At 71.7% G+C, this 109381-nt stretch carries 116 protein-coding genes, 1 pseudogene and 1 riboswitch (1 of these 118 only partly in view); of the genes and pseudogenes, 58 read left to right on the top strand and 59 right to left on the bottom strand.

Features of this window, described 5'->3' with window-relative positions; all coding sequences use genetic code 11:
* Nucleotides 1-845, bottom strand: the 5' portion of a protein-coding gene (locus tag ACH442_RS21955) for a helix-turn-helix transcriptional regulator (RefSeq protein WP_396339924.1). 124 nt of this gene lie to the left of the window's left edge; the window shows 845 of its 969 coding nt (coding positions 1-845); its start codon is at nt 843-845; its stop codon lies off the left edge, out of view.
* 84 nt (nt 846-929) lie between these two features.
* Between ACH442_RS21955 and ACH442_RS21950 the strand changes: the two genes are divergently transcribed.
* Together ACH442_RS21950 and ACH442_RS21945 are read left to right on the top strand one after the other, a co-directional pair.
* Nucleotides 930-1313: a VOC family protein gene (locus ACH442_RS21950; RefSeq protein ID WP_396339923.1), complete on the top strand. Its 384-nt coding sequence runs from the start codon at nt 930-932 to the stop codon at nt 1311-1313.
* A gap of 221 nt (nt 1314-1534) precedes the next feature.
* Nucleotides 1535-2413, top strand: coding sequence for a sigma-70 family RNA polymerase sigma factor (locus tag ACH442_RS21945; protein WP_396339922.1), 879 nt, complete (start codon nt 1535-1537; stop codon nt 2411-2413).
* 129 nt (nt 2414-2542) lie between these two features.
* Here ACH442_RS21945 and ACH442_RS21940 read toward each other — a convergent pair whose 3' ends face one another.
* Both ACH442_RS21940 and ACH442_RS21935 read right to left on the bottom strand, forming a co-directional pair.
* The gene (locus ACH442_RS21940; RefSeq protein ID WP_396339921.1) at nt 2543-3145 is read right to left on the bottom strand and encodes a dihydrofolate reductase family protein; all 603 of its coding nucleotides are present in this window, start codon (nt 3143-3145) and stop codon (nt 2543-2545) included.
* Between the two features lie 14 nt (nt 3146-3159).
* On the bottom strand, nt 3160-4395 hold the full coding sequence (locus ACH442_RS21935) for a PLP-dependent aminotransferase family protein (protein ID WP_396339920.1): 1236 nt from the start codon (nt 4393-4395) through the stop codon (nt 3160-3162).
* 306 nt (nt 4396-4701) lie between these two features.
* Between ACH442_RS21935 and ACH442_RS21930 the strand changes: the two genes are divergently transcribed.
* Nucleotides 4702-6300, top strand: a complete 1599-nt coding sequence (locus ACH442_RS21930; RefSeq protein WP_396339919.1) for an ABC-F family ATP-binding cassette domain-containing protein — start codon at nt 4702-4704, stop codon at nt 6298-6300.
* 82 nt (nt 6301-6382) lie between these two features.
* Nucleotides 6383-7219 (top strand): undecaprenyl-diphosphate phosphatase, encoded by an 837-nt coding sequence (locus ACH442_RS21925; RefSeq protein WP_396339918.1) that lies wholly within the window; start codon nt 6383-6385, stop codon nt 7217-7219.
* Between the two features lie 155 nt (nt 7220-7374).
* On the opposite strand, the gene ACH442_RS21920 is transcribed toward ACH442_RS21925, so the two are convergent.
* From ACH442_RS21920 to ACH442_RS21910, 3 genes are all read right to left on the bottom strand, one after another.
* Complete coding sequence (locus ACH442_RS21920; protein ID WP_396339917.1) at nt 7375-8115, bottom strand: SAM-dependent methyltransferase; 741 nt, start codon at nt 8113-8115, stop codon at nt 7375-7377.
* Nucleotides 8116-8474: 359 nt separating this feature from the next.
* A complete protein-coding gene (locus tag ACH442_RS21915) occupies nt 8475-9212 on the bottom strand; it encodes a hypothetical protein (protein WP_396339916.1) in 738 nt (245 codons plus the stop codon).
* Between the two features lie 95 nt (nt 9213-9307).
* Complete coding sequence (locus ACH442_RS21910; protein ID WP_396339915.1) at nt 9308-9913, bottom strand: exonuclease; 606 nt, start codon at nt 9911-9913, stop codon at nt 9308-9310.
* Nucleotides 9914-10655: 742 nt separating this feature from the next.
* Between ACH442_RS21910 and ACH442_RS21905 the strand changes: the two genes are divergently transcribed.
* On the top strand, nt 10656-11624 hold the full coding sequence (locus ACH442_RS21905) for a tyrosine-type recombinase/integrase (protein ID WP_396339914.1): 969 nt from the start codon (nt 10656-10658) through the stop codon (nt 11622-11624).
* Between the two features lie 12 nt (nt 11625-11636).
* Here ACH442_RS21905 and ACH442_RS21900 read toward each other — a convergent pair whose 3' ends face one another.
* Nucleotides 11637-12047, bottom strand: a complete 411-nt coding sequence (locus tag ACH442_RS21900) for a VOC family protein (protein WP_396339913.1) — start codon at nt 12045-12047, stop codon at nt 11637-11639.
* Nucleotides 12048-12185: 138 nt separating this feature from the next.
* On the opposite strand from ACH442_RS21900, the gene ACH442_RS21895 reads away from it, so the two are divergent.
* Both ACH442_RS21895 and ACH442_RS21890 read left to right on the top strand, forming a co-directional pair.
* Nucleotides 12186-12917 carry a dienelactone hydrolase family protein gene (locus ACH442_RS21895; protein WP_396339912.1) on the top strand — a complete coding sequence of 244 codons (732 nt, stop codon included), beginning with the start codon at nt 12186-12188 and terminating at the stop codon, nt 12915-12917.
* An 88-nt stretch (nt 12918-13005) separates the two neighbouring features.
* A complete protein-coding gene (locus tag ACH442_RS21890) occupies nt 13006-13458 on the top strand; it encodes a GNAT family N-acetyltransferase (protein ID WP_396339911.1) in 453 nt (150 codons plus the stop codon).
* Here the strand turns inward: ACH442_RS21890 and ACH442_RS21885 are convergent.
* From ACH442_RS21885 to ACH442_RS21865, 5 genes are all read right to left on the bottom strand, one after another.
* On the bottom strand, nt 13418-13906 hold the full coding sequence (locus ACH442_RS21885; protein WP_396339910.1) for a diadenosine tetraphosphate hydrolase: 489 nt from the start codon (nt 13904-13906) through the stop codon (nt 13418-13420). The genes ACH442_RS21890 and ACH442_RS21885 overlap by 41 nt on opposite strands.
* Nucleotides 13907-14494 carry a class I SAM-dependent methyltransferase gene (locus ACH442_RS21880; protein ID WP_396339909.1) on the bottom strand — a complete coding sequence of 196 codons (588 nt, stop codon included), beginning with the start codon at nt 14492-14494 and terminating at the stop codon, nt 13907-13909.
* Nucleotides 14495-14820: 326 nt separating this feature from the next.
* The gene (locus ACH442_RS21875) at nt 14821-15900 is read right to left on the bottom strand and encodes an acyltransferase family protein (protein ID WP_396339908.1); all 1080 of its coding nucleotides are present in this window, start codon (nt 15898-15900) and stop codon (nt 14821-14823) included.
* Nucleotides 15901-15991: 91 nt separating this feature from the next.
* On the bottom strand, nt 15992-17290 hold the full coding sequence (locus tag ACH442_RS21870) for a hypothetical protein (protein ID WP_396339907.1): 1299 nt from the start codon (nt 17288-17290) through the stop codon (nt 15992-15994).
* Complete coding sequence (locus tag ACH442_RS21865; RefSeq protein WP_396339906.1) at nt 17283-17816, bottom strand: RNA polymerase sigma factor; 534 nt, start codon at nt 17814-17816, stop codon at nt 17283-17285. The genes ACH442_RS21870 and ACH442_RS21865 overlap by 8 nt, the downstream gene beginning before the upstream one ends.
* Nucleotides 17817-18058: 242 nt before the next feature.
* Between ACH442_RS21865 and ACH442_RS21860 the strand changes: the two genes are divergently transcribed.
* Both ACH442_RS21860 and ACH442_RS21855 read left to right on the top strand, forming a co-directional pair.
* Entirely contained in the window at nt 18059-18274 is a 216-nt protein-coding gene (locus tag ACH442_RS21860) for a hypothetical protein (RefSeq protein ID WP_396339905.1), read from the top strand.
* Between the two features lie 10 nt (nt 18275-18284).
* The gene (locus ACH442_RS21855) at nt 18285-19037 is read left to right on the top strand and encodes a metallophosphoesterase (protein ID WP_396339904.1); all 753 of its coding nucleotides are present in this window, start codon (nt 18285-18287) and stop codon (nt 19035-19037) included.
* Nucleotides 19038-19144: 107 nt separating this feature from the next.
* On the opposite strand, the gene ACH442_RS21850 is transcribed toward ACH442_RS21855, so the two are convergent.
* Nucleotides 19145-19939, bottom strand: coding sequence for an SAM-dependent methyltransferase (locus ACH442_RS21850; protein WP_396339903.1), 795 nt, complete (start codon nt 19937-19939; stop codon nt 19145-19147).
* A gap of 97 nt (nt 19940-20036) precedes the next feature.
* On the opposite strand from ACH442_RS21850, the gene ACH442_RS21845 reads away from it, so the two are divergent.
* The 3 genes from ACH442_RS21845 (at nt 20037) to ACH442_RS21835 (ending at nt 22363) form a co-directional block, all read left to right on the top strand.
* Nucleotides 20037-20597, top strand: coding sequence for a hypothetical protein (locus ACH442_RS21845; RefSeq protein WP_396339902.1), 561 nt, complete (start codon nt 20037-20039; stop codon nt 20595-20597).
* 123 nt (nt 20598-20720) lie between these two features.
* Nucleotides 20721-21629, top strand: a complete 909-nt coding sequence (locus ACH442_RS21840; RefSeq protein ID WP_396339901.1) for a zinc-binding alcohol dehydrogenase family protein — start codon at nt 20721-20723, stop codon at nt 21627-21629.
* Nucleotides 21626-22363, top strand: coding sequence for a VOC family protein (locus tag ACH442_RS21835; RefSeq protein ID WP_396339900.1), 738 nt, complete (start codon nt 21626-21628; stop codon nt 22361-22363). Before ACH442_RS21840 ends, ACH442_RS21835 begins: the two co-directional genes overlap by 4 nt.
* Nucleotides 22364-22373: 10 nt before the next feature.
* On the opposite strand, the gene ACH442_RS21830 is transcribed toward ACH442_RS21835, so the two are convergent.
* From ACH442_RS21830 to ACH442_RS21810, 5 genes are all read right to left on the bottom strand, one after another.
* Nucleotides 22374-23693, bottom strand: a complete 1320-nt coding sequence (locus ACH442_RS21830; RefSeq protein ID WP_396339899.1) for an aminotransferase class I/II-fold pyridoxal phosphate-dependent enzyme — start codon at nt 23691-23693, stop codon at nt 22374-22376.
* A gap of 120 nt (nt 23694-23813) precedes the next feature.
* Nucleotides 23814-24020, bottom strand: a complete 207-nt coding sequence (locus ACH442_RS21825) for a maleylpyruvate isomerase N-terminal domain-containing protein (protein WP_396339898.1) — start codon at nt 24018-24020, stop codon at nt 23814-23816.
* A gap of 118 nt (nt 24021-24138) precedes the next feature.
* The gene (locus ACH442_RS21820; protein ID WP_396339897.1) at nt 24139-24465 is read right to left on the bottom strand and encodes a transcriptional regulator; all 327 of its coding nucleotides are present in this window, start codon (nt 24463-24465) and stop codon (nt 24139-24141) included.
* Nucleotides 24462-25151 carry a hypothetical protein gene (locus ACH442_RS21815; RefSeq protein ID WP_396339896.1) on the bottom strand — a complete coding sequence of 230 codons (690 nt, stop codon included), beginning with the start codon at nt 25149-25151 and terminating at the stop codon, nt 24462-24464. Before ACH442_RS21815 ends, ACH442_RS21820 begins: the two co-directional genes overlap by 4 nt.
* 42 nt (nt 25152-25193) lie before the next feature.
* On the bottom strand, nt 25194-25661 hold the full coding sequence (locus tag ACH442_RS21810; protein WP_396339895.1) for an Lrp/AsnC family transcriptional regulator: 468 nt from the start codon (nt 25659-25661) through the stop codon (nt 25194-25196).
* Between the two features lie 70 nt (nt 25662-25731).
* Here ACH442_RS21810 and ACH442_RS21805 point away from each other — a divergent pair, with 70 nt between their 5' ends.
* On the top strand, nt 25732-26733 hold the full coding sequence (locus tag ACH442_RS21805) for a Glu/Leu/Phe/Val dehydrogenase dimerization domain-containing protein (RefSeq protein WP_396339894.1): 1002 nt from the start codon (nt 25732-25734) through the stop codon (nt 26731-26733).
* Nucleotides 26734-27021: 288 nt separating this feature from the next.
* Entirely contained in the window at nt 27022-27606 is a 585-nt protein-coding gene (locus ACH442_RS21800; protein WP_396340032.1) for a DUF4240 domain-containing protein, read from the top strand.
* Here ACH442_RS21800 and ACH442_RS21795 read toward each other — a convergent pair.
* The gene (locus tag ACH442_RS21795) at nt 27603-28130 is read right to left on the bottom strand and encodes a LuxR family transcriptional regulator (RefSeq protein WP_396339893.1); all 528 of its coding nucleotides are present in this window, start codon (nt 28128-28130) and stop codon (nt 27603-27605) included. The genes ACH442_RS21800 and ACH442_RS21795 overlap by 4 nt on opposite strands.
* Entirely contained in the window at nt 28127-30565 is a 2439-nt protein-coding gene (locus tag ACH442_RS21790) for a LuxR C-terminal-related transcriptional regulator (protein WP_396339892.1), read from the bottom strand. Before ACH442_RS21790 ends, ACH442_RS21795 begins: the two co-directional genes overlap by 4 nt.
* Before the next feature lie 167 nt (nt 30566-30732).
* Here ACH442_RS21790 and ACH442_RS21785 point away from each other — a divergent pair, with 167 nt between their 5' ends.
* From ACH442_RS21785 to ACH442_RS21750, 8 genes are all read left to right on the top strand, one after another.
* The gene (locus ACH442_RS21785) at nt 30733-32223 is read left to right on the top strand and encodes a dynamin family protein (protein ID WP_396339891.1); all 1491 of its coding nucleotides are present in this window, start codon (nt 30733-30735) and stop codon (nt 32221-32223) included.
* On the top strand, nt 32211-34016 hold the full coding sequence (locus tag ACH442_RS21780) for a dynamin family protein (protein WP_396339890.1): 1806 nt from the start codon (nt 32211-32213) through the stop codon (nt 34014-34016). The genes ACH442_RS21785 and ACH442_RS21780 overlap by 13 nt, the downstream gene beginning before the upstream one ends.
* Nucleotides 34013-34474, top strand: coding sequence for a hypothetical protein (locus ACH442_RS21775; protein WP_396339889.1), 462 nt, complete (start codon nt 34013-34015; stop codon nt 34472-34474). The genes ACH442_RS21780 and ACH442_RS21775 overlap by 4 nt, the downstream gene beginning before the upstream one ends.
* Nucleotides 34475-34547: 73 nt before the next feature.
* Nucleotides 34548-35927 carry an MFS transporter gene (locus ACH442_RS21770; protein WP_396340031.1) on the top strand — a complete coding sequence of 460 codons (1380 nt, stop codon included), beginning with the start codon at nt 34548-34550 and terminating at the stop codon, nt 35925-35927.
* A complete protein-coding gene (locus ACH442_RS21765) occupies nt 35927-36283 on the top strand; it encodes a GntR family transcriptional regulator (RefSeq protein WP_396339888.1) in 357 nt (118 codons plus the stop codon). The genes ACH442_RS21770 and ACH442_RS21765 overlap by 1 nt, the downstream gene beginning before the upstream one ends.
* An 84-nt stretch (nt 36284-36367) precedes the next feature.
* Complete coding sequence (locus tag ACH442_RS21760) at nt 36368-36628, top strand: hypothetical protein (protein WP_396339887.1); 261 nt, start codon at nt 36368-36370, stop codon at nt 36626-36628.
* A 40-nt stretch (nt 36629-36668) separates the two neighbouring features.
* Nucleotides 36669-37271 carry an ArsR/SmtB family transcription factor gene (locus ACH442_RS21755; RefSeq protein ID WP_396339886.1) on the top strand — a complete coding sequence of 201 codons (603 nt, stop codon included), beginning with the start codon at nt 36669-36671 and terminating at the stop codon, nt 37269-37271.
* Nucleotides 37268-38515 (top strand): MFS transporter, encoded by a 1248-nt coding sequence (locus ACH442_RS21750; RefSeq protein WP_396339885.1) that lies wholly within the window; start codon nt 37268-37270, stop codon nt 38513-38515. Before ACH442_RS21755 ends, ACH442_RS21750 begins: the two co-directional genes overlap by 4 nt.
* A 296-nt stretch (nt 38516-38811) precedes the next feature.
* On the opposite strand, the gene ACH442_RS21745 is transcribed toward ACH442_RS21750, so the two are convergent.
* Complete coding sequence (locus ACH442_RS21745; RefSeq protein WP_396340030.1) at nt 38812-39405, bottom strand: TetR/AcrR family transcriptional regulator; 594 nt, start codon at nt 39403-39405, stop codon at nt 38812-38814.
* A gap of 199 nt (nt 39406-39604) precedes the next feature.
* On the opposite strand from ACH442_RS21745, the gene ACH442_RS21740 reads away from it, so the two are divergent.
* The gene (locus tag ACH442_RS21740; RefSeq protein WP_396339884.1) at nt 39605-40342 is read left to right on the top strand and encodes an MBL fold metallo-hydrolase; all 738 of its coding nucleotides are present in this window, start codon (nt 39605-39607) and stop codon (nt 40340-40342) included.
* Nucleotides 40343-40720: 378 nt separating this feature from the next.
* Here the strand turns inward: ACH442_RS21740 and ACH442_RS21735 are convergent, their stop codons facing one another.
* Nucleotides 40721-41710: a zinc-binding alcohol dehydrogenase family protein gene (locus tag ACH442_RS21735; protein ID WP_396339883.1), complete on the bottom strand. Its 990-nt coding sequence runs from the start codon at nt 41708-41710 to the stop codon at nt 40721-40723.
* Between the two features lie 78 nt (nt 41711-41788).
* Between ACH442_RS21735 and ACH442_RS21730 the strand changes: the two genes are divergently transcribed.
* Nucleotides 41789-42151, top strand: a complete 363-nt coding sequence (locus ACH442_RS21730) for a winged helix-turn-helix transcriptional regulator (protein ID WP_396339882.1) — start codon at nt 41789-41791, stop codon at nt 42149-42151.
* Nucleotides 42152-42303: 152 nt separating this feature from the next.
* Here ACH442_RS21730 and ACH442_RS21725 read toward each other — a convergent pair whose 3' ends face one another.
* The 3 genes from ACH442_RS21725 to ACH442_RS21715 form a co-directional block, all read right to left on the bottom strand.
* Nucleotides 42304-42606, bottom strand: coding sequence for a hypothetical protein (locus tag ACH442_RS21725; RefSeq protein ID WP_396339881.1), 303 nt, complete (start codon nt 42604-42606; stop codon nt 42304-42306).
* A 222-nt stretch (nt 42607-42828) separates the two neighbouring features.
* Complete coding sequence (locus ACH442_RS21720) at nt 42829-43659, bottom strand: SDR family oxidoreductase (protein WP_396339880.1); 831 nt, start codon at nt 43657-43659, stop codon at nt 42829-42831.
* Nucleotides 43556-44395, bottom strand: a complete 840-nt coding sequence (locus ACH442_RS21715; RefSeq protein ID WP_396339879.1) for an SDR family oxidoreductase — start codon at nt 44393-44395, stop codon at nt 43556-43558. The genes ACH442_RS21720 and ACH442_RS21715 overlap by 104 nt, the downstream gene beginning before the upstream one ends.
* 127 nt (nt 44396-44522) lie before the next feature.
* On the opposite strand from ACH442_RS21715, the gene ACH442_RS21710 reads away from it, so the two are divergent.
* Nucleotides 44523-45386 (top strand): helix-turn-helix domain-containing protein, encoded by an 864-nt coding sequence (locus ACH442_RS21710; protein WP_396339878.1) that lies wholly within the window; start codon nt 44523-44525, stop codon nt 45384-45386.
* Here the strand turns inward: ACH442_RS21710 and ACH442_RS21705 are convergent.
* The 4 genes and pseudogenes from ACH442_RS21705 to ACH442_RS21690 form a co-directional block, all read right to left on the bottom strand.
* A pseudogene (locus ACH442_RS21705) lies at nt 45362-45694 on the bottom strand (aldo/keto reductase); the annotation flags it as partial. The gene ACH442_RS21710 and the pseudogene ACH442_RS21705 overlap by 25 nt on opposite strands.
* 192 nt (nt 45695-45886) lie before the next feature.
* The gene (locus tag ACH442_RS21700; protein ID WP_396339877.1) at nt 45887-46255 is read right to left on the bottom strand and encodes a hypothetical protein; all 369 of its coding nucleotides are present in this window, start codon (nt 46253-46255) and stop codon (nt 45887-45889) included.
* Nucleotides 46256-46282: 27 nt separating this feature from the next.
* On the bottom strand, nt 46283-47047 hold the full coding sequence (locus ACH442_RS21695; RefSeq protein ID WP_396339876.1) for a lysophospholipid acyltransferase family protein: 765 nt from the start codon (nt 47045-47047) through the stop codon (nt 46283-46285).
* A 35-nt stretch (nt 47048-47082) separates the two neighbouring features.
* Nucleotides 47083-47787, bottom strand: coding sequence for a DinB family protein (locus tag ACH442_RS21690; protein ID WP_396339875.1), 705 nt, complete (start codon nt 47785-47787; stop codon nt 47083-47085).
* 34 nt (nt 47788-47821) lie between these two features.
* Nucleotides 47822-47889: riboswitch (guanidine-III (ykkC-III) riboswitch) on the top strand.
* 18 nt (nt 47890-47907) lie between these two features.
* Between ACH442_RS21690 and ACH442_RS21685 the strand changes: the two genes are divergently transcribed.
* Nucleotides 47908-48222, top strand: a complete 315-nt coding sequence (locus tag ACH442_RS21685) for a DMT family transporter (RefSeq protein ID WP_396339874.1) — start codon at nt 47908-47910, stop codon at nt 48220-48222.
* Nucleotides 48223-48304: 82 nt separating this feature from the next.
* On the opposite strand, the gene ACH442_RS21680 is transcribed toward ACH442_RS21685, so the two are convergent.
* Both ACH442_RS21680 and ACH442_RS21675 read right to left on the bottom strand, forming a co-directional pair.
* Complete coding sequence (locus tag ACH442_RS21680) at nt 48305-48532, bottom strand: alpha/beta hydrolase (RefSeq protein ID WP_396339873.1); 228 nt, start codon at nt 48530-48532, stop codon at nt 48305-48307.
* A gap of 190 nt (nt 48533-48722) precedes the next feature.
* Complete coding sequence (locus tag ACH442_RS21675; protein WP_396339872.1) at nt 48723-49670, bottom strand: AraC family transcriptional regulator; 948 nt, start codon at nt 49668-49670, stop codon at nt 48723-48725.
* Nucleotides 49671-49758: 88 nt separating this feature from the next.
* Between ACH442_RS21675 and ACH442_RS21670 the strand changes: the two genes are divergently transcribed.
* Entirely contained in the window at nt 49759-50682 is a 924-nt protein-coding gene (locus ACH442_RS21670) for an NADP-dependent oxidoreductase (protein ID WP_396339871.1), read from the top strand.
* A 450-nt stretch (nt 50683-51132) separates the two neighbouring features.
* Here the strand turns inward: ACH442_RS21670 and ACH442_RS21665 are convergent, their stop codons facing one another.
* From ACH442_RS21665 to ACH442_RS21655, 3 genes are all read right to left on the bottom strand, one after another.
* Nucleotides 51133-52047, bottom strand: coding sequence for a GNAT family N-acetyltransferase (locus ACH442_RS21665; RefSeq protein ID WP_396339870.1), 915 nt, complete (start codon nt 52045-52047; stop codon nt 51133-51135).
* Between the two features lie 33 nt (nt 52048-52080).
* On the bottom strand, nt 52081-52362 hold the full coding sequence (locus tag ACH442_RS21660) for a hypothetical protein (RefSeq protein WP_396339869.1): 282 nt from the start codon (nt 52360-52362) through the stop codon (nt 52081-52083).
* A gap of 65 nt (nt 52363-52427) precedes the next feature.
* A complete protein-coding gene (locus ACH442_RS21655; RefSeq protein ID WP_396339868.1) occupies nt 52428-59831 on the bottom strand; it encodes a LamG-like jellyroll fold domain-containing protein in 7404 nt (2467 codons plus the stop codon).
* 272 nt (nt 59832-60103) lie between these two features.
* Between ACH442_RS21655 and ACH442_RS21650 the strand changes: the two genes are divergently transcribed.
* The 3 genes from ACH442_RS21650 to ACH442_RS21640 are packed head-to-tail and all read left to right on the top strand — an operon-like array spanning nt 60104 to nt 61979.
* Nucleotides 60104-60694 carry a MerR family transcriptional regulator gene (locus ACH442_RS21650; RefSeq protein ID WP_396339867.1) on the top strand — a complete coding sequence of 197 codons (591 nt, stop codon included), beginning with the start codon at nt 60104-60106 and terminating at the stop codon, nt 60692-60694.
* A 53-nt stretch (nt 60695-60747) separates the two neighbouring features.
* On the top strand, nt 60748-61398 hold the full coding sequence (locus tag ACH442_RS21645; RefSeq protein ID WP_396339866.1) for a hypothetical protein: 651 nt from the start codon (nt 60748-60750) through the stop codon (nt 61396-61398).
* 35 nt (nt 61399-61433) lie between these two features.
* A complete protein-coding gene (locus ACH442_RS21640; RefSeq protein ID WP_396339865.1) occupies nt 61434-61979 on the top strand; it encodes a hypothetical protein in 546 nt (181 codons plus the stop codon).
* Here the strand turns inward: ACH442_RS21640 and ACH442_RS21635 are convergent.
* The gene (locus ACH442_RS21635) at nt 61927-62547 is read right to left on the bottom strand and encodes a TetR/AcrR family transcriptional regulator C-terminal domain-containing protein (protein ID WP_396339864.1); all 621 of its coding nucleotides are present in this window, start codon (nt 62545-62547) and stop codon (nt 61927-61929) included. The genes ACH442_RS21640 and ACH442_RS21635 overlap by 53 nt on opposite strands.
* Before the next feature lie 48 nt (nt 62548-62595).
* Here ACH442_RS21635 and ACH442_RS21630 point away from each other — a divergent pair, with 48 nt between their 5' ends.
* Complete coding sequence (locus ACH442_RS21630) at nt 62596-63831, top strand: beta-ketoacyl-[acyl-carrier-protein] synthase family protein (RefSeq protein ID WP_396339863.1); 1236 nt, start codon at nt 62596-62598, stop codon at nt 63829-63831.
* 55 nt (nt 63832-63886) lie between these two features.
* Here ACH442_RS21630 and ACH442_RS21625 read toward each other — a convergent pair whose 3' ends face one another.
* The gene (locus tag ACH442_RS21625) at nt 63887-64306 is read right to left on the bottom strand and encodes an organic hydroperoxide resistance protein (RefSeq protein WP_396339862.1); all 420 of its coding nucleotides are present in this window, start codon (nt 64304-64306) and stop codon (nt 63887-63889) included.
* 5 nt (nt 64307-64311) lie between these two features.
* Nucleotides 64312-64752 (bottom strand): MarR family winged helix-turn-helix transcriptional regulator, encoded by a 441-nt coding sequence (locus ACH442_RS21620; protein WP_396339861.1) that lies wholly within the window; start codon nt 64750-64752, stop codon nt 64312-64314.
* A gap of 79 nt (nt 64753-64831) precedes the next feature.
* Here ACH442_RS21620 and ACH442_RS21615 point away from each other — a divergent pair, with 79 nt between their 5' ends.
* On the top strand, nt 64832-65338 hold the full coding sequence (locus ACH442_RS21615) for a GNAT family N-acetyltransferase (protein ID WP_396339860.1): 507 nt from the start codon (nt 64832-64834) through the stop codon (nt 65336-65338).
* 250 nt (nt 65339-65588) lie between these two features.
* Here the strand turns inward: ACH442_RS21615 and ACH442_RS21610 are convergent, their stop codons facing one another.
* A complete protein-coding gene (locus tag ACH442_RS21610; RefSeq protein WP_396339859.1) occupies nt 65589-66359 on the bottom strand; it encodes an endonuclease/exonuclease/phosphatase family protein in 771 nt (256 codons plus the stop codon).
* Nucleotides 66360-66928: 569 nt separating this feature from the next.
* Between ACH442_RS21610 and ACH442_RS21605 the strand changes: the two genes are divergently transcribed.
* The 6 genes from ACH442_RS21605 (at nt 66929) to ACH442_RS21580 (ending at nt 71271) form a co-directional block, all read left to right on the top strand.
* Nucleotides 66929-67255 (top strand): ArsR/SmtB family transcription factor, encoded by a 327-nt coding sequence (locus ACH442_RS21605; RefSeq protein ID WP_396339858.1) that lies wholly within the window; start codon nt 66929-66931, stop codon nt 67253-67255.
* Complete coding sequence (locus ACH442_RS21600; protein ID WP_396339857.1) at nt 67255-68304, top strand: permease; 1050 nt, start codon at nt 67255-67257, stop codon at nt 68302-68304. Before ACH442_RS21605 ends, ACH442_RS21600 begins: the two co-directional genes overlap by 1 nt.
* 10 nt (nt 68305-68314) lie before the next feature.
* Nucleotides 68315-68566 carry a thioredoxin family protein gene (locus ACH442_RS21595; protein ID WP_396339856.1) on the top strand — a complete coding sequence of 84 codons (252 nt, stop codon included), beginning with the start codon at nt 68315-68317 and terminating at the stop codon, nt 68564-68566.
* Between the two features lie 225 nt (nt 68567-68791).
* Nucleotides 68792-69553: a sulfite exporter TauE/SafE family protein gene (locus tag ACH442_RS21590; protein WP_396339855.1), complete on the top strand. Its 762-nt coding sequence runs from the start codon at nt 68792-68794 to the stop codon at nt 69551-69553.
* Nucleotides 69553-70026 carry a heme-degrading domain-containing protein gene (locus ACH442_RS21585; RefSeq protein WP_396339854.1) on the top strand — a complete coding sequence of 158 codons (474 nt, stop codon included), beginning with the start codon at nt 69553-69555 and terminating at the stop codon, nt 70024-70026. Before ACH442_RS21590 ends, ACH442_RS21585 begins: the two co-directional genes overlap by 1 nt.
* A gap of 282 nt (nt 70027-70308) precedes the next feature.
* The gene (locus tag ACH442_RS21580; RefSeq protein ID WP_396339853.1) at nt 70309-71271 is read left to right on the top strand and encodes an NAD-dependent epimerase/dehydratase family protein; all 963 of its coding nucleotides are present in this window, start codon (nt 70309-70311) and stop codon (nt 71269-71271) included.
* Nucleotides 71272-71305: 34 nt separating this feature from the next.
* Here the strand turns inward: ACH442_RS21580 and ACH442_RS21575 are convergent, their stop codons facing one another.
* Together ACH442_RS21575 and ACH442_RS21570 are read right to left on the bottom strand one after the other, a co-directional pair.
* Complete coding sequence (locus tag ACH442_RS21575; protein ID WP_396339852.1) at nt 71306-71752, bottom strand: hypothetical protein; 447 nt, start codon at nt 71750-71752, stop codon at nt 71306-71308.
* Nucleotides 71753-72050: 298 nt separating this feature from the next.
* A complete protein-coding gene (locus ACH442_RS21570) occupies nt 72051-73721 on the bottom strand; it encodes an FAD-binding dehydrogenase (protein WP_396339851.1) in 1671 nt (556 codons plus the stop codon).
* A gap of 149 nt (nt 73722-73870) precedes the next feature.
* On the opposite strand from ACH442_RS21570, the gene ACH442_RS21565 reads away from it, so the two are divergent.
* From ACH442_RS21565 to ACH442_RS21555, 3 genes are read left to right on the top strand one after another with little or no spacing between them, the layout of a single operon-like run.
* Nucleotides 73871-75244, top strand: coding sequence for an IucA/IucC family protein (locus tag ACH442_RS21565; RefSeq protein ID WP_396339850.1), 1374 nt, complete (start codon nt 73871-73873; stop codon nt 75242-75244).
* On the top strand, nt 75241-76788 hold the full coding sequence (locus ACH442_RS21560; RefSeq protein WP_396339849.1) for an IucA/IucC family protein: 1548 nt from the start codon (nt 75241-75243) through the stop codon (nt 76786-76788). Before ACH442_RS21565 ends, ACH442_RS21560 begins: the two co-directional genes overlap by 4 nt.
* Nucleotides 76781-77917 (top strand): type III PLP-dependent enzyme, encoded by a 1137-nt coding sequence (locus tag ACH442_RS21555; protein ID WP_396339848.1) that lies wholly within the window; start codon nt 76781-76783, stop codon nt 77915-77917. The genes ACH442_RS21560 and ACH442_RS21555 overlap by 8 nt, the downstream gene beginning before the upstream one ends.
* Before the next feature lie 187 nt (nt 77918-78104).
* Here ACH442_RS21555 and ACH442_RS21550 read toward each other — a convergent pair whose 3' ends face one another.
* Both ACH442_RS21550 and ACH442_RS21545 read right to left on the bottom strand, forming a co-directional pair.
* Nucleotides 78105-78638: a hypothetical protein gene (locus tag ACH442_RS21550; RefSeq protein ID WP_396339847.1), complete on the bottom strand. Its 534-nt coding sequence runs from the start codon at nt 78636-78638 to the stop codon at nt 78105-78107.
* 34 nt (nt 78639-78672) lie between these two features.
* The gene (locus ACH442_RS21545) at nt 78673-79329 is read right to left on the bottom strand and encodes a class I SAM-dependent methyltransferase (RefSeq protein ID WP_396339846.1); all 657 of its coding nucleotides are present in this window, start codon (nt 79327-79329) and stop codon (nt 78673-78675) included.
* Nucleotides 79330-79411: 82 nt separating this feature from the next.
* Between ACH442_RS21545 and ACH442_RS21540 the strand changes: the two genes are divergently transcribed.
* Together ACH442_RS21540 and ACH442_RS21535 are read left to right on the top strand one after the other, a co-directional pair.
* Nucleotides 79412-80584: an erythromycin esterase family protein gene (locus ACH442_RS21540; RefSeq protein WP_396339845.1), complete on the top strand. Its 1173-nt coding sequence runs from the start codon at nt 79412-79414 to the stop codon at nt 80582-80584.
* A 207-nt stretch (nt 80585-80791) separates the two neighbouring features.
* Nucleotides 80792-81253, top strand: a complete 462-nt coding sequence (locus ACH442_RS21535) for a GNAT family N-acetyltransferase (RefSeq protein WP_396339844.1) — start codon at nt 80792-80794, stop codon at nt 81251-81253.
* 11 nt (nt 81254-81264) lie between these two features.
* On the opposite strand, the gene ACH442_RS21530 is transcribed toward ACH442_RS21535, so the two are convergent.
* The 3 genes from ACH442_RS21530 to ACH442_RS21520 form a co-directional block, all read right to left on the bottom strand.
* Nucleotides 81265-81672, bottom strand: a complete 408-nt coding sequence (locus tag ACH442_RS21530; RefSeq protein ID WP_396339843.1) for a hypothetical protein — start codon at nt 81670-81672, stop codon at nt 81265-81267.
* A gap of 133 nt (nt 81673-81805) precedes the next feature.
* Nucleotides 81806-82192 (bottom strand): hypothetical protein, encoded by a 387-nt coding sequence (locus ACH442_RS21525; RefSeq protein ID WP_396339842.1) that lies wholly within the window; start codon nt 82190-82192, stop codon nt 81806-81808.
* A gap of 79 nt (nt 82193-82271) precedes the next feature.
* On the bottom strand, nt 82272-83132 hold the full coding sequence (locus ACH442_RS21520; protein WP_396339841.1) for an alpha/beta fold hydrolase: 861 nt from the start codon (nt 83130-83132) through the stop codon (nt 82272-82274).
* A gap of 35 nt (nt 83133-83167) precedes the next feature.
* Between ACH442_RS21520 and ACH442_RS21515 the strand changes: the two genes are divergently transcribed.
* Nucleotides 83168-83752 carry a TetR/AcrR family transcriptional regulator gene (locus ACH442_RS21515; RefSeq protein ID WP_396339840.1) on the top strand — a complete coding sequence of 195 codons (585 nt, stop codon included), beginning with the start codon at nt 83168-83170 and terminating at the stop codon, nt 83750-83752.
* 36 nt (nt 83753-83788) lie between these two features.
* Here ACH442_RS21515 and ACH442_RS21510 read toward each other — a convergent pair whose 3' ends face one another.
* Nucleotides 83789-84160 (bottom strand): VOC family protein, encoded by a 372-nt coding sequence (locus ACH442_RS21510; RefSeq protein WP_396339839.1) that lies wholly within the window; start codon nt 84158-84160, stop codon nt 83789-83791.
* On the bottom strand, nt 84141-84824 hold the full coding sequence (locus ACH442_RS21505) for a hypothetical protein (protein ID WP_396339838.1): 684 nt from the start codon (nt 84822-84824) through the stop codon (nt 84141-84143). The genes ACH442_RS21510 and ACH442_RS21505 overlap by 20 nt, the downstream gene beginning before the upstream one ends.
* A 44-nt stretch (nt 84825-84868) precedes the next feature.
* Between ACH442_RS21505 and ACH442_RS21500 the strand changes: the two genes are divergently transcribed.
* The 8 genes from ACH442_RS21500 (at nt 84869) to ACH442_RS21465 (ending at nt 93604) form a co-directional block, all read left to right on the top strand.
* On the top strand, nt 84869-86068 hold the full coding sequence (locus ACH442_RS21500) for an FIST signal transduction protein (RefSeq protein WP_396339837.1): 1200 nt from the start codon (nt 84869-84871) through the stop codon (nt 86066-86068).
* A gap of 9 nt (nt 86069-86077) precedes the next feature.
* On the top strand, nt 86078-87820 hold the full coding sequence (locus ACH442_RS21495) for a putative bifunctional diguanylate cyclase/phosphodiesterase (protein ID WP_396339836.1): 1743 nt from the start codon (nt 86078-86080) through the stop codon (nt 87818-87820).
* Between the two features lie 68 nt (nt 87821-87888).
* Entirely contained in the window at nt 87889-88743 is an 855-nt protein-coding gene (locus ACH442_RS21490; RefSeq protein ID WP_396339835.1) for a discoidin domain-containing protein, read from the top strand.
* 217 nt (nt 88744-88960) lie between these two features.
* The gene (locus ACH442_RS21485; RefSeq protein ID WP_396339834.1) at nt 88961-90025 is read left to right on the top strand and encodes a hypothetical protein; all 1065 of its coding nucleotides are present in this window, start codon (nt 88961-88963) and stop codon (nt 90023-90025) included.
* A 62-nt stretch (nt 90026-90087) separates the two neighbouring features.
* Nucleotides 90088-90930: a PHP domain-containing protein gene (locus ACH442_RS21480; RefSeq protein ID WP_396339833.1), complete on the top strand. Its 843-nt coding sequence runs from the start codon at nt 90088-90090 to the stop codon at nt 90928-90930.
* Between the two features lie 43 nt (nt 90931-90973).
* The gene (locus ACH442_RS21475; RefSeq protein ID WP_396339832.1) at nt 90974-92200 is read left to right on the top strand and encodes an MFS transporter; all 1227 of its coding nucleotides are present in this window, start codon (nt 90974-90976) and stop codon (nt 92198-92200) included.
* Nucleotides 92201-92413: 213 nt separating this feature from the next.
* Nucleotides 92414-93145, top strand: a complete 732-nt coding sequence (locus ACH442_RS21470; RefSeq protein WP_396339831.1) for an AAA family ATPase — start codon at nt 92414-92416, stop codon at nt 93143-93145.
* A 210-nt stretch (nt 93146-93355) separates the two neighbouring features.
* The gene (locus ACH442_RS21465; protein WP_396339830.1) at nt 93356-93604 is read left to right on the top strand and encodes a hypothetical protein; all 249 of its coding nucleotides are present in this window, start codon (nt 93356-93358) and stop codon (nt 93602-93604) included.
* On the opposite strand, the gene ACH442_RS21460 is transcribed toward ACH442_RS21465, so the two are convergent.
* The 3 genes from ACH442_RS21460 to ACH442_RS21450 all read right to left on the bottom strand — a co-directional run bounded on the left by ACH442_RS21460 (nt 93590) and on the right by ACH442_RS21450 (nt 95744).
* The gene (locus tag ACH442_RS21460; RefSeq protein ID WP_396339829.1) at nt 93590-93961 is read right to left on the bottom strand and encodes a hypothetical protein; all 372 of its coding nucleotides are present in this window, start codon (nt 93959-93961) and stop codon (nt 93590-93592) included. The genes ACH442_RS21465 and ACH442_RS21460 overlap by 15 nt on opposite strands.
* A 73-nt stretch (nt 93962-94034) precedes the next feature.
* Nucleotides 94035-94700 carry a hypothetical protein gene (locus ACH442_RS21455; protein ID WP_396339828.1) on the bottom strand — a complete coding sequence of 222 codons (666 nt, stop codon included), beginning with the start codon at nt 94698-94700 and terminating at the stop codon, nt 94035-94037.
* A 171-nt stretch (nt 94701-94871) separates the two neighbouring features.
* A complete protein-coding gene (locus ACH442_RS21450; RefSeq protein WP_396339827.1) occupies nt 94872-95744 on the bottom strand; it encodes an RDD family protein in 873 nt (290 codons plus the stop codon).
* An 83-nt stretch (nt 95745-95827) separates the two neighbouring features.
* Between ACH442_RS21450 and ACH442_RS21445 the strand changes: the two genes are divergently transcribed.
* Nucleotides 95828-96817 carry a stage II sporulation protein M gene (locus ACH442_RS21445; RefSeq protein ID WP_396339826.1) on the top strand — a complete coding sequence of 330 codons (990 nt, stop codon included), beginning with the start codon at nt 95828-95830 and terminating at the stop codon, nt 96815-96817.
* Nucleotides 96818-97077: 260 nt separating this feature from the next.
* On the opposite strand, the gene ACH442_RS21440 is transcribed toward ACH442_RS21445, so the two are convergent.
* The 5 genes from ACH442_RS21440 to ACH442_RS21420 are packed head-to-tail and all read right to left on the bottom strand — an operon-like array spanning nt 97078 to nt 102146.
* Complete coding sequence (locus ACH442_RS21440; RefSeq protein WP_396339825.1) at nt 97078-98394, bottom strand: DUF58 domain-containing protein; 1317 nt, start codon at nt 98392-98394, stop codon at nt 97078-97080.
* Nucleotides 98394-99374 (bottom strand): AAA family ATPase, encoded by a 981-nt coding sequence (locus ACH442_RS21435; protein ID WP_396339824.1) that lies wholly within the window; start codon nt 99372-99374, stop codon nt 98394-98396. Before ACH442_RS21435 ends, ACH442_RS21440 begins: the two co-directional genes overlap by 1 nt.
* Nucleotides 99371-100648 (bottom strand): DUF4350 domain-containing protein, encoded by a 1278-nt coding sequence (locus tag ACH442_RS21430; protein WP_396339823.1) that lies wholly within the window; start codon nt 100646-100648, stop codon nt 99371-99373. The genes ACH442_RS21435 and ACH442_RS21430 overlap by 4 nt, the downstream gene beginning before the upstream one ends.
* Nucleotides 100645-101283, bottom strand: coding sequence for a DUF4129 domain-containing protein (locus ACH442_RS21425; RefSeq protein ID WP_396339822.1), 639 nt, complete (start codon nt 101281-101283; stop codon nt 100645-100647). The genes ACH442_RS21430 and ACH442_RS21425 overlap by 4 nt, the downstream gene beginning before the upstream one ends.
* Nucleotides 101280-102146 (bottom strand): hypothetical protein, encoded by an 867-nt coding sequence (locus ACH442_RS21420; protein WP_396339821.1) that lies wholly within the window; start codon nt 102144-102146, stop codon nt 101280-101282. The genes ACH442_RS21425 and ACH442_RS21420 overlap by 4 nt, the downstream gene beginning before the upstream one ends.
* Before the next feature lie 45 nt (nt 102147-102191).
* Between ACH442_RS21420 and ACH442_RS21415 the strand changes: the two genes are divergently transcribed.
* Complete coding sequence (locus tag ACH442_RS21415) at nt 102192-102842, top strand: class I SAM-dependent methyltransferase (RefSeq protein WP_396339820.1); 651 nt, start codon at nt 102192-102194, stop codon at nt 102840-102842.
* Nucleotides 102843-103177: 335 nt separating this feature from the next.
* Nucleotides 103178-103930, top strand: a complete 753-nt coding sequence (locus ACH442_RS21410; protein WP_396339819.1) for an HAD-IIA family hydrolase — start codon at nt 103178-103180, stop codon at nt 103928-103930.
* A gap of 4 nt (nt 103931-103934) precedes the next feature.
* Here ACH442_RS21410 and ACH442_RS21405 read toward each other — a convergent pair whose 3' ends face one another.
* Genes ACH442_RS21405 through ACH442_RS21395 form a run of 3 tightly spaced genes read right to left on the bottom strand, consistent with a single transcriptional unit; the run spans nt 103935 to nt 105819 of the window.
* Nucleotides 103935-104339 carry a RidA family protein gene (locus ACH442_RS21405; RefSeq protein ID WP_396339818.1) on the bottom strand — a complete coding sequence of 135 codons (405 nt, stop codon included), beginning with the start codon at nt 104337-104339 and terminating at the stop codon, nt 103935-103937.
* Nucleotides 104336-104950, bottom strand: a complete 615-nt coding sequence (locus tag ACH442_RS21400; protein WP_396339817.1) for a DUF402 domain-containing protein — start codon at nt 104948-104950, stop codon at nt 104336-104338. The genes ACH442_RS21405 and ACH442_RS21400 overlap by 4 nt, the downstream gene beginning before the upstream one ends.
* Nucleotides 104869-105819, bottom strand: a complete 951-nt coding sequence (locus ACH442_RS21395) for a helix-turn-helix transcriptional regulator (protein WP_396339816.1) — start codon at nt 105817-105819, stop codon at nt 104869-104871. Before ACH442_RS21395 ends, ACH442_RS21400 begins: the two co-directional genes overlap by 82 nt.
* Nucleotides 105820-105921: 102 nt before the next feature.
* On the opposite strand from ACH442_RS21395, the gene ACH442_RS21390 reads away from it, so the two are divergent.
* Nucleotides 105922-106671 carry an SDR family oxidoreductase gene (locus ACH442_RS21390; RefSeq protein WP_396339815.1) on the top strand — a complete coding sequence of 250 codons (750 nt, stop codon included), beginning with the start codon at nt 105922-105924 and terminating at the stop codon, nt 106669-106671.
* A 1-nt stretch (nt 106672) separates the two neighbouring features.
* On the opposite strand, the gene ACH442_RS21385 is transcribed toward ACH442_RS21390, so the two are convergent.
* Entirely contained in the window at nt 106673-107758 is a 1086-nt protein-coding gene (locus ACH442_RS21385) for a serine hydrolase domain-containing protein (protein WP_396339814.1), read from the bottom strand.
* Nucleotides 107759-108057: 299 nt separating this feature from the next.
* Here ACH442_RS21385 and ACH442_RS21380 point away from each other — a divergent pair, with 299 nt between their 5' ends.
* Both ACH442_RS21380 and ACH442_RS21375 read left to right on the top strand, forming a co-directional pair.
* On the top strand, nt 108058-108432 hold the full coding sequence (locus ACH442_RS21380) for a VOC family protein (RefSeq protein WP_396339813.1): 375 nt from the start codon (nt 108058-108060) through the stop codon (nt 108430-108432).
* A 71-nt stretch (nt 108433-108503) separates the two neighbouring features.
* Nucleotides 108504-109232 carry an MBL fold metallo-hydrolase gene (locus ACH442_RS21375; RefSeq protein WP_396339812.1) on the top strand — a complete coding sequence of 243 codons (729 nt, stop codon included), beginning with the start codon at nt 108504-108506 and terminating at the stop codon, nt 109230-109232.
* Nucleotides 109233-109381: the final 149 nt, after the last annotated feature.

The raw sequence follows: 109381 nt of genomic DNA, 5'->3' as shown, positions 1-109381 counted from the left end.
GCGCCCCAGCCGCTCAGGGTGCGGGCGAGGTCGCGTGGCTCGGGCGCGGCGACGCGGACCCGGGCCCGGCCGTCCGGCAACACCTCCAGCTGTTCGCAGTGCGGCCCGAAGTGGTCGCGCAGCACCCAGACGAACCGTTCCTCGATGAGCAGGACGGCCCGGGTGCGGGCGCGGGCCCGCTCGACCTGGCCGACCACGGACCGCCACGCCCCGTCCAGGTCGAAGCCGGCCGGTCGTTCGAAGACCCCGCCGGTCTCGGCGAGGGCACTGATCCGGTCGACCCGGAAGGTGCGGCGGCCACCGGCCGTGCCGGCGATGAGGTACCAGAGGCCGTCCTTGTCGACCAGGCCCCACGGGTCGGCCTCGCGCTGCTGGTCACGGTAGGTGAACCGGATCTGCCGGCGGCTGATGACCGCCTGCTGGAGCCGGTCGGCGATCTCCGGGCGCGGCCGTTCGTGTTCGCCCCACCCGGCCGGGTCGATCACGGTGGCCGAGGCGGCGGCCTGCGCCTCGGCCCGGAACGGGGCCGGCAGCGCGCGAACGAGTTTGCGCAGTGCCGCCCGGACTTCGGCGGAGACTCCGGCAGCCGGGCCGGCCAGCAGGAACAGCGCCCTGGCCTCGGCCGCGGACAGGCCGGTCAGGTCGGTGCGGGCGCCGCCGACCAGCGACCAGCCGCCGCGCCGCCCGGGCTGCGGATAGACCGGGACACCGGCGGTCGACAGTGCTTGCAGGTCGCGGCGGGCGGTGGCGACCGACACCTCCAGTTCGGCTGCGATCTCGGCCGCGGTGACCCGGCCCCGGGTCTGCATCAACAGAAGGGTGGCCACCAGGCGGTCGGCTCGCATGGGCCGAGGATGTCAGAAAAAGTGCTCAGAAGGTGAGCACTTTCTCGGCGAAGCTGGGTTCAGCCGATCGAGAGGACACCTCTGATGCTTCGCGGATTCAGCACTGTCTCGTTCTTCGCCGACGACCTGACGGCGGCCCGCGCCTGGTACACGGAGGTGTTCGGCGCCGAGCCCTATTTCGAGCGGGACGGTGCCTACCTGGAGTGGCGGGTGGGCGACTACCAGCACGAGTTCGGGGTGATCAACGCCCGGTTCGCGCCGCATCGGCCGGGTCTGGGGGCGGTGCTCTACTGGGCGGTCGACGACGTCGAGGCGGTCTATCGGCGGCTGCTCGATCTCGGGGCGGCCGAGCACGCCGCACCCACCGAACGCGGGCCGGGGTTCGTGACGGCGTCGGTCGTCGACCCGTTCGGCAACGTGCTCGGGGTCATGTACAACCAGCACTACCTCGACGTGCTGGCGGCGTAGCCCTTCCCCGCGGGGCTGCTGCCCGGAAGTGAGGCGCGGGACTGCTGCCCGGAAGTGAGGACCGAAGTCGAGGCGGGCGGCCTGTGGTTCTGCTATGAGGTCATCCGCCGGACTTGAGAAGAAATTCGCAGTGCAACCGAGCAGCAACCAAGAGTGGCCGTTCGCTGCACCCGTGGCCGCGAAAAGTTCCCCCTGCAACCGACACCACGGGGGGAATCGAAATGACCGCGACTGTTGTCACCACCGCCGCCAAGTCCGCGACCCGCACCGTCACCCGCGAGCAGGAGCAGCTGATCCGCGACAACATGGCGCTGGTGGGTCACATGGTCCGCGAGATGCTGTTCAAGGTGCCGCCGCACGTGCACCGTGACGACCTCGCCTCGGCCGGGTACGCCGCCCTGGTGACCGCCGCGCAGGCCTACGACCGGTCACGGGGCATCCCGTTCGGCCGGTTCGCCGCCGTCCGCGTCCGCGGCGCCCTGCTCGACGAGCTGCGCAGCATGGACTGGGCCAGCCGTTCGGTGCGCGCCCGGGCCCGCCGCGCCGACGTCGCCCGCGAGGAGCTGACCCGCCAGCTGGGCCGCACCCCGACCGCCGACGAGCTCGCCGAGCTGCTCGGTGTCGCCGTCGGTGAGCTGTCCAGCGTCGACGACGACGTGCAGCGCGCCGCGGTGCTGTCGCTGCAGGGTTTCACCGCCGGCGCCGCCGAGGACATGGTCACCGAGGCGTCGATGAACCCGGAGGAGCTGCTGCTGCACCGTGAGCGCCTCGGGTACCTGCACGACGCGGTCGCCGTCCTGCCGGAGCGGCTGCGGTTCGTCGTGGAGGCCTCCTTCCTGCAGGAACGTCCGCTTTTCGAGGTCGCCGCGGAGCTCGGTGTCACCGAGTCGCGTGTCTCGCAGCTGCGCACCGAGGCCCTGGCGCTGCTGCGCGACGGCCTGATCACGCACATGGACCAGGTGGCCGCCCCGGTCGCCAAGGACGGCTGCGTGACCCGGCGCCGGGCCGCTTACACCGCGCAGATCGCCGCCCGCAGCACCATGGCGTCGCGGCTGAGCATCACCGACGCCCGGGGCGAGCGTCTCGCCGTCGCCGCCTGATGCGCGCCTGCCCGGCGGGGCCACCATCGTGGCCCCGCCGACCGGCCGGCACCCCCTGAACCGCAGGGGGAGGCCGACCGGCCGGCACCCCCTGAACCGCAGGGGGAGCACCGCAGGCCGGGGGACAGGTCACACCTGACCATTCGTCTCCTCGTAACCCTGCGCGGCCGGCGCCGCCCCGGGCGCGTAGATCACCCGGAGCACGCCCGTCGGGAACGCCTCGGTCGACACCACCCGCAGGTGGTAGGCCCGGTCACCGTCGTCGAACAGGCGCCGCCCCTTGCGCGCCGCGACCGGATGCACCAGCAGGCGCAGCTCGTCGACCAGCCCGGCCGCCAGCAACTGCTGCACGACCGCGATCGACCCCGGGATCAGCACACCCTTGACACCCGGGTCGGCCTTCAGCGCGGTCACGGACTCGACCAGGTCACCGGCGAGCAGCTCCGAGTTGCGCCACGTGAACTGCAGCGGCTGCCGCGACACGACGATCTTGCGCATGTCGCCGAGCTGCTTGGCGAACGGCGCGTCCTCCTCACCGCCGGCCTCCCGATCCGGCCACGCGCCGGCGAAACTGTCGTAGGTCTCCCGGCCGATCAGCAGCACGTCGGCCGTCTCGTAGTCCTCGGTGACGGCGCGGCCCATGTTCTCGTCGAAATACGGGAAGTGCCACTCGGGATCGATCTCGGCGACCCCGTCGGCCGAGATGAACAGGGTGGAGACGAGCTTGGCCATCGCGATGGTTCCCTTCAGATCAGGTGCTGTCGAGGGTGTGACGCCGCAAGCCTGCCAAACTCGACGGTCGCCCGCCGCCCTTCCCGAGTACGGTTTCCCGCCGCGAGTACTGCCGCCCCGAGCCGCCGCATCCCCTCGGTGATCTGCTCCGGGGTGCTCGTGCTGAACGACAGCCGCAGCGTCGCCCGATCCGGGCGCCCGGCGAAGAACGGCGCCCCCGGCACGAACGCCACGTCGTGCCGCAACGCCTCCGCCAGCAGCTCCGCGGTGTCGACGTCGCCCGGCAGGCGCACCCACACGAACATCCCGCCGTCCGGATCCGTCCAGCTCGACCCGGCCGGCAGCACCCGCGGCAGCAGCTGCAGCATCGTGTCGCGCCGCTCCCGGTACGCCACCCGCAGCCCGGCCACGTGCCCGTCCAGGTCGGCCACCGACAGGTACTGCGCGGCGGCCGCCTGGTCGATCGTGGAGGTGTGCAGGTCCGCCGCCTGCTTCGCGATCACCAGCGCCGCCCGCAGCGCCGCCGGCGTGCGCATCCAGCCGAGCCGCAACCCCGGCGCCCCGATCTTCGACAGGCTGCCGAGATGAACCACCCGATCGGCGTACGCCGCCACGGGCGCGAGCACGTCGCCCCGGTACCGCAACTCCCCGTACGGATCGTCCTCCACCGTCCACACCCCGTACTGCTCGGCCAGCCCGGCCACCCGGGCCCGCCGCGCCGCCGGCAGTGTCCGCCCGGTCGGGTTCGCGAACGTCGGCACCAGATAGACCAGGTCGGGACGCTCCCGCCGGAAGACCTGCTCGAGCGCGTCCGGATCGACGCCCTGCTCGTCGGAGGCGACCGTGACGATCCGCGCCCCGGCCATCGCGAAGCACTGCAGCGCGGCCAGATACGTCGGCTCCTCGACCACCACGGTCGCACCCGGTTCCAGCAGCGCCGCCGCGACCAGCGTCAGAGCCTGCTGCGACCCGGTCGTCACCAGCACGTCCCCGGCCTGCGACGGCAGCCCCCGCGCGGTCATCCGCGCCGCCACCTGCCCGCGCAGCCGCGGGTCACCCTCGGTCGGCGCGTACTGCAGATGCCGGCGCGCCTGCGGACCGGACAGCACCGTGTCGAACGCGGCCCGCCAGCCGTCGACGTCGAACAACTCCGGCGCCGGCAGCCCACCGGCGAACGAGATCACCTCCGGCCGGTCGATCAGAGCGAGAAGGTCACGCACGGGGGAGGAGGCGACAGAGGCCAGACGCATGGCGAGGTCCTTTTTCCGAGGAGGAGACGAGCGGGCCCACGGATCACGGACGGTCGTGCCATCGACGTGCGCGGCGAAACGAGCGGCCTGGTCAAGACCGCCCACCGAGCCTAACGCCCATTAAGGCCACGATTGGTTCCCGGATTGGTTTGCCCAGCAGGCCACTGGATTCCGGTTGCAGCCGTGCCGGGCGGCAGGCAGAGTGGTCGGCGGAACCGGCAGCGAAGGAGCACGAACGCCTCATGTGAGAGCAACCAACACCCGTACCCACCAATCGGTGTTGATTCCTGCTCGTGGAGGTCCCGCATGCCCGCCCATCTCAAAGCCACCGGCCTGTCCCGCACTCACGACGGCGACCTGCTCTTCTCCGGGTTCGACCTGGTCCTGCAGGACGGTGACCGCATCGGCGTCGTCGGCCCCAACGGCGCCGGGAAAACCACCCTGCTTCGAGTCCTCGCCGGTGACCTGCCACCCACCCACGGCACCGTCAGCCTCACCCCCGGCACCTCCATCGCCTACGTGTCGCAGCAGGTGAGCAACCCGCACGGCACCGTCGCCGCGTTCCTGACCGCCGGTCTCGGCGAACTCGCCACCGTCACCGCGACCATGCGCGCGCTCGAGACCCGGATGGCCGCCGGCGACGACGTCCTCGACGACTACGCCCAGGCCCAGGAGCGCTGGACCGCCCTCGAAGGCTGGACCGCCGAGACCCGCCTCACCGAGATCCGCCAGCGCCTCGACATCGACCACCTCGACGACGACCTGCCGCTGACCGCGGTCTCCGGCGGCGAACAGGCCCGGCTCATGCTCGCCCGCGCCCTGCTGACCAGCCCCGGCCTGCTGCTGCTGGACGAACCCACCAACCACCTCGACGCCGAGGGCGCCGCCTGGCTGCTCGACTGGCTGCGCGGATTCCCCGGCGGCGTGCTCACCGTCAGCCACGACCGCGCGTTCCTCGACGCCACCGTCACCCGCATCGTCGAACTCGACGGCATCGACGAACAACCCCAGGACTACCCCGGCGGCGGCTACACCGCCTACCGCGAGGAGAAACAGCGCCGCTGGCAGCGCCTGCTGCTCGACTTCGAAGCCCAGGAGAAGGACCGGCTGCGCTGGGAAGCCGACATCGAACGCACCAAGGGCTTCGCCCAGGGCGTGGAGAACGCCGACCGATCCAGTGCCACCGCACCCCACCTGCGCCGCGTCGCCCGCCTCGTCGCCCGCAAAGCCAAAGTACGGGAACGCCGGCTACGCCGGCAGATGGCGTCGGTACGGTGGATCGCCGAACCCCGCCGACGCCCCGCCCTGACCCTCGCGTTCCCCGACGACGACGGCGACCCCGGCGAGATCGTCCTCAAGATCCGCGACCTGCACGTCTCCTACGGCGAGCGGACCCTGCTGGACCACGTGGACCTCGACGTCACCCGCGGCGACCGCATCCTCGTCACCGGCCGCAACGGCTCCGGCAAGACCACCCTGCTGCGCGCCGTCGCCCAGGCGCACCCCGAGGTCGCCGTGCTCCCGCAAACCACGGACCACCTGCGCACCGACACCACCGTCATGGATTATTTCCGATCCCAGATCCCGGTGTACGTCGACGACGCCGAGAAACTGCTCGCCGGCCACCAGTTCGAGCCGGAACAGTGGACCGCCCGCCTGCGCGACCTGTCCGCCGGTGAGCTGCGCCGACTGCTCCTGGCGGTGCTGGTCAACAGCCCGTCCCGCATCCTGCTGCTCGACGAACCGACCAACTTCCTCGACTTCGACGCCCTCGACGTCATCGAGGAAGCCCTGCGCCGCTACCGCGGAACCCTGCTGATCGTCTCCCACGACCGGTACTTCGCCGACGCCGTCGGCCACACCCGCCACTGGCACGTCACCGACGGCACCGTGATCGAAAACTGAGACCGCCGTCGCCCGGCAAGACCCACACCCCTATGCTCTGAACCCGGCCACACACAAGCGACAAACAGGGCGGGATCAGGGCTTGAACATCTTCGAAGCAATCTTGATGGGCGCAGTGGAGGGCGTCACCGAGTTCCTCCCGGTGTCGAGCACCGGTCACCTGACCATCCTGGAGAAGCTCTTCAACCACCAACTCGACGACCCGGACATCACCGCCTTCACCGTGATCATCCAATCCGGCGCCGTCCTGGCAACCATCCTCTTCCTCAGAAAAGACATCCTCCGGATCGTCCCCGCCTTCTTCCGCGGCCTCGGCAGCAAAGAAGCCCGCGAACACCCCGACTTCCGATTCGCGATCGCCGTCATCCTCGGCTCGATCCCGATCGTCATCGCCGGCCTCACCTTCAAAGACGTCATCGAAACCACCCTGCGCAGCCTCTGGTTCGTCGCCATCGCCCTGATCGCCTGGTCCGGCGTCATGGCCTTCGCCGACCACGCCGCCACCCAGGTCCGCCACGAAGACGACGTCACCTGGAAAGACGCCCTCGTCATCGGCGTCGTCCAGTGCCTGGCCGTCATCCCCGGCATCAGCCGCTCCGGCTCCACCATGAGCGCCGGCCTGCTGCGCGACCTCGACCGGGTCACCGTCACCAAACTCTCGTTCTTCCTGTCGATCCCCGCCCTCACCGGCGCCTCGATCCTGCAGGGCTACGAGGAGTTCGACAACATCTCCCAAGGCGTCGGCTGGACCAACACCCTCGTCGCCACCGCCGTCAGCTTCGTCGTCGCCTACTTCGCCGTCACCTGGCTGCTCAAGTTCGTCGCCAAGCACTCCTACAGCATCTTCATCTTCTACCGCCTCGCCCTCGGCTCCCTGCTGGTCCTGCTCCTCGCCACCGGCACCATCAGCGCCCAGTAAGCCCACCCCCGACAGCGAAGCGCCCGCCCCTTCCGAGGCGGGCGCTTCACTGCCGGCAGGCGACCCCAAGCGCCGCGAATCGGAAACCACGACCCCGGCCCGGCCGCCGAACAAAAAGGTCACCCCCGCAGCGCGGCGTTCGGCCCCGCCCCGGCCTACCCGCGCCGGCGCAGGGCAAAGACGCCCCAGCCGAGGTACTCGCGCCGATAGCGCACATGCCGCACCGGATCGGTATCAAGCTCGGCGCGTAACTGCGGGGCCAGATCGTCGTCCGGGTTGGCGTCCAACCAGGTCCGGATGTTCAGCCAATGCGCGGCCGCGTACCGATCCCAGCAATCCTGACTGGCCAGAACCATCTCGACCAGATCCCAGCCGAGATCGTCACCGAAATGCGCGACCAGCTCCGGCAGCGACCGGAAATCGTCACGGGTCTGCGCGTGGCACGCCTGAACGGTCTGCCGGTCGGGCGGGTCCAGCCGCCAGTACGGCTCGCCGATCAGCAGCATGCCGCCGGGACACAAACTGCGCTCCATGATCTCGATGGTGCCCGCGACACCACCACCGATCCAGGAGGCGCCGATGCAGGCGACCACGTCAGCCGGTTCCGGCGCGACGAAACCGGCCGCGTCACCGTGGACGAACTCCACCGGGAGCCCGGCAGCGTGCTCGCGCGCCTCGGCTATGAACGCGGTGCTGATGTCCACGCCGATGCCCCGGATCCCGTGGGCCAGGTGCCAACTGCGCAGCAGTTCACCCTTGCCGCAGCACAGGTCGACGAGGCGATCACCGGCCCGCAGCTTGACAGCTCGGCCGAGGACGGCCAGCTTCCCGGGCGAGAACGGGTTGAGAATGCGAAGGTCACCCTCGCGGATGACGTGGTGACGGGGAAGGTCCATGCCGAAGAGTCCTGTCTGAGGTCGTAGCGCAGGCGAAGGTCGTCAAGGAATCGCTACGCAGCGGCATCAAATGCACCCACTCTCCAGACAGGTCTCGCGCCACGCTAGATCCCGATCGGAAGACCCGGCAACCGAGATATCAAGCTCGCATGCCAAATCCACCGCGGTGATCCCGCCGCCGACCGTCCCGCACCCCGGGCCCCCTGCACCGAGACCCAGCGCCGGCACCACGGCAGAAACGCGAACCACACGGCGCGCTCTCGACATAACGAGCGCCGTGAAACCACGCCGACGCAAAAACTCCAGCACCAACTGCAGGACGCCGCCGCACCCCACGACGCCCCGCACTGACCCACCGATCACGACGCCGGCGAACCCGCCTCACCCAGCTCCGCCAGCCGCGCCTCGATCTCCGCCAACTCCGCCCGCAACCGCTGCGCCTGCTGCTCCGCCTCAGCCCGCTCACCGGCCAGAATCTGCTCGACCGCCTCCTGAACCCCCGGCACGTCGATCAACTGCACCATCTTCAACGCCTCCGCCGGACGAATCACATACGGCTTCGCCAGCGCCTTCGCACCCTGATTGGCACCCACCGTCCACTCACCCTCGGCATAGGCGAGCGTCACCGTCAACGACGGACCCGGCTTCGGCTTCGCCGGACGCGCCACCTTCCGCGGAGCCGGCGCCGTCACTTCCTGCTGACCTTCTTTGTCCACATCGTCCTCACTCTTACGCTGCACCGGCGACGGCTTCGGCTTCGCGATCGGCTTGTCGATCAAAAACTCCGGACCCGACAACACCGGCTCCGGAGCCTGCTCCACCGGCGGCGGTGCCACCTTCTTCACCGGCACGCCCTTCGGCGCAATCCGTAGATCAACGGGGGAGAAGGGCAGCTCGTCACGCCCGAACTTCACCACCACCCACTCCTCGGACACCGCGGGATCCTCCAACCCCACCACCTGCCCGATCTGCCCCGCGATCTGCCCTGCCGACTCGGTGAACTGCACCTTCGGCTTCCGCCCGGCCGCCAGCGCGTCCCGGATCCCGTCCAACTCCTCCGTGGTCAACCCACGGGCATCCACGCCCGCCGAGGCCATCGTCCCCACCTTCGTACGCCTGTATGAGAGGGCTCTCTTTCTACCAGCACCCACCGACAACAATCGTGCGCCCCGCCGCACACCCAAGATCAAGATCAGGCGTCGGACGACAGGGGAGCAGCCACCCCGAACAACACCCCCAGCAGACGCGCATACCCCCGCGCGTCGTCGATCGCCCGATGCGTGTGCTCGACATCCCCGAACCAGGCCGCCGGCAACGACTGCGGCGTCACCTCCGCCACCGGCCGGCCCGTCAACGCCGCCGCATAACTGCGCAGACACAACCCCGGACGACCTTCGAACAGAACATCATTCTCGTACGGACCCTGAACCAGCCCGTACCGCGTGAAGCGCCGCAGATAGAAGTCGATCCACCCACCGTCGAACGCGATCGGGAACGCCGTGAACATCAATCGCCCCGGCAACGCCCGCAACCACGCCACGTAATCGTCCATCACCTGCGGCACCGGGCACGGATCCGTCGTCGCCGCGGCCCACGCCCGCGGATGCCGCTGGAAGAACGCGTACGTGTCCGGGTTCGGAGCGGCGCCCGGCAGCGGCTCCAGCACCGCCTCGAACACGCCCAGCTCCGCGCCGGTGGCGGTGACGGCGACCGAGGCGAACGAGCGCATCGAGTTCGCGCCGGGCCACGGGCCGTCGGTCTCGACGTCGGTCACGACGTAGATCCAGTCGTCTCGCATCGCACTTCCTCCCCGCATCGATCAAGATCAGCGATATGGTGCCACGAGCACGGGCAGGGGAGGCGTCAACCGCGAGTTGACTGTGTCGGTGTCAGCGCGCGGGACCGAGCGGGGTGTCGTGGTCACCGGACAAGTGGCCGGGGTCGACGGCGCTCGCGACGCCTGCGACGCCCCGTTGCGGTTGCCGATAACTCGCAGATCGACGGGTCGTCGGTAACTTCGCTGATCTGCGCCCGTGATGGGTGGCCGTCATCAAGCCCGTCCACGGCCTGAAATATCAGGTCGATAATGTACATTATGTCAACTAGCAAGCGGAGAGGGGTCTCTGACGTGCGTGTCGGACTCCCCCTGATCGACTCGCTGCACGAACGAACCCGTACGACTTCTCCGGGCCCCGGTCGGCCTGCCGACTGGGCGACCAGCGACACCGATCGGCGCGAGCGACGCGGCGACATCATCAGCGGGCGGCAATCACGAGCACAGGCGTTCGAATCCGTTCGAGGACACGACGGGGCCGGTCGGCCGGTCGAGCCGGCGCCCCTTCCCCGATCCGGGCGGGAGGCCTTCCCTGGCAGGAACCGCTGGGCGGGCCGCCGCGGGCGCGCTTGGACGCGTGTTCGGGGCGCCGGCTCGTTCGTACCCGCCAATCGGCTTTTCGGGGTGAAAGGTGTTCGGGATGGCGGGGATACGTGCTAGGGTCCATCAAGGTACGAATGCGGATATATCATGCATAATATATCTTATGCAGCATGAATCAGCCGTTGAGCCGCTCTCCCCTCTCGCCGAGCTGGTTGACGAGTTCCTGGCCGCGCGGGCGACACGCAAACCCTCGGCGCACACCCTGGCGGCGTACCAGCGCGATCTGTCCTTGGTGTTGCGGCAGGCCGCGCCCGCGCCACTCACCCCGGCCGACCTCTCCCCTCGCGTGCTGCGGGCCGCGTTCGCCCGGTTCGCCGCGGAGCGCGCCCCCGCTTCGGTGGCCCGGGCGTGGTCGTCGTGGAATGCGTTCTTCACGTTCCTGGTGACCGAGGGGGTGGTGGCCGGCAATCCGATGTCGGCGGTCGACAAGCCGCGGATGGTGGCGCACTCCCCCAAGCCGTTGCGGGGTGAGGACACGCCGGAGGAGTTGTTGCGGGTCGTGTCGCGGGCCGACGAGCGGCAGCGTGATCCGTGGCCGGAGCGGGATGTGCTGGTGCTGGCGTTGGCGTTGTGTGCCGGGCTGCGGTTGTCGGAGCTGTTGGGGCTGCGGGTCGGGTCGGTGTCGGGCCGTGACGGTGAGCGGCGCGTCGAGGTGGCCGGTAAGGGTGGGCGGCCGCGGACGGTGCCGATCGACGGTGGGCTGGACGCGGCGGTGGGGCGGTATGTGGAGAGTCGGCGGGTGCGGTTCGGCCGGGTGTCGAAGGCGGATCCGATGCTGGTGGATCGGCATGGTGCGCCGTTGCAGCGGGGTGGGTTGCAGTATCTGGTGCGGTCGTGTTTCCGTCGTGCCGGGATCGGTGATCGGGTGCCGCGGGGTGCGCAGTTGCATGCGTTGCGGCACACGTTCGCGACGCGGCTGGCGGAGGACGGGGCGAACGCGTCGGAGATCATGCGTTTGCTGGGGCATGCGTCGCTGGCGACGTCGCAGAACTACATCGAGGTGACGGCGGAGCAGCAGCGTGCGGCGATCCAGTCGAATCGCACGAATCGGGTGTTGCGCGAGTTGGGGTGACGGCCGCGTCTGCTAGTGGTTCCAGGGCCAGACCGGGGCCTGGCCGGTCCAGGTGACGCCCTTGTTGCGGCAGAGGCAGAACGGGTGACCGACGGGGTCGGTGTAGACGCGCCAGCCGTAGCCTTCGGGGCCGATGAAGTCCTGTTGCAGGGTTGCGCCGAGCGTGAGAACGCGGTTCTGCTCGGCTTCGATGTCGTCGACTTCGAAGTCGAGGTGGAATTGTTTGGGGTGTTCGCTGCCGGGCCACTGCGGTGCGCGATAGTCCGTCACCCGGATGAAGGCCAGCTCGATCTCGCCGAATCGGATGCCGGCCCAGTCCTCGTCGCTACCTTCTTTGACCGGGCGGCCCGTCACCTGGGCGTAGAAGGCCGCCAGGGCCATCGTGTCCGGGCAGTCGATGATGAAATCGGTGAGGCGCAGCATCCGGCGATCGTGCCACAAGATCGATGGCGAGTCTGCGGTGCCGGGCGGACGCTGTCGTCGTCGGGCCGGGGCGACGCAGGTCAGTTCCCGGGCGTTGTCCGGTGAGGTGTCTAGGGCGTACGCGTTAGGTTGATCTTCATGAAGTTGCGTGAGGACGAGGTGCGGGTTGCGTCGGCGGCCGGGGAGATCCGGGCGGTCGTGCTGGCGCCGGCCGGTGGCGGGACGTTTCTCGGGGTGTTGTTGTACACCGACATCTTTCAGCTGACGGAGTCGACGCTGCGGTCGGCGCGCAGGTTGGCGTCGGAGGGTTTCGTGGTGTGTGTTCCGGAGATCTATCCGCACGGTGAGCTGCAGGGGGTGGCTCTGGAGTTCGACGATGCGGGTAAGGCGCGGGGTCTGGCCGGTGCGGCGGCGACGTCGGCGGCGCAGTTCGACGCGGATCGGGTTGCGGTGCTGGATCATCTGGAGCGTCGTGAGGATGTGTCGTCGCTGGTGGTGACCGGTTTTTGTATCGGTGGTCATCTGGCGTTCCGGGCGGCGTTGGATGCGCGGGTGTCGGCGACGGTGTGTTTTTATCCGACGGGTTTGCATAATGGTCAGCTGGGTGCTGATGTGGCGGATTCGTTGTCGCGGGCCGGGGAGATCAGGGGCCGGTTGATGGTGGTGTTCGGGTCGCAGGATCCGCATGTGCCGCCGGCGGCGCGGGTGGAGACGATTTCTTCGTTGTACGCGGCGGGTCTGACGGATGTGGAGTTGCACGTCTATCAGGGTGGTGAGCACGCGTTCATGCGGGATGTCGGGGTGCGCCACGATCCGGTGTTGACGGATCTGGCGTTGGCCGAGGCGGTTTCGTTCTTCCGCGGGCGCTGATCGGGGTGTTTCCGCGGGCCGTGGTGGAGACCGATCGGTTGGTTCTGCGGCCGTTCGAGTCCGGTGATGCGCCGGGTGTGCATGCGGTGTGGAACGAGCGGGAGTTTTTGCGGTTCGCTCCGGTCGGTTTCCGTTATGCGGGGGCCGGGTTGGAGCGGGCCGTGGATTGGTGTTGCGGGGTGAGCTTTTCGCCGGGGTGGATCGGGTCAGTGGCCGGTTGGCGTGTCATGCGACGTTGTTCGGTGCGGACTGGTCGGCGATGACGGCGGAGATTCATTATTGGTCGGCGGTGTGGGCGCGCGGTCGGGGTTTTGCGGTGGAGGCGGCGCGGGCGGTGGCGCGGTGGGCGTTGGTGGAGCACGGTTTTGCGCGGATCACGTTGCAGTCGGATGTGCGGAATGTCGCGTCGCGGCGGGTGGCGGAGTCGGCCGGTTTCGTGTTCGAGGGTGTGTTGCGTCATGCGTCGTGGACGCGGTCGGGCCGGTCGGATCTGGCGGTGTTCAGTCTGATTCCGGCTGATCTGGATCGGTCGGCCGGGTGAGTTCGGTGGTGAGGGCGGCGCGCAGCGTGTCGTGCTGGGGGCCGAGTTGGTGTGCTGGTGCGTCGCGCAGTTCGCGGGGGTAGTGGGAGACGGGTCCGATGCTTCTGTCGGCGGGTTCCCAGGTGTATCGGGCGTGGACGTGGGCGTGTAGGTATTCGTCGAGGTTGCCGAGGATCTGGTAGTTGATGCGCCGGAAGGCGGGGTCGAGGCGGGCGCAGACGGTGGCGACGGCCTGGCCGAGCAGGTCCATGTCGGCGAGGAAGGCGAGCCGGCGGGTGCGGGGCAGGTCGGTGAGGCTGCCGATGGTGGGGTCGTCGGTGAGCAGGACGCAGTATCCGGGGAGGAACTGGCTGTCGCCGAGGGCCACGAAGCCGGTGTGCAGGCGGGCGATGACGGTGGGGTTGGTGCCGCGCCGGGCTGATCCGATGCGGTCGTCGCGCCAGGTCATCTAGGTGTAGGCGCGGGCGGCGCGCAGTAGGAGGGCGGGCAGGCGCACCTGCTGGTCGTCGACGTCGGCGATCGCTTCCACGTCTTTGATCTTGAGGTCGGTCCAGACCGGTTCGGGGAAGCATGTCTGCAGGTATTCGCGGGTGATGGTCCACCCCTCCCCCGCTGCGGCGGAGATCGCCAGGACGTAGAGCATGGTGCCGGCCTCGGTCAGGGCGGGCAGCTGGGCGAGGTAGGCGTCGACGTTGCCGCCGTCGCGGTGCAGGTTGTGCAGCAGGCCGCTGTCGAAGATCGTGTCGAACGGTGCGTGCGGCAGGTTCAGCGCGGTCGCGTCCTGCACCTCGAACGTGGCGGTGAGCCCGGCCGCTTTGGCGCGGGCTTTCTCGATGGCCAGGGGTGCGATGTCGATGCCGGTGACGTGGTAGCCGCGGCGGGCGAGGGTGCAGGCGAGGTCGCCGGTGCCGCAGCCGAGGTCGAGGACTTTGGGGCCGCGCACGCCGTGTTCGAGCAGGGCGGTGAGGGCGGGTTGGGGCCGGCCGATCTCCCAGGGGGTGTTCCCGGTGCGGTAGCGCTCGTCGTAATCGGTCATGCTCTCCCCCGTCGCTGGTCGCCTGGACCCTACCGTTTGAGGCTCGGTTCCGCTTTCCCCGGGTTTGCCGGTCACGACCTTAAACCCGATTTGCGCGTACGCCCATGAGCCCGCCCCCGCCGCCGGGCACATCGGTCGTGCCGGCCGGCCTTGGTCTGGTAGCCCGGTGCGGTGAACGTCACGGTGGCATCGGCGACCTGGCGCGCCGTCGGCGCGGGAAGCGCCCCTGCGTGTCTTGCGCGAGGTGCGCGCGTGGGCCGCCGGTCGCGGCCTCGGGGATGTGGTCGAGGCCTGGGGCGACGACGTAGCGCTGATCGAGCGCTTCGTTACCTCCGCAGGTCGGTGAACGGGATTTCGAAGACGGCCGCGAACAGTCGGGCTGTCGTCAGGCACACGGGAGTCGTCAGAGCCACGGTGATGGCGAAGACGGTCAGGTGTGATCCGCCGCCGGGTGCCACGATCAAGGTGCTGATCAGGGCGACGATCGGCATGTGGATCAAATACAGGCTGTAGGAGGACTTGCCGACGGCTTGGATCGGCGCCCGATCGAGTAGTGGTACGGGGCGGACGGCCAGGGATACGAGGAGCAGCGCGATCGCCGGCCCTGCCGCGAGGTCCACCCAGTAGTAGTGGGTGACTGTCCAGGTCGAGCCTCGCACGGTGATCAGCGTCAGCACCGGCGCGGCGGCGAGCCCGGCCAGGGTGAGCCAGGGCAGGCGCCGGATCCGCTCTCCGGCGGCGACGATCCCACCGGCCACCATGCCCAGGGTGAACAGCGGTGCCAGTTCGAGGGTGTAGCCGGTCGCCCTCGACCTGGTGGACAGTCCCGGGCAGAGCAGGCCGGCGACCACGACGGGCAGGGCGACCGAGGCGAGTGTCGCCGTTGCTCCGGCTCGCCGACGGGCCAGGATCATCAGCGGGAACGCCAGGTAGAGGCCGGCTTCCACGGCGATCGACCAGAACGCGCCGTTGGGAGCGGGCGCGGCGACGGCGTCCTGCAGCAGCAGGCCGTAGACGACCATCGAGTGCAGGGTGGGTGCTGCGCTGAGCGGCAGGGACGGCACGATGGTCGCGATCAGGGCGCTGATGACCAGGGCGGCCCAGTAGGCCGGCAGGACTCGGCGGGCGCGTCGCCGGGCGTAGCGGAGTATGCCGTCGAGTCGCCACCCGCTGCGGGCCGGCGAGATGGCCAGGGAGAAACCCGACAGGGTGATGAACACGACGACCGCGAGCCGGCCGTGGACCAGCCATCCGAGCCAGGCCGGGCCGGTATTGGCCGGATAGCCGCGGAAGGACAGCAGCCAGCAGTGATGCACCAGGACGTACAGTGCGGCCAGGCCGCGGAGCCCGTCGAGTCCGGGAATCCGGTGGTCGGCGCGGGGGTGTTGGCGGGCGGTGACGGTCATGAGGTCTGCTCCTGTGGGCGCACGCCGACTGCGGGCGTGGCCTGAGGGCCGGCCCGTCGGGGTGTGATGGTGGTGAGGAGCCCTGGCCGGGCTAGGGAAGGCGGATCAGCCGCCAGGTGCGGCCGTCGTCGGAGAGGTACGGGCCGGCGTCGGAGTTCACCAGGTACGGCACAGCGGCGTGGCGGGAGGCGACCTGTGGGGTTTGCCCGTCCCCGGGGTATCCGGGCAGTTCCACCGGCGTGTATGCGCCGTTGCCGTGTCCGGCGACGAGTCCGGTGCCCACGGGGAGGATGTGGGATCCGTCAGCGGTGACGAATCCTGTCGACCCGAGGTAGTCACGGATCGTGGCTTCGTCACGCCAGGTCAACCCGCCGTCGGCGGTGTAGTGCGCGTCGACGATGCCGTCGGCCCGGTAGGTCAGGACGTAGGCCGTTGCGCCGGAGCTTGCGGCGATCTTCGGCAGGTAGTACGTCCCGGCGGTGCCGTCGGTCTCGAGTTCGACGGTGGCGGCGCCGGTGAAGACATGGGTGTGCCAGGTGCGGCCGGAGTCGGCGCTGGTCGCGATCGCCGGCTTGTGCGAGACCGGGTCCAGTCCCGGCACCCACAGTCGCCCGTCGAGCGGCACGTTGATCACATCGGTCCACCGCCACCGTTCCTGGACGATGATGCCGGTGGGCTGCGCGGCCAGCGGGGCGAACCGGCCGGTGACCGGGTCGATCGCACCGATGCGGCAGGTTGTCACCTCGAACAGGGCGCAGTCGACCGGTTGCACGCCGTCCGGGACCGCGGTCGCCGGCCGGGTGTCGACGGTGGCCTGCTGCCAGGTCATGCCACCGTCTCGGGTGATCCATGGCCGGTCCGCCGGGCTGTTGCGGCCGGACGGGTTTCCCGAGACCATCGCCTGGACCTCGGCCGTGGTGAGGTTGTGCTGATCACGCCAGACGAGCAGCCCGGGGGCCAGTGCCAGCAGGGTGGCCGTGCGAGGGCCGGTGACGTCGCCGGGGGCCGGGGGTGAGGGGCGGCGCTGCCAGGATCGGCCGCTGTCCGACGACGCCCACAGCTCCGAGTCGCAGTCCCGGCAGCGTTCGAAGACGCGGTAGAGGGTTGTTCCCGCGTTCGTGACCTGGGTCGACGGGAACCACTCGCCGCCGGGACTCTCGGTCGGCGCCGGCGCCGGCGCCGTATCGGCCAGGCCGCGGTCGGTCGGGACGGTTTGCACGGCGAACCCGGCACCGGTGACACCGAGCACGACGGCGAGGATCGACGCCGCCGAGGTGCGGGCGCGGCGACGGCGGACCTGGCCGGCCCGGCTGCGTACGGTGCTGAAGTCGGGCTGGCGCACCGCGTCAGCGACCTCGGAGCGCAGTCTGCCGAACTGGGACTCAAGCATGGCGTACCTCCTCGGTGACCAGAGCGGGTTCGTCGGCGGGTTCGTCGTCGGAGAGGAATCGGGCGAGGGCGGCGCGGCCCCGGGCCAGCCGGGCCTTGACGGTGCCCACCGGTATGTCGAGGGTGGCGGCGACCTCGGTCACCGGCAGGTCGGCCAAATGGTGCATCACCACGACTTCCCTGGTCGGCGGCGCGAGCCGGCGCAACGCGGCGAGCAGCGCCACCCGGTCCCCGGATACCCCGGGCACTGCCGCCGCTGTGATGTCGATCCGGCCGGAACGGACCAGCCGGTCGAACAGCCACCGCCGCCGGTATCGGGTCCTGGCCACGTTGAGCGCCGCGACCCGCAACCACCGTTCGGCGTCGTCGGCGCGCAGGAAGGAAGCCGGCGACGCCAGCACCCGGGCGAACACCTCGTGCACGGCGTCCTCCGCCTCGGCCAGGTCACCGGCGAGACCGGCGGTCTGTGTCACCAGCCGCTGGTAGTAGGCCTCGTACGCCTGCCGCACCGAGTCCTCGGCATCCAAATCGCCCTCCCCGTCGTCAACGCTTGTCTCAGAGAGGACAAACAAGCCGCCCGTCCGGTTGCACCGGCTCCTGTTCTTTTCGCGCGGCGATCGAGAGCTTCGCCGGCCGAGGATGCTGTCCGGGCCGGACTGCTGCCCTGGGATCCGTTCCTATGACCAGCCGCAATCCTGAGTGACCGGTCATGAGCTTGAGGCTTGGTGCGGCTGTCTCCGGGTTTCAAGGTCAAAACCTTAAACCCGATTTGCGCGTACGGAGCCAGCAGTGCGGCACGTTCGGTGTGCGGTTCCCCGGCGGGGACCGGGCCGCGGTGCTGCGGGTGGTGCGGTGGCGCGGGGTACCGATGCGGGCGCTTCACGACGTACTGCGGCAGGGGCTGACCGGGGCCGAGGCGGAGATGGCGCTGCTGCGGCAACAGTTCGCCGCGGCGGGGATCGCGGTGGTGGTGTCGCGGCGCTAGGTTCGCCGGCATGGGACGGATCGTGGTCGTCGGTGATGTCGGGGGCTGTGCCGAGCAGCTGGAACGGGTGGTGCTGCCGCTGGCCGAGGATCCGGGCACGACGGTGGTGCAGGTCGGGGACCTGGTGGACCGTGGCCCGGACTCCCCGGGGGTGTTGCGCCTGGTCGAGCAGCGTTTGCGGGCCGGGCGCTGGGTGCAGCTGATCGGTAATCATGAGGCGCAGTATCTGGGTGGGCCGAGGTTCTGGCCGCAGCCGTTGTCCGACGCCGATGCCGCGCTGTTGCGGGGCTGGTGGTTGCGGGAGTGGTTGCGGGTCGCCGCGGCGGTGCGCACCGCTGACGGTGAGGAGTTGCTGTTGGTGCATGCCGGGCTGACCGTGGACGTGTGGCGACAGTTGGGTGAACCGGTGACGGCGGGTACGGCGGCGGACCTGTTGAACACCCGGCCGGAGCCGTTGTTGTGGGGTTTCGACGGGCCGTTGTGGGCCGAGGCCGCGTCGCAGCTGTACCCGTCGTGGTTGAGCGGGGTGCGGTCGTTGCCGTTCTCGCAGGTGCACGGGCATTCGACGGTGGTGCGGTTCGAGGCGCGGGAGTGGGCGTGCGAGGAGCGGATCCGGGCGCGCACGAGCGTCGACTGGCAGGCGCGGCACACGGTGACGCGGTGCCCGGGTGGCCGGTTCGTGGGTGTCGACCCGAAGCACGGCACGGCCGGGGCGCCGCGGTGGGCGCCGCTGGTGCTGGAGGGCGCCGCGTTGATCGCCTGACCCGCGAGCAGCCCCCGCCCTCCCAGGGGGCGGCCCCACGTCCATTGTCCCGGAAACCGCAAGCTCGCGCCCGGCCCCTGTGGACAACCTGCTGGTGTGGACAACTGTCAGCGGCGCCCGACCCCGCCGTAGATGGCCACGTCGTGCGCCGTCGGCAGCGGCCCCGTACCTTGCGGGCGCCATTCGGACACCGGCACGATCCCCGGCTCGACCAGGTCGAGGTCGCCGAAGAACGAGGCGATCTCGTCGCGTGTGCGCGGGAACACGTCCGCGAGTCCTTTGCCGATCACTTCCCGGGCGTACGCCTTCTCCTGCTCGCTGGCGAAGTCGATCGTCCCGTGGGTGAGGGTCAGGTAGCTGCCGGGTGCGAGCGCGTCGAGAAGTGCGGCGACGATGTCGCGGGCCTGCCCGGTGCCGGGAATGAAGTGCAGGACGGCGACGAGGGTCAGCCCGACGGGCCGGCTCAGGTCGAGGGTGTCGCGCAGTTGCGGGTGGTTCAGGATGGTGGCGGGTTCGCGCAGGTCGGCCTCGATGTAGCAGGTGCGTCCGGCGTCGGTGCCGGCGAGCAGCGCGCGGGCGTGGGTCATGACCATGGGGTCGTTGTCGACGTAGACGACGCGGGCGGCCGGGTCGGCGCGTTGCGCGACCTCGTGGGTGTTGTCGGCGGTGGGCAGGCCGGTGCCGATGTCGAGGAACTGGTCGATGCCGGCGTCGGCGGCCAGGTGGTGCACGGCGCGTTGCAGGAACGCGCGGTTCTCCCGGGCGGTGAGCCGGATCGTCGGGTGCGCTTTCTCGATCTGGTCGCCGGATTCCCGGTCGGCCGCGAAATGATCTTTCCCGCCGAGCCAGTAGTTGTAGCGGCGGGCCGGGTGGACCGTGGAGGTGTCCAGGTGATCGCCCACGTTCGTGTGCTCCCCGTATCGACGATGACGAAACTGTCCGTGACGAAGCTATCGCAAAATGCCACCCTGAGTCCTTTGTGGATGCTATGAATGTCCGGTGCACAAACGGGTCACGGACGCCTGCGCGCGAGCGCTGGCCTGTTGCGGGTACACCCGGCGCCGGCACGGGATCCTGCTGCAGCCGCGGTTCGGTTGCCTCGACCTGCGGCTGACCGGCACGGATGCGCTGGTCGTGGCGGATCCGGTGGTCGGGGTGCGGCACGAGCCGGTCGAGCGGATCCTGGTGACCGCGGCCGGCTGGGGCGAGCCGGTGGCGTGTGTGCGGCTGCCGCTGGGCCGGCGCTGGAAGTTCCCGGCCGGCGCCGACCTGAGCGCCGGGGTGCAGGAGTTGACCGAGGCGGTCGTCGTGCAGGGCCAGCCGTTCATCGACCGGTGGGCGCAGTGGCCGGCCCTGGTCCGGCAGATCGAGACGCTGGCCCCGGCCGAGACCAGGCAGTTCCTGGTGCCGGCGGTCGCGCTCGCCGACGGTGACACCGACCGGGCGCTGGGCGTGGTCCGGGCCGAAGTGGCACGGTTGGCCGGGCGTGCGGACGGGTACGCCGTTGCCTACCGCAACTTCGCGCGCCGGTTGTCGAGGCTGGCCGAGGGGGGTTCGTGACGGCGCCGGAACTGCTGACCCGGGCGATCGGCGGACCCTGCGTACCGGGGACGAGTTGGCCGCGGGGGCGGACCGGCGGCTGGCGTACCAAAATGGTTTCCCGGTCGTCGTAGGGTGACGGGCATGCGAGTGATCCGTTACCACAGCGCCGGCGGTCCCGAAGTGTTGCGTGCCGAGGACGGGCAGCCGCCGGTCCCGGGCGAGGGTGAGCTGCTGATCCGGGCTGCGGCGATCGGGGTGACCCGTCCCGCGGTGCGCCGTGTCCGCGAGACCACCGGCCCGTTCCCGGCCGTGCCTGGTGGCGAGGTCGCCGGTGAGGTGATCGATGTCGGTCCCGGCGTCACCGGTTGGGCCGTCGGCGAGCGCGTCGCGGCGTTGCCGTTCGGTGGTTCCTACGCCGGTGTGGTCACCGCCCCGGCGGTCATGGCGTCGCGCCTCCCGGCCGGCGCGTCGTTCGTGCACGCGGTGGCGCTGGTGCGTTCCGGGCACGTCGCGCTCGGGGTGCTGGACGCGGCCGCGGTCCAGCCGGGCGAGTCGGTGCTGGTCACGGCCGCCGCCAGCGGCGTCGGTCATCTGCTGGTCCAGGCCGCTCGCCGGCGCGGCGCCGGGCGGGTGGTCGCGGTCGCCTCGAAGATCAAAGCCGATTTCCTGTACGGCCTGGGAGCCGACGAGGTCCTCGACTACGACGACCTGTCCCCGGCCGAGCCGGTCGACGTGGTCCTCGACGGTGCCGGCGGTGACGTGCTGCCCCGCGCGCTGGCCGCGGCCCGCCCCGGCGGCCGGCTGATCTTCTTCGCCAGCGGCGGTGGGACCGTTCCCGCGTTCGACCTGCTGTCCGGCGCGAAGACGATCACCGGTTTCGCGATGGCGCACTTCGCCCGCAACCACCGTGACCGATACGCCGAGCACGGCGAGCAGGTGTGGCAGCTGACCCCCACCATCCACGCCGAACTGCCCCTGGAGCAGGCGGCCCGGGCCCACGAGATCGTCGAGGCCCGCCAGAACCGCGGAAAGGTGGTCCTCGTCCCGTGACGGTGCGCTGGGTGACCGGTTTCCTGGACACGCCGCCCGCCGGCGCGAGTGTGGCCGAACAGTTCTGGCCGGCGGTGACCGGCACCCGGCTGTCGGTGCGCCGTGGTGACGGCACGTTCGCCACGCTGCAACCACCGGCCGGTGATGCGATGCTGCGGGTGCAGGTCGTCGGCGACGGCCCGGCCCGCGGGCACCTGGACCTGCACGTGAGCGACCCGTTCACGGCCGCGCCGCGGTTCCACGCCCTCGGCGCGTCCGAAGTGTTGCGCGACGACGAGATCGTGGTGCTGCACTCGCCCGCCGGGATCGCGTTCTGCCTGGTCCCGTGGCGTGACGAGCAGACCGCGCCGGCCGCGGCGACCTGGCCCGGCGGTCAGGCGAGCCTGGCCGACCAGTTGAGCCTCGACATCCCCGCCGGCGGCTACGAGACCGAGGTCGCGTTCTGGCGGGCGGCGACCGGCTGGCACCACGAGCCGATGCCGGACTGCGACGAGTTCCAGCGGCTGCTGCCCCCGGCGCCGATCCCGATGCGGCTGCTGCTGCAACGCCTCGACGACGGCCCGCCCGGCGTGCACGTCGATCTGGCCTGCGACGACGTGCCGGCGGAGGTGGCGCGGCACGAGGCGCTGGGTGCCACCGTCGTGCGCCGGCGGCCGGGTGACTGGACGACGCTGCGCGACCCGGCCGGCCGGGCGTACTGCGTCACTGCCCGCGCCCCGGGCCGTCCGTCCTGAGGCGCTGTCCTCAGCCGTGGGCGGCCCGTCCCGGACCGGCCGGTGTCGTGGTCAGGGCGTGCAGTGCGCCGGCCACGCCGGTCGCCTGCCGCGCGGTGATCGTGGCAGTGGTGACCCGGACCGCTCCGGCTGAGGCGCTGCCGGTGAACGCGGAGCCGGCCCGGACCGCGTAGCCGGCTCGGGCCAGGCCGTCCACCACCTGCTGCTCCGGCACGGCGACCGGGATCCACAGGTTGAGGCCGTCACCGGCGGGGAACACCGCGATCCCGCGCCCGGCCAGCGCCTCGGCCAGCAGGTCACGCCGCTGCCGGTACACCTCGCGCGCCTCGGCCAGCCGGACCGCGGTGTCCGGTGAGGTCAGCAGCCCGGCGACGACGTGCTGCAGCAGGTGACTGACCCAGGAGGGGCGCCCGAGCCGCGTCTCGAGGCGGGCGATGGTGCCGGCGTCCGCGCGCAGCACGGCCACCCGCAGGTCCGGGCCGAGGAACTTCGACACCGACCGGACGATCGCCCACCGCGTCGTGCCCGGCGCGATCACCGAGTGGAAGCCGGACTCCGCGATCGCGGAGAAGTGATCGTCCTCGACCACGAGGACATCCGGGTACGCCGCCAGTGCGTCGCGCAGCAGCCCGGCCCGTTCAGCGTCCAGGCCGGCCCCGGTCGGGTTCTGCGCCCGGGAGGTGATCACCACCGCCCGGACCCCGGCGGCCAGCGCCGCGCGCAGCGAGTCCGGGGTGACCCCGTGGGCGTCGACGTCCAGGCCCACCGTCCGGTAGCCGCCGACGCGCAGCGTCCCGACCGAGACGAAGAACCCGGGGTCCTCGGCGGCGACCGCGTCCCCGCGCACCAGGTGGGCGGCGAGCAGCCGTTCCACCGCGTCCACGGCCCCACCGGTCACCGCGACCCGGCCGGGTCCGGGCCCGGCCGGCAGGTTCTGCAGCGCCCAGTCCCGCAGCCGCGGGTCCATCGGGTCCGCGCCGTACAGCACCGGGGTGTAGCCGGTGAGCGCCTGCGCCCAGTCCGGCAGCAGGGCCGGGTCGGGGTTGCCCGACGCCAGGTTGACCGCGGTGGTCGCCGCACTGGTCTGTCCCTCGCCGCCGACCTCGGGCAGGCCGCGCACGGTGGTGCCGGCCCGGCCGCGCGCGTCGACGACCCCGGCCGCGGCCAGCAGCGCGTAGGCGGCGGCGACCGTGTTGCGGTTGACACCCAGGTCGGCGGCGAGCGCCCGGATCGCCGGCAGGGTCGCCCCGGGGGGCAGGTCGCCGCGCTGCACCAGCACCCGCACCGAGTCGGCGATGTCAGCAGCCGTCTCACCCCGGATGATCACCACCCGCCCACCTTACGCCGACGTCCTAGGACAAAAGGCGGGTGGTTCCCGGGCCGGTCAGTTCGGGCAGCACCACGTCGCGGCCGGTGACCGCCATCGCGAGGGCCTCCGCGCTCCCCCGGATCACCGCGCCGTGTCCCCGCGATGGCGCACCGCCACGAGGAAGAACTTCCCGAAACCGACGAGCATCGGCTGTACGAGGTGGGCCGCCATCTCCCGCACGGTCCACCCCGCGCACAGCGTCGGTGTTCGCCACTGCGCGTCGTCGAGACCGTCGAGCACGTCGGCGATCAGCAGCCGGTTGGCGGTGGTCATGGCGTAGACGTTCATCGGCGTACGTCCCCGGTTCGGCGCCCGCGGCACGGTGAGCGCCGCGGCGATCTGCTCGTCGGTACCGTCGCCCTCATCGTATGCGGCCCGCCTGACCGGCGCTCACCGCCGACCGGGCTCAGAGCAGGTCGTCGAGGGTGACGCGGGCGATCAGCTGCTTCAACCGCCCGATCTCCTCGGCCAGCGCCGTCGTCCCCGCCGCCGTGAGCGTCACCCACGTGCGCCCCCGTTTGCCTTCGTAGCCTTTCTCCACCGCCACCAGGCCCGCGGTTTCCAGAACCCCGAGGTGCTGCGACAGGTTGCCCGCCGTCAGCTGCAGCTGGGTGCGCAGGTATCCGAACTCGACCCGCCGCGCCTCGTGCGCGATCGTGAGGATCCCGAGGCGGACCCGCTGGTGCACGACGTCGTCGAGGCCGGTCACCGGATGCACGGCGTCGGCGGTCACCGCTGCCGCCGCCGGGCCAGGGCGAAGCCGGCCGCGCCCAGGGCCAGCACGACGCCGCTGATGACCTGCTCGGGCACGAACGAGGCCTGCACGCTGGTGTGCATCTGCCAGCCGAACGTGACCGGGATCAGCACGATCGCCAGGTAGGCCAGGGTGAACGCGAGCAGGGCCAGGTTGCGTTCCAGCCGTGCCAGGACCAGCAGCGCGACGCCGATCGTGCCGGCCGGGGCGACGAGGCGGTCCAGCAGCAGGACCCAGTCGGCGGCCGGCGCCGTGTCCGGCGTCGGCGGGTGGCTGGCGAAGTAGATGCGCGCCCACACCCAGGAGGCGGTGAACACGCAGGTCAGCGCGGCGCCGGTGATCGCGTAGGGCAGCACTCGCGCGTCCACTCCCCGCGAGCGGGCGATCCGTACGTAGGCCGCGGCGATCACCGCGTACGACAGCAGCAGCGCCGGTGGCCAGAAGAACATCGATCCGAGCCGGTTGAACTTGCACGCCCCGTCGGCGACGCAGTCGACCCGCATGCCGAACCAGTCGATCGGGATCGCGACGAATGTGGCCACCGCCAGGACCAGCAGCGCGACCCAGGTCACCCGCTGGTCGGCGCGCACCCGGCGGGTCAGCGTGCGCACCTCGGAGAGCAGCCGGTGGGGGTCCCCGCCGGCCGGAACAAAATCAGCAGTCATGCCAATAGGTTTCCATCACAAACCGATTTGCGCCAGTGCCAATCACGGGTCGAGGGGTTCGATCACCGGCTTACGGGAGTGCTCGTAGATCACTGAGCTGCGGAAACCTACGATCTCGCGGCGTCCGCTGAATTTGTCCATCAGGAATCCGTGCAGCGCGTCGACGCTGGGCACCGCCACATGCACTAGGAAATCGTCGCCACCGGCGACCACGAACACCGACAAGACCTCGGGCAGACCCATCGCGTAGGCCTTGAAACGGTCGATGACACTGCGCGACAGCGGCCTGATCTGCACGTGCAACAGCGCCTGCACGCCGCGGTGCAGCGCACCGAGGTCGACCTCGGCGTGAAAGCCGCTGATGACCCCCCGCTCGCGCAGCGACCGGACCCGTTCCAGGCACGTCGACGGCGCGATCCCGACCCGGCGGGCCAGTTCCCGGTTGGTCTGGCGTGCATCCGTCTGCAGGTGGGCCACGATCACCGAATCAAGTTCGTCCACGACCGGCATTATCGCCGAATTCCCGAACGACGTTCGGAACAGGTGATCATCGGCCGAACGTATGGCTACGTTCGGCCTCATGGAGCACGAACTTGTCATCACCCGCCGGGGCCCGCGATCCGGGCTGCCGATCACCGTCGCCGTCCACTCGACCGCCCGCGGCCCGGCCGCCGGCGGCTGCCGCCTCAAGCCCTACCCGCACTGGCGTGACGCCGTCACCGACGCCCTGCGCCTGTCCACCGCGATGACCGGCAAGACCATCCTCGCCGGGCTGCCCCTGGGCGGCGGCAAGACCGTCGTCGCCCTGCCCGCCGGGCAGCCGTTCGACCGCCGCGACGTGCTGCTCGACGTCGGCGACACGATCGCGTCCCTCGGCGGGCAGTACGCGACCGGCCCGGACGTCGGCACCGGCCCCGACGACATGGCCGTCATCGCCGAACGCACCACTCACGTCTTCTGCCGCCCCGCCGCGGCCGGTGGCAGCGGCGACTCCAGCGAGCACACCGCCGCCGGCGTCATCGCCGCCCTGCGCGCCGTCTGCGACCAGCGCTTCGGCTCCCCGCAGCTGGCCGGGCGCCGCTTCGCGATCCTCGGCCTGGGCCGCGTCGGCGGTCACGTCCTGCGTCTGCTGCAGACCGAAAAGGCCCACCTGATCGCCGCGGATGTCGCCGACCGCCGTGACCTCGCTGCCCGGCACGGCGCCACCTGGACCAGCCCGCAGCAGTGTCTGAGCGCCGACGTCGACGTGCTGATCCCGGCCGCGCTCGGCGGCCTGCTCACTCCCGCCGCGGTGCCCGCGCTGCGCTGCGCGGCGATCGCCGGGCCGGCCAACAACCAGCTCGACGAACCCGCCACCGCCGCCCTGCTGCACGATCGCGGCATCCTGTGGGCGCCGGACGTGGTCGTCAGTGCCGGCGGCCTGATCCACGCGACCGCCGTCGAACTGCTGCACGAGACCCCCGCCCAGGTCGGCGCCCGCCTGCACGGCATCGGCGACACCCTGCGCGCGATCCTGCACCGGGCAGCCGCCGACAACGTCCCTCCCCTGACCGTCACCGATCGCCTGATCAGCCACTCCTGAAAGATCAACCCCGGTTTCCCGTACGTCCTGAGCACCCGTCCCGCGCCGGCCGCGCTGCGCCCCACCACGTCCCCGACCACGTGCCACCGTCTCGCCGTCGACGACGATCCGCAGGAGAACCCGCTGCCGGTCGGTGAGCTCGTCACCGTCTGGCAGGACGGGCCCGGCCCGTGGGACCTGGCCCTGGTGCGCCTCCGACCGCAGGGTGGGACGGCGATTTCCTCAACGGCGGTGCCGGCGTTCCGATTCTGGGGGCCAGGGCAACTGTGAGGCGGGGAGGGGCGCGTGATGGACGAGCAACGCTGCTGGGAGATCATCGAGGCGGCGCGGGACGACGCCGGCCCGGCGTGGGACACCCTCGACCGGTCCCTGGAGACGGCTCTGGTGCGCCGGCTGGTGGCGTTGCCGCCGGCGCAGGTGGCCCGGTTCGGTGACTACTTCCGGGCGTTGCAGCGGCGGGTGCACCGGCAGGATCTGTTCCTGGCCGCTTTCCTGATCCATCACGGGTGCGGCGACGATTCCCTCGGTGATTTCAGTGCCGGGCTGATCGGGCTGGGCCGGGACTGGTATTCCCGGGCGCTCGAGGACCCGGACGTGCTCGCCGGGCATCCGGCGGTGCAGGGGGTCGCGGCGGGCCGGGTGAACGTCAGTGTGCTGCTGACCGAACGGTTCCGGTGGGCGCCGCTGCGGGCGCTACGGGAGTTGACCGGTGAGGAGTACGACGGCTACTACGACACCGGTGAGCCGGTGCACCTGAATGAGCCGCCGCCGGTCGTCGCCGCGTTGCCGTGCCGCCTGGACGGGCTGGCCGCGCTCTTCCCCCGCCAGCAGCAGTATCTGCGCGAGCGGTACCCGCATCTGACGACCGCCTAGTCGGGCTGGCGCTGGCGCAGGTAGGCCAGGACGGCTTCGCGGGTGGTGCGGACCCCGAACAGGGCGCGGGCCTCGGCGATGCGGCGATTGGCCGTACGCAGGGAAAGGAATTCCGCGGCGGCAGCCGCCGCGATCGTGTCACCGGCCGCGAGGCGGTCCAGCAGGGCCCGCTGTTCGGGGATGAGGCGTTCGACGGGGTCGGCGCCGTCGACGCCGCGGTGGACCTGCCCGATCCGGCCGAGGTCGTCGATCAGGGCCCGCCCGGCCGGGGATTCGGCGTCGCAGACCGCGACGACGCCGGCGCCGCGGGCAGCGGCGAGCACGGCCAGGCGCACGGTGTCGGTGTCGTCGTCACCGATGCGCCCGTGCAGGACGAGGTGGGCGCCGGCGACGTCCCAGGCGGGGTCGGGCAGGGCGAACCCGGGCCGGGCCGTCCAGCCCTCGCGGGCCAGGCGGCGTAGTACGGTCTCGGCGTCGGCGGCAGTGGCAACTACGTGGCGTGGTGCGTCGAGCTGTGTGTTCACCGGCCATCCTCGCTGTTGTCGCTGGTCTCGAGAGTCGCGAAGGCCAGGGCGGCGGCTTCGGTGCGGGTGCGGGCACCCAGTTTGCGCATGCTCGCCCGGATGTGGGTGTCGACGGTCTCGGTGGAGATGCCCAGCTGACCGGCGATGCGGCGGGTCGGTTCCCCGGCCGCGACCAGGCGCAGCACGTCCTGTTCGCGCTGGGTGAGCCCGCCCTGGGAACGGCGGCCGCGCACGTCGCGGTGCACGCGGTGGGTGCGCAGGCCGCGCCGGGCCCGGCCGGCGAGCACGGTCAGCCCGGCCGCGTCGGCCAGTTCCTCGGCGCGCAGCAGCGCGGCCACGGCCCGGTCCCGGTCGGGGTCGGTCAGGCCGGCCGCGATCAGGCAGCGGATCTGTTCGCGCAGGGCGACCGGTTCCCAGCTGTCGGCGGCGGCCCCGAAGCCGTTGCCGACGGCCCACGCGGTCAAGGTGCGCCGGGCCGGGCCGGGCAACCCGGTCGGAATCGGCGCATTCTCCCGTACGCCCAGGTCGTGGGCGGCCCAGCGGCCGGTGATCGCGTGCAAGCCGGCGAGCAGCCCGTCCCCGCCGTCGACGCTCTCGCCGCGTTCGGGTTGCCCGTCGAGCCAGGCGGCTTCGCGGGCCACCCAGTCCGCGGCCGGGTGCCGGGGCGCGTTCTTGAGCCGGGCGCGGGCGGCGGCGAGCAGCCCGGTGTCGGCTTCGATCAGGGCGGTGGCCGCGGTCGCGTACGCCCGGGCCTGGTCGGGCAGGGTGAGGTCGGTCAGGTTCGCGGCCTGCCGGACGAGGGTGTCCGGGTCGGCGGCCGGGCCGTGCAGGGCCAGGGCCCAGTCGGCGGCGGCCAGGAACCGGGTCTGCCACCCGTAGGCCAGGGCCTGTCCCGCGGCGTCGGCGGCGGTGCGGGCGGCCGCCGCGGATTCGGTGAGGCGCCCGTCGGCGGCGAGGTGCTCGACGAGCAGCCACGCACTCCAGCGGCTGATCAGTGGGTCCCCGGCGGGGTCGGCGGCCGCGGTCAGGTCGGTGTCCCAGCCGGGCACCCGGTGCTCGGCGCGGACGGCGGCGACGGCCGCGGCGACCCCGGGCAGCGGGTCGGGGTGCCGGGCGGCGACCTTGTCGGCCAGGTCCAGCGCCGACATCGGTGCGGTGTCCAGGGCGGCCAGCAGCAGCACCCGGTCGCGGGCGGCGACGACCGCGACCGCGGCGGTGTCCGGGACCCCGTCGACGGCGCGGACCGCGGCCTGCGGGTCCCCGGCCTGCAGCAGCGCCTCGCCGTGCAGGACGGCGACCTCCAGGGCCAGGGGTGCGGCCGCGCCGGTCGGGCGGGCCCCGGCCGCGGCGAGCACGGCGGCGGCGTCAGCAGCCCGGCCGGCGACCAGCAGGGCGTCGGCGGCGGCCAGGCGCACCCGCAGGTCGACGGGGGTGCTCAGGCCGCACGCGAACAGCAGCAGGGCGGCGCGTTCCCCGCCGGTGGCCTGGTCGGCGGCGATCAGGGCCTGCCGGTACGCCGCGGCGTCGTCGCCGGCGGCGGCCAGGTGCCGGGCGGCTTCGGCCGGTGGGGTCAGTTCGGCCAGCCGCTGGTGCATCTCGGCGCGGGCGGCGGTGTCGAGCAGGCCGGCGGCGGTCTCGGCGACGTACGCCGACACCGGGTACAGCGCACCGCCGGGTTCGGTGTCGACCAGTCCGGCGGCCTGCAGGTCGGCGGCGCCGGGACCGAGCAGCGCGGCCGGGGCGGGCCGGCCGAGCAGGCCGAGCGCGGCCAGGGCGGTCCGGGCGGGGCGCGGCAGGTCGGCCAGGGCGGTCGCTATCGCGTACGCCATCTGGTCGATGTCCGGGCCGGCCGGGGCCTTGCCCGCGGCGGCCTGCCGGGCCAGGCCGATGATCGCGAGGGGGTTGCCGCCGGCGCGGGCGACGACCGCGCTCAGCGCGGACTCCTCCAGCCGGGCGGCGGTGCGCCGGGCCAGGGTGAGGGCTTCGTCGCCGGTGAGGGCGGGCACGGGCAGCCACGCGGTGGCGGCCGCGCGCAGCGCCTGGTGCAGGTCGTCGGGGATACGGTGCGGGGTGCGCACGGCGATCAGGACCCGGCAGGTGCGGGCCAGGTGCGCCACGGCGGCGACGGTGACCGGGTCGCAGTGCTGCACGTCGTCGAGCACGAGCAGCCCGCCGCGGACCCGGGACCGGACCGCCTCGGCCAGCAGGTGCACGTCGTCGCCGGGCAGCCGGGCCCGCACGGCGCGGGACAGGGCCAGGGCGGGGACTCCGGCGAGCATGGCCAGGCCTCCACCGGCGTGCACGGGCCCGGGGACCGCGGCGGCGATGCGCTGCAGCAGGGTGCTGCGGCCGCAGCCGGGCGGGCCGGTGAGCACGACGAGGGCCGGGCCGTGACGCAGAGTGGAGGATGCGGCCAGGTAAGGCTCGTCCGCCACTAGTGGTCCTCCTTCTCTGGCACGAACACGGGATCCCCGAGGCGGTACCGGCATCCGTAGTCTGTGCTGCGAACCCGCTTACCGCGCGAGAGAGGTCCCCGTTCCGTGACACCGACTGCCGCCTTCTGCACATTGTCGCTGACAGTGTGCTTCGCTGACGAGTCACGGTGACCGGACCGCTCAGCCGACGGTTGGCTACACTGTGTCACGAGATCGTCACGAATTTCGACTCCGATGCTGGTGGCCAGGTACGACAGATCGGCAACCGTCTCCACGAACCGTTACGGGTCGCTATCGCCGGTCGCCTGAAAGCCGGAAAGTCGACACTAGTAAACGCTCTCATCGGCAGGCGTGTCGCCCCGACCGCCGCCGGCGAGTGCACTAGGGTCGTCACCCGTTTCCGGTACGGCCCGGCCGACCGCGTCGACGTCGTCACCCACGATGACCAGCGGCGCAGCCTGCCTCTCGACGACGACGGCATGGTTCCCGCCCGCCTCGGCGTGCCCGCCTCCCGGATCGCGTACGTCGATGTGACGCTCACCAATGACCGATTGCGGACACTGACGGTCGTGGACACCCCCGGGCTGTCCTCGACCGACACCGCGTCGGCCGACCGCGCCGCCCAGGTCGTCGGCGACGCCCCCTTCGACGAGCACATCGACGACGCGTCCGCCGGCGAGGTCGCCGCCGCCGAAGCCGTCATCTACGTCTTCACCCAGGCCGTGCGCGCCGACGACCTGCGCGCCCTCGACGCCTTCCACCACGCCTCCGCCCGCCTGTCGACCAGCCCGATCAACGCCCTCGGCGTCCTGGCCAAGGTCGACACCCTCACCGGCGGCGCCGACGACCCCTGGCCGACCGCCGTGCCCCTGGCCCAGCAGCAGGCCGGGCTGCTCGCCCGTACCGTCGGCGATGTCGTCCCCCTCGTCGGGCTGCTCGCCGAGACCGCCGGCGCCGGACGCCTCACCGGCGCCGACCGCGACGCCCTGGCCCAGCTCGCCGCCCTGCCCGCCGACGACCTGCACCTGCTGCTGGCCTCCGTCGACCTGTTCCGCACCCTGCCCGCCCCCGCCGCACCCGAGCGCCGCGAACGGCTGCTGGGCCGCCTCGACCTGTACGGCATCGGCTTCGCCTGCGCCCAGCTGGCCGCCGACCCGCGCCTGGGCACCGGCGAACTCGAACGCCGCCTGCTCACCGCGTCCGGCCTGCCCCGCCTGCAGCAGACCCTGGACCGCTCGTTCGGCTGGCGCGCCGACGCCATCAAAGCCGGCTGGGCCCTGACCCGCCTGGAGCGCATCGCCGGGCACACCGGCGACGCACGACTGCGCACCACCGTCCGCGACGCCCTGGAGGACGTGCTGCGCGACCCCGCCTACCACCGGCTGCGGCTGCTCGACGCCGCCCAGCGCGCCGCCACCGGCACCGTCCGGCTGCCCGCCGACCGCGAGGCCGAACTGATCCGCCTGGCCACCAGCGACGACCCCGGCTTCATCCTCGGCTCCCCCGGCGCCGGCGAGAAGGACCTGATCGCCGCGGCCGGCCGGTGGCGCGCCTACGCCGTCGACAGCGCCGGCCCGGCCCAGGCCCGCATCGCCCACATCGCCCACCGCGGCTTCCAGCTCCTGGCCCAGGAGGTGCGCACCCGATGCGCGATCTGACCCCGCTGATGGACGCCGCCGTCCGCGACGCCCTCGCCTACCTGCGCACCGCCGACATGGACGCCGCCGCCGACCTGGCCGACCTGCGCCGCACCCAGCTGACCCGGCCCGGCGTGGTCGTCGTCGGCGAAACCAAACGCGGCAAGAGCTCCCTGGTCAACGCCCTGCTCGGCGTTCCCGGCCTGTCCCCGGTCGACGCCGCCGTCACCACCGCCGCCTACCTGAGCTTCGTGCCCGGCGACACGTTCACCGCCCGGGCATGGCTGCCCGAGGGCGGCGAACCCGTCGACGTCGACGACCTCGCCGACTGGGCCGCCGGTAAACGCCGCGCCCGCCGCATCGAGGTCACCCACCCCGCACCGCTGCTGCAGTACCTGACCCTGCTCGACACACCCGGCGCCGGCGGGCTCGACCCGGTCCACGCCACCGTCGCCCTCGACGCCGTCCGGCGCGCCTCGGCGCTGCTGTTCGTCGCCGACGCGTCCGCGCCCCTGTCGAAACCCGAACTGGAATTCCTGGCCCAGGCCGCCGAACGCGTCGACGCCGTCGTCTTCGCCCTCACCAAGATCGACGCGTTCCCGCAGTGGCGGCGCATCGCCGACGACAACCGCGCCCTGCTGCAGGCCCACGCCCCCCGCTTCGCCACCGCCCCCTGGTACCCGGTCTCGGCCCGCCTGGCCGAGATGGCCCTGGCCGCCGACAGCACCCGCCAGACCGCCCTCGCCGACGCCTCCAGGATCCCCGGCCTGCAACACGCCCTCATCGAACTCGCCGGCCGCGGCCACCAGCTGCAACTGGCCAACGTGCTGCGCGCCGCCCGCGGCGAACTGGGCCGCCTCGAAGCCCACGCCGACGCGAAACTGCAGGCCGCCACCGCCGACCCGGCCCGCCAGGCCCAGCTGCGCGCCGACCGGGCCGCCGTGGCCAACCGCAAACGCACCGAGAGCCGGCAATGGTCGCTGCTGCTCAACGCCGAGGTCCAGCGCGCCCGCGTCGAAACCGTCGGCGCGCTGCGCAGCCGCATCGCCGAGATCCAGCAGGAGCTGTCCACCGGCATCGAGAAGATGCGCGGCCACGACCTCACGAAACTGCCCGACGACGTCGACCTGCAGCTGCAAGCCGTCGCCGCCGAACTCTCCGAACGACTCGAGACCACGTTCTCCCAGGTCGCCACGCAGGTCCTCGACGCCGCGTTCGACGACGACGAACGCGCCACCGTCCTCGGCAAGGTCAACGCCACCCTGCGGCACACCCTGGCCGCCACCCCGCCCCGCGACGGCTCCGGCGACAACCTGCTGATCGCCCTGTCCGCCGGCGGTATCGCCTTCATGGCCGGGCGCGGCGCCGCCCTCGGCATCTCCGTGCTCGGCGCGGCCGGCGGACTGCTGATCCCGGTCGCCGGAATCGGACTGGGCCTGGCCGCCGGCGGCTACGTGCTCTACCGCCGGCGCGTGCACGCCGACCGGCAGCACGCCCGCACCTGGCTGCGCGACGTGCTCGGCGAAGCCCGCGCCGCCCTCGCCGACGAGGTCAGCGTCCGCTTCACCGACCTGCAGTACGCCCTGTCCGTCGCCCTCGACGAAGGCGCCGAACGACGACTGAAAGACCTGGACGCGCAGATCGCCGAGATCGACGCGGCCGCCGCCGAAGACGCCAACGGCCGCGCCAGAAGACGCGCCGCGGCACAACAGGAGCTGGACACAGTACGCGTACGGGTACGGCAGGCCGACGAGGCCTTGTTGCGGGCACGTGCCCTGACCCCGGCGCCGATCGACGACGAGAGGCAGAGATGAGCGACCACTGGGGCAGCTTCGACCACCACGACGACGACCACGGACTTCCGGACTTCGCGGACAGCCACGACCTGCCCGACACCCACGAGATCCACACACCCGAGCTCGACCGGCACGACGACTGGGACCACCACGAGGCCCCCGCCGCCGACCACGAGACCGACATCGCGGATCTGCCCGAGGCGCACGAGGCACTGCCCGTCGTCGACGACTTCCCCCCGCACCTGGAAGTCGGCGACCTGCCCGAACCCGTCGACGGCTTCCCCTGGGTCGACGCCTCCACCCTCGGCACCCCCGACGCCTACACCCCCACCAGCGACCCCGTCGACCCCCACGAGCTGGCCGCCTACGCCGGCATCGAAGTCCCCGACGGCGCCGACCCCTGGACCGTCCTGACCACCTCCGACGACCCCGCCGTCGCCGCCCTGGCCCGCTGGTGGACACCCGATGAACAGTGATCCAGGTCTCCCGTGAACGGCCCCCGGATGGCATCATGTGCGCGCACCGACCGACACCACTGGAGCGCACACGATGGCCGTCACCGGCACCCCGCCGACCCCCGCCACCGCCGGTAAGCGGGAACGCCGAGGCTGGTACCTCTACGACTGGGCCAACTCGGCGTTCCAGAGCACCGTCATCACCGTCTTCCTCGGCCCGTTCCTGACCAGCGTCACCGAACAGGCCGCCGGCTGCCCACTGGGCGGCGACGAGTGCAACGGCGTCGTGCACCCCCTCGGCATCACCGTGGCCGCCGGCAGCTACTACCCGTACCTGGTGTCGCTGTCGGTGTTCCTCACCGTCTTCGTCCTGCCCGTCATGGGCGCCGTCACCGACCGCGCCCCACGCAAGAAACCCCTGCTCGCCGGGGCCGCGTTCCTCGGCGCGGCCGCCACCGCCGGCATGGGCTTCGTCACCGGCCAGCGCTACCTGCTCGGCGGCATCCTCTTCCTCGTCGCCAACATCGCGTTCGGCGCCGCCATAGTCGTCTACAACTCGTTCCTGCCCCAACTCGCCGAACCCGACCAGCGCGACCGCGTCTCCAGCCGCGGCTGGGCCATCGGCTACCTCGGCGGCGGACTGCTGCTCGCCCTCAACCTCGTCGCCGTCACCCTGCTCAGCGAAGAAGGCAACCCACAACGCACGCTGGACGTCGCCCGCTGGTCGATCGTCTCCGCCGGCGTGTGGTGGGCCGCGTTCACGCTCGTACCGCTGCTCTGGTTGAAAGATCGTCCCGGCGCGCAGAGCACCGAGCAACGCGGCAACGTCCTCACCGACGGCTTCCGGCAACTCGGCCACACGATCAGGCACATGCGCGCCTACCCGCTGACCCTCGCGTTCCTCGGCGCCTACCTGATCTACAACGACGGCATCCAGACCGTCATCACCCTCGCCAGCCAGTTCGGCACCGAAGAACTCGAACTCGAACAATCCACCCTGATCATCACGATCCTCATCGTGCAGTTCCTCGCCTTCGGCGGCGCCCTGCTCCTCGGCGCCCTCGCCACCAGACTCGGCGCCCGCAACACCATCCTGATCAGCCTCGCCCTGTGGCTGCTCGTCGTCGTCGCCGCGTTCTGGCTACCCGCCGGCCAACCCGTACCGTTCATGATCCTCGGCGCCGGCATCGGCCTGGTCCTCGGCGGCAGCCAAGCCCTCTCCCGCAGCCTGTTCTCCCAGCTCATCCCCGAAGGCCGCGAAGGCGAGTACTACGGCTTCTACGAGATCAGCGACAAAGGCACCAGCTGGCTCGGCCCCCTGCTGTTCGGCCTGATCTTCCAGCTCACCAACAGCTACCGCCTCGGCATCGTCAGCCTCGTCGTCTTCTTCCTCATCGGCGGCACCCTGCTCGCCCTCGTCCCCGTCCGGCGGGCCATCGTCGCCGCCGGCAACACACCACCCACACTGGTCTGATGCACATCCCGATCGACCACGACGCGCCGACCCCGCCCTACGAGCAGGTCCGGCTGCGCATCGCCACCCTCGCCGCCGACGGCACCCTGGCCGCCGGCACCAAACTGCCCCCGGTCCGCCAACTCGCCACCGACCTCGGCCTGGCCGCCAACACCGTCGCCCGCGCCTACAAGGAACTCGAACAAGCCGGCCTCGTCGAAACCCGCGGACGGGCCGGCACCGTCGTCACCGCCCGCGCCACCGGCACCTCCCGACGCGCCCAGAACGCCGCCACCGCATACGCCGCGACCATCCGCGCCCTCGGCATCCCCACCGACACCGCCCTCGCCCTGGTCAAAGCCGCACTGGAAGCCTGAACCCGCCATCAGTCGCCGATCGCCCCGTCGATCCGCTCCCGCGGCTCCGGCGACGCCTCGGGGAACTGGCCCTGCCAGGGCACCGTGCTGCTCGACCTGCCGGCCGCCACCGTGGCCCTCTACATCCGCGACGGCCTCGTCGAGCCGATCACCCCCGACCGGTGCCGGCTCACCCTCGGGTCCGGGTCCTGGACCGGCCTTGCCGCCGCCATCGCCCGCTACGACACCGACATCGAGGTCGTCGGCCCCGGCGAACTGACCGAAGCCTTCGCCCACCTCGCCCGCCGATTCACCCGAACCACAACCGGCCGCCCGCGATCCGGAACCACGGAGACCCAGATCTGAGAGTTGACTCTCACAATTTATGAGAGAACACTCTCAAGTCATGGCTGGCTCCAACCCCCTCGGCGACACCGAGATCACCGACCCACGGGCCATGCGCGCCCTCGCCCACCCCGTACGACTCGCCATCCTCGAAACCCTCCACCGCAACGGCCCCGCCACCGCGACCCAACTGGCGCCCGACGTCGGAGCCACCCCCTCGGTGACCAGCTGGCACCTGCGCCACCTCGCCACCTTCGGCCTGGTACGCGACGCCGAACCCGGCCCCGACCGCCGGCAACGACGCTGGGAACCGGCCGGCCGCGGCTTCCGCTTCAGAGCCCCAGAAGGCGACGAGACCGCAGCCACCGCGGCACGCGCCCTCACCCAGGAAATGTTCCTGCGACACGCGGACCTGCCCCGCCACTGGATCACCGAGGTCGAGCCGCACCTGCCACCGCAATGGCGCAACGCGGGCGGGCTGGCCACCACCCGCCTCGCCCTCACCACCGACGAACTCGCAGCCGTCGAAGACGCCATCGAGCACGTCCTGGCGCCCTACGTGACCCGGCCGGCCCGGGAACGCCCACCGGGAAGCCGCACCGTCCGGCTGATGCGCTACGTCCTACCGGAAGCCACCGACGACCAGACAGAAAGACCGGCGTGAGTACGCGCGACGCAGGCTTCCTCCGCCTGTGGGGCGCCGTATCGCTGTCCCAGCTGGGCGACCGGATCTCAGAACTGGCCCTCCCCCTGATCGCCGCCGGGCTGCTCCACGCCTCCACCGCCGAAGTAGCCACACTGACAGCCCTCATCTGGGCCCCCAACCTGCTGGCAATCCTCCTGGGCGCCTGGGTCGACCAACAACGCCGCAAACGCCGGCTGCTCGTCGCCGCCGACCTGACCCGCGCACTCGCCTTCGCCACCCTGCCGATCGCCTACCTGCTCGACACCGTCACCCTCGGCCACCTGTACACCGTCGCCGTGATCACCGGCGCCGCCGGGATGCTGTTCAACAACGCCTACGCACCCTTCTTCGCCCGCCTGGTACCACGCCGGTCCTACATCGACGCGAACAGCAAACTCAGCACCAGCCGATCCGTGTCCTACGTAGCCGGGCCGGCCATCGGCGGCGCGCTCGTCCAAACGCTGACCGCACCGATCGCCGTTCTCGCCGACGCCCTCTCCTTCCTGGTCTCCGCGCTGCTGATCGGACGGATCCGCGTCGACGAACCCCCGGCCGTGCCCAGCGCCGAACCACCCGTCCTGACCCGCGCCCGGCAGGGCCTGCGCCTCGTGGTGAGCCATCCGATCCTGCGGGCAAGCCTCGGCTGCTGCACCACCGTCAACTTCTTCACCTTCATGGCCTCCGGGCTGACGGTACTGTTCGCCAGCCGCACCCTGGAACTGTCCGCAGGCACCATCGGCCTGGCCCTCGGCATAGGAGCCATCGGCAGCCTGATCGGCGCGGTCACCGCTCCCCGGATCTCCCGACACCTCGGCGTCGGCCGCACCATCGCCGTCGGCGTAGTGCTCTACGCCGCACCGACCGCCCTCATCGCCACCGCCGCGGGCCCGCTCGGGGTGCGCTTCAGCGCGCTCGCCACCGCCGAGTTCATCTCCGGCTTCGGCGTCATGCTCTTCGACATCAACCTCAACTCGCTGCAGACCACCGTCGTGCCCGACACCATGAGAAGCCGCACGGCCGGCGCCTTCAGCACCATCAACTACGGCGTACGCCCCGCCGGCGCACTCGTCGGCGGCCTGCTCGCCACCGTCATCGGCATGCGACCGAGCCTGCTGACCGCCGCCGCCGGCGGCGCACTCTCCGTGCTCTGGCTCCTACCGTCACCGATCCTGCGAATCCGATCCCTCGAAGCAACCGACCTCATGAGCAACGCCGCCACCTGAGCAAAGGGTGGTGGTAAGGCACGCCCTCCGGCGCCGGAGGGCGTGCCCGCCGCTGTGGTCGACGGGCGCCTCGTCGTATGTCAGGTCGCCACGATGCCGGCTCAGCGCCCATGCCATCCGGCTCGGGCCCCGTTCGTCGCCGGCTCGTCGCAGGTCTTCGGGACGACGCGGTTTACGCCACGCGATGTTCAGCTCGTCGCGCGTCTGCAACGACCACCGGATGCCGGGCGCTGAACACTGTCAACTGCTGGTCGAACACGTCGTCCAGCAGTTTGACGGCCAGATTTGTCTTGTGATCAGGCGGCCGTAAAGAAGGCGCGCAGTTCGTCGATGCCCGCGTTGAGCTCCTCTCCCGATGCGCTGAAGTCGTCGCGGTCGAAGCACCTCACCAGGGATCGCTCCCAGCAAAGCATCATCACCGCGCACAGCATGCGAATGTCCGGCGAGTCGCGCGGCTGACCCAGCCGCTCGGCCATGGCCTCAGCCAGCATGCCGACCCAGGCATCCTGCTGCTTGAGGTGGCGTCCGCGCAGTGCCGGTTCGGAGCGGTTGAGGCGCATCACCGTTGCCATCGTGCGCGGTTCAGCGGTGACCCACCCAACGGCCACATCGAAGGCCGCCCGCAAGGCCCGCAGGGGCGACTCCTCGGCGGGGCGGCGCCGCAACTCCGCCGCGATGGACGGGCCGAGATCCTCGATCGGCTGGAGGACGGCGTCCTCCTTCGTAGCGAAGTAGCGGAAGAACGTCCGCTCCGACACACCCACGGCCGCCGCGACCGCACCACCGGTCGTCGCCGCGAATCCCACCTCGTCGATCGACCGGATGGTTGCGGCGACGAGTTCCGCGCGGATGGCCTCACGCATTCGCGCCCGTACACCCGTGCGCTTCATCTCTTCCACGACAGACAGCCTAGCCCTATAGTCAGTCACCGTCATAGAGTCACTGACTGACATATTTTTCAGGGAAGAGGGCATCATGGCCGAGAAGATCAAGATCGGTGAGTACACCGTCACCGTCCTCGTCGACGGCGTCTCGAACCTCCCACCGTCCGCCTACCCGGGCGCCGACTTCGAGAGGTTCCCAGGACTGTTGAGCGAACACGGCACGTACCAGATCCGAATTGGTGCCCATCTCGTGCAGGGACCTGCCGGCACATTCCTTATCGACGCGGGGGCGGGCCCGCTGACCATGCCGTTCCCGTCTCAGCTGGCCGAGGCGAACGGGCTGAGCAACCCGCCGGCATACATGGCGAAGGCCGGCGATCTGCCCTCCGCACTGGCCGCCGCAGAAGTCGCGCCCGAGGAGATCGACGGCATCCTCATCACGCATCTGCACCTGGATCATGTCGGATGGCTGATGAAGGATCACGTTCCGTTCTTCCCGAATGCGACCGTCTACTACGGTGCCGACGATTGGGCGCTGCTGGTCGACGGCGTGGCGGATGACGACCCCGCCCGCACACTCCTGAAGCAAGCGGAGAAGGCCGGTATTCTTCGGACGTACGGGACCGGCGAGCACGACGTGTTCCCCGGGTTGAGCGTGATGGCCACGCCTGGGCACACTCCCGGGCACGTCGTGATCGTCTTGGCATCGGGCGGGCAACAATTGTGGTTCACCGGCGATCTGATCGAACTGCCCGGTCAGCTGACCGATCGGCACATCCACTTCATGACCGACGTCGATCGTGAACTCGCCACCGACACGCGCGACCGGCTCCTGACCCGGGCAAAGAGGGAGGGCATCGTCATCGCAGCCGCCCACCTGATGGAGCCGTCGTTCCGCCGGATCACCGACGACGACACGTGGGCCGACGCCAGACTGCCGTGAGCCGCCCGCAGAGATCGGCCGCTGGGCCGACGGCCGATCTCTGCGTCCCGGGTGAACCTCGATCGACTGCCCGATCCACCGCCGCCCGAGCATGGTGGCGACGACGTCGAGCGGTCGGTAGTGGGCGCACGGCCCCAGTCGCCGGACGGTGGCGGCGACACCGGCGGTCATGTCGGTGCGGGTGAATGCCGGCGCGACCGCGTTGATCCGGACGCCTCGAGTGCAGTAGTCGAGATCGAGGGGCCGCACGCATCCGATCACCGCGTGCGGATTGCTCAGCTCCGCCCAGCTGGCTGGCGTCTCGCGCAGACACTGGCTTCCTCGGGTCGATCGCCGCGATCGATGACGCCACCGGCCAGGCTGGTGGAGTGCGATCGGTCAGAAGCCGATCAGCACGGTCTTGCCGATCGCCGAGCCCGACTCGATATGGGCATGAGCATCGCGCAGGTTCGCGGCGGTGATGCCGTCGTAGCGCTTGGTCTCGGTGGTACGCAGAACACCCTTGTCGATCAGACCGGCCACGGTCGTCAGGATCTCGTGCTGGGCTGTGCTGTCCTGGTCGTACAGAGCGCGGGTGAACATGAGCTCCCAGTGCCAGGTGATGCTCTTGCTCTTCAGCGGGCGCAGGTCCAGCGAGGGTTCGTCGATCGCAACGATCTCGCCGTACGGGCGGAGGAGGTCGGCGAAGGTTTCCTCCATGCCCGCGGAGTTCGGCGAAAACAGGTAGTCGATCGTGTTCGCAAGGCCGGGATAGTCGGTGCGGTGGTCGATCACCTCGTGGGCGCCGTGGTCGAGGCTCCATTGCCGGGACTCGGCGCGCGAGGCCGTGCCGATGACAGTGAGGTCGGTGAGTTGCCGGGCCAGCTGGGTGAGTATCGACCCGACACCCCCGGCCGACGCGAGCACGAGCAGCCGGCCGGTGCTCGTCTCGGTCAGCCGGAACCGTTCGAACAGCGACTCCCACGCCGTCAAGGCCGTCAATGGCAGGGCAGCAGCGGCGCCGAAGTCCAGTGATGCCGGTTTCGCGCCGACGATCCGTTCGTCGACTGCCTGGAACTGGGCGTTCGAGCCGGGCCGGGCGATGGAGCCGGCGTAGTACACCTCGTCACCCGGACGGAACAGCCCCACCGCGTCGCCCACCCGCTCCACCACGCCGGCGGCGTCCCAGCCGAGAATCTTCGCCTCGCCGTGCGGGTTGCTGCCGGCGCGGACCTTGACGTCGACCGGGTTCACCGAAACCGCCTCGACCCGCACAAGCAGGTCGTGCGGGCCGGGTTCGGGTTTCGGAAGGGTCAGGTCCTGCAGACTCCGCGGATCGGTAATCGGAAGGCTCTCGCGGTAAGCGACGGCTGCCATGGTTTCACTCATGACCAGCAAGGTATCCGCACAGCCCTAGTTACCGGCAAGGGATACTAGTTCCCTTTGGTTACTACTAGGATGGAGGCCATGCTGACCGCCTGCGGCAAACCACACGACGTGTACGCGGCCGCCTGCCCCTGCCGCGACATGCTCGACCTGCTGGCCAACAAGTGGAGCGCCTTGGCCCTCGGCGCGTTGGAGGCCGGTCCGCAGCGCTTCGGCGTCCTGCGCGCCCGGCTTGAAGGCATCAGCCCCAAGGTGCTTACCGCCACCCTGCGCAGACTTGAGGAGCACGGCTTGATCGAACGCACCGTCTACCCGGCCGTCCCGCTGCACGTCGAGTACTCGCTCACCCCGCTGGGCGCCGACGCCTGCCAGCCACTCGCGGCATTGCGAACCTGGGTCGTCGCCAACATCGACCGCTTCCCGGCTCCTCCTGTCCTCGCCTGACCGACAAGACCAGGACCTATCCGGCCATCCATGCACGGACATCTTTGACGTAACCGTCAAACATCCTTGCGGTTCTGGCTACGCGGCCGGCTCGTCCCGGGCGTAGTCGAGGCCGATGTCCGCGCCCGATGCCACCTGACCGGACACGATGGTCATTGCGGTTCGACCCAGTCGGTCGACGCGGCGGCCGACTCCTGCGGCTCGACCTGCGCCAGCCGCTCCCGCACCGCCGCCGTCACGAACCGGTACGCAACCGAGCCGAGCACCAGTCGCATTAGCCCCGGGTGCTGGGCGGCGCTGCCGATGATCTGGAGCAGGGCCGTGATCGCAGCCCGCCCGCGCAGGCCGTGGAAGCGCTGGCGCGAGTGCTGAAGCTGGATGCCGAGGGCGCTGCGTACCTCGCGGATCTCGCCCGCCCACCGTCGCGGCGCACCGAAGGACGATCCGTCGAACACATGCCCACGGGGTCGCGATCCTGCTGCCCACGTTCAACGTGCCGGCCTTCGTCGTCAACCGCTACCGCGACGTGCTCGCCGCCAACCCACTGGCGCAGTCGCTCTCGCCGTTGAGGGGAGCCGGGTCGTCAGGCATGAGGCAGATGACTGGCCATTACAGAAGGAGACCCCGTCGTGGTTTGCCAGCCACGACGGGGTCTTTCGGTGCGCGCGACGGTGGGCTCAGGCGAGCGCGCCGCCGGCGACGGTAAGGGACTGGCCGCTGACGAACGACGAGAGCGGCCCGGCGAAGAACTCGGCCACGTCGTCGGCCGTTCCCATCCGGCCCATCGGATTGAAATCGTGCAGGAAGGCCCGGATGGGCGCGTCGGGTCCAGCGTCGGTGTGCAGGCCGGCGCCTTGGGTTGCGGACGGCAGGATCGCGTTCACGGTGACGCCCGAGGACCCGCCTCGTGGGCGAGGACTCGAACCAGGTACTCCGGCGCTACCTTGCTGCCGCCGTGCAGGGGCGTATCCAGGCATTGGATAGCCGGTCGTGCTCGAGCTGACGTAGATGATCCGGCCTCTGTCGGCGACGTGCCGGGCCGCCTCCTGCATGGTGAAGAAAGCGCCTTTGGTGTTGACCGCGAACATCCTGTCGAACTGCTCCTCGGTGAACTCGGTGACCGGCAAGCCGGAGTGCTCCAGGCCGGCGTTGACCACCACGATGTCGGGGCGCCTCATCGTCGCGAACAGCTGTCGAACCTCGTCGACAATCGCCACGTCGGTGCGGACGGCGACGGCACGCACGCCGAGGGCCGCGGCGGCCGTGCGGGTCTGCTCAACGGCCACCTCCCCCCGGGCGTAGTTGATCACGATGTCGGCGCCCCGTGCGGCGTACCGCAGACCGATCGCCCGGCCGATGCCCGGGCGGAGCCGGTGATCAGAGCGAGCTTGCCCGACAGATCGGTCACTGCTGGTCGGTCCAGTCGGTGGACGCGGCCGTCTCCTGCTGCGGCTCGATCTGGGCGAGCCGCTCGCGCAGGGCAGCGGTGACGAAGCGGTACGAGTCACTGCCGAGCACCAAGCGCAGCGGGGCCGGTTCCTGGGCGGCGCTGTCGATGATGCGCGCTGCCATCTTCGCCGGGTCGCCCAGCGGAGGACGGCTGCGGTCCTTGGCGCCGCGGACCATCGCGGCCGGGGTGCCGTCGTACGCGGCGAGCGGCTCGGCCAGTTGCAGACTGTCGAAGCGGAACTCGGTGCGTGCCCCACCGGGCTCGACGATGGTCACACCGATGTTGAACGGTGCCACGTCGCGCGCGGTGCCCTCCATGAAGCCTTCGATGCCCCACTTGCCGGCGTGGTAGAGCGAGGCGCCCGGGTTGGTGGCCTGACCGCCGTACGTCGAAATCTGGATCAGACGTCCACCGCCCTGCGCCCTGAGGTGCGGCAGCGCTGCCCGGACCACCTGGATCGAGCCGAGCAGGTTCGTGTTGATCTGCGTGATCACCTGCTCGTCGGTGAGTTCCTCAGCGGCGCCGAACAGCCCGTAGCCGGCGTTGTTGACGATCACGTCAATGCGGCCCAGCTCGGCGAACGCCCGGTCGACGGTCGACCGCACGCCGGGCAGGTCGGTGACGTCCAGGTGCGCGACCCAGAGCTGCTCGCCGTACTTGTTCTGCAGGTCGTCGACCGACCCGGGCTTGCGCACCGTGCCGGCGACCCGGTCGCCACGGTCGAGGAGCTGCTCGGTCATCCGCCGGCCGAAACCGCTGTTGATGCCGGTGATGAACCACGTCCGTACTGCCATGATGATGTTGCCTTCCGTGAGGTCCTGCGATTACTGTGCGCCGGATTCCGGCGGTCTGGGAGGTTCCCGTTGTTCCTGGTAGCAGCGGGAACAGTCACCGCGGCGGCGCAGCGCCTACGGTGGTGGTGTGGATGTGAACAATGCGCTGGGTGACTTCCTGCGGGCCCGCCGCGAGCTGGTCCGGCCGGCCGATGTGGGACTGCCCGGCGGTGGGCTGCGGCGCGTTCCGGGGCTGCGCCGCGAGGAGGTGGCGATGCTCGCCGGGATCAGCGCGGAGTACTACCTGCGGCTGGAACAGGGCCGCGACCGTACGCCGTCGATGCAGGTCGTCGAAGCGCTGGCGCGGGTCCTGCAGCTGGACGCCGACGGCGCGGCACACCTGGCACGGCTCGCCCGGCCGAGGCCCCGCCGCCGCCCGGCCCAGTCGGACGAGCAGCTGCCGGACGGGTTCACCATGCTGCTGGCCACGCTCAACGTCCCGGCTTTCGTGGTCAACCGCTACCGAGACGTACTTGCCGCGAACAGCCTTGCGATCGCGCTCTCGCCGCTGATGCGCCCCGGTGTGAACCGGCTGATCGCCCTATTCACCGACCCGGAAGCCCGCAAGTTCCACCCGGATCTGCAAGAGAACCTGCCCGGCATCGTCGCTCAGCTGCGCGCCGAGACGGGCGACGACACCGATGACCCGCGGCTGCATGCGCTGATCGGCGAGCTCTCTTTGAAGAGCGACGACTTCCGCACGCTGTGGGCTCGCCACGACATCGGCCGCGGCGGCACCGGAGCCGGAATGATCCAGCATCCGCAGGTCGGCGAGCTGTGGCTGCACCGGCAGAAGCTGACCCTGGTCGGCGCGGAGAGCTTGCAGCTGGTGCTCTACCACGCCGAGCCGGGAAGCCCGTCCGCCGACGGCCTGACCCTGCTTGCCACCCTGACCGGCCCGTCGTGGTCACGGGCTGGGGACAGCGATCACGCCGCCCGCGACAACGCCTGAAACTCCTCGTCGGTCAGCCGGGTGTCCCCGACGGCCAGGCTCTCCTCCAAGTGGGCCACCGACGAGGTCCCCGGGATCGGCACGATCACCGGCGAGCGCCGCAGTAACCAGGCCAGGGCCAGCTGGCCTGGGGTGACGCCGGGAAGTTTGCGGGCCACCGCGTCGAGTGGCCCGCCGGGGCGGGCGAGCGAGCCCGCGTCGACCGGCGCCCACGGGATGAAGGCGATGCCCTCCCGCGTGCAGAAATCGAGCAGCTGCTCGGCCCGCCGGTCGCCGAGGTTATAGCGGTTCTGCACCGACGCGACCGGCCAGCCCGTCGAGGCATCCCTCCAGGCGCTCGGCCAGGGCAGCTGCTGCTGGGAGCAGGTCATCCAGCGTCACGGACCGCGAGCCGATGGGTGAGCTGAACGAAACAAAATCTTGTGCTGTCGGCGAAGCCGGCTTTTCGGGGTGTCGGTGCGGCTTGCCGCACTGCCTCTAAGCCATCCTAGGACGGATCGTTACGGGCCCCAGTCCAACTGCGCCTCCGGGACACCCAGCGACCGGCCGTGAGCGACCGCCTCCGACCGAGCCGCCGCGTCACCCACGACGTACCGGAAGATCCGCCCCGCGAAGACCACGACATGATCACCACCGGAACGGAAATCGGCATACCAGCCGCCCTCCGGGGACAGCGCCGCACTCAACGCCGCCGCCAGCTCCTCGGCCCGCTCCGCCGGCGCCGCCACGTCCAGCAACGTCCACACCTCCGGCTGACCCGGCCCCGGCGCCGACACCGCGACCCGCGACACCCGGGTCAACTCCAGCCCCGGCACCACCAGCGCGGCACCGGCACGAAGACTCTCCGCGACGATCCGACCCTTCACCATGACGCCGATCCTGCCAGAGCAACCCACTCACGGCCGCGGACGCACGCGCGAACCGTCCGCCGGGCGCGACGTGTCGACGTACCGCGGAAGCTGCATTTCCCCGGCCCGCAGCGGCGCGAGAGCCGCGTCGATCCCCTCCATGATCAGCCTGGTCGCGCGCATCGCCTGCGCGCCGGGCGTTCCCGACACCGCGGTGAGATCCACCGGCTCACCGAAACCCACAGTGACCACCGGGCGGCGCAGCAACGCCCGCAGCAACGCCCGGCCGATGTTCTTCGGCGCCTCGTAGGGCAGCACCGCGTGCGCACCCCACTGCGCCACCGGCAACACCGGCGCACCGGTCAGCGCCGCCATCCGCGCCACCCCGGTCTTGCCCCGCTCCGGCCACATCCACGGGTCCAGCCCGATCCGCCCCTCCGGGTAGACCAGCACCATCGCCCCGTCCTTCAACGCCTGCGCCGCCGCCGGCAACGCCTCCGCCACCTGCGCACTGCCCCGATCGACGCGAATGTGCTCACACGCGCGCATCGCCGCACCCACGACCGGCGCGTCGAACACCCCACCGGTGATCATGATGCGCGGCGCGATCCCCGCCTTGTGACAGGCCGCGACCATGACCAGAGGATCGAACGGGCTGATGTGGTTCGCGGCCAGGATCACCGGCCCGCGCCGCAACGCCTCCGGAACACTCCCCCGCACCCGCAACCGGCACAACGGGGCGATCACCACACGGGACAGGGCGAGCAGCAACCGCCACAACAGCGGCGGCCGCCAGGTAGTCGACGTCTCCATAGGCGGGCCATGATGGCACGCCCGCGCACCGGTATCTACCGCCCGGTCAGCGCATCCAGGTCACGCTCGGCGAACAACCGGTGCTCCCACTCCTCGTTCACGATCGCCCCCAGACACCGCCGCAGCGGATAGGCCGCCGGCGGCGGATACCCGGGCGCGTCCACCGGCGTCGTCACCCCATCAAAATCAAAATCTTCGAGCAATTGACGTACGGCCACAGCCCGCTCCCGCCGCACCACCAGCACCTCGTCCAACGACGGCCGGGCCGACCGGTCGGCCGGGATCACGCCCGGCATCGCCGGCATCTCGTCGTGCGGCAGCCCCGACGACCAGTACGGCGACGGATCACCCAGCACCGCCCGCAACACCCACGCATCCGTGACGAACACCAGATGCCGCAACGTCTCGATGAACGAGAACTCCCCGTCCACCCGCTCGTGCAACAACTCCGGCGGCAACGCCCGCGCCCGCTCGACCGTGCCCGCCCACAGACGCTCCAGGATCGCGTACGCCTCCCGGAAACCGTCCGCGTCGACCGGCTTCATCTTCACCCGCTCCGGATAGCGCCGGTTCAGTTCCGCCTCGACCAGCGGCGCCACCTCCACCCCGTTGACCCGCAGACCCCGGATCTCCCCGTCGATCTCCGCGTCCACCAGATACGCACCCCGGAACCGCGCCCCCTCGAACCAGCCGTTACGAAACCACGCACCTGAGAAGTCCTGGTTGATGAACTCGGTCACGATGCCATCCTCACAGGCGGTGCTACGGTTTGTCACGACACCGCAACGCGGCTGTCCCGGACGAGTTGCGCGTCGTACCCGGCCTGACAAGACGACCGCCTTGAAAGAGGTGTGTCCGCCATGGCCTGGCTCGTCCTCGTCATCTCCGGCCTGCTGGAAACCGTCTGGGCCATCGCCCTCGACCGCAGCGCCGGCTTCAGCAAACCCGTCCCCACCGGCATCTTCGGCGTCGCCATCGTGCTCAGCATGCTCGGCCTCGGCTACGCGCTGCGCACCATCCCGGTCGGCACCGGCTACGCCGTGTGGGTCGGCATCGGCGCGGTCGGCACCGCGATCATCGGCATGGTCGCCCTCGGCGAGAACGCGTCCCTCGCCCGCATCCTCTGCCTGCTCCTGGTCGTCGGCGGGGTCGTCGGCCTCAAATACGCCCACTGACCACCCCGGGGCCGCGCCGGCTGACGCCCCGGGCAGTCGCGGGCGTCAACCGGCCGCAGTCGACAAGCGCTCGAGCAACTCCTCACCGCGGCCACGGACCGAACCCGGCAGCCGAATCCAGATGCCCGCCCCTCCCGGCGTCGACCAGCTCGACACCCCACACCCACCCGAACCGCTCCTGCTCGGCGAAGACCGCACGCGGATCATCCCGGCTCGCCACCAGAACCGGCCGGATCGGCAAAGGCCGCCGAGGCACCTCCTCGATGTACGGCGGCGTCACCAGCAACGCCCCCACCACCGGAGTGTCCACACCGGCGCTCCATCCACAGGCCCCGGGCACGATCTTGTCGTTTCCCGCCATACTGACCAGCGGAACTTCCCCCAGGGTGGGTGGGATACCGATGTCGGCTGATGCCATGACGATGGGTTTTGCATAGAGCCCGCGCTTCAAGGCCTTCGAGCGCGACCCGAGGTGGCCGCGATTGGCACCAGCGGCCGAATCAATCCCGCGCGCCGGCAATACTCGCCCGGCGGTATCGGCCGGGAGCGGTGCCGTGGTGCCGCTTGAACGCGCCGGCGAACGCGAACTCTGAGGCGTAGCCGGTCTGGGTGGCGATCGCGCCGAGCGGGACGTCCGACTCCCGCAGGAGCCGCGCCGCGGTGGTCATCCGCCACCACCTCAGGTATGTCAGCGGTGGCTGACCGACCAGCGCGGTGAAGCGGCGGGCGAACGGCGTCCGCGACAGCGCGGCCTCGGCGGCCAGCGCTGCGACGGTCCACGGACGGGCTGGATCACGGTGCATCGCGTGCAGGGCGGCGGCGGTCGGCGCATCGTTGAGCGCCGCGGCCCAGCCCCTGGTGGTGCCGTGTGCCGACTGCTGGTCCAGCCATGCGCGCAGGATCTGTAACAACAGCGTGTCGAGCAGGGCGAGAACGATCGCGTCCGAGCCGAGGCGGGGCTGTTCCAGTTCGGAGGCGAGAAGTTCCACTGTGGCGCGCAGTCCCGGGTTTCGTCCAAGGTGTGCGGGCAGGTGAACGAGTTCCGGCAGGTCGCCGAGCAGCGGGTGGGTCCGGGTCGGGTCGAGCCGGTAGCCGCCGCAGACGGTGACGGTGGTGGGGGCATCGAGTAGACGGTCGTCGCCGACCGGCCCGCGCGGGGCGCCTGGGTCGTTCGGGTCGCATGCGGGCTCGGGCGGCGCCGGCGTCGACGGGTTGTCGGCCAGCAGGTGCCCCCGGCCGTGGGGTCGGAACACGACGTCTCCGGTCGCCAGTGGTAGTGGCATGCCGTCGGGCGAAATGAGCCAGCACGGCCCCTGCAGGATGACCTGGAAGCCGGCGGAGCCGGGTATCGACGCGAAATGCTGAGCCCATGGCGCGTGCCATGCCAGCCGTGCGGAGCTGGGTCGGCCGGTTCGCATGACGGTGATCACGTCGCTCAGTACGTCCACGTGCCGAGCGTATCGGCGGGACGGTCGGGTATGAAAGAAGGCTTTCCAAGCATGGTTCGTCCCCTCAGGGTCGCTTTAGGTTCAAAGCATGAGAGCGATGCGAATCCACGAGTACGGCGACGCCTCCGTCATCTGCGACGACGATGTGCCGAGGCCGGTGCCCGGTCCGGATGAGGTACTGATCGAGGTCGCCGGGACCTCGTTCAACCCTTCGGAGATCGGGTTGCGCCGCGGGCTGCTGCGCGCCTTCTTACCGCTGGACCTGCCGCTCACGCTCGGCGGGGAGGTCGCCGGCACGGTCGTCGAGGTCGGCACCGGTGTAGCCACTCTCACTACCGGCGACCGGGTGGTCGGCCGCGTCGACCGCGGCGGGGCAGCTGCCGCGTATGTCGCCGCGCGGGCCGACACGTTCGTCACGGCGCCTACCGCCATTCCGCTTGCCCACGCTGCTGCCCTGCCGATCGCCGGTCTGACCGCGTGGCAGGCCGTGTTCGAGCACGCGAACCTCACACCTGGGAAACGGGTCCTGGTCAACGGCGCGGGCGGCGGCGTCGGCGGGTTCACCGTGCAACTCGCCCGGTACGCGGGAGCGCAGGTGGTCGCCACGGCCAGCCCTCGCAGCGCCGACACGGTTCGCCGCCAGGGCGCGGACCACGTGATCGACTACACGACGACACCACTGGCCGACGCGCTCGACGAACCCGTCGACGCGATCCTGCACCTCGTCGGCGGCAGCGCCCTCGACGCGGCCGCCCTGCTGCCGCTGCTGCGGCCCGGCGGTGTGCTGGTGTCCGCGACCGTCCCGGTCGAAGTATCCGCCGCGTCCCCGGTGCGGGCCGTGCACTTCGTCGCCAGCAACGACACCGACCAGCTCACCGCCCTGGTCAAGCTGGTCGACGCCGGCGATGTGCAGGTAGACGTCACCGCGTCCCGGGCGATGTCCGAGCTGGCTGACCTGCACCGCGACGTGGAGGCCGGCCGCACTCGCGGCAAGGTGATTCTCGTCCCGTGACGATCAGGGGGTACCGAACCCGGGGGCGGTACGGCCACCAGGCCCGACGTTTGGCCGGCTGACCTGACACAACGATCTTCGATCTTGCGGGCTGGTTCAGGGTGCGGTGGCTGTTTCCTTGGCTGGCGCTCGGTGTTGCTTCGGGGTCGTCGAGACAGCGCTGAACGCCGGCCGAACGCGTGGCCGCCGCAATCACTCGGAACGGCGCTGAACGCGTGGCCGCACCGACCGGTCGGGGCCGGTCCGGGCCGACGACATCTACGCCGGCGAAGCTTCGTCGAGGCGGCGGCCTGGTGGGCGCAACAGGCGGCTCAGCGTGGTCCGGGACCACGAGCGCCTCGGGCGGAGCGTGACAGGTCCGGTTGCGTACCAAAAATCTGTTGGTCGGCGAAGCCGGCTTTTGGGGGTTCGGTGTGGCTTGCCGCACTGCCCCTAAGCCGTCCTAGGATTCTAGGAAAGGAGGGTCTTTGCGAACGCCAATTGGTTGTAGGGGGAAGTGCTGTCGTTCGGGATCGCCATATATCCGCTACGCCCGTAGAGAGCGATCGCCTCGCCGAGCGCCCGATGTGTCCCGAGCCGCATCGTGCTGATCCCCTGCGCAACGGCGTCTGTCTCCAGGGCGGTCAGCAGGCGACGGCCCAGCCCGAGCCCCCGCGCCTCCGGCGCGACCCACAGGTGGCGCAGCTCGGCGACGCCCGCGGACAACCGGGTCCACAGGCCGCAGCCGACCGCCCGCCCGTCCTCCCGCGCCAGCAGCATCGTCCCGTCGATGTCCGCGGGCTCGGTGAGCGTGCCCAGGTCGTACCCCTCAGGGAAGCGTGTCCCCAGCTCAGCGCCGTAGCGCAGCAGGCACTCCCGGGCCTCCCCCGCACCCGGGTCGACCGCCGTGACGGCGACGGCGGCCAGGCGCAGCATCCGGTGCACGGTGGCCTGCGCGTCGACGAGGGCGGCCCGCTGCGCGGCGCTGAGCCCGGCGAGGGATTCGGCGATCGTCCGGCGTGAACGTTCGTCCAGCTCAGCGCGTTCGCGCAGGCCGGCCTCGGTCAGTCCGGCGATGCGCGCCCGCCCGTCGGACGGGTCGGTCCGCACGACGACCAGTCCTTCTTCCTGCAGCCCGCGCAGCAGCCGGGTCAGGTAGCCGGCGTCCAGCCCGAGGCGCGCCCGCAGATCTCGCAGGTCGGCGCGCTCGCCGATCTCGTAGAGCAGCCGGGCCGCGCCGAGCGTGCGTTCCTGGCCGAGGTAGCGATCGGTCAGGACGCCGAGGTGCTGCGTGTAGTAGCGGTTGAAGGCCCGGACCCGCTCGATCTGCTCACCCTCCACCGAACCGTTGACGGCCCGGACCCGCTCGATCTGCTCGTCCTCCACCGAGCCGACGATACTTGACCCAGGTCAAAGAAATCAGCGGCGACGCACCAGGCGCCGGTACCACGGCAGCGGCGCGGGCTGCTCGGTGAACGGGTCACGGCCGAGAGCCGTGACGAACGCGGCGCTGAGGTCGAGACGCTCGCCGGGCGGCGGGTCGGCGATCTCGGCCAGCAGCCGGTCGACGATCGGCATCTCCTCCACCGGGATCCAGGCCACGTACCGCCGGTCGCCGGTCAGGAAGACCAGCTCGACCTCGTCGTGGTCGGGCCGGATCTCCCACTCGCCGTCCTGGATCCCGTCGATCACGATGCTCACGATCTCAATATAGACGGATCAGGGCGGCGCCCCGGGAGGCGCCGCCCTGACGGTCATCGATCAGATCACCGGCAGCTGCTGCCGGCGAACCGGCCGAAGATGCGGCGCTTCAGACGACGTACCCCGCTGCAATAACGCCGGGCCCAGGGGCGGGCCGCGTCTCCCGCGGCGCGGCGGAACCCGCGCCAGTCGTTGCGGAAGTCGTGATACCCCATCCAGCCCCCGATGCCGGCGGCGATGTACTTCCACCGCCGTTTGGTGCGCAGCGGGTGGAAGGTGGCCTTCCAGCCGCGCTTGCGGACCGCACGGTAGAACTTCCAGCCGGACCGCAGGGCCCGGTACCCGGTGCGCGCCTCGCCGACCCCGCCCCAGAAACTGGCGACGGTGCCGAACATGCGCACCCCGTGGAAGGTCATCCGCCAGTACGGATTGCGTCCCCAGCTGCAGAACTTCCAGCACCACCGGCGGCCGTCCAGGTCGGAGCCGTTGACCGGGTCGGCACAGGTGTACTCGTAGCTGTTGCAGCTGCCGCCGGGGACCGGGTCGGTCGACAGGAACCGGCCCAGCGCCGGCGAGTAGAGGCGCACGCCCATCAGGACGATGTCGGCCATCGCGTCGCCGGAGCGCTGCTTGGCGCCCAGCCAGCCGTAACGCAGGTCGGCCTGGCCCGGCATCGGCGTGCCGAACTCGTCGTAGTCGAACACCTCCGGTGAGCCGTCGGTCAGGTCGACGGTGACGGCGACGTCCCCGTGCAAGCTGCTCAGCTGCAGCTTCACCCCGCCGGTGGAGGACACCGAGGCGCCCAGGTCACCGTCCGGCCCGGAGACGTACCGGGTGGTGAGCCCGGTGGCGGCGTCCTCGACGATCCAGCGCGGCTCGTCGGTGTCGTCGCCGTAGTGGTTCAGCGTCGCCGACGTGCGGTTCCAGGTGTCGCCGGCCTTGGTGTCGGTCAGCGACGCGCGCAACCGCATCGACGGGTCCAGGGTCCAGGTCTGCCGGGCGTCGCCGACCTCCTGGCTGCGGACCATGTCGTTGGCGTGGTATCCGATCGTCATGCCGCCCGGGGTGGCCGTCGTACGCCCGAAGGCGTCGTACGTGTACCCGGCGTCGGTGAGACGGTCGGCGCTGTCGTACGTGTGCCCGGTCGTGCCGGACGCCGTGCCGGTCTGACACACGCCCGCGGTGCCGGGCGCGTAGGTCGTCCGGCCGGTGCGGTTGGTGCGCTGGTCGTAACCGTACGTCCGGGTGACGCAGCCGTCCGTGGCGTCGCTGTGCTGACGGGCCGAGGTCAGCCGGCCGAAACCGTCGTAGGAGAACGTCGACCCGCCACCGGTGTACTCGTGCTCGATCTGCTGTCCGGCCGAGTTCTCCACGACGGACTCCGACCACAGGACCAGGCCGTCGGCGTCGCGGGTGTAGGTTCGCTCGACCGGCTGCAGGTTCGCGTCCAGCCGGTCGGTACGGGTGAACCCGCCCGGGTACTTCAGGGTGGTGAGCTGCCCGTCCGGCGAGTACCGGGCCTGGAACGCGCCCGCCGAGCCGTCGGTGATCGAGGTCAGCAGGCCACGCGGGTCGACCGTGCGGTCGTAGGCGTAGGCGGCCGTGCCGCTCGGGTCACTGACGCGGACCTGGTTGCCGTACCGGTCGTACTCGGTGATCGTCTTGGCACCGTCGGCGTCGGTGTAGCCGACGGTGCGGCCCAGCACGTCGAACTGCCGGGTGATCACGTCCGTCCCGGCGGTGGTCACCGCGGGGCGGCCACCGGCCTGCTCGTACGTGGTCGTCACCGCCGGAACGGCCGTTCCGAGGCCACCCTCGACGGCGGTGCGGACCAGCCGGCCCGCGCCGTCGTACTGCGACGTCGTGGTCCGGGTCTTGCCGTCCGCGGTCTCGGTGACCTCGGCCTCCCCGCCGAACCGGTCGTACCCGGTGACCCGGCGGACCGGCAGGGCGCCGGTCATCCGGTCCGGGTCGTGCCCGGTGACCGCTCCGGCGGCCCGGGTGACGCACACCTGCCCGGCCCACTCGGCGCGGCCCCCACAGGCGCTGTCGGCGCTGTTGGTGCCGGCCGTCCAGTACACCGTCCGGGTGGCGCGGGCGTCGTCGCCGGTCGACCCGATACCCCACGACTCGGTCACCTTGCCGTCGTCGTTGAACACCGTGTAGGTGGTGTTGCTGTCCCCACCCGGCGACGCCTCGACGGTGACCTTGGTCGGCTGCTTGACCTCCCAGCCGGACCTGCCGCCCTTCTCGGCGCCGTAGCCGTTGCGGGTGACCCGGACGTCGGCCAGCGGGTAGCCGTCGATCAGCGCCCCGGTCGTCTGCGTGGTGACCAGGTGGTACGTCGCGCCGTCCGGCTTGCCCTCGTCGTAGGCCTGCACCGTCTTGGCGCGGCCGATGACCGTGTCACCCGCGGCTCGCGCGGTGAGCGGACCGCCGCTGTCCGGGTCGGCCAGTGGCCGTTCCAGCACCATCGACCGGGTCGGGCCGACGGTCTCGAGCAGGTCGAGGCCGTCGTTGCTGTACCGGTTGACGGTGGACAACGCCCGGGCGCGAGTGGCGGTGTCCGAGTCGGCCAGGCCGAGTTCGGCCAGGTCGGCCGCCGCGCCGGGCAGGGTGCCCAGGGCGAGGGCCCGCTCGGAGGACTCCAGGGTGCGCAGCGTGTTGCCGAACCGGTCGTACTCCTTGGTGTCGATCTCGCCGCCCGGGGTCGCGGTGTTCACCTCCTGGCCGCCCGCGTTGAGGTAGTGGACATCGGCGTACGTGTAGCCGCCGCTGCCCGGGCTGGCCGGGGTCGCGCTGCTACGGGCCGGCACCTGCTCGGGCACGAACACCGCGGTCGCGTCGGTGGGCAGGTCGGCCTGTCCCCAGGTGGAAACGGCCGCGTAGTTCATGTCGTACGGTCCGCCGGCCGCCTTGGTCAGCGGCACGTTGTAGACCAGGGTGGTCGCCGTCTCGCCGTCGGTCTCCGACGCGCTGCCCTGCTTGAGCGCGGCCCGCCGGACCCGGACGACCCGCCCGGTGTTCTCGTCGCCGGCCAGGGTCGCGATCTGCGCGTCGCTCAGCGCCGAGCCGTACACCCGGACGTCGTCGATGCCACCGGCCCACAGGTTGGTGGCCGCGCCGGCCCACTTGGCCCGGCCGATCACGTAGCCGCCGGTGGCGTTCCAGCCGCCGGTGGCCGCGGTCGTGGTCTGCAGGACCCCGTTGACGTACAGCTTCATCTTGCCCGAGGCGGTGTCGTAGACCCCGGCCAGATGCGTCCACTGACCGAGGACCGGCGCCACGTTCGACGTCGCCCGCACCGCGGACGAGTCGTCGTTGTCGGCGGTGGTGCGCGAGAACGCCCACCGGTCCGAGTCCTTGACGTAGTTGAGGAAGAAGCCGCTGGTACGGCTACCGTCCTTGGACACGATCGTGCGGTTGGCCGACTTGTCGCTGATCCGCGCCCACGCCGAGACGGTGTAGGACGTGGTGTTCGACAGCGCGGTGCCCGCGGCGGTGATCTGTGCGCCGGTGGCGCCGCTGAACACCGCGGCCTGGTCGCCCGGGTTCTTCGGGTCGTTGCCCTGGCCCCAGGTGACCCCGGTGGCCGTGCCGTTACGGCCGGCCCCGGAGGAATCGGCCGCGGTGCCGTCGAGGTTCCAGCGCAGCGCGGCGCTGTCCGCGTCCGGTGCGGCGTAGTCGACCGACCAGGGCAGCTCGCCCGGGGCGCCGGCCTTGACGACCCGTCCGGCGGCGTCGTACTCGTAGGTCTTCTTCAGCGCCGGGCTGATCCGCGGATCCCAGGACTCGCGCAGCCGTCCCAGGTTGTCGTAGGTGTACTTGACGATGTCGACCGCGTTCTCGGCGCCGGCCACCGGATCCCAGGACCACAGCCTGACCGCCGAGACCCGGTCGGCCACGTCGCCGAAGACCGTCTGGCTCAGGCCCGCCGTGGTCGTGGTGGCGTAGACGTATTCCAGCACCTCACAGCCGCGCGGCAGGGTCGTGCCGGTGCAGCCGTTGGTGTCCACGCCCGGGTCGGCCGGGTTGACCACGCGTGTGAGCAGCAGCCGGCCGCCGGTGGTGTCGTAGACGTAACGGGTGGCCGCCTTGTCCTCGTCGGTCCAGCTGGAGGACGCCGTCCAGACGCCGCCCTGCTGCTTGAACTCGGTGACGGCGCCTTCCAGGTCGGCGACCCGGTAGGTGGCGGAGTCCGGCGCGGACAGGGTCAGCTGCTCACTGCCGGGCTCCGGGGTGAACGAGGTGCCGTCGGCGTTGCGGGAGAAGGTGACCCAGCCGCCGCCGATCGTGTCGAGGCGGGCGACCGACGCCGACGGGAAGGTGAGCGTGGTGTAGTCGCTCTCGGCCGGGCCACCGGTCGCGCCACCGGCCCACGACGGGCCGAACGGCGCCACCACCTCGGTGACCGAGACGTTGTCCCAGTAGACCTTCTTGCCGCTGCCGGCGACGTTGCCGTTGTAGAGCCGGAACAGCGCCTCGGTGGCACCGGCCGGCACGGTCATGTCGACCGACAGCTCCTGCCAGCCGTCGGTGTACGCGGCCATCGGCGAGGCCACCGGGGTGTACGCGGTCCCGTTCTTGTAGAAGCCCACGACCCGCAGCCCGCTCGCGGCGTTGTCCGGGGCGAGGGTGGTCGCGGCGGGCACGTAGATCCAGGCGGTGGCCCGGTACGTGCGTCCCGCCTGCATGCCGAGCCGCAACGCGCCGCCGTCCCCGCCGAGCGCGACGTACGTGTCGTTGCTCGTGCCGGACGCCGCCGGGGTGATCTCCAGGGAGTCGACCGGGGTCACATCGCCCTGCCCGCGGGCGGTGGACCGGACGGCCGTGGCGGTCGACGGGACGGTGAACCCGGTCAGGTCGGTGGAGACCTGCTGCTGGTTGGCGGTCAGCTTCTCCGGCATCGCCACGTAACCGTCGTTCGGCCCGCGCGACGAGGCGGCCCGGGTGACGGTCAGGCCGAGCTCGTCGGCGTCGGAGGCGTCCAGGCTCAGGTCACCGGTGAGCAGGTTGACGTCACCCGGCCCGATCTCGTCGCCGGCTCCGCCGTCACCGCTGGAGTCGACGGTCACCCGCACCCACGGGGTGTCGTAGACCGGGGCGGTCGAGGTCGCGGTGAAGATCCGGGCCCGTACCTCGACCACACCGCCGACCAGGCCAAGCGTGTCCGAGGCGTTCCAGATCGCATAGCCGCCGAGCCCGGCGATGGTGACCGGCACGGCCGCCGTCGCGGTGATCGGCGCGCCGGTCGCCGAGGTCAGGTTGGCCGACGGCACCGGCAGGGTGGCCCCGCCCGGCCCGCGGCGGTACTCGTAGTAGGCCCGGGTGTACCCGGCCACCGGCGTGAAGATCTGCAGCTTGGTGCGCTTGACGATGTTGGCCCCGGGCAGCGGCTGCGCCAATGCCGCGCTGCCGGCCGAGAAGGTGTACGTGTTGGCCGCCGACAGGTTGCCGGCCCGGTCCTTGGCCTGCACGGTCAGCGTGCGCTGCCCGTCGCGCGGGCTGAGCGTGACGGTGGCCGTGCCGGTCGCCGCCAGGGTGGTGGCGGCCGCATCGGTGTCCAGGCGGTACACGAACGCCGCCAGGTCGGTGGTGCCGCCGGCCGGGGTCAGCGTGAACGTGTCGGACTGGCCCGCCCCGCCGTGCGGCTGACCGTCGTTGAGGTAGATCCCGGCCGACACGAACGGCACCAGCGGCTTGGTGGTGTCGACGGTCAGATCGGTCCAGTCGCTCCAGGCGCCCTCGGCCTCCGGGTCCTTGGCCCGCACCCGCCACTGGTAGGTGGTGCCGTTGGTCAGGTCCGCGGTGAGCTGCCAGGCGGTGGTCGACCCGTTGGTCCAGCCGCCGCTGAGCACGCCCGAGGAGGCGACAGCGGCCGCGGTGGCCTTGTTGCGCACCTCGAACTCGGCGGTCAGCGCCTGACCGGCGTTGACGTCGGCGAGCTTGGCCGACAGCGTCGGCCGTACCCCCGAGGTCTGTGCCCCGGCCGAGCAGGCCGAGTAGCAGGGTGCGACGGCCAGGGCGGTCGGCGCGGCCGGTGCGGAGTTGTAGGTGATCGTGACGACCGGCGGGTGCGCGGCCTCGGCGGAGTCGAACTTCTTCCAGCTCGTCGAGGACGTCTCGCTGGTGCCGCGCAGCATCACGGTGACGTCGCTGCTCTGCGCGGTCGCGGCGTACTGCAGGGCCGGGCCGACCTCGACGTAGACGTAGGAGTCGGCACAGGACGAGCTGTAGCCCTTGGTCTCGGTCGACGTGCCGACCTTCTCCCGGGCGGTGGGCTGCGCGGTCCAGCGGGTGGCGGAGTCGGCCCGGTCGGTGCGCCAGGCCTCCCACGACGCCGCCGTGCACGACCAGGAGTGGGTCTCCCAGAGGCGCAGCTTGGCCGACATGATCCGGGCGCCGGCCAAGCCGGTGGTGGCGAACCGCAGGTAGGAGCGGGCGGTGTAGGAGCCGCCGTCGTCGACGTGGCCCAGTCTCAGCTCGTCGGCGCCGGACTGGTCGCTGGAGTAGCTGTTCTGCACGAAGGCGTCGAACGCCACCGGCAGGGACGCGGGCGGGTCGATGGTGACCGGGAACGTCAGGTCGGCGCGTTCCACGAAGTCCGCGTCGGCGGTCAGCTCCATGGTGGCCCGCCCGGCCTTGTTCCCGGTGACGCGCAGGCCGACCGGGGCCCGGTTGACGTGAATGCCGGAGAGGGCGCCGACCTTGGCGTCCCACATCTCCGGCGCCTGAGCCCGGCCGATCACACGGCCCTTGGCGTCCTTGAAGTCGAGCCCACCCCGGCCGTCGGCGGCGGCGGTGAGCTTGCCCGTGCTGATCGGCAGGCTCAGCTTCGCGGCCCGGCGCAGCGCGGCGCGGTCCTTGGCGACGAAGAACTGCTCGTAGCCGGTGGTCTGGGCGCGGACGACCAGGTCGATGCCGGGCTGCACCTCGGGATAGGTCGCGGTCGGCCCGTCCAGCACCGGCTCCGGCAGCGGGCCGGTCCACGAGACGCCGGTCCGCTGGGCGCCGGTGCCCAGCGAGACGACCTCGTGCCGGCCGGTGCCGGTCTGCGGGCCGCTGAGCCGCAGCGCGCGGGCGTGCACGCGGGGCACGACGGCACCGTCGGCGTCGCGGATCAGGGTCAGGTCGACGTCGTCCCAGCGGGCGCCGTTGCGGACCCGGACCGGGGCCATCGCCCGCTCCTCGGTGATGGTGCCGTCCGCGTTCACGAAGACCCTGGTGGTCTCGGTCCGCTTGCCGGTCGCCTCGACCGGCCCGGCGCAGAGTTTCGCCGCGATCGCCGCGGAGGCGACATCCACCCGATCGGCCGGACAGACCGGCCCGGCCGGTGCCGGTGGCGCCGGAGCGGCCGCGGCCGGCCCGGCGGTGGGCAGGTCGGCCATGGTTGCCGCGAGGAGCACCGCCGTCGCGAAGCCGACGGCTCTGGTCCTGGTTGAATAAAAGTGCGCACGCGCAAGCGGCATGCGGCTCTCCCCCGTCCCGTGAAGTCACAGAGTCACATGATCGGGAGGACGCTAACACTCAATTGACGAATTTGAGTACAGCGATCTCTGTCCGTTACGGACACTCGTGATGACCACGGCGAGCGGCATCGCCGGGGACCACCCGGGTCCGCGCGGATTCACGATCAGGAGCCGATGGCCGGGTACGGCCGCGGCCGCTCCCCGCCGTGGGCTTGAACCCGACCCTGCGTCAGGTCCTAGCGTTCACGACGTACCTCGGGAAGGGGGTTCCGATGGGTGAGGCCCAGCGTGAGTGGCGCGTCGGGGAGCTGGCCCGGGTAACGCGCGTGACGGTTCGGGCGCTGCACCACTACGACCGGCTCGGCCTGCTCGTGCCGTCGGCCCGCACCGCGGGCGGGCACCGGTGCTACACCGGGGACGACGTGCGCAAACTGCACGTGATCCGGGCGTTGCGCGGGTTCGGGCTGAGCCTGTCGGAGATCCGCGACACGCTCGGCCAGGCGGCGGGTGACCCGCAGGGGTTGCTGCGGCGGCAGCTCGCCGAGACCGAGGAGCGGATCCGGCGCGGGATCAGCCTGCGGGCCCGCCTGATCGGGGTACTCGGCGCGCTCGACCACATGGACGAGCCGTCGACGACCGCATTCCTGCAGTTGATCGAGGAGATGACCACCATGTCCCAGCCTCTGACACCGGAGCAGATCGAGGAGATGCAGCGCAGGCGGCAGGAGTTCGCCGCGTCGCTGACGCCGGAGGAACTGGCCGAGATGGGCCGGCGTCGCTCGGCGGCGACGGCCGAGCTCACGCCGGAGCAGCGCGAGGCGATGCGGGCCGAACGGGCCCGCTGGATGCCGCCGGCCGAGTGACGACACCGCGCCGGACCGCCGTCGCCTTGCCGCCGGCATTGCGCCATGACAAGATGACGTACATGCAGTTGCGGCACGACACCGGCGACGACTGGGTCAGCGGCAGCGACTGGGTCAGCGGTAGCGCCCTGGCCCAGCGCGGCTGGACCGCGGCGGCGATCCGGCGCTTCCTCGGCGAGCCCGACCGGACGGTGCCGAACCCGGCGTTCCGCACGGCCGGCCCGATGCGACTGTTCCGGCTCGAGCGGGTCGTCGCCGCGGAACGGACCGAGCCGTGGCAGCGCTGGCGGGATTCCTTCGTGCGGCGATCGGCACGCAGCCGGGCCGCGGCCGCCGCCAAGCGCGCCGACCTGCTGGCCGACATCGCGACGCTCGACGTCCGGGTGCCGGTGATGTCCATGTCGGCCCTGGCCGAGCTGGCGGTCGCCCACCGCAACGAGGTCGTCCGGGACAGGCCCGGCCCGCGGGCGGAGCCGGTCACCGCGCAGGAGGCCGGCCCCGCGACGGTACGCCGCTGGATGGTCAGCTACCTGCGGCAGCGGAGCACGGTCCACAACGCCACGCTGGACCGGATGTATGCACGGGTCGGCCGGGCCGAGGCCACCGTGGCGATCCGCAACACCGTGTTCGCGATCATCGCCACGACTTATCCGGCGCTGGCCGACGAGACCCGGCGGCAGGTCGCGCGCGGAGCGAGAGCATGACGACCGTCTCGAGGCGAGCAGATCACAGGAGCGCGATGGCCGGGCACACCACGGCACCCGAGCCCTACCGCGGCCCCGGCCGGAAACGGCCCCCCGCACTGGGTGTCGACATCGGCGGCGTGATCGTCCGACTCGCCGGGCGCGACGAGGACACCTCGTTCTTCGGCAGCCGCCCACTGGAGACCCCCGCGGTCGAGGGCGCCGTCGAGGCCCTGGCCGCGCTGACCCGGGACACCTTCGCCGGCCGGGTGCACCTGGTGTCCAAGGCCGGGCCCAAGGTCGCCGCGAACACTCGCGCCTGGCTGTTTCACCAGCACTTCTTCGGGCGTACGGGCATCGCGGCGACCAACGTGCACTTCGTCCGGGAGCGCCGCGACAAGGCGCCGGTGTGCGAACGGCTCGGCATCACGCACTTCGTCGACGATCACCTGGCCGTCCTGGCGCACCTGGAGTCGGTGGAGCACCGCCACCTGTTCCTGGGCGGCACCGACGAGCCGGTCACGCCGGACGTCCCGCCGTGGGCGACGGTCACTCACGACCGGGCGGAGCCGGCGCGGCGTCTGGCCGCGCCCGGACGGTGAGGACTCCGGCCAGGTCCACGTCGGCCGACTCGCCGCGGTAACCGCCCTCGGTGATCACGCGCGCACCGAAGACGGTCGTCCAGAACGTACGGACCTCCAGGTCGGCCGGCCGGTCGATGGTCCAGCCGCGACGGTCCAGCACGTCCACCAGGTAGCCCTCGGCCTGCCGGAACAGCACGGCCAGGCTCTGCTGGACCGAGGCGTGCAGCTCGGGCCGCAGCCGGCTCACCGACATGGCGTGGACCGCGATCGGCACCGCGGGCAGGGCCAGCGCGGTGCGGGCCAGGGCGGCGCGGAACGACTCGGGCGTACGCCGTCGCAGCCCGATCGGTTCCAGGCGTTGCGCCTGGCGCAGCAGCAGCCGGAACGCGGCCTCGACGAAGAGCGCGTCCTTCGATCCGAAGTAGTAGGTGATCTGGTTCGGGTGCGCACCGGCCGCGGCCGCGATGTCGGCCACGCTCACCGCGGCCGGGCCACGGTCGGCGAAGAGTGCCTCGGCGGCGCCGAGGATCGCGTCGCGGGTGCGCCGGCCACGGGCCTGCGGCGGCGCGCTGGGGCTGTCCGTCATTCTTGTATGCTATACAACTACCGCTGAGGTTCGACGGAAGGGGACCCGATGGGCACGGACGATGTGGTGATCACCGGGCTGGGTGCGACGACGCCACTGGGCGGGGATGTCGACTCGCTGTGGCAGGGCATGCTGGAGGGTCGCTCGGGGGTGCGGCGCATCGACGACCTGCTGACCGGTTACGCCCACCGCGACGAGCTGCCGACGCTGATCGGCGCCCCGATGGCGGTCTCCCCCGACACGGTGCTCGGCCGGGTGCCGGCCCGGCGGATGGACCGCTGCCAGCAGGCCGCGCTGGTGGCAGCCCGGCAGGCATGGGCCGACGCGGGCACGCCCGGGGTGGACGGTGAGCGGCTGGCCGTGGTGATCGGCACCGGCATCGGCGGCGTCACCACGCTGCTGGATCAGGACGACGTGATCGAGGAGAAGGGCCCGCGGCGGGTGTCCCCGCTGACGGTCCCGATGATGATGCCCAACGGCGCCGCCGCGTGGATCAGCATCGAGTTCGGCGCCCGGGCCGGGGTCTACACCACCTCGGCGGCCTGTGCCTCCGGGGCCGAGGCGATCGCGCAGGGCGCCCGGTTGATCCGGTCGGGCGAGGCCGACGTGGTGATCGCCGGGGGCGCCGAGGCGTGCATCGCGCCGATCACCCTCGCCGGGTTCGCCCAGTCCCGCACGCTGTCCAAGCGCAACGACGAGCCGGAGCGCGCGTCCCGGCCGTTCGACGTCGACCGGGACGGGTTCGTGCTGGGTGAGGGCGCGGGCGTGGTGGTCCTGGAGCGGGCCGGGTTCGCCGCGGCCCGGGGCGCGCGGCCGGTCGCCCGGCTCGCCGGGTTCGGGATCACCGCCGACGCGTATCACATCACCGGCCCGGAGCCGTCGGGCGAGGGCCAGATCCGGGCGATCCGGGCCGCGCTGCGGACGGCCGGGCTGGCGCCGGGCGACGTCGGCCACCTCAACTGCCACGCCACCTCGACCCTGGTCGGTGACATCGGGGAGGCCGCGGCGATCCGCACGGCGCTCGGCGACGACGTGGTGCTGACCGCCCCGAAGGGCGCGATCGGCCACCTGGTCGGGGCGGCCGGTGCGGTGGAGAGCATCATCACCGTGCTCTCGGTCGCCGAGCAGATCATCCCGCCGACGCTGAACCTGGAGAACAAGGATCCCGGGGTCCCGCTCGACGTGGTCACCGGGGAGCCGCGCAAGCAGGCGCTCGGCGCGGCGATCTGCAGCTCGTTCGGCTTCGGCGGCCAGAACGTGTCGTTGCTGTTCACCCCCGCATGACCGCAACAGACGCAGCCCCGGGCAGCGATCCTGCCCGGGGCTGCGTCTGGGCCGATCAGGCGAGGTTGAGCTCGACCTCGACGTTGCCGCGGGTCGCGTTCGAGTAGGGGCAGACCTGGTGCGCGGCCTCGAGGATCGCCTTGGCCTGCTCCTCCGGCAGACCGGGCAGCTCGGCCTCGATCGTCACGTTCAGCCCGAAGCCGCCGCTGGGCAGCTGGCCGATGCCGACGTCGACGGTGATCGCGGTGTCGGTGAGGGTCACCTTCTGCATGCCGGCGACCCGCTTCAGGGCGCTGTGGAAACAGGCCGCGTAGCCGGCCGCGAAGAGCTGCTCCGGGTTGGTCAGGGCACCGCCGGGGCCGCCCATCTCCTTCGGGATCGCCAGGTCGAAGTCGAGGACACCGTCGCTGGAACGGACGTGCCCGTTGCGGCCGTCACCGGTCGCGGTGGCGGAGGCGGTGTAGATCGCGGTCATGCCGGTCACCTTTCGTGGGAACTTGCGGAGGGGCGGTTGGCCCGGATGAGCAGACTCTGCAACTGGGTGAGCTCGTCGACGGTCAGGTCGACCGAGCAGAGCAGCGCCTGGGTGAGGTCGCCGATCTCGTCGCGCAGGCGCTGACCCGTTTCGGTCAGGCTGACCAGGACGGTGCGCTCGTCGTCGGCGCCGCGGGCCCGGGTCAGGTGACCCTGCGCCTCGAGACGCTTCAGCAGCGGCGAGAGGGTGCCGCTGTCCAGCCGCAGGGTGCGACCCAGATCACGGACGGTAGTCGGACCGTCGTGCCAGAGCACCCGGAGAACCAGGTACTGCGGGTACGTCAAGCCGTGCGGGTCGAGCAGCGGACGGTAGAGCGACGTCATCGCCCGGCTGGCCGCATAGAGCTGAAAGCAGATCATCTCGTCCAGTGCCGTGCTTTCCCGCATGACCAGAACAGTAGTGCGCAATTAAGTTGTGCGCAACCGATTGGTGGCGCGGACCACTACCACGTGTGATCATCGCGGGATGCCGGGCATCCGATTCGTGAAACTTCCCCCCGCCGCCCTGTCCGCCCTCGTCGACGGCGACCTGGACGCCGCGAGCCGGGCCGCCGGGACCCCGCTGAGCCAGTACCTGGCCGACGAGAGCTGGCTGTGGGAGATCCGCCTCGAGGACATCCGGCGCGACCCGGAGGCCGCCGACTGGATCGCCCGCGCCGCGCTGAGCGACCCGGACGGGATCGTTGTCGGACACGGCGGCTTCCACGGCCCGCCCGACGCCGACGGGATCGTCGAGGTCGCCTACTCCGTCGACCCGGCCCACCGCCGCCGGGGCCACGCCAAGGCCATGCTGCGTGCCCTGCTCGACCGCGCCGACGCCGACCCGCGCGTCACCGCCGTCCGCGCCAGCATCCGCCCCGACAACACCGGCTCCCGCGCCACGATCAAAGGCTTCGGCTTCCGCAAGATCGGCGAGCAGTGGGACCCCGAAGACGGCCTCGAGGACGTCTACCTCCGCCCCGGAAAACCATGAACCCGCTTATTCGGTACGCCGTGAGCCTCGTCCCGTGACTCCCCGACGCGAGCCGGCGGCCACTCCCGGCCGCACGACGCGACGCCCGGACCCGGCCGGCCGTCGGGGGTGCTTCACGCGGCCGGCAGCACCCCGCGGAACCAGCCGCCAGCGGCAGCGCGGCGCGGGCTGAGCAGCCGCGGACCGCGCGCGGGGCCGGGCGGCACGGTCGAGGGTGGGGCGTTGCGGGGGCGTACGCGGGAAATGGGGTTCAGGGGTCGAGACGGACGACCAGCGGGCGGTGGTCGGAGACCGGCGAGTGCGGGGTGCGGACCTGGACGACCCGGCCCAGCGGGGCGGCACCGCGCGGGTCGGCGAGGATGTGGTCGAGCTGGGTGCGCGGGTACGGGCTGGGGAACGTCGCCGCACGCGCCAGCGGACGCCAGCCGGTGAACGCCCGGACCGGACCGGTGGGCATGTTGAGGTCACCCAGCAGGATGCGCGGGGCCGGCAGGGCGCGCATCGCCCGGACGGCGTGACGCAGCTGCCGCACGTTCCAGCCCGGCACGAACGACAGGTGCGTGGTGCCGACGCTGACCGGCCCGTGCGGCGTCTCCAGGACCGCGGCCAGCAGCACCCGCGGCTCGTCCTTGAGCAGCAGCAACCCGTCCCCGGTCAGCACCGGCGAGCGGATCGGCGCGGCCGGCAGCTGGGTGATCTGCCAGCGCTGCACCGGGAACCGGCTGACCAGGCCGATCCCGTACTGCGGATGGGAGATGTCGGCGTCGGCGTGCCAGGGCTGCCAGGTCTGCCCGGGCGTGCCGACCACGGCCGCGGCGAAGCGGTGAGCGGGCGCTCTCAGGGCTTCGGCGCAGAGCACGGTCAGGTCGAGACCGCCCGACCGGGGCTGGGCCCGGTCGACCTCCTGAAGACCCAGCACGTCCGCGTCGAGGTCGGCGACGGCGGCGTGGACCCGATCGGCGTGTACCGTGCCGTCGGACAGAGATCTGCCGTGCAACAGGTTGAAGGTGGCCAGGCGCACAGGCCGACCCTAGTCAACGCATCGCGCGGGCGGGCGGGCGGTACGCTCCGTCGTCGATGACAATCGACGTCGCTGGGTGGAGCCGGCGATCGCGGCGGGTTCGTCGCGGCTTTCTCGTGCCGGTGGCGCTGGTCGGGCCGCCGTCCGGTACGGCCTGCGGGTCCGTGACGGATCCGGTGAGCCCGCCCGCTCCCTGACCTCGCGCAGTCCCGAGACGGTGACCCTGGGCGGTCCGGCCTCGCGCGGTGAGGCAACGACTCTTGCAACGGGCAGCGCACCGGCTCCCGGTCGTACCGGCCGACCAGCACCGGCTCGTCGTCGGAAATGCGCAGATCCACGGCGGCGGGCAGGCCCGGGTGCCGGCGCCGCGGCTCGCGTACCCACCGGCATGCAGTAGACGCACCGCTCACCGGCCCCGCCGGGACTGCGCGCCGCAACGCCGGAACGGACGGATCGCCGCGCCCGGTTCCCGGGAGTCAGGTGGTCCACGCGGCGCGTGGGCCGGTAGTCAGTCGAGGCGGGCGGATGTGCTCTGTCGCCGGTCGAGGCGGCAGCGTGAGGCTTGTGGCGTGGACACGTCAATCGGGATTGAAGCAAGCCGGGTCGAACCGTCGCGGTTGTTGGCCGTGGCCGCGGATCCGGTGCGGTGGCGGCTGCTGGCGGCGCTGGCCGAGGCCGGCACCCGATGTGTCTGCGACCTGCAGCCGATCGCCGCGGTGCCGGCCAATCTGCTGTCCTACCACTTGAAGGTTCTGCGGGACGCGGGACTGGTGTGCTCGCGCCGCCGGGGCCGCTGGATCGACTACACCCTGGCCAAGGACGCCGAGGCGCGGTTGCGGGCGGCGCTGCCGATGGCGGGGCACCCGCTCGTGGTCGTCGGCTCGGGGAGGGTGTGATGAGCACGCTGGACACGTCGCCCGGTCGGCACCGGTCGCGCCGACTGATCACGGTTGCCGTAATGGCCGGTGCCTGGCTGCTGGCTTATGCCGGCAACAGGCCGTTCTGGGATCTGCTGGTGTACCAGGTCGCCGGCCTGGACCCGGATTCGCGGCTGGGCAGCGGGCTGCACTTCTTCGTGACCGACACGGCGAAGATCATTCTGCTGCTGGCCGGGATCATCTTCGTGGTCACCGTGGCCCGGTCGTTCCTGAGCCTGGAACGGACCCGGGCGCTGCTCGGCGGCCGCCGCGAGGGCGTGGCGAATCTGGTGGCGGCCGGGCTGGGCATCGCAACGCCGTTCTGTTCCTGTTCGGCGGTGCCGGCGTTCATCGGGTTCGTCGCCGCAGGGGTGCCGCTGGGGGTGACGCTGTCGTTCCTGATCGCCAGCCCGCTGATCAACGAGGTCGCGGTGGTGCTGCTCTACGGCATGTTCGGTATGCGGATCGCCGCCTTGTACATCGGGTCCGGGCTGGTCATCGCCACGCTCGCCGGCTACGTGCTGGGTCGGATCAGCCCGCCCCGCTGGGTGGAACCGTTCGTGTACGCCACCACCCTGCGCGGCGTTCCGGTGGCGACCGGGCAGCGGCTGACCCTCGACGACCGGATCACCCTGGGCAGGGAGGAGGTCGGCAAGATCCTGCGCAAGACGTGGCCGTACCTGGTGGTGGGCATCGGGCTGGGCGCGGTGATCCACGGCTGGGTGCCGGCGGACTTCTTCGCCCGCTGGGCCGGCGCCGGCAATCCGCTGGCCCCGTTGGTGGCGGTGCTGCTGGGGGTGCCGCTGTACTCCAATGCCGCCGGGGTGCTGCCGCTGGTCGAGGTGTTGCATGCCAAGGGCGTGGCGATGGGCACTGTGCTGGCGTTCATGATGAGCGTCGTCGCGCTGAGCCTGCCCGAGATGATCCTGCTGCGCCGAGTCCTCAAACCCCCACTGCTGGCCGCGTTCACCGGTGTCGTGGCCACCGCGATCGTGATCACCGGCTATCTGTTCAACACGATCCTCTAGGAGCGACCTCATGAACATCAAGATCCTCGGTTCCGGCTGCGCGAACTGCCACACCCTGGAAACCCGCACCCGCGAAGCACTGACCGAACTCGGGATGACCGCACAGGTCACGACGGTCACCGACTACCCCACCATCCTGGGCTACGGGGTGATGAGCACACCTGCCCTGGTCGTCGACGAGCAGGTCGTACTGGCCGGACGGGTTCCCACCACCGCACAGGTCGCGCAAGTGCTGAGCGCGGCCGCCGCCGGGGCGGCCTGAACAGACGGCTTCGTCCCTCGGCGGCTACTCGGCAGCCCCGGCAGGTCGCCGCAGGAGCCGTCCTGGCCGCCCCGCGGTTGTCGTCGCCGTCACGGCGGCCAGACGCGGGTGCGGCCCGGCCCGCTAGTGTGGCCGGATGTTCACCAGGGCCCTGTGCTGCTCGATGCTCGTCTTCATAGCCGTGGCAATGCTCGGCATGTGGCTCCAGAGGCTGCGCGGCCGTAAGTGATCATTACGCTCCTGGTGGCGGCCGCCGCGGCCGGCTGGGTCGACGCGGTCGTCGGCGGTGGCGGTCTGCTGCTGCTGCCGGCCCTGCTCGTGGCCGCCCCGCAACTGCCGCTGCCCACCGCACTGGGCACGAACAAGCTCGCCGCGATCTGCGGGACGAGCACGGCGGCGGTCACGTACGCACGCCGCACCAAGATCGACTGGGGGGTGGCGGGCCCGTCCACCGCCCTGGCGCTGCTCTGCGCCGGATGCGGGGCGCTGCTCGCCGGGTCGATTCCGGCCACGGCGTACCGGCCGGTCGTGCTCCTCGTCCTGATCGCCGTGGCGGTCTTCGTTACCGCGAGACCGGCCATGGGGCTGGCCGAGCACATGGAGAAACGCACCCCCACCAGGCGCGTCCTCGCGGTCGCGGTGGCCGGCGGGGTCGTCGCGCTCTACGACGGACTGATCGGTCCCGGCACCGGCACGTTCCTGGTGCTCGCGTTCACCACGATCGTCGGTGCCGACTTCGTGCACGGCTCGGCCATGGCCAAACTGGTCAACACCGGCACCAACCTGGGCGCGCTGATCGTCTTCGCGGCGACCGGGCACGTGCACTGGGGGCTCGGCGCCGGCATGGCCGTCTGCAACATCGCCGGCGCGGTCGTCGGCGCCCGGATGGCGCTGCGCAAGGGCTCCGGCTTCGTCCGGATCGTGCTGCTGGTCGTGGTGCTCGCCCTGATCGTCAAGCTCGGCGTCGATCAGATAAGAATGCAGTGATGAGCGACGAGACCCAGAACCTGATCGCGGAGATCGAAGAGCAGGAACGCCGCCTGGTCTTCGGCAAGTTCGACGAGGCCGACGCGTGGGCCCTCGGCTGCCTGCTGGTCAACCTGGCCACCCAGCGCGGGCTGCCGGTCGCGGTCGACATCCGGCGCGGCGAGCAGCAACTGTTCCACGCCGGCCTGCCCGGCTCCACCGCCGACAACGACGTCTGGATCGCCCGCAAGGTCCGCGTCGTCTACCGCTTCGCCGCCTCGTCGTACCTGGTCGGGCGCCGGCTCGCGGCCAAGGACAGGGAGCTCGACGCGGCCATGGGCGTCGACCCGGCGCTGTTCGCGGCGCACGGCGGGGCGTTCCCGATCCGGGTCGCCGGGGCCGGGGTGGTCGGCGTCGTGACCGTCTCCGGGTTGCCGCAGGCCGAGGACCACGCGCTGGTCGTCGAGGCACTCGAGACGTTCCTCGAGGACTGAACGGAGCCGGCGACCGTTGCGTTCGTCAGCCGGGCGGGCTGCGGCGATCCGGTCGAAAGCCGGGCGGGCCGGAGCCGGGCGGGCCGGAGCCGGGCGGACCGGAGCCGGGCGGGCTGCGGCGATCCGGTCGAAAGCCGGGCGGGCCGGAGCCGGCCGCCACGCTGCGCCCGTCGGCCCCGGCCGTGCCCGATCCGGCCGGGGCCGACGGGGACTGCGCTCTGACGCCTCTGCCCTCAGCAGATCCGTTTGGGGGTGGGACGAGCGGTCGGGCAGGCTCGGCCCATGCGGATTCTGATCCTCGGAGGCAGCGGGTTCGTCGGCCGGGTCCTGGCCACGACCGCGATGTCGGCCGGTCACCACGTGACCGTTTTCAATCGTGGGCTGCGCGATCCGGTGCCCGGGGCCGAGGTGCTCGTCGGTGACCGGCTCGCCGACGGCGGGCTCGCGGCGCTGGCGACCGGAACGTGGGACGCGGTGGTCGACACGTGGTCGGCGGACGCGGCGGCGGTCGGCACGGCGGCGGCGTTGCTGGCGGGGCGGGCAGGGCATCTGACGTACGTCTCGAGCCGTTCGGTCTATCGCTGGCTCGCCCCGGGAGTGATCGACGAACGGACGCCGCTCGCCGACCTCGACGATCCCGGATATGCCGGTGACAAGCTGCGCGGGGAACGCGCCACCGAGGCGTTCGGCGGGCCGGTCCTGCTGGCCCGGGCCGGGCTGATCCTCGGGCCGCACGAGGACGTCGGCCGCCTGCCGTGGTGGCTGAACCGCCTGCACCGCGGCGGGCCGACCGTCGCACCCGGGCCACGGGACCTGCCCCTGCAGTATGTCGACGTGCGCGACCTGGCCGGCTTCATCCTCGCCAACGTCGGGACGGCCGGGCCGGTCAACGTGGTCAGCCCGGCCGGGCACACCACCATGGGGCAGCTGTTGGACGCCGCGAACGCGGTGACCGGCGGCCGGGCCGAGCTGCGCTGGACCGCGCCGGAGACGATCCTGGCGGCCGGGGTGCAGCCGTGGACGGACCTGCCGATCTGGTTCCCGCCGGGCGCCGAGCACGACTTCATGCACGGCGGGGACGTGAGCAGGGCGCTCGGCGCGGGGTTGCGGTGCCGGCCGGTCGAGGAGACCGTGGCGGACACCTGGGGGTGGTTGTCCGGGCTGGGCGGGGCGGTGCCGCAGCGGGCGGACCGGCCGGCGGTCGGGCTGGACCCGGAGGTCGAGGCGAAACTTCTGGCCGCCTGAGAGCAACACGGCTCCGATCTGCTTCGCGACCGGCCTAGTCATGGCGGTCGGCGCGGCCGGCGATCACTGCGCGACAGGTCAGCTCCAGGGCCTGGCGAACGCCGTCGCGCCAGCGGTCGTCGGCCACGTCGGGCAGCGAGGCGGCCTCACCGAGCGGCACGGGACCCCCGCTGAGCTCGACGGCGGTCGCGCTGAGCGGCACAGGAGTCCCACCGAGCGGCATCCCGCTGAGCGGCACGGCGCCCCCACCGGGGTCGGTGATCAGCCGCGCCGCCATGCGTTTCAGCAGCGCCTGCCGGTACGCGGTCAGGATCGCCGCGGCGAGGGCCTCCGGTTCGCGCAGCCGTTCCGCCCACCGCCGGCTGACCTCGACCGCGGTGACGCTGCCGTCCGCGCCCACCCGCACCAGCACCACGCCGTCGTCGTCGACGCCGGTCTGGGCCGCGCCCGCCCGCAGGTCCGGCCCGGGCGTGACCCGCATCGGGCCGGGGCCGCCGAGCCGGCGGTCATGTCCGGCGGCAGAGTCGCCCGGCAGGCGGTCATGTCCGGCGGCAGAGTCGCCCGGCAGGCGACCGCGCCCGGCGGCAGAGTCGCCCGGCAGGCGGCCGCGCCCGGCGGCAGGGCCGACGGACCGCCGATCCGGCGGTGGCGCGACTGCGAAATTGCTGTCCACGCTGACGGAAACCCCGCCCGGCCCGTCCGCGCCCACTCCCGCGCGACAGCGTGCGGTGATCGCGAATTCCGCCGCCCCGGTGAACCGGCCACGGCCGGAAACGGTGTTACAACGATCGGGCCGCGTGCCGCCCGGCCGCGCGACCGCTGAAGATGCACCCGCCGAGGAACGTCCCTTCCAGTGCGTTGTACCCGTGGACTCCCCCACCCCCGAACCCGGCCACCTCCCCGGCCGCGTACAGACCGGGCAGCGCCTCCCCGTTCACCCCGAGAGCCCGCGAGTCGAGGTCGGTCTGGATCCCGCCGAGCGTCTTCCGGGTCAGGATGTGCAGTTTCACCCCGATCAGCGGCCCGGCCGCCGGGTCGAGCAGCCGGTGCGGCGCGGAGGTCCGCCCGATCCGGTCGCCGAGGTAGCGCCGCGAGTTGTAGATCCCTTGCACCTGGGCGTCCTTGGTGACCTTGTTGACGAGCTGCCGGTCCCGGGCCTCGATCTGGGCGCGGACGTGCGCCGTGTCGAGCAGCGGCGTCGCGGTCAGTTTGTTCATCCCGGCGACCAGTTCGTCGAGGTCCGGGGCGACGACGAAGTCCGCGCCGTGCTGCTTGAAGGCCTCCACCGGCCCGGGAGCGCCCTTGCCGAGCAGCCGCTCGCGCAGGAATCCCCGGCGATCCTTCGCGGTCAGATCCGGGTTCTGCTCGGAGCCGGACAGCGCGAACTCCTTCTCGATCATCTTCTGGGTGAGGATGAACCAGGAGTGGTCATACGCGGCGATGTCCGGCGTGGTGCGCAGGTAACGCAGCGTCCCCAGGGTGTCGTAGCCGGGGTAGTACGGCTGCGGCAGCCGCCGGCCGAGCGCGTCGAACCACATCGGCGACGGCGCGGAGAGGATCCGGATGCCGTGCGCGGGCCAGATCGGGTCCCAGTTGCGGATGCCCTCGGTGTAGTGCCACATCCGGTCACGGTTGACCAGGCGTACGCCGGCCTCCTCGGCGATCCCGAGCATCCGCCCGTCCACGTACGCGGGCACGCCCGTGATCATCGTCGTGGGCGCGGTGCCGAGGCGTGCCGGCCAGTACTGACGGACCAGGTCGTGGTTCGCGCCGATGCCGCCGGTCGTCACGATCACGGCCTGCGCCCGTACCTCGAAATCGCCGATCTCCTCCCGGTTCGACGGGAAGCCACGTGCGGCGTCGTCATTTTTCAGAAGCTTCCCGCGTACGCCGGCAACCGCGCCCGACTCCACGATCAGCTCGTCGACGCGGTGCCGGTGCCGGAACTCCAGCAGCCCGTTGCCGGCGGCCCGATGCGCGGACGCGGCGAACGGCTCGACCACCCCGGTCCCGGTCCCCCAGGTGATGTGGAAGCGCGGCACCGAGTTCCCGTGCCCGCCCGCCCGCAGGTCGCCGCGTTCGGCCCACCCGGCGAACGGCAGCCAGCTCAAGCCCAGCCCGGCCAGCCAGGAGCGCTTCTCCCCGGCGGCGAACTCGACGTACGCCCGGGCCCACTTCACCGCCCACGAGTCCTCGTCGCCGAGCCGGTCGAAGCCGGCGCTGCCCCGCCAGTCGCTCCACGCCAGTTCGACGCTGTCGCGGACCCTGGCCCGGCGTTGCTCGGGGCTGTCGACGAGGAACAGGCCGCCGAACGACCAGAACGCCTGCCCGCCCAGGTTGGCCGCGTTCTCCTGGTCGAGCAGGATCACCTTCTTGCCGGCGGTGGTGAGCTCGTGCGCCGCGACCAACCCGGCCAGTCCCGCGCCGACCACGATGACGTCCGCGTCCACGACAGCCCCTTTGCCTCGAGAAATGGAGTGACCCGGAATGTAACCGATATGTGAACAGCATTCGCGACACGCCGCGAGGCAACTGTGTCCTCGCTCGCCTCGCAAAACCCCGATCGGACGCTACGGCCGATGACCGCGACAATGGTGGAGTGCCGCACGACATCTCCACCGCCGACCCGGCGCAGACCCGCGCCGCGCTCGAGGATCTCCGGCCTGACCTGGTCGAACGTTACGATGCGGCACTTCCGGGAGCCCGCGCCGCGGTGCTGCACCGGCTGCGTCTGGCGATCGGACGTGAGCCTCTTGCGGGTGCCGTCTACGCCGACCTGGACCCGGTCGAGCTGACCGCGAGACTCTGGCCCGGCACGCCGTTCGTCGCCGAGATCGCCAACAGCGTCGCCAACCTCGCCCTGGCCCGCGCCAACCGCGTCCCGCGGGTGCTGCCCGCCCCGGGCGACCCGGACGGGCTCGGGAAGATCGAGCAGCTGGAGGTCGACGGGCACCCGCTGCACCCCGGCTGCCGGACCCGGGCCGGGATGACCGTTGCCGACGTGCTGGCCTACGGGCCGGAGCACCGCCCGGTGATCCGGCTGCGCCGGCTGCGCGTGCCGGCCGAGCGCTGGCACGGCACCGGCCAGCCCGTGCTCTACGCCCACCCGTGGCAGGCGGCGCGGCTGCTGCGCCGCTACCCGTGGCTGACCGACGCCGGCCCGACCCGGCCGGTGCGCCCGCTGATGTCGCTGCGCACGGTCGCGCCGGTCAACGGCGGGCCGCACGTCAAGACCGCGGTCGACGTGCAGATGACCTCGGCGGTGCGGACCGTTTCGCCCGCGGCGGTGCACAACGGGCCGATCCTGAGCGCCGCGCTGCAGAAGCTCACCGCTGACCTGCCGATCGACGTCCTCGCCGAGACCGAGGCCGGCGCGGTGATCACCGACGACGGGCCGGACCGGCACCTCGCCCACCTGGTGCGGCGCGCACCGCGGCTCGGGCCGGGGGAAACGGCCGTACCGCTGGGGATCTTCGCCTCTCGTCTTCTCGACACCGTCGATGACCCCGGCCGATGGCTGCAGGAGCTGACCGCGGTGTTCTTCGCGCCGCTGACGACCGTGCTGCGCCGCGGCGTCGCCCTGGAGGCCCACGGGCAGAACACCCTGGTCGTGCTCCGCGACGGGCACCCGGTCCGGGTCCTCTACCGCGACCTCGGCGGCGTGCGCGTCGACCGGCGGCTCGGCCTCGACCTGCACGGTGACCTGCTCACCGACGACCCGGCGGTGCTGCGCACGAAGGTCGCGGCGGCCGCGCTCGGCACCGTCGCGAGCCAGCTCGTCGACGGTTTCGCCGAGCACCACGGCGCCGAACCGGACCGGCTGTGGAAGATCATCGCGGCCGGGCTGAGGGACAGCCCGGAACTGCTGACCGGATCACTTCCGGTCAAGGCGACCACCGCCATGCGCCTCGCGGCCGACCCGCTCGACGACATCTGGACTTACCGGCCCAACCCCATGGCGGTGTACGCATGACCTCCGGCCTGACCACCGGACGCCTCGCCGCGGCCGCCGCGCACACCCAGGCGGCGCTGGCCGTGCACGCGCCGGACCTCGTGGCCGGGTTCCTCGACCACCTGCCCCACGCGGCCGGGACAGTCGGGCGAAGACTCCGGGGCGCTCTCGCTCGTGAGGGGTTGACCAGCGATTCCGACCGGGACGCGACGCGGCACGCGTTCCACCGGGTGGAGTTCGCGCGCTCCGGGGTGGCCGACCCCGTGGAACTGCTGGGCGGCCTGGACGCGCCCGGGTTCGCGGCCGAGATCCGTAACGCTGTCATCAATCTGGCGATAGCACTGGCACGCCCCGGGCCGCGTCGGGGCGGCGACGCCGACGAGGCCGCGATTGCCGGGGAACGGCTGGCCATCTCCGGTCACAACCTGCACCCCTGTGGGCGTACCCGGCTGGGGTGGGACACGGGTGACGTGCTCGCTCACGATCTTGAGGCAGGGGCGACGGAGATTCGGTTCATCGCGGTCCGCGATACCGCGCACGTCGGCGACGACCTGAGCGAACTGTATCCGGACATCGCGTATTCCAGGCCCGGGTATCGCCTGCAGCCCGTGCACGCCTGGCAGCACGAGCTCGTCCTCGACCGCTACGCGCACCTGTTCGCCGACGGCACCCTTCACCAGGTCGACGGGCATCTCGACGCGATCCCCACGGCGGCGCTGCGCACCCTGCTGCTCCCGGCCGGCGCCGACGGGAAACGCCGCTACCTCAAGGTCTCCCTCGACATCCAGGTCACCTCGACCCGGCGCAGCATCTCGGTCGCCAGCACCCGCAACGGCCCGGCCGTCTCCACCCTGCTGCACCGCCTCGCCGCCGACGAACCCACCCTGCTGCTGATGGCCGAGACCGCCGGCGCGGCCGTCCCCGCCGGCTCCGGCCGCGACCTGTCCGCGATCGTCCGCGACGGCCTGACCGGCCGGCTCGCCCCCGGCGAGGAGGCGATCACGGGCAGCGCCCTCCCCTACCGCATGCGCGAGCTGATCACCCGCCACGGCGGCGGCGACGCGGCCTGGCTGACCGATTACGCCCAGCTGCTGCTGCCCCCGCTGCTGCGCCTGGCCACCCGGGGCGTCGCCCTCGAAGCGCACCTGCAGAACTGCCTGCCCACCTTCGTCGACGGCCGCCCGCACCGGCTGGCCCTGCGCGACTTCGCCGGCCTGCGCCTGCACCTGCCGCGCCTGACCGCCGCCGGGCACCAGGTCGACCTGTGGCCCGGATCGGTCGTCGGCACCGACGATCCCGCGGTGATGCGCGCCAAGCTCGGCTACACCGCCTTCCAGGCCCACCTCGGCGAACTCGTCCTCCACCTCGACCTGGACGAACGCGCCGCGTGGCGGATCGTCCGCGACGTCGTCGACGAGACCTACGACAACCTGGACTCCCCCGAGGCGCGCGCGGACCACGCCGCGTTCACCGCGCCGACCGTGCCGCACAAGGCGCTCGTCCGGATGCGCCTGGCCGACAACGGCGACATCTACATCCCCGTGGAGAACCCCCTGCATGGCTGAACTACCCGCCCCCGTCACCGCCGCGCTGCGCCGCCTCCCGACGCCGGCCTGCGCCTATGTCTACGACACGTCCGCCCTGCGCACGGCCGCTTCCCGGCTCCGGGCCGCCCTACCGGCCAGAACCACCGTCCTGTACGCCGTGAAAGCCAACGGGCACCCGGACGTCGTACGCACCATGGCTTCTGCCTGTGACGGTCTGGAGGTCGCGTCCGGTGGCGAACTCGACCTCGCCGTCCGGGCCGGCGCCCCCCGCATCGTCTTCGGCGGCCCCGGCAAGACCGACGCCGAGCTGGCCGCCGCGGTGAGAGCGGGCGCGCTGCTGAACGTGGAGAGCCGCTTCGAGGCGGAAAGAATCGCCGCGCTCGGCCTCTCCGCCGACATCTGCCTGCGCGTCAATCGTGCCGGCGTCGCCGTCACCGGCAGCCACGCGATGACCGGCACGCCCACCCCGTTCGGCATCGACGAGAACCAGCTCGGAACAGTCCTGGAAACCCTGCCGACCGGCCTGAACGTCATCGGCTTCCACCTGCACGCCGTCTCCAACAACCTCGACGGCACCGCACACGCCGCGTTCATCGCCGACGCCATCACGTGGTCGATCACGACCGCTTCGGCGTACGGCGTGAATCTGAGAATCGTCAACGCGGGCGGCGGCCTGGGCGTCGACCACACGTCGTCCACCTCGATCGACCTGGCCCCGCTGTCACAGGTCAGCGTGCCCGACGGCCTCGAACTGATCCTCGAACCGGGCCGTTACCTGGCCGCCGACGCCGGCTGGTACGCCACCGAGGTGCTCGACCTGAAGACCACGCACGGGCGCACGTTCGCGGTGCTGCGCGGCGGCACCCACCACTTCCGCCTCCCCGCCGCCTGGGGTTACAGCCATCCGTTCACGATCCTGCCCGTCGACGACTGGGACCGCCCGTACTCCCGGCCGGCCGTGACCCGGACCCCGGTCGACGCGGTCGGCGAACTCTGCACCCCCCGTGACGTCCTCACCCGAGCCCAGCCCGTCGACCGCCTCCGCGTCGGCGACCTGCTGGTCTTCGCCCGCACCGGCGCCTACGCCTGGGACATCTCCCACCACGACTTCCTGCGCCACCCCGCCCCGGAGTTCATCGTCCTCTGACCGCGCCGACACCCCGGCCGTCTCGGCCGGGCGTCGTCATCCGGGCGTTCAGGCAACGCCGGCCACCGGGCGGGTGGGCTCGGCCGGCGGCCGGCGTTGTCACCTGTCCGAGGACTGCGGTGGACGGGACTCGACATCCGTCACGCTCTGCCCGCGACACCGCCGACGAACGGGTTGATCTCGGCGGTCAGGGGCGGGTGAACGTGTCCACGGCGGTTCGGTAGGAGCCCGGGCCGGCCTCCGGGTTCAGCAGGAGGGTGAAGTCGGGCAGGGAGCCCGGCAGCGGATCGCCGCGACCGTCCTGCAGGCCCGGCTCCGCGGTCCAGTCGACGATGGAGATCTCCACCTGCCAGCGCCCGGCCGGCAACGGGACCGGAAGGTGCGGCCCCGGACGGGCGCCGACGTGTTCGATGCCGCTGAGGATCGCGCCGTCGGTGGCGACGAACAGGTACGGCTCGGAGGAGACGACCAGATATTCGCGTTCACGGGCGGTGAGAGTCGCGGGCCGGGCCGGTGTTCCGATGCGTACCAGAAATTGGAAGGCGCCGTCGCTGTGCAGGTTGATCGGAACCAGGACCCCGGCCCGCGCGTGCCGGCTGAGGTCCTGGTCCTCGAGGAGCTCCGCCTCCCACGAGCCGTAGTCGATCACGCCCCGGAACGCGGGCGGCGACCACAGGCCGAACATGCCGGCGCCGGTCGCGACCGTGCCCGAGAACTCCACGCCTCCTTCTTAACCAATGCTGCGAGCGGGCACCTCAGGTTCGGCGAACCGCCGACCACCAGGTACGCCTTTCGTCGAGCCATCGGTCCAGCCAGAGCCCGGCCCCGGCGAGGTCCGAGCGCAGCTGCGCCGCGCTGATCCGGTGTGCGGTGAACCGCTGTCTCCACACGCGGGAATCGATCCGGTACGTCATCTCGGCCGTCAGCTCCTCCGCGGCGGACCGCACGAGTCGCACGCTGCCGTGGACCGCCCCGAGCCGCCCGTCGCGCCCGCCGTCCCGGATCAGCTCGTCGAACCAGGACGGCCGCAGCCACTGACCGACCAGCGTGCCGCCGGGGATCAGGTGCCGGGCGCAGGCCTGCGCGAGCGCGCGGCGATCGGCGGCGGCGCTGATCAGGTTCGCGGCGAGCAGGACGACGTCGAACCGCTCCCCCAGCCGCACGTCCTCGATCCGCGCGTGTACCGGGGTGACGCCGTCCAGATGGCTGAGCATGGCCGCGGACTCGTCGACGCCGGTGACGTCGTGGCCCAGCGCGACCAGGGCGTTCGCGAGGCGTCCGGTGCCGCAGCCGAGTTCCAGGATCCGCGAGCCGGGCGGGACCGCCCGGTGGATCAGGCCGGGTTCGTCGCCGGCGGGCAGGTGGCGGTACACCTCGACCGGGCAGCCGTCCGGGGTCACGTCGTCGGCCATACCGCCCACCGTGCCACACCCCCTAAAGCTTCCTAGGAATCTAGGAGAGTGGCCGGACCGCGCGGCGTATCGTTGGCCGACCATGACTGCGATCCCACTCACCACGCTGGACGATCTCGAACCCCTGCGAGCGATCATCGGCGACGCACGCGTCGTCGGCATCGGCGAGTCCGCCCACAACGTGCGCGAGTATCAGCAGGTCAGACACCTGCTGGTCCGCTTCCTGACCGAGCGGATGGGCTTCTCGGCCGTGGCCCTGGAGTCCGGGTTCAGCGAGGGCCTGCTCGTCGACCGCTGGGTGCGCGGCCTCGAGGACGGCGACGTCGCGGACATCGCGGCGCGCGGGCTGACCTACGGCTTCGGCGCCACCGCGGAGACCCGCCGGCTGCTGACCTGGCTCCGCGAACACCGGCACGCGCGGTTCGCCGGCCTGGACCTGCCCGCCGACCTCGGATCGTTGCTGCCCGCGGTCGACGGCGTCGCGCGCTACCTCGCCGACACTGATCCGGGTGCGCTCATGATCCTCGATCAGATTCGGAGGTACGCGACGAGCTGGGCCGGTCCGTACACCATCGCGGCCCTGACGGCGTACCGGGAGACACCGCCCGCCGACCGCGACGCGCAGACGATCCTGTTGTCCGAACTGGCCGCGCGCGTCGACGCGATGCGCCCGCTCTACCCGGCCGCCGGGTACGCCACCGCCCGGCACGAGCTGCGGCTGGCCGTTCTGCTCGATCAGATGCTGCGCGCCCAGGCCGCGGCCATGACCGGCTCAGCCGTCCACGCCGCGGTGAACGTGCGCGACACCGCGATGGCCGAGACCGTCCGGCACCTGCTCGACGACGGCAACCGCGTGGTGATCTCCGCGGCGAACACCCACCTGCAGCGCATTCCGATCAGGCTGGGCGGCACGTTCGAGGTCGCCGTCCTCGGCAGTCACCTGGTGGCCGACCTGGGCGACGACTACATGTCCATCGCGGTCACGTGCGCCGGCGGCCGCACCCCGACCCGACGCCCCGCACCAGGCACCGACCGCGGCGTCGAGGTCCTCACGGTCGACCTGGCCGAACCGGCGCCCGGCAGCGTGGAGGCGCTCCTGAAGCCGGACGCACCCGAGCCGCGACTCACCGACCTGCGGCCGTGGCGAGGCGCCGCGGACGGCCCCCGACGCTTCCGGAACCTGGACGGATACGTCGAACTGCCCGTCGCCGACGCCTTCGACCTGGCCGTCCTGGTCCCCGAGCTGGCGGGATGAACGGGTCGGCCGGGCCGGCCCCGGAGCATCTGCCGCTCGAGGTGTTGCTCCGGATGACGCGGCGGAGATCGAGGACATCCACGGTGACGCTCCGACCCCGGCCATGGTCCCGAACCTCGCGGATCAGCTGGTCACCTGGTGGACCGGGCAAGGCAGGCGCCCCGTGCGGCTGAGCAAGGCACGCCCCGGGCCGCTAAGGTGCGCTGCATGCGGTTGGAGAAGATCACCCCGGACACCTTCGAAGCGGCTCTCGCCGTGTCGGTGCGCCCCGACCAGGGCGATCTGGTCGAGCCGGTGGTCAAGTCGCTCGCCGAGGCCTACATGTTCCACGAGTACGCCTGGCCACGGCTGATCGTCGACGGTGACCGCCCGGTCGGCTTCGTGATGGCTTTCCTCGACATTCCGTGGGATCCGAAGCGCGACGCCGACGACCGGCGGTCCGGGGTCTGGCGGCTCAACATCGCGGCCGACGCGCAGGGCAGCGGCTACGGCCGGTTCGCCGCCGAGAGCGTCGTCGACGAGATCCGGGCCCGCGGCGGCACCCGCGCCTACGTCACCTGGGAGGCCCGTGACGGCGGACCGGAGGCTTTCTGGCTGCGGCTGGGTTTCCGGCCGACCGGCGAACGCAGTGGTGGGCAGATCGTCGGCGTGCTCGACCTCCGGTCGTAGCGGCGGCCGGTTCAGTCCGGGTCGGAGGGGCCGGCCTCCGGGGCGGCCGGGAGTTCGTGGATGCGGGCGGCTCGGGCGATCTTGCGCTGCAGGGAACGCAGCAGGCGGATGGTCTCCTCGTCGTGGAAGCCGGTGGTGCTCTGCCAGTCCCAGCCGGATCCGAAGACGTCGCTGGCGAAGACGATCTCCGCGGAGACCAGGACCCGCCGCCAGTCGCGGGCGCTGAGCGGCTGTCCGCCCCGGACGAGGGGGCGTAGCCGTACGACGTGTTCGAACAGCTCGGCGATGCTGCCGAAGTCCATGGCCACCGCGAGGGGCTCGGTGCACCGGGCCGGGCCGCCCCACTCCGTCAGTCCGTGGGCGAGCACCTCCCGCTCGTCCTCGTCCAGTTCGATCGGCACAAGCTCGTCGGCTGTCATGCCCGTGATGATGCCGGAAGCCCCCGGCGGGTCCCAGCGTTATTCGGGCGCGGCGCAGTGTCGCGCGGCTCACGACGTACGCCGATCGGGTCTTGATCTTCGGGGTGGGATGACCCTCGCGACGCCTTTGCCCTCAGGCGACGCCGATGGTCCAGTTCTCGCCGTCGTCGCCGGCGCTGCACGCGTTGAAGCCGCGCTCTCCCGCCACGCACACCCGGAACGTGACTTTCCGGCCGGCTTCGAAGTCGTGCCCGAACCGGACGGTCTGCCCCGCCACCTCGCTCGCCGAGTGGGTGCCGGTCTGCAGTGTCCCGTCTCCCCGGACGTAGCGGTAGTCCAGATAGGCCCGGCCGCCGCCGGCTTCGAGTTTCGTCACCGCGAACGTGTCGTTCCCGGCGTCGAAGCGCGCTTCGGCCAGCAGTTCACTGTCCCGGTCGTAGACCTGGGCGGTCGACGACACGGCGGCCGGGGCGAATCCCATCGTCGCCGCGATGATCGCGACCGGAATCATGCTGTTCATTGCCACACCTCCGCACGACGCAGTCTGCTCTGAGTGGAACGGCCGAACCGGAGGTAACGATCTTGTACCCGCCGTTGTCTCAGACGAAACCCGCGATCCGGTCGGCGACCAGCTCCGGCGAGTGGCTGGGCAGGTCATGGGAGGCGCCCGGCACGATCTCGGCCTGCGCTGACGGCAGCACGCGGCGCAGCCGTCGCATCACCTCGGCCGGCTCGTAGAGCGAACTGTGCTCGCCCATCAGCACGAGGGTGGGCACGGTCAGCGCGGCGAGCTCGGTGTCGGTCACCTGGTCCGGGATCGGCAGGCGGCGACGGAACCGCATGACCAGCGGCAGGAGCGGCATCAGGTTGTCGTCGCGGAGCGTGGCGTTGCGCACCGGGTAGGAGAGCCGCCGCCGGATCGGCCCGGGGGTCAGCCCGGCGAGCGATCCGGCGACGAGCCAGATCCAGAACTTCGCGCCGAGGCGCCCGAATCCGGCCGGGTCGAGCAGGGTCAGACTCGCCGCGCGCCCGGGGAAGCGCAGTTCGTGTCGCAGGATCGCCCATCCGCCGTAGGACATCCCGACCAGGTGGGCGCGCTGGACGCCGAGCGCGGCGAGCGTCTCCTCGAGGTCGGCGGCGACGTCGCCGGCGTCACGGATCGGCCGGGTCTGGGTGGACTGGCCGGGTTCGCCGATCGGGTCGAGCGCGATGATCGGATGCTTGCGGCCGAGGGCGGCAGCGTACCGATACCAGGCCAGGGCGCTGCCCGCGGAGCCCGGCACGAGCACGAGCGGCACGCCGTCGCCGGCGCCCGTGCGGTAGGCGACGGCCTCGCCGAAGCTGGTCGTGACCCGTTCCGGCACGACCGGTGAGGGCCAGAGAAGATCCATTGCTGTCCGGTAGGCCGTGAGGAAGCGCTGCCGTGCGGCGTCGTCGGTGAACTCACCTACGGTCTTCATGGTACAACTGTATCATCAAAGTGGAGGGTGGCTACGTGCCGAAGCGGGTCGATCACGAGGAACGCAAGCGCCACATCGCCGGGGCCCTGCTGCGCATCGCCGAGCGCCAAGGGCTGCAACACGCGACGATGCGGTCGGTCGCCGCCGAGGCCGGGGTGTCGTTGCGCCTGGTGCAGTACTACTTCCACACCAAGGACGAGCTGCTGCTCACCGCGATCGGCTACTCGGCCGAACAGATCGGCGAACGGGTCCGGACACGACTGCTCGCCGCCGGGAACGGTGTCGCTCCCCCGCCCCGGGAATTCATCACCGAGACGCTGCTGGCGGCGCTGCCGCTCGACGAGGACGGGGTGCGGATCACCCGGACCTGGGCGGCCTTCTACAGCCTGGTGCTGGCCGAACCGGAACTGACCCGGCTCGGCGCCGACCATCCGAACAGTCTGGAACGGCTGCTCGCGAACCAGTTGCGGCTGGCCGGGCGCCCGGAGCCGGAGTTGACCGCGTCCGGGCTGCTGGCCCTGACCAACGGCCTGGCCTCCAGCATCCTCGGCCGCCAGCACGACGGCGGCACGGCGGTGGCCGTGCTGCACCACTACCTCGGCCTGATCTTCGACAGCTAGACGGATCCTGCCGATCGGCCCGGTTCGAGCACGGACCTAGCGTTCCGATCCAGCCCGCGTCAGGCAGAACTCGTTGCCGGCCGGGTCCTGCAGGACGACCCAGCCGCCCCCGTCCGGCGTGCGGTGATCGGCCAGGACCGCCGCCCCGAGCGCCACCAGCCGGTCCACCTCCGCGTCCCGCCCCAGGTCGGGCGACTGCAGGCAGACGTGCACCCGGTTCTTGACCGTCTTCGACTCCGGCACCGCCTGGAAGTAGAGCCGCGGCCCACCGGGCGGCGCGATCACCACCTCGCGATCCCCGGGCGCGAACTCCGGGCCGATCGGATGGCTCACGACTTCGCTCCAGAAGACCGCCAGCACGTACGGGTCAGCGCAGTCGAACGAGACATTACGGATGATCGAGGTCACCACCCGACCCTACCGAGTCACGCCACCGCTCGTGGATCGCCGCGTATCGGAGTGCGTCGACCGCCGCCGGATCGTCGAGCAGCCGGATCAGGCGCGCACCGCCGGGCAGCTCCTCCACGACCATCTCCGGCGTCGGCGGGAACGGCAGGTCGCGGCCCGGGCCGAGGTACCGCCACCACCCCACCTGCGGCTCGTCCCCGGCCTGCTCGACGGACCATTCGTCCTCGACCCGGCCCTGACCGGCACCGAGCCGCTGCGCCACGTCGAGCCACAGCCGGGTCAGCCGGCCGTGCAGTTGCCGGAAGGCGGCCGCCTCGGGCACCGGCCTTCGGTGGATCCCGGAACCGAGACTCCAGCACAGCAGGAACCCGGACCCGAGGACGAGCCCCGGGCGCATCTCTCGCCCCGCACCGCTGAAGCAACTGAGCCAGATGTCGGTGTCACCGGTCCAGAGCTGGCTGTGCGACCACCCGGCCGCCAGCACGGTGATCACCTCGTCGACGGACGCGACGGTGCGCATGCCGCCGTCCGCCCAGAGGTTGAACAGCCCGTCGGGGCGTTGCGGGCGCAGGCCGAGCGGGGCCGCCACCGCGAACAGCTCACGCAACGCCGGGCCGATCGGCTGCTCCGGCACCTCCAGCTCCCAGTCCCAGTCCGAACCCACGCGCGGTATTCAAGCAGGGGCTCAAGTCGGCGTTGCGGTGGCCGATGTCCACGGGCATGAACGACGTCAGCAGCAGTGCGCGCTGGTTCGGCACCGGCCACAGCACCCTGGGTGACCCGGCCGCGGCCGGTGCGCAAGCGGCCACGGCCGCCCTCGCGGGGCGAGACCCGGCGATCGTGTTCGTGTTCTGCTCGGTCGGCTACCAGCGGCCGGAGCTGTTCGACGCGGTGCGGGCGCAGGTCGGCCCGGACACGGTCATCGTCGGCTGCACCACGTCCGGCCAGCTCGCGGACGGTCAGGTGAGCCGGGCCGGGGTGGCGATGACCGCGTGGGGCGGCGCCGGCTTCCGCGTACGCACGCATGTTGCCCGCAGCGTGACCGGCCGCCTGCGTGAGGCGGGAGCGGAGGCCGCGTCGTGCCTGGCCGGCGTCGAGGCCGGGCACAAGGCGCTGCTGATGATCGCGGACGGCCTGACCGGCAACCAGCACGAGGTGGTGCGCGGCGCGTTCTCGGTCGCCGGCGCCGCGGTCCCGCTGGTCGGCGGCGCGGCCGGGGACGAGCTGACCTACGTCCGGACGTACCAGTTCCACGGCGGCCGCGACGGTGTCGAGATCCTGTCGGACGCCGTGATCGGGGTCGCGGTCGGCTCGGACCGGCCGATGGGCGTGGGCCTGGCGCACGGCTGGCAGAAGGAGGGTGACGCCCTGGTCGTCACCAGCAGCCGTGAGGGCCGGGTGCTGGAGCTGGACGGTGAGCCGGCGCTGGACGTGTTCCTGCGCCGGCTGGACGTCGACGATTCCGCGCTCGACGATCCGGCCGCGTTCCGGGAGCTGGCGTTCCACCATCCACTGGGGTTGTCCCGGCGTACCGGGGAGGACATCCGGGTCGTCCACGACGGGGACCGTTCCGACCGGTCCCTGATCTGCCTGGCCGACGTGCCGCAGGGCGCCCTGATCTGGCTGATGACCAGCACCCACGACACGCTGCTGGACAGTGCGGCCGACGCGGCCGGCCAGGCCCTGGACGCGCTCGGCGGCGAGCCGGCGCTGGGGGTGATGGTGTTCGACTGCGCGGGCCGCTGGATCAAGCTCGGCGAGGCCGGCGTGCAGCAGGAGAACGTGGAGTTCGGCAAGCGGCTGGACGGCGTGCCGTACGGCGGGTTCTACAGCACCGGCGAGATCGCCCGGGTTCGCGGCGCGCTCGGCATGCACCACTTCACGCTCGTCACCCTGGCCCTGGCCTGAAGGATCGGCATGACTCACTGGTCCAACCATCAGCTCACCGAGTTCTTCGCCGCGGTCTGCGCTCCCCAGCGGGAGGGTTCCGCGATCATGGTCGCGGTCGAGCGGGCCACCGAGGTGCTGGAGACCGAGATCGGTGCGGTCCTGCGGGACGGCCGGGTCGAGGTCGCCTGGGGCGTGAGCCGCCAGCAGCTCGAGGCCGCGCTCGGCGGCGACAACCACCCGGCCACCCTGCTCATCTCCGGGTTGGGCGAGTTGCACGTGACCACCGCCCGGTTCGGGAACGGCGGGGTGCTGCTCGTGGCCCGCGCCGGTGACCCGCTCGAGCCGGAGGAACGGCAGCTGCTGCAGGCCATGGCGCAGACGATCGGGCTGGCCCTGACCAACATCAGCCTGCTGACGGCCGAACGCGCGTTGCGCGAGGAGCGGGAGCGGGAGGCCGCCGAACGCCTGGCGCTGCTCGACTCGCTGCGCGAGGCCCGGCACGACTCGCTGACCGGCCTGCCGACCCGGGTGCTGTTCCTGGAGATGCTGGCCGAGCGGCTGTCCTGCAACACCCCGACCAGCGTGCTCTTCATCGACCTGGACCGGTTCAAGGCGGTCAACGACAGCCTCGGGCACCGGGCCGGCGACGAACTGCTCGGCCTGGTCGCCGGGCGGGTGCGGGCATGTCTGCGACCGACCGACACGGCCGCCCGGATCGGCGGGGACGAGTTCGCCGTGCTGCTCAGCGACTGCGAGGCGGACCAGGCGGTCCCGGTCGCGCAGCGCCTGATCGACGCGATCAAGCTGCCGTTCCCGGTCGCCGGGCAGGAGGTGTTCATCGGCGCGAGCATCGGCATCGCGGCCGGTCCGGGCGCCGCGCCGGGCGAGATCCTGGGCAACGCCGACGTCGCGATGTATCGGGCGAAGACCGAGGGCCCGGGCAAGGTGGTGCTCTTCGAGCCGCAGATGCACGCCGAGGCCCTGGCCCGGCTCACCCTCAACGGGGACCTGCAGCGGGCGCTGACCCTCGGCGAGTTCCGGTTGCAGTACCAGCCGCTGATCGACCTGGGCACCGGTGACACGGTCGGTGTCGAGGCGCTGGTGCGCTGGCAGAACCCGGATCGGGGGTACGTGTCGCCGGCCGACTTCGTGCCGATGGCCGAGGAGACCGGCCTGATCAGCGACCTGGGCCGGTGGGTGCTGAACACCGCCGGGCGACAGGCCGCGGCGTGGCGCCGGACCCGGCCCGACCTGGGCATCAACGTGAACGTGTCCGGCCGTCAGCTGGCCGATCCGCAGTTCGCCGCGGACGTCGAGCGGATGCTCGCCGACACCCGCCTGCCCCCGGAGGCGGTCACGCTCGAGCTGACCGAGTCGGTGCTGATGAGCGACCCGAAGACGGCCATCGCCTGCCTGCGCGACCTGCAGGACCTGGGGGTGGACGTGTCCATCGACGACTTCGGGACCGGTTACTCGTCGCTGTCCTACCTGCAGCGGCTGCCGGTCGACGAACTCAAGATCGACCGCGCGTTCATCAGCCGGGAGAACCCGACCACCGCCGACCTCGCGGTGATCCGCACGATCGTCGAACTGGCCCGGACGCTACGCCTGCGCACCGTGATCGAGGGCATCGAGACCGAGGCGCAACGTAACGCCATGCGACTGCTCGGTTGCGATTTGGGACAGGGCTATCACCTGTGCCGGCCCGTCCATCCGGAGAATCTGCTGGCCAGCCTGGGAGCGGATGAGTCGATTCAAAAAGCGGCCTGAGCCGGTTCCGGAACCACAATCCACATACGTCAAGATACTCACCGTCGTGTGAGCACAAGGGGGCGTGTGTGACCGATTTCGATGAACAGCGGCGTCCGCCGTCACGGGCCGAGAACCTGCGCCTGACCAGGATGCCGTCGCTGCCCCCACGGCCGGGCACCACGGGCTCGATCCCGCTGCCGGCCGTGGGCACACCGGCGCCGGAACCCGTTCCCGCCCCGGCGCGGCGACGCCGGCGGCGGGGCGGGCTGCTGATCGGGCTGGCGCTGCTGCTCGCGGCGGCGGGCGGCGGGATCGCGTACCGATGGAAATCGGACGCGGTCGCGAGCCCGCCGCTCTCCGCGCCCACCACCTTCCCCGCGGTCGGGGGCCCGTCGCCGACCGAGTCGCCGTCCGGCAGCGGGCCGGGCGCCGTGGCGGCGGCGCCCTCCCCGGCGACCCCCTCCGTCGTGCTGTCGGCCGCGCCCTCCGCCCGGCTTCCCTCGGCCCGCCTTCCCTCGGCCCGGACGTCGTCGGCCGCCGGGCGCGCCAACACCAGCGGGGCCAACCTCGCCCTGCACGCCACCTGCAGCGCCTCGGGCTCCGAGGCCGACTCCTGGCAGGCGAAGTACGCCTGCGACGGCGACCTCGAGACCCGCTGGTCCAGCGCCTTCACCGACACCCAGTGGATCCGCGCCGACCTCGGCTCGACCTGGCAGCTGACCGGCGTGACCCTGGTCTGGGAACGTTCCTACGGCGCGAGCTACCGCGTCGAGACGTCCCTCGACGGCAAGACCTGGACCCGCCTCTACGTGACCGGTAGCGGACAGGGTGGCACGGAGGAGATCCCGGCGAAGGGCGCGGCGGCCCGTTTCGTCCGCATGGTCGGCGTCAAACGCGTCAGCCAGTACGGCTACTCCCTGATGGAGTTCGAGATCCGCTGAGGCGCGGCGAGCAAGCTGCGGGGCGAGCTCCCGACACCCCCGACCCCTTTGCGCGTACGCGGTCAGCACGCGCTCAGGTGGGCTTCCGATCACGCCGTGCCCGCCCGCGAGCCGATCAGTGCCCCCTCCTCAGCCGCGCCCGCGGTTCCCACCGGGACGCGCCCTGAGCCTGAGCCGGGGCAGCGAGCAGAGTGGATCTTGGGTAGCCTGTGCCACCATGGGCAACCTCAACCGGTTGGTGCTGGCGGGGTTCGCGGCTGCCGCGGCGGTCATCTGGGCGGTCGGCATCACGGTGCTGCAACCGTTGAGCGAGCCGGAGGGGCCTGACGCCTACGGCGAGAACAACACCTACTGGGCCCGTGAACTGCGCTGGGGCACGCTGATCGCCCTGGTCCTCATACTGATCGTGCTGGCCCGCGGCGCTGTCGTCGGCGCGCTGGTCACCGGCGTCGTCGGGCTGGTGGCCGACGTGGCGTTCGACCGGGTCGACAAGGACTCCGGCACGGCCGGGCTGGCGGTCGGCGCGGTGGTGGCCGCGCTGCTGTGCTGCGTGGTCGCGAGCGTAGCCCGCACGATCCCACGGCCCCGGGTCCTGTTCCTCGTGGCGGTGGTCGCCGCGGTCACGTCCGGGCTGGCGCTGGGCACCGAGTCACCGACCGACGTCGAGACCGGGCTGAATCTGGGCAGTGCGGCCGTCAGCTCCCTGCTCGCCCTGGTCGCCGTTGCCGCGGCGGCGGTCGTGACCGGCCCGGTCGGGCTGAGGAACGCCCGGATCGTCGTTCCCGCCGGAATCGTCGCCGGCGCCGCGCCGTGGCTGGTCCGCGTGGTGTCCCCCCAGCCCAGCGGCGGACGGTTACTCGCCGAACTGGCGTTCATCGTTCTGCTGGTGGCGACGGTGGTGGCGGTCGCGCGGCGCCCGCACGGGCTCTCCGGCCGCGGCTACCTGGGTGTACTGGCGATCACCACGGGCGTTCTGGTCGTGCTCTTCTATCCGCTCGCGATCGTGTCGGTGATCGTCCAGATCGGTGCGCCGTTCACCCGGCTCGCCGCGAACCCGCCGATCAACAGCGCCGACGAGGACGCCGTCCTGATCGTGCTGGGCATCCCGATCGGGCTCGTCCTCGGATGGTTGCTGTCGGCCTTCACCCGCGACTCGGCCGGCGGCCACCCGGTGAAGGACCAGGGCCCGGCCGGCACCGCCGCAACGGAGAACCGTGCCTTCGGGCCACCGCCACGACGAGGAGTCATGCCTTGGGGCGACCGCCCCGACCGAGAACCGTGACCGTCGCAACGAAGGACCGTGCCGGACGGCCGACGTTCACCGCCCCCGGTTAGCGTGACGACATGATCTTGCCGGCCGACAGCCACGTGCACACCGAGTGGTCCTGGGACACCCTCGTCGGAGACATGGAGGGCACCTGCGAGCAGGCGATCAGAATCGGACTCCCGGTGGTCGCCTTCACCGAGCACGTCGACCACACCCGATGGGCCGCGCCGACCGAGGGCCCGTACATGAGCGCGGAACTGACCGCCGCCGCCGACCCGGACGGCCTGATCACACCACCCCCGTTCGACGTCGCCGGCTACCTGGCGACGGTCGAACGCTGCCGGGACCGCTTCCCGGAACTGCGCATCCTGACCGGGATGGAGATCGGCGAACCGCACTGGTACCCCGAGCAGATCGCCCGGCTCCTCGCCGCCGGCCCGTTCGACCGGGTGCTCGGTTCGCTGCACTGCCTGCCCGACGGTGACGCGCACGCCGAGCCGTGGGCGCTGTTCCCGCACCGGGACCCGGCCGGGCTGATCCGCGAGTACCTGGCCGAGATCCCCCGGATGGTGGCCGGCGACGACCCGTTCACGATCCTCGCGCACATCGACTATCCGCTGCGGTCCTGGCCCGCCGACCGGGCGGGGCCGTTCGACCCCCGCCTCTTCGAGGAAGAATTCCGGTACGCGCTGAGGGCCACCGCCGAGTCCGGACGCGCTCTGGAGATCAACACCCGGATCCCGCTCGACGCCACGATCCTGCGCTGGTGGCACGAGGAGGGCGGCGACGCGGTCAGCTTCGGCAGCGACGCCCACCGGCCGGAACTGGTCGCGAACGGGTTCCGGGAGGCCGCCGCGATGGCGGAGGCGCACGGATTCCGGGCGGGCGACACGCCGTACGCCCTCTGGGGCCGTCTCTAGAAAATCGGTGGCCGTGGGCGGAATCGGACGGTAGACACTCCGGGTGGCTCATCGACCGAAGCTGATCGTTCTGGCGCTGGCGCTCGCGGTCGACATGCTCGGCAGTGGCCTGCTGCTCCCGGTCTCGCTGCTGTACTTCACCGAGGTCACCGGCCTGCGCCTGAGCACGGTCGGGCCGCTGCTGAGCCTCGCCGCGTTCGCCTCCCTGCCGGTGCCGGCGATCGTCGGGCACTTCGCCGACCGCACGCGCCCGCTCTCCCGGGTGCTGGTCGCGCAGGTCCTGCAGGGGGCCGCTTTTTCGGCGTACGCCCTGGTCAGCGGCCCGATCACGCTGCTGCTCGTCACGATCGTGGCAGCGGTCGGGCAGCGGCTGTTCTGGTCGTCGTTCTTCTCGGTCGTCGCGGGACTGGCCGAACCCGGCGAGGACGGGCGCGTCGCCGACCGCCGGTTCGCCCTGGCCGGCATGATCCAGATGGGCGCGACCGGGGCCGGGACGCTGATCGGCGGCCTCGCGGTGACGTACTCGTGGTACCAGCCGGTCGTCTACCTGAACGCCGTCAGCTTCGTGCTCTCGGCGGTGCTGCTGCTGTTCGTGCCCCGCGGCGCGCTGCCGTCCACGGGCGAGCAGGAAGGCGGTAGTTATCGGACACTGCTGCGCGACCGGCCCTACCTACTACTGATCGTGGTGAACACGATCTTCGCGCTGTGCAGCATCTTCGTCGCGGTGGCCGTCCCGCTCTACCTGATCGACGGGCTGTCCGCGCCGGCGTGGCTCGTCGGGCCGTTGCTCGCGGCCGGCACGGTGCTGCTCGCCTCGGGGCAGCGGCTCGCGGTGCGGCTGGTGCGGCCGCTGTCCCGTACCGGATCGCTCGTCCTCGCCGGTGGACTGTGGGTGCTGTGGGCCGTCGTCTACGCCGCCGCGGTCCGGGTGCCGGCCTGGGCACTCGTGCCATATCTGCTGGTCGGGATGGTGTTCTACGCCGCCGCCGACCTCATCCACGCGCCCCTCTCCAACGCGCTGTCGTCCGCCGCGGCACCACCCGCGCAGCGCGGCCGATACCTGGCCGTCTATCAGTACACCTTTGCGTTCGCCAACATCCTGGCGCCGGCGTTCTTCACCACCCTCTTCGCGTACGGCCCCTCGCTCCCGTGGCTGGCCCTGGCCCTCGTGGCCGCGGCGGCGTCGGCCGTGACGTGGACGTTGCGAGCCCCGCTGGCCGCCCGCGAGTCCCTCAGCTCGCCGGCAGCGACCGATCAGTCCCGGCCGTAACGCGTCGGGCGGCTTTCGCTTCGGCCCGCTGCCCTGACGCCCGCCTGCGCACCGGCCGGCGCTCACCGCTGTTCCGGGCCGGCGCGGCCCCACCGCCGGCTCACCCCGCCCGGCCGGCGGTCAGCGCTGTCTCGCGCTGCTCGGGACAACCCCCACCGCCGGCTCGAACGCCCCGGTCGCAGCCGGGAACCGGGTAGTTCCTACACTCGGCGCATGACCGGGCGATTCCTGCGCGACATCGCGGTCTCCCCCGGCTTCGACGCGAAGGTCTACCCCTTCGACCTCCCGGTGGTCAAAGGGCTGGTCGCGGCGGGCCGACTCGACATCGGCCCCGGAGTGACGTTCCTGGCCGGGGACAACGGCTCCGGAAAATCCACGCTGATCGAGGCCATCGCGGTCGCGGCCGGATTCAACGCCGAAGGCGGCAGCCGAAACTTCCAGTTCGCCACGAAGGCCACCGAGTCGTCGCTCGGCACTCACCTGACGGTCGGGCGGGTGGCCGGGCGGCGCGAACGATCGAACTTCTTCTTCCGCGCAGAATCGTTCTACAACGTGATCACCGAGATCGACCGGCTCGGCGTCGGGGCCGGATACGGCGGTCGCAGCCTGCACCACCGTTCCCACGGCGAATCGTTCCTCGACCTGATCGAGCGACGATTCCACCCGCACGGCCTCTATCTGCTGGACGAGCCCGAGGCCGCCCTGTCCCCGCGCGGACTGCTGATCACCCTGGCCCGATTGCACGCGCTGACCCAGGCGGGTTCGCAGATGCTGATCGCGACGCATTCGCCCATCCTGCTGGCGTTGCCCGGGGCGACGATCCTGCAGATCAGCGACGACGGCCGGTTGCGGCAGGTCGACTACGAGGAGGCCGACGCCGTGCGGGTGACCCGCGACTTCCTCGACGCGCCGGAACGCACCCTGCGCCATCTGCTGGCCGATTAGCTCGTCGGTCAACCAGCCCGGCCGGGCTCGGGGCCCGCTCCGTGCACTGATGTGCCGCAGGAACGCGCGCTGCGCCCCGCCGCCACCCGGGCCCGGCGCGGCAGCCCGGCCGCCGCCGCCGATCCGTGGCTTCGGCGCTTGTGGCTCCGCCGGCAGGATGCCTTGGCCGATTCCTGATCGCCACGGCTCCAGAGGTTCGCGGCCCGGCCCATGTCCGCCGGTGCCGGTCCACCGGCCGGGTTCGGCGAGATGATCCCGGTCGGTGATGCCCAGCAGACGGCGGGATCGGCTCAGCTCGTCGCGGGCTCCGGCGCCCACCCGCAGCGAGATCAGGCACCTCCGCTCGGCCGGCGCGATGGTCGCCGAGGCAGCGGCGAAGACTTCGTCGTCGGGATGCGCGTGGATCACGAGGACACGGTCGCCTGCATCACCATGAACCGTGGGCTAGGCGAATTGTGACGCGGGCCGGCGGGACGGAGCGATCTCCTCGGTGTTCTCCGACTGACTCACGGTGCGGGCATCCGCCGTCATCCCCGTGCCACCCGCCCACACCCGGGTGTCGATCGGCCGCCCCGGGTGCTCGTCCCGGCCGTCGCCGAGGGCCACGGTGGTACCGCTGAAGGTGGTGTCCCAGGCCGTGACGGGCGTGGCCCACGACGTCTCCTCGATCTCCGCCGTCGTCCGGTCCCACACCGACGTGTGGAAGGTGCCGGAGCGGTGGGCGGCGGGCATCGCGGTGGCCGGCGTGGCGAGCAGGCCGGTCATCGCCAGCCCCGTAGCGGCGGCGATCAGGACGCAGAGTGAACGCTGGCGCATCGTGCGCTCCCTTCGAGAACCGGTGTCGGGCTCTACTCTGGGTCCGGGTCCTGTGCGGCTGCTGTGCCGGCCCCTAAAGGTTTCCTGTGTGCAGCAGACCAGCCGTGACCAGGCGCAAGTCCGCATCAGGAAGACCACCGGGCTTGCGAACGGCATACTCCCCGTCACACACGAGCACGCTGTCGTCGCCCACCCACCGGACCGGACTGGCCAGCATCCGACGGGCCGCCTCCGCCGCCGCGCCCGGATCGGCGTCACCGACCGTGAGCAGCGCCTCGGCGACCAGGTCGACCGCCTCGGGCGGCGTGCCGGTGTCACCGAGCGCCGGCAACGCCAGCAGCACGCGCCGCGGGGTGGTCGCCAGCCGCCGGAACTCGGCCCAGCACAGCCCCGGCCCGTACCCGTGCCCTTCGCGGGCCGCGACCGAGATCGCCCGGCCGGGGACGAGGACCACGTAGTCGTCGCCGCCCTCCAGATCATGCCCGTGCCAGATGATCTGCGCGAACCGATCGCCGATCGGGATGACCGGCCAGTGCCCCGACGCCCGGATCTCCTCGTCGAGAGCGTGCACGTCAGCGTCCGGGAACAGAGCGGCGATCAGGTCCGGCTCGGCGCACCCGTCGAAGGTCGCCGCCCAGAAGTCGTGCCGGTCCAGCAGCCAGGAGCCGTCGGTCAGCACCTCCGCGGTCACGCCGTCGTAGCGGCCCACGTAGTCGATCGCCTGCGCCTCGGTCAGCATCCGCCCGAGTTTAGGCCGCCGGTCGTGACCTCGACAGCTGATCTTGGAGAGTAGGGTGCCGCCCGTGACATCCGGGAACCGCCCGCTGTTCCGCCTGCACCACACCGAGGCGGGGCCGGTCGTCGACGTTCCGCTGATCGGCGCGACCTCACGGCGATGCCGGATGCCGGATCAGAACATCGGGGCCGACGGCCGTACCGGGGAAGTCAATCTTCGGGCGGAACGCCCGAACCCGGGAAGCAACCGTTCGGTGACCATGCGACCCGCGGCCAGCTGCATCCCGTAGCGGCGCCGGCGTTCGGCGAGAACAGTCGCGAGGAAGTAGTACGGCGTGGTGCCGGCCGGCGGTGGCGGCGTCACCCGCGCGCCGACCTCGGCCGCCAGCATCCGCTCGAGCTGCCCGCGCCGCGGCTCGGTGAGCTCCGGCGCCCGGGACACGAACTGCCGGACCTGCGCGGCGAGGTCGTCGTCGACCGCGGACAGGTCGGTGACGGCGGCCCAGGCGGCGAGCGCGGGCGGCAGCGCCGGCACGAACCGGAACGGCGCCGGGCGCTTCTCGTGCACGACGAGCGTGCCCGCGGCCAGGTCACCGAGGCGCCGGCCCTTCGACGAGGAGAGCATCACGCCGAGCGTGACGACCCAGGTCAGGAACGGCAGCAGCAGCCCCGGCCACTCGACCGCCAGCCCGATCAGCGCGCGGGTGAACGCGTGCCGCACCCGGATCGGCCCGCCGTCCTCCCGGATCACCCGCAGGCCCATCGCCGACTTGCCCGGGCTGCGCCCGTTCGTCCGGGTCTCGACGAAGGTCGGGAAGCCGAGCAGCACGAGCACGACCACGATCCGGAGCACGGCCGAGACCAGTGCGTCGTCGACCATGCTGTCCGGCAGCGCCGCCAGCAGCAGCCCGGCGAACAGCATCAGGCCCCCGGCGACCATGGCCTGGACGATGATGTCGATGCCCAGCGCGATCGCCCGCGAACCCAGTCGGGCCGGGCGCAGGTCGACAGCGACCGCCTCGGCGGTGACCAGATCAGCGGCGTTCACCCGCACAGTGAACACCACCGGGACCGAGCCGCGCGCACCGCGTCCACTACTCTGTGCGGGCAACGACCGGCGGGGGCAGAACGATGATGGATCTCGACGCGTATCTCGCGGAGCGCGGCGGCGAGTGGCGCCGCCTGGAGGTGCTGGCGAGCCGCCCGAAACTGGACGATCCGGTCGAGGTCGACGAGCTCGTGGTCCTCTACCAGCGGGCGGCCACGCATCTGTCGGTGCTGCGCAGCCGCAACCCCGACCCGGTGATGCTCGCCGACCTGTCCCGCCTGGTCCTGGCCGGTCGGGCGGCGGTCACCCGCAGCAGCGGCGGTTTCTCGTTGCGGCCGCTCGCCGACTTCTTCGCGTACCGGCTGCCCGGCGCCCTCTACCGCACCCGCCGCTGGTGGGGCACCCTGGCGGTGCTGCTGGTCGCGGCCACCGCGGTGCTCATCTGGTACATGGCGAGCCACCCGGACGTGCTCGGGCTCTTCGTCGACGACGCCGACATCGACGACATCGCCGAGCGGTCGTTCGTCAGCTATTACAGCGAGTTCCAGTCGCAGAACTTCGCCCTGCAGGTGTGGACGAACAACGCCCTGCTCACCGCCCAGTGCCTGGCCGCCGGGGTGCTCATCCTGCCGGTGTTCTACCTGCTCTGGTCGAACATGCTGAACACCGCGGTGATCGGCGGCGTCATGGTCAGCCGCGACGCCGGCAGCACCTTCCTGACATACCTGGCGCCGCACGGCCTGCTGGAGATCACCTGCCTGTTCGTCGGCGCCGGCGTCGGCCTGCGCATCGGCTGGGCCTGGATCGCGCCGGGTCCGCTGCTGACCCGCCAGCAGTCCCTGGTCGCCTGGGTCCGCGAGGGCATGGTCGTCGCCGTCGGGCTGGTCCCCACGCTGGCCGTCGCCGGCTGCCTGGAGGGGTTCGTCACCCCGTCCGCCCTGCCGGCCCCCGCCCGCATCGCGATCGGCGCCGCCGTCTGGCTCGCCTTCCTCGCCTACGCGCTGCTCTGGGGCCGCGAAGCCGACCTCCGCCGCCCCACCGGCCCCGAGTCCAGCGACCTCCCCACCGCCTGACCCGAGATCAACCCCATTTCCCGGTACGTCGTGAGCCCCACCCACGTCAGCAGCCCACACGGCCCGCCCTCCCGGCTGGTTCGCACCGTGGTCATCCGGGCCGCGCAACCACGGTGAGAACCAGCTTGGAGCCGGCCGGGCGGCCACAGCCTCGACCCGGGACGACGTCGCGTCGTGAGTTCCGCGCGGTCCGCGGCCACGGCCTGGGCCCGCGCCTTCGCGGTCTCCGTAACGCGCGGCGGGCACCCCGAGAGCGGGTGTCAGAGGCGGCCGGTGGCTTTCAGCAGCAGGTAGACGTCGGCGACCTTGCCGGCGAACGTGTCGGCGTCGGCGTCCACCACCGTTGCGCCGGAACGGTCGAGGACGTCCCGGACCCGGTCGCGCTCGAAGAGGACCCGCTCGGCGGCGGCCGCGGTGTGCACGTCGGCTGCCGACGGCTTCGACGGCAGGGCGGCCAGGCGAGCGACAGCGGGGTCGCGGACACCGGCGACGATCACCTTGTGGCGCGCCGCGAGCCGCGGGAGGACCGGGAGCAGGCCTTCGATCATCGGGGCGGTGTCGAGCGCGGTGAAGACGACGACCAGGGCCCGTTTGCGGTCGCGGCGCAGCAACTCCCGGGCCAGCAGCGAGAAGTCCGTCTCGACCAGGGCCGGTTCCAGGGACGCCATCGCGTCGATCAGCCGTGGCAGCTGCACCCGGTGACCGCCGCCTTCGACCCGGGCGCGGACCGACCCGTCCAGCGCGATCAGATCGACCTTGTCGTCGGCGCGCGCGGCCAGCACCGAGAGCAGCAGCGCGGCGTCGATCGAGGCGTCGAGCCGCGGCGCGTCACCGACCCGGACCGCGGACGTACGCCCGGTGTCCAGCACGCAGTAGACCCGTCGGTCCCGTTCCGGCCGCCAGGTCCGCACGACCACGTCGTGGTGCCGTGCGCTGGCCCGCCAGTCGATGGACCGCACGTCGTCGCCGATCACGTACTCCCGGAGCACGTCGAACTCGGTCCCGTGCCCGCGCCCGCGGGTGACCACGGTCCCGTCGAGCACCCGGATCCGGGCGAGTTTCTCGGGCAGGATCCGCCGGGACGGGAAGCGCGGCAGCACCCGCAGTGTCCACGGCGGCGTGACCTTCTCGTTCCACGACTTGCGGCGCTGCCGGTACGCGAAGCCGAACGGCCCCATCGACCGCAACGTCACCCGGACGGCGGGCCGGTCTCCCTGCCGGGTCGGCACGAGGGTCGTCGTCACCTCGTGCGACGTGCCCGGTTCGAGCGCGAAGGCGTGGTGCAGCGGCCCGGCCCCGGCGGACGGCACCCAGCTGTCGCGCAGGCTCAGGCGGACGTGCCGATCGGAGGTGTTGGTGACCGTCAGAGTGGCGGTGGCGCTGTTGCCGAGCCAGACCGTCCGGTCCCCGTCGCGGCGCAGTTCGAGGCCGTCGAGCGGCCCGGCGAACAGCAGGTCGAGCAGCGCCAGCAGAACGGCGAGCCCGAGGACCGCGCCGGCCGCCGGCCAGGGTGCGGGCAGCAGCGCCGGCAGGGGCAGGCCGAGCAGGAGCAGGACGGCGAAACGCCTGGTGATCATCAGCGCGGCGCCGGCACCGTCGTCAGGACCGTGGCCAGCACCGACTCGACGGTCACGCCGTCCAGTTCGGCGTCGGCGCGCAACCGCACCCGGTGGCGCAGGGTCGGCAGGGTGTAGCCCTTGACGTCGTCCGGGACCACGTAGTCCCGCCCGTTGAGCCAGGCGTGGGCCTTGGACACGGCGAGCAGCGCGGTCGCACCACGCGGCGACGCCCCGAGTTCGAGGGCGGGGGCGACGCGGGTGGCCCGGCAGATGTCCACGATGTAGGCGAGCACCGGGTCGGCGACCTGCACACGCTGCACCGCGGCCCGCCCGGCGAGCAGGTCGGCGGCCGAGGCGACCGCGGTCACGCCGGCCGCTTTCAGGTCGCGCGGGTCGAAGCCGTGGTGGTGGGCGCGCAGCACGTTCAGCTCGGCGTCGCGTTCGGGCAGCGGGACGCTCAACTTGAGCAGGAACCGGTCGAGCTGCGCCTCCGGCAGCGGGTACGTCCCCTCGTACTCGATCGGGTTCTGAGTCGCCGCGACCAGGAAGGGCTGCGGCAGCGGCCGGGGGGTTCCGTCGACGCTGACCTGTCGCTCCTCCATCGCCTCGAGCAGCGCGGCCTGGGTCTTCGGCGGCGTCCGGTTGATCTCGTCGGCGAGCAGCAGGTTGGTGAAGACGGGCCCGGCGCGGAAGTTGAACGCGGCGGTCCGCGAGTCGTAGACCAGCGAGCCGGTGACGTCGCCGGGCATCAGGTCGGGGGTGAACTGGACACGCTTGGTGTCCAGGTCGAGCGCGGCCGACAGGGCCCGGATCAGCAGCGTCTTGGCGACCCCGGGCACGCCCTCGAGGAGCACATGGCCGCCGCAGAGCAGCGCGACGACGACACCGCCGACCACCGCGTCCTGGCCGAGGACGGCCTTGCCCACCTCGGTGCGCAGCCGGCCCAGGGCGAGGCGGGCCTCTTGGGCGTCGGGGCTCACGACGGCATCGGTGGTCACGACTGGTCTCCTTCGAATCCGGTGATCTCGCGTACCAGGTTCTGTACGGCGTTGGCGGCCGAGACCAGCTCGGCGTCGTTCTCGGGGTGGAAATCGGCGAGGATCTCCCGGACGTCGTCCACCTCGTAGCCCGCGGCCTCGGCGATCTGGTCGATCGTCGCACCGGCAGCCAGCCCGAGATGGGCGATCAGTCGTCGCTGCGCGGCGGCCCGCAGGATGTCGAGCGACTCGTCCCGTGCCTGCGCCCGCTGGTAGAGGCGGGCGTGGCCGAGCATCGTCTCGTTGGACGGGACGCGGGACGGCAGCGGCTCCGCGACCGGGGTGCCGAGCCGGCGGGCGGCCGCGATCGCCACCGCCAGCAGCGCCAGCGCGAGCAGGGCGATCGACGCCCAGACGGCGGGCGGGAACGCCTCGGCGAGCGGGTCCGGCTCCGATTCGTCCTGACCGTCGGACCCGGAGCCGGAGCCGGCCGGTGGACGCGCGGTGGACGTCTCCTCCGGCGTCTCGCGAGCCGTCGGCCGGGTGGCCCGCGGCTCGGTCGGCTCGGTCGTCGGCGGGGAGCTGAGCTGCGGCTGAACCTCGCGCTGGTGCACGTCGAGCCAGACCACCCGGGACTTCTGCGCGAGCAGGCCGACGGCGAGGGCGCGGTTGCCGTGCTCGTCGATGCGGTCGTTGCGGAACGGGTCCGGCGCGCCGACCAGGGTGACCGTCGAGCTGCCCCAGCCGAGGCTCTGCACGGCCCCGTCGTAGCAGGTGGCGGCGCCGGCCGGCCCGTACCACCGGCCGCCGACCGCGGCGGTGCCGGCGGCGTGCGCGATCGGGTCGGTGCAGGCCGGTGCGACGACACCGGTCGCCCAGCGCTCGCCGGTGACCTCGACCGGCCAGTTCGTTCTCGCGATCGCCGCCGCGTCCGGGCCGACCACGACGATCCGGGTGCCGCCGGGCAGCGCGCTGGACGCGGTCAGCTGATCCATGTCGGCCAGCTCGGGGGTGGTGATCAGCAGCGTCGCGTCACCGTCGCGCACCGCGGAGAGCGCGGCCTCCGACGACGTCTCGCGGACCACGGTCACGCCGCGCTCGCGCAGTTCACCGGCGAGCACCGAGGACCCGACGCCGGCCTGGCTGACCGGGGACAGGTAGTCGCTGTCGTCCTGGTCGGGCCGCTCGATCGCGTGCACGACCAGCGTTCCGACGATCAGCACGAACAGCGCTGCGAACGGGATCACCACCCGCATCCACCGGCGGTCGCGCTTCACCTTGACGGCGCTGGTCACTCCGTTCCTCCCCGGGGCACCGTGATCGAGGAGCGAACTTCGGCGGTGAGCGTGCGCATGCGGTCGTCGTGCCCCGGGGACGCCGCCCGCCGGCCGTACCAGATCTCCGAGAAGATCGCGGTGGCCCCGCCCAGGGGCGCCCCGACGACCGGGCGGCGGGCCGCGGCGTCGGCGGTGAGCTCCAGCGCGGTGGTGCCCGGCTCCGGCGTGATCACCCCAGCCCGGGTCAGATCAGAAACGGTCTCCCGCAGTCGCTCCCGGATCGCCTCGGCGTAGCGCCCCTCGGCCGCCAGCCGGTCGGCGAGCGACAGCCCCGGCGCCCCCAACGGCTCGGGTGCGGCCTCCGGCTCCGCCGTGACCAGGACCGGCTCCGCCTTCGGCCGGCGTTTCGCTTTCGGCTTGCGGCGCCACCGGGTCAGATGCCAACGGAGCCGCACGCGCGGGAACCGCCACCGTGGCAGCCGCAGGCGCGGGAACGTGAACCGCAGCCGGGGCATCCGCCGTGGCACCCACGCCGGATACCAGTACCAGAGCGCGGCGACCAGACCGGTCAGCGCCAGCAGGATCAGGAGCGTGAGCTGCGGCGACACCACGTCGAAGAGCGACGCCACGAGCTCGTCGTAGAACCTCGTCACATCGCCACCAGCGTCTCCGCCTCGTCCTCGCCGCGGGCCCGGCTGCGGTTCAGCGCGATGTCCAGGCCCTCGGTCCGGATCCGCGCCTCGACCAGCAGCACCGCGTCCAGGCAGGCCAGGGCCGCGTAGGCGACCGTGTTGGCCACCGCCCAGGCGATCGGGACCGCCCAGTCCAGCCAGCTCTCGCCGAGGAAGTTGTAGGCCAGCAGGTCACCGACCGCGATCCAGCCCAGCCCGAGCGCGCCGCGGATGCCCAGCCACGTCAGGTAGCCCAGGATCCGGACCCGCCCGGCCCGCAGCCCACCGCGCGCCGACAGCATCACCGATCGGCCCAGCGCCACGAACGGGTTCCCCGGCCGGTCCAGCGTCAGAACCGGCGTGACCAGCCCGGTCAGCGCATAGAGCACGATCACCCCGGCCAGCCCGAAATAGGCGGCCGGCCACGCCACCGCGGCCAGCAGAATCGCGAACAGCAAAGCCCAGACCATGCGCGTACGCCGGACGACCGCCCCGTGCGAAGCGGGCCGCCCGAGCAGCGCCGGCCCGGCCGCCGCCCCCGCGAACGCCCCGAGCACCGTGATGATCCCCACCTCGGACGCCACCCCGGTCGCCAGGATCTGCCACCACGAACCGAAGTTGAAATGGTCCGGGAAGTAGAACGGCGGGTTCAGCGCGAACGCGGCCGACCGCAGCCGGGTCAGCAGCACCTGCTCGCCCGCCGCCAGCACCGCCGCGACAGCCAGCAACGGCAGCGCACGCTGCCGTAACAGCGCCACCGCGCTGTCCAGTGACTCCCCCGCGGTCGTCGCCCGCCACGGCAGGATCGCCGTGTGCCGGCGCGATCCCGCCGCCTCTCCCCGCATGGCGGGCATCCTAGAAGACCGCTACGACAGCTTTAATCGAGACCCATGCCCACCTCGGCGAACCAGCAGCGGTATTGGGACACCACGGGAGCCGCGAAGACATTCACGCACCCGGTCGATTTCTCCTGGTTGTCCGGTCTCGAGCCCGGCGCCCGGATCCTCGACTACGGCTGCGGGTACGGCCGCGTCACCGCTCAGGCCCGCGAGCACGGCTTCACCGCCGTCGAGGGCGCCGACCCGTCCCCGGCGCTGATCGCCCGGGCCCGCCGTACCCACCCCAGGCTGACGTTCACCGTCCTGGACTCCCCGCCGCGGCTGCCGCACCCGGACGACAGCGTCGACGCGGTCCTGCTGATCGCGGTGCTGACCTGCGTCCCCGACGACGACGCCCAGCGGGGGCTGATCGCGGAACTGGCCCGTGTCCTGCGCCCGGGTGGCCTGCTCCACGTCAGCGACCTGCTCCTGCAGACCGACCCGCGCAACGTGGCCCGATATGAGCGCGACGTCACGGCGTACGGCGAATTCGGGGTCTTCCGGACCGACGACGGTGCCGTCTGCCGCCACCACAGCGCCGCCCACCTCGACGCCCTGCTGGCCGGCGACTTCACCGTCCGCGCCACGCGCACCCTCCCCGTCCCGACCATGAACGCGAATCCGGTCCAGGCCCGGCAGCTCCTGGCTCAACGCACACGCTGACGGACGACCTGCCAGGGCGGGCCCACGAAGTCCGGTGGCAGGGCGTCACGTCCCGGCGCGGGTCGCCGGACGGTCGCGGCCTGGGTAAATGCCGCGACCCGTCCGGCGGCGGTCAGCAGTAGGCGGTTCGTTTCGCCGGACCGCTGAACGAACCCCCGACGCGCTTGGTGATCGTCCGGTGTCCGCGGATCGTGAAGCAGCTGCTGTCGGGCCAGGGGAAGCTCCTCTTCGCCACGGCGTACCTGCCGCTCCCGAGCACCGCCGAACCCACCAGGTGTGGCGCAGGTTACACCGCGCGATAGGCTGCCCCGACTTCGTCACGGGGCGGGAGTGCGATGGAACCACGGCTGATACTGCTCGATCTCGACGGCACACTGCACGAACATGGACGGGCGGTGCCGGGCGCGGCCCGGGCCGTGGTCGAGTTGCGGCGGGCCGGGCACACCGTGCGGGTCTTCACCAACACCGACTCCCAGTCCGAGGCCGGCCTGGTCGAGCGCGTCCGCCGCTCCGGGATCCCGGTCGCCCTGGGCGAGGTGTTCACGCCGGTGGTCGCCGCGAAACGCCTCCTGCCGCCCGGCGCCCGCGTGCTGGCCCTGGCGGACCGGGCCGTCCGCGACGACCTCGGCGGTCATGCCCACCCGGCCGAGGCCACGCACGTGGTGATCGGCGACTGCCGCGAGACCCTCGACTACCGCTCCCTCGACGCCGCTTTCCAGGCGGTACGGGCGGGCGCCGAGTTCCTGGCGCTGCAGCACGGCCGGTATTTCCGCGCCGCCGACGGCGACCACCTCGACACCGGCGCGATCGTCGCCGCGATCGAGTTCGCCACCGGCCGGTCGGCCCGCATCCTCGGCAAGCCCAGCCAGGACTTCCTGCGCCTGGCCGCCCACGACGCGCCCGGCGACCTGTGGGTGGCCGGCGACGACCGCTCCACCGACGTCCTGATGGCCGAGGCGGCCGGCGCCACCTCGGTCCAGGTCCGCACCGGCAAGTACACCGACCAGCAGACCGCCGGCGACCTCCCGGAACCCACCCACGTCATCGACTCGATCGCCGACCTCCCGGCCCTCCTCGCCGAAGCGTGACCGATCAGTCCGGCAGGGCGGCCGTCAGGTCGATCTCGACGAGTTGACCGGTGTAGCCCAGCGACGCCACCCCGACCAGCGTGCTGGCCGTGGTGAACGCGGGCGCCAGCGGTGACGCGTTCAGCCGGGCCCAGACCGCCGACAGTACGCCCGGCTCAGCGCTGACCACGTAGATCACCGACCGCACCACCTGCTCCGGCGCGGCGCCCGCCGCGGCCAGGACGGCCAGGCAGTTCGCGATCACCTGGTCGGTCTGCGCCGCGTGGTCCCCGGGCTCGCCGACCACCCGGCCGGCCAGGTCGAGCGGGCACTGCCCGGCCAGGTGCGCGAGCCGCCCGGCTTCGGAGATCGTCACGTGGCTGTACCCGGCCGTCTCGTGGACCGTCTCCGGGCTGAACTTGGTGATCATCGGTCGAGTGCTCCTGGTTCGAATCGCGGCGGCGGCCAGCCCGGGTCGGGCCGGAAGCCGGTGTGCGTATCGTCGAACGGGAACTCGCCGCTGTCGATCAGTTTTGTCAACCGGTCCGCCTCGTCCTGGATGGCCGCGGCGGCCGCCCGGTCGAAGTAGAGCGGGTGCCCGATGAACTCGGCGAACTCGTCGGTGTCCTTCCACTCCCACTGCCGGTCGGGCGTCGCGACGATGTCGAGCACCAGGTCGGTCGTCTCCACGCCGCCGGGCTGCCGCTCGTAGGGTTTCTCCAGGTTGACGTACCACCCGGAGAACTCGCCGGCCGTGAAGAACCACCACACCGAGTACCCGGCGGCGGGCGGCATCAGGATCAGCACGCTGTTCCCCTGCCAGGTGTGCAGCTTCAGCGTGGGGTCCTGCATCCGGTCGGGGCTGATGTCGTGCGTGGTCCGCCCGTCCACGTCGACCATCCGGGCGAACTCCCCGCCCTCGGGCGCCCACAGCAGTAGCCCCGCGTCGTCGTCCTGGATCACCCGCATCGGCTGCGCCCACGTCCGCCACGGTCCCCGCCGGTACCGCCGGACCACGATCTGCCCCGTCTCGAATCGCATCGCCGCAGATTACTGGGCCGGCGTGTGCCCTTCCCGCGAGCCCCGAGCCGGGACACTCCAGCTCGCCAGCAGGCGCAGACCGTCGTGGGTGGAACTGCCTGCCGGCGCGGTGTAGGTGACGAGCATCTGATCGGGTTCGCGGGGAGCGTCAACGTCTCATAACCCAGGCAGAGCTCGCCGACCAGGGGGTGACGAATCACCTTGAGCCCGGCGGTCTTCTCCTTGACCTGCCGCGCCGCCCACATCCGGGCGAAGTCCGGGCTGGCCGCCCGCAACTCCGCCACCATCGCGGTCAGCAGCGGGTCGCCCGGATACCGACCGGCGTCGAGCTGCAGGAACGCGACGGTCTCGGCGGCGACCGCCTCCCACTGCGGATAGAACACACGCGCCGCCGGGTCGAGGAACGCCTGCCGGGCCACGTTGCGGCGGCCGACCGGCCACGCGGCGAAACCGTTCACCGCGTCGCCCAGCGCGTTCCACGCCAGCACGTCCATCCGCCGGCCGAGAACGAACGCCGGCACGGTCTCCATCATGTCCAGCAGCGTCTGCACGCCGGGGCGGACCACCTGCAGCGCACAGCCGGTGTCGCGGGGGCGGCGGGCCAGGTTGGACAGATGCTCCCGCTCGGTCCGGTCGAGGGCGAGCACCCGGGCGACCGCGTCCAGCACCGCGTCGGACACGTTCCGCGTGCGGCCCTGCTCCAGGCGGATGTAGTAGTCCGGGCTGACGCCGGCCAGCTGGGCCAGTTCCTCCCGCCGCAAGCCCGGCACGCGTCGCCGGCCGAGGGCGGGCAGCCCCACGTCCTGCGGCCGGATCGCGGCCCGCCTGGCCCGCAGGAAGGCGCCGATGTCGGCCTCGGGAACGTTCATGCGGCCATTCTGCCTCGCCGCCCGCGCCTCATCCTGGTCCTGCCGGACCTGGTTTCGACACGCACCTGCCTACCGCTTCGGAACCGGGCCAGGCTCGTCGGCATGAACAGCTACGACCTGCGCCACCGCACCGCCGTCATCACCGGGGCCGCCAGCGGCATGGGCGCCGCCACCGCGGAACTGCTCGCCGCCTCCGGCGCCCGGGTCGTCCTGCTCTCCCGCCGCCGCGACCGGCTCGACGAGCTCGCCGCGAAGATCCGGGCCGCGGACGGGTCGGCGCTAGCGCTGGCGGTCGACGTGACCGATCCTGATCAGGTCACGGCTGCCGCGGCCGAGGCACCGGACGCCGACCTGGTGATCAACGCGGCCGGGGTGATGCTGCCCAACCCGATCGCCGAGGGACGCGCCGACGAGTGGGCTCGGATGATCGACACGAACCTGACCGGCGCCCTGCACGTGATCCGCGCGTTCCTTCCCGGCCTGCGGGCCGCCGCCGCCGACGGGCGCCCGTCCGACCTGGTCAACGTGTCGTCGATCGGCGCGCACGTGCCGTTCCCGGCCTACGCGGTCTACTCGGCGACCAAGGCCGCGCTGACGCAGCTGTCCACGTCGTTGCGGACCGAGCTGGGCGCGGAAATGGTGCGGGTGACCAACATCGAGCCGGGGCTGACCGATACGGAACTGGGCGACCACATCGACAACGCGGAACTCGCCGGCCAGTTGGGTGGCATGTTCCGGGTTCTGCCGGCGCTGCGCGCCGAGGACATCGCCGACCTCATCGCGTACGTCGTGAGCCGCCCCCGCCACGTTAACCTGCGTCAGCTGATCGCCCTGCCGACACCGCAGGCCTGAGTCAGCGGCACCCGGCGAGCAGGGTGTCGCTGAGCTCGCACTGGTAGGGCGCACTCTCCGGGCTCACTTCCAGCCGGTTCGTCAGGTAGACCATGACCAGGTCACGGTCCGGGTCGGCCCAGCCCAGGCACGCGTTGGAGCCGTTGTGGCCGAACGCGCGCCGGCTGCTGAGCCGGCCCATCGGCCGCGGGCGGTCCGGGTCGTTCTCGTTGCCGCCCAGCTGGAATCCCTCCGACCAGCGGATCCGGTTGCCCAGCACCTGGTCGACCTCGCCGCTGGTGGAGGGCGTGCACGCGGCGGTCACCGCATCGGCCGAGAGCAGCCCGGTGCCGAGCAGCGCCTGGTAGAAAACGGCCAGGTCGCGGGCGGTGCTGCTGACCGTGGCGGCCGGGATGACGGCGGCCCGGGCGACGCCGAGGTTGGCCGCCCACTGCAGGGTCCGCGGGCCGCCGCGGGGCGCGTGGCGCATCGGGACCCGGCGCGGCGGCGCGCTCAGGTGGGTGTCGTGCAGGCCCAAGGGCCGCAGGATCAGGCTGTCGAGGACGTCGCGCAGGGGCATCCCGGTGACCCGCTGGACCAGCTCGCCGAGCAGGAATCCGTAGCTGAGGGTGTGGTAGGCGGGGTGCTGCCCGGGCGCGTGGTGGGGGCGGGCGGCGGCCAGGGCGCGCACTGATCGGTTCCAGTCAGGAGCGATCAGCGCGTCCCGGTAGATGCTCTTCACGTAAGGCAGCCCGGACCGGTGTTGCAGCACCTGCCGTACCGTAATCGCCTGTTTTTGACGGGACTCGAACTCCGGCCAGTACTCGGCGACGGGCGCGTCGAGCGACAACAGTCCCCGCTCGGCGAGCTGGTGCACGAGCGTCGCGACCAAGGGTTTCCCGGCCGAGAAAAGTAGAAAGGGCACGTCGCGTGGCACTCCGAAGGACCAGTCGAGCACGACCTGACCGTGCCGCATGACCACGAGCTGGGCCGCCGCGCCGCGCGCCGCCACCATCCGGATCATCGTCGGCACCGCGCGCGGTGTGATGCCCAGCTCCTCGGCGGGGAGTTCATCCCACGTACGCCGGAAATCTGCTTCGATCGTCACGCTGCCTCCCACGCCGGGGGCCGGCGATCGCCGGAGCGCGTGCGTCGCACAACGCGTGAACCCGACAACCCGAAGAACCTTTCCGGCACGCGCAAGACAGGTTAACGGGTTTCGAACTCGTCGATGCCACCGGACTCGGTCCGGGGTGGGGTAGGGTGTCCTTCGTGAACACCGGACCGGCTCTGAGCCATGCACGGATCGGCGATCCGGTGGATCGCTGACCCCCGCTCGTTCGGCGCGCGGGCCTCCTCGTCCGAGGCAGACCCCGCCCCTTCCGAACGATCCGAGAGGTCACGATCTTGCCCGCCACGTTCAATCACACCATCATCGCCGCCAAGGACCGCAACGAGTCCGCTGCGCTCTACCGCGAGCTGCTGGAGGCGGCCGACGCCCCGTCGTGGGGCCTGTTCACCAACCTTCAGCTCGGTGACGGCGTGCTGCTGCAGTTCGCCGAGCCACCGGTCGAGATCCAGATGCAGCACTACGCGTTCCTGCTCGACGACGAACTGTTCGACCGGGCCTACACACGGCTGCAGAGTCGTGGGATCGTGCACTGGGCGGACCCGCAGATGCGCCGCCCCGGCGAGATCAACCACGAGCACGGTGGCCGCGGCGTCTACTTCAAGGATCCCGCCGGTCACGCTGTCGAACTGATCACCCGGCCGTACGTGTGACGGCCGCGCCGGGGAGAGCGGCAACGCCCTCCCCGGCGCGCTGTCCGCCCCCGCTCGGAGTCGAGGTCTCGATGCGCATCACGGTGCTCGGCGGTTGCGGTGCGTGGCCCGTGCCGGGTCAGGCGTGCAGCGGATTCCTGGTCGAGAAGGACGGCTTCCGCCTGGTCGTCGATCTGGGGTACGCGACGATGCCCCGGCTGCCCGACGTGGACGTCGACGCCGTGATCGTCACCCACGGCCACCCGGACCACTGCGCCGACCTGAACCCACTGCTGCGTGCCCGGGTGCTGCGGGAGCGTCCGGCCCCGCAGCTGCCGGTGTTCGCCCCGCACGAAGCCCTCGACGCCGTCCTCGCCCTGGACCGGCCCGGGATCCTCGACAACGGCCTGATGCTGTGCGAGTTCACGCCCGGCGACCGTTTCGAGGCGGGACCGTTCCGGGTGGAGACCGCCCTGCTGCCGCACTGGGTGCCGAACGCCGGCCTGCGGCTGACCGCGAACGGTCAGGTCCTCGCCTACACCGGGGACAGTGGACCGAGCCCGGACGTGGCCCGGCTGGCCCGCGACGCGGACGTGTTCCTGGCCGAGGCGTCGCATCTTGACGACGTACCGGATGAGGCTCGGGGCTTTCTTTCCAGCGCGACGATCGCGGGCGCCGAGGCGACGCAGGCCGCGGCCGGGCATCTGGTTCTCACGCACCTTCTCGCGACGACGTCGCCGGCCGCGGCGGTCGACGCGGCGCGCAGCCGGTTCCGGGGTGAGGTGACCGCCGCACGGTCCGGCCTGGTCCTGCGTCTCTGAGAGCTGACCATCGCACGGTCCGGCCCCGCCCTGCGCCCCTGAGAGCTGACCGCCGCACGGTCCGGCCCCGCCCTGCGCCCCTGAGAGCTGACCGCCGCACGGTCCGGCCCCGCCCTGCGCCCCTGAGAGCTGACCGCCGCACGGTCCGG

This window comes from Actinoplanes sp. NPDC020271 (assembly GCF_044388125.1).
GTDB lineage: Bacteria > Actinomycetota > Actinomycetes > Mycobacteriales > Micromonosporaceae > Actinoplanes.
This window is presented reverse-complemented; position numbering and strand designations above follow the sequence as displayed.

Coding starts and splice junctions, on each gene's coding strand:
- ACH442_RS21655 (WP_396339868.1), bottom strand. CDS start 59,831: ATGCCGCTTGCGCGTGCGCACTTTTATTCAACCAGGACCAGAGCCGTC.
- ACH442_RS21625 (WP_396339862.1), bottom strand. CDS start 64,306: ATGACCGCGATCTACACCGCCTCCGCCACCGCGACCGGTGACGGCCGC.
- ACH442_RS21855 (WP_396339904.1), top strand. CDS start 18,285: ATGGGACGGATCGTGGTCGTCGGTGATGTCGGGGGCTGTGCCGAGCAG.
- ACH442_RS21650 (WP_396339867.1), top strand. CDS start 60,104: ATGGGTGAGGCCCAGCGTGAGTGGCGCGTCGGGGAGCTGGCCCGGGTA.
- ACH442_RS21715 (WP_396339879.1), bottom strand. CDS start 44,395: ATGGCAGTACGGACGTGGTTCATCACCGGCATCAACAGCGGTTTCGGC.
- ACH442_RS21585 (WP_396339854.1), top strand. CDS start 69,553: ATGAGCGACGAGACCCAGAACCTGATCGCGGAGATCGAAGAGCAGGAA.
- ACH442_RS21390 (WP_396339815.1), top strand. CDS start 105,922: ATGAACAGCTACGACCTGCGCCACCGCACCGCCGTCATCACCGGGGCC.
- ACH442_RS21630 (WP_396339863.1), top strand. CDS start 62,596: ATGGGCACGGACGATGTGGTGATCACCGGGCTGGGTGCGACGACGCCA.
- ACH442_RS21410 (WP_396339819.1), top strand. CDS start 103,178: ATGGAACCACGGCTGATACTGCTCGATCTCGACGGCACACTGCACGAA.
- ACH442_RS21520 (WP_396339841.1), bottom strand. CDS start 83,132: ATGAAGACCGTAGGTGAGTTCACCGACGACGCCGCACGGCAGCGCTTC.
- ACH442_RS21415 (WP_396339820.1), top strand. CDS start 102,192: ATGCCCACCTCGGCGAACCAGCAGCGGTATTGGGACACCACGGGAGCC.
- ACH442_RS21800 (WP_396340032.1), top strand. CDS start 27,022: ATGGACGAGCAACGCTGCTGGGAGATCATCGAGGCGGCGCGGGACGAC.
- ACH442_RS21770 (WP_396340031.1), top strand. CDS start 34,548: ATGGCCGTCACCGGCACCCCGCCGACCCCCGCCACCGCCGGTAAGCGG.
- ACH442_RS21635 (WP_396339864.1), bottom strand. CDS start 62,547: ATGACGGACAGCCCCAGCGCGCCGCCGCAGGCCCGTGGCCGGCGCACC.
- ACH442_RS21815 (WP_396339896.1), bottom strand. CDS start 25,151: ATGACTGCTGATTTTGTTCCGGCCGGCGGGGACCCCCACCGGCTGCTC.
- ACH442_RS21700 (WP_396339877.1), bottom strand. CDS start 46,255: ATGGTGAAGGGTCGGATCGTCGCGGAGAGTCTTCGTGCCGGTGCCGCG.
- ACH442_RS21395 (WP_396339816.1), bottom strand. CDS start 105,819: ATGAACGTTCCCGAGGCCGACATCGGCGCCTTCCTGCGGGCCAGGCGG.
- ACH442_RS21600 (WP_396339857.1), top strand. CDS start 67,255: ATGAGCACGCTGGACACGTCGCCCGGTCGGCACCGGTCGCGCCGACTG.
- ACH442_RS21935 (WP_396339920.1), bottom strand. CDS start 4,395: ATGCGTCTGGCCTCTGTCGCCTCCTCCCCCGTGCGTGACCTTCTCGCT.
- ACH442_RS21940 (WP_396339921.1), bottom strand. CDS start 3,145: ATGGCCAAGCTCGTCTCCACCCTGTTCATCTCGGCCGACGGGGTCGCC.
- ACH442_RS21920 (WP_396339917.1), bottom strand. CDS start 8,115: ATGGACCTTCCCCGTCACCACGTCATCCGCGAGGGTGACCTTCGCATT.
- ACH442_RS21405 (WP_396339818.1), bottom strand. CDS start 104,339: ATGATCACCAAGTTCAGCCCGGAGACGGTCCACGAGACGGCCGGGTAC.
- ACH442_RS21905 (WP_396339914.1), top strand. CDS start 10,656: ATGCAGCATGAATCAGCCGTTGAGCCGCTCTCCCCTCTCGCCGAGCTG.
- ACH442_RS21885 (WP_396339910.1), bottom strand. CDS start 13,906: ATGACCTGGCGCGACGACCGCATCGGATCAGCCCGGCGCGGCACCAAC.
- ACH442_RS21480 (WP_396339833.1), top strand. CDS start 90,088: ATGATCTTGCCGGCCGACAGCCACGTGCACACCGAGTGGTCCTGGGAC.
- ACH442_RS21440 (WP_396339825.1), bottom strand. CDS start 98,394: ATGATCACCAGGCGTTTCGCCGTCCTGCTCCTGCTCGGCCTGCCCCTG.
- ACH442_RS21840 (WP_396339901.1), top strand. CDS start 20,721: ATGCGAGTGATCCGTTACCACAGCGCCGGCGGTCCCGAAGTGTTGCGT.
- ACH442_RS21420 (WP_396339821.1), bottom strand. CDS start 102,146: ATGCGGGGAGAGGCGGCGGGATCGCGCCGGCACACGGCGATCCTGCCG.
- ACH442_RS21780 (WP_396339890.1), top strand. CDS start 32,211: ATGCGCGATCTGACCCCGCTGATGGACGCCGCCGTCCGCGACGCCCTC.
- ACH442_RS21910 (WP_396339915.1), bottom strand. CDS start 9,913: ATGCGAGACGACTGGATCTACGTCGTGACCGACGTCGAGACCGACGGC.
- ACH442_RS21545 (WP_396339846.1), bottom strand. CDS start 79,329: ATGGCCGACGACGTGACCCCGGACGGCTGCCCGGTCGAGGTGTACCGC.
- ACH442_RS21580 (WP_396339853.1), top strand. CDS start 70,309: ATGCGGATTCTGATCCTCGGAGGCAGCGGGTTCGTCGGCCGGGTCCTG.
- ACH442_RS21500 (WP_396339837.1), top strand. CDS start 84,869: ATGTCCACGGGCATGAACGACGTCAGCAGCAGTGCGCGCTGGTTCGGC.
- ACH442_RS21735 (WP_396339883.1), bottom strand. CDS start 41,710: ATGAGTGAAACCATGGCAGCCGTCGCTTACCGCGAGAGCCTTCCGATT.
- ACH442_RS21560 (WP_396339849.1), top strand. CDS start 75,241: ATGACCTCCGGCCTGACCACCGGACGCCTCGCCGCGGCCGCCGCGCAC.
- ACH442_RS21445 (WP_396339826.1), top strand. CDS start 95,828: ATGATGGATCTCGACGCGTATCTCGCGGAGCGCGGCGGCGAGTGGCGC.
- ACH442_RS21640 (WP_396339865.1), top strand. CDS start 61,434: ATGGCCGGGCACACCACGGCACCCGAGCCCTACCGCGGCCCCGGCCGG.
- ACH442_RS21895 (WP_396339912.1), top strand. CDS start 12,186: ATGAAGTTGCGTGAGGACGAGGTGCGGGTTGCGTCGGCGGCCGGGGAG.
- ACH442_RS21400 (WP_396339817.1), bottom strand. CDS start 104,950: ATGCGATTCGAGACGGGGCAGATCGTGGTCCGGCGGTACCGGCGGGGA.
- ACH442_RS21535 (WP_396339844.1), top strand. CDS start 80,792: ATGCGGTTGGAGAAGATCACCCCGGACACCTTCGAAGCGGCTCTCGCC.
- ACH442_RS21485 (WP_396339834.1), top strand. CDS start 88,961: ATGGGCAACCTCAACCGGTTGGTGCTGGCGGGGTTCGCGGCTGCCGCG.
- ACH442_RS21755 (WP_396339886.1), top strand. CDS start 36,669: ATGGCTGGCTCCAACCCCCTCGGCGACACCGAGATCACCGACCCACGG.
- ACH442_RS21465 (WP_396339830.1), top strand. CDS start 93,356: ATGTCCGCCGGTGCCGGTCCACCGGCCGGGTTCGGCGAGATGATCCCG.
- ACH442_RS21460 (WP_396339829.1), bottom strand. CDS start 93,961: ATGCGCCAGCGTTCACTCTGCGTCCTGATCGCCGCCGCTACGGGGCTG.
- ACH442_RS21805 (WP_396339894.1), top strand. CDS start 25,732: ATGGAGCACGAACTTGTCATCACCCGCCGGGGCCCGCGATCCGGGCTG.
- ACH442_RS21575 (WP_396339852.1), bottom strand. CDS start 71,752: ATGCGGGTCACGCCCGGGCCGGACCTGCGGGCGGGCGCGGCCCAGACC.
- ACH442_RS21595 (WP_396339856.1), top strand. CDS start 68,315: ATGAACATCAAGATCCTCGGTTCCGGCTGCGCGAACTGCCACACCCTG.
- ACH442_RS21645 (WP_396339866.1), top strand. CDS start 60,748: ATGACGTACATGCAGTTGCGGCACGACACCGGCGACGACTGGGTCAGC.
- ACH442_RS21900 (WP_396339913.1), bottom strand. CDS start 12,047: ATGCTGCGCCTCACCGATTTCATCATCGACTGCCCGGACACGATGGCC.
- ACH442_RS21525 (WP_396339842.1), bottom strand. CDS start 82,192: ATGAACAGCATGATTCCGGTCGCGATCATCGCGGCGACGATGGGATTC.
- ACH442_RS21495 (WP_396339836.1), top strand. CDS start 86,078: ATGACTCACTGGTCCAACCATCAGCTCACCGAGTTCTTCGCCGCGGTC.
- ACH442_RS21695 (WP_396339876.1), bottom strand. CDS start 47,047: ATGGAGACGTCGACTACCTGGCGGCCGCCGCTGTTGTGGCGGTTGCTG.
- ACH442_RS21670 (WP_396339871.1), top strand. CDS start 49,759: ATGAGAGCGATGCGAATCCACGAGTACGGCGACGCCTCCGTCATCTGC.
- ACH442_RS21685 (WP_396339874.1), top strand. CDS start 47,908: ATGGCCTGGCTCGTCCTCGTCATCTCCGGCCTGCTGGAAACCGTCTGG.
- ACH442_RS21555 (WP_396339848.1), top strand. CDS start 76,781: ATGGCTGAACTACCCGCCCCCGTCACCGCCGCGCTGCGCCGCCTCCCG.
- ACH442_RS21620 (WP_396339861.1), bottom strand. CDS start 64,752: ATGCGGGAAAGCACGGCACTGGACGAGATGATCTGCTTTCAGCTCTAT.
- ACH442_RS21745 (WP_396340030.1), bottom strand. CDS start 39,405: ATGAAGCGCACGGGTGTACGGGCGCGAATGCGTGAGGCCATCCGCGCG.
- ACH442_RS21375 (WP_396339812.1), top strand. CDS start 108,504: ATGCGCATCACGGTGCTCGGCGGTTGCGGTGCGTGGCCCGTGCCGGGT.
- ACH442_RS21470 (WP_396339831.1), top strand. CDS start 92,414: ATGACCGGGCGATTCCTGCGCGACATCGCGGTCTCCCCCGGCTTCGAC.
- ACH442_RS21825 (WP_396339898.1), bottom strand. CDS start 24,020: ATGAACGTCTACGCCATGACCACCGCCAACCGGCTGCTGATCGCCGAC.
- ACH442_RS21530 (WP_396339843.1), bottom strand. CDS start 81,672: ATGACAGCCGACGAGCTTGTGCCGATCGAACTGGACGAGGACGAGCGG.
- ACH442_RS21810 (WP_396339895.1), bottom strand. CDS start 25,661: ATGCCGGTCGTGGACGAACTTGATTCGGTGATCGTGGCCCACCTGCAG.
- ACH442_RS21540 (WP_396339845.1), top strand. CDS start 79,412: ATGACTGCGATCCCACTCACCACGCTGGACGATCTCGAACCCCTGCGA.
- ACH442_RS21730 (WP_396339882.1), top strand. CDS start 41,789: ATGCTGACCGCCTGCGGCAAACCACACGACGTGTACGCGGCCGCCTGC.
- ACH442_RS21765 (WP_396339888.1), top strand. CDS start 35,927: ATGCACATCCCGATCGACCACGACGCGCCGACCCCGCCCTACGAGCAG.
- ACH442_RS21915 (WP_396339916.1), bottom strand. CDS start 9,212: ATGGCCTCGGCGGGCGTGGATGCCCGTGGGTTGACCACGGAGGAGTTG.
- ACH442_RS21615 (WP_396339860.1), top strand. CDS start 64,832: ATGCCGGGCATCCGATTCGTGAAACTTCCCCCCGCCGCCCTGTCCGCC.
- ACH442_RS21930 (WP_396339919.1), top strand. CDS start 4,702: ATGCCCGCCCATCTCAAAGCCACCGGCCTGTCCCGCACTCACGACGGC.
- ACH442_RS21945 (WP_396339922.1), top strand. CDS start 1,535: ATGACCGCGACTGTTGTCACCACCGCCGCCAAGTCCGCGACCCGCACC.
- ACH442_RS21870 (WP_396339907.1), bottom strand. CDS start 17,290: ATGCTTGAGTCCCAGTTCGGCAGACTGCGCTCCGAGGTCGCTGACGCG.
- ACH442_RS21880 (WP_396339909.1), bottom strand. CDS start 14,494: ATGACCGATTACGACGAGCGCTACCGCACCGGGAACACCCCCTGGGAG.
- ACH442_RS21455 (WP_396339828.1), bottom strand. CDS start 94,700: ATGCTGACCGAGGCGCAGGCGATCGACTACGTGGGCCGCTACGACGGC.
- ACH442_RS21875 (WP_396339908.1), bottom strand. CDS start 15,900: ATGACCGTCACCGCCCGCCAACACCCCCGCGCCGACCACCGGATTCCC.
- ACH442_RS21775 (WP_396339889.1), top strand. CDS start 34,013: ATGAGCGACCACTGGGGCAGCTTCGACCACCACGACGACGACCACGGA.
- ACH442_RS21950 (WP_396339923.1), top strand. CDS start 930: ATGCTTCGCGGATTCAGCACTGTCTCGTTCTTCGCCGACGACCTGACG.